At 32.8% G+C, this 115,343-nt stretch carries 106 protein-coding genes and 1 rRNA gene (1 of these 107 running past the window's edge); 61 read left to right on the top strand and 46 right to left on the bottom strand.

The features are described 5' to 3' along the window. From H7355_RS07315 to H7355_RS07240, 16 genes are all read left to right on the top strand, one after another. A protein-coding gene (locus H7355_RS07315; protein ID WP_186646184.1) for a cupin domain-containing protein crosses the window boundary here: on the top strand, positions 1 to 46 show its 3' portion. 365 nt of this gene lie to the left of the window's left edge; the window shows 46 of its 411 coding nt (coding positions 366–411); its start codon lies off the left edge, out of view; the stop codon is at positions 44 to 46. A gap of 4 nt (positions 47 to 50) precedes the next feature. Further along, the gene (locus H7355_RS07310; protein WP_186646182.1) at positions 51 to 710 is read left to right on the top strand and encodes an HAD family hydrolase; all 660 of its coding nucleotides are present in this window, start codon (positions 51 to 53) and stop codon (positions 708 to 710) included. A gap of 73 nt (positions 711 to 783) precedes the next feature. Beyond that, positions 784 to 4,500 (top strand): ABC transporter transmembrane domain-containing protein, encoded by a 3,717-nt coding sequence (locus tag H7355_RS07305; protein WP_186646180.1) that lies wholly within the window; start codon positions 784 to 786, stop codon positions 4,498 to 4,500. A gap of 83 nt (positions 4,501 to 4,583) precedes the next feature. After that, a complete protein-coding gene (locus H7355_RS07300; protein ID WP_186646171.1) occupies positions 4,584 to 5,060 on the top strand; it encodes a hypothetical protein in 477 nt (158 codons plus the stop codon). Between the two features lie 26 nt (positions 5,061 to 5,086). Then, positions 5,087 to 5,971, top strand: a complete 885-nt coding sequence (cyoE, locus tag H7355_RS07295; RefSeq protein ID WP_186646169.1) for a heme o synthase — start codon at positions 5,087 to 5,089, stop codon at positions 5,969 to 5,971. A 337-nt stretch (positions 5,972 to 6,308) separates the two neighbouring features. Then, positions 6,309 to 6,959, top strand: a complete 651-nt coding sequence (locus H7355_RS16130; protein ID WP_222435682.1) for a cytochrome c3 family protein — start codon at positions 6,309 to 6,311, stop codon at positions 6,957 to 6,959. A gap of 64 nt (positions 6,960 to 7,023) precedes the next feature. Continuing rightward, entirely contained in the window at positions 7,024 to 10,140 is a 3,117-nt protein-coding gene (locus tag H7355_RS07285) for a TAT-variant-translocated molybdopterin oxidoreductase (protein WP_186646166.1), read from the top strand. 31 nt (positions 10,141 to 10,171) lie between these two features. Further along, a complete protein-coding gene (locus H7355_RS07280) occupies positions 10,172 to 10,711 on the top strand; it encodes a DUF3341 domain-containing protein (protein ID WP_186646157.1) in 540 nt (179 codons plus the stop codon). Between the two features lie 4 nt (positions 10,712 to 10,715). Next, positions 10,716 to 11,384 (top strand): c-type cytochrome, encoded by a 669-nt coding sequence (locus H7355_RS07275; protein ID WP_186646155.1) that lies wholly within the window; start codon positions 10,716 to 10,718, stop codon positions 11,382 to 11,384. After that, positions 11,381 to 12,595 carry a quinol:cytochrome C oxidoreductase gene (locus tag H7355_RS07270; RefSeq protein ID WP_186646153.1) on the top strand — a complete coding sequence of 405 codons (1,215 nt, stop codon included), beginning with the start codon at positions 11,381 to 11,383 and terminating at the stop codon, positions 12,593 to 12,595. The genes H7355_RS07275 and H7355_RS07270 overlap by 4 nt, the downstream gene beginning before the upstream one ends. An 11-nt stretch (positions 12,596 to 12,606) precedes the next feature. Next, a complete protein-coding gene (locus tag H7355_RS07265) occupies positions 12,607 to 12,960 on the top strand; it encodes a hypothetical protein (protein ID WP_186646151.1) in 354 nt (117 codons plus the stop codon). A 15-nt stretch (positions 12,961 to 12,975) separates the two neighbouring features. Next, positions 12,976 to 13,842 (top strand): SCO family protein, encoded by an 867-nt coding sequence (locus H7355_RS07260; RefSeq protein ID WP_186646149.1) that lies wholly within the window; start codon positions 12,976 to 12,978, stop codon positions 13,840 to 13,842. Positions 13,843 to 13,854: 12 nt separating this feature from the next. Next, positions 13,855 to 14,841 (top strand): cytochrome c oxidase subunit II, encoded by a 987-nt coding sequence (gene coxB, locus H7355_RS07255; RefSeq protein WP_186646147.1) that lies wholly within the window; start codon positions 13,855 to 13,857, stop codon positions 14,839 to 14,841. 51 nt (positions 14,842 to 14,892) lie between these two features. Further along, complete coding sequence (locus tag H7355_RS07250; protein WP_186646791.1) at positions 14,893 to 16,575, top strand: cytochrome c oxidase subunit I; 1,683 nt, start codon at positions 14,893 to 14,895, stop codon at positions 16,573 to 16,575. A gap of 3 nt (positions 16,576 to 16,578) precedes the next feature. After that, positions 16,579 to 17,244 carry a cytochrome c oxidase subunit 3 family protein gene (locus H7355_RS07245; RefSeq protein ID WP_186646145.1) on the top strand — a complete coding sequence of 222 codons (666 nt, stop codon included), beginning with the start codon at positions 16,579 to 16,581 and terminating at the stop codon, positions 17,242 to 17,244. Between the two features lie 20 nt (positions 17,245 to 17,264). Beyond that, positions 17,265 to 17,729 carry a hypothetical protein gene (locus tag H7355_RS07240; protein WP_186646143.1) on the top strand — a complete coding sequence of 155 codons (465 nt, stop codon included), beginning with the start codon at positions 17,265 to 17,267 and terminating at the stop codon, positions 17,727 to 17,729. 15 nt (positions 17,730 to 17,744) lie between these two features. Here H7355_RS07240 and H7355_RS07235 read toward each other — a convergent pair whose 3' ends face one another. After that, positions 17,745 to 18,482, bottom strand: coding sequence for a hypothetical protein (locus tag H7355_RS07235; RefSeq protein WP_186646142.1), 738 nt, complete (start codon positions 18,480 to 18,482; stop codon positions 17,745 to 17,747). Positions 18,483 to 18,642: 160 nt separating this feature from the next. On the opposite strand from H7355_RS07235, the gene H7355_RS07230 reads away from it, so the two are divergent. Continuing rightward, positions 18,643 to 19,533 (top strand): glycosyltransferase, encoded by an 891-nt coding sequence (locus tag H7355_RS07230; RefSeq protein ID WP_186646141.1) that lies wholly within the window; start codon positions 18,643 to 18,645, stop codon positions 19,531 to 19,533. Positions 19,534 to 19,538: 5 nt separating this feature from the next. On the opposite strand, the gene H7355_RS07225 is transcribed toward H7355_RS07230, so the two are convergent. The 9 genes from H7355_RS07225 to H7355_RS07185 all read right to left on the bottom strand — a co-directional run bounded on the left by H7355_RS07225 (position 19,539) and on the right by H7355_RS07185 (position 27,545). Then, positions 19,539 to 20,165: a hypothetical protein gene (locus tag H7355_RS07225; RefSeq protein WP_186646140.1), complete on the bottom strand. Its 627-nt coding sequence runs from the start codon at positions 20,163 to 20,165 to the stop codon at positions 19,539 to 19,541. A gap of 126 nt (positions 20,166 to 20,291) precedes the next feature. Next, complete coding sequence (gene sucD, locus H7355_RS07220) at positions 20,292 to 21,173, bottom strand: succinate--CoA ligase subunit alpha (protein ID WP_186646139.1); 882 nt, start codon at positions 21,171 to 21,173, stop codon at positions 20,292 to 20,294. Positions 21,174 to 21,199: 26 nt separating this feature from the next. Continuing rightward, positions 21,200 to 22,378: an ADP-forming succinate--CoA ligase subunit beta gene (sucC, locus tag H7355_RS07215; RefSeq protein ID WP_186646138.1), complete on the bottom strand. Its 1,179-nt coding sequence runs from the start codon at positions 22,376 to 22,378 to the stop codon at positions 21,200 to 21,202. Positions 22,379 to 22,538: 160 nt separating this feature from the next. After that, positions 22,539 to 22,841, bottom strand: coding sequence for a hypothetical protein (locus H7355_RS07210; RefSeq protein WP_186646137.1), 303 nt, complete (start codon positions 22,839 to 22,841; stop codon positions 22,539 to 22,541). Between the two features lie 175 nt (positions 22,842 to 23,016). Continuing rightward, a complete protein-coding gene (locus H7355_RS07205) occupies positions 23,017 to 24,099 on the bottom strand; it encodes a chorismate-binding protein (protein ID WP_186646135.1) in 1,083 nt (360 codons plus the stop codon). Then, complete coding sequence (locus tag H7355_RS07200) at positions 24,096 to 25,082, bottom strand: RluA family pseudouridine synthase (protein ID WP_186646133.1); 987 nt, start codon at positions 25,080 to 25,082, stop codon at positions 24,096 to 24,098. Before H7355_RS07200 ends, H7355_RS07205 begins: the two co-directional genes overlap by 4 nt. Positions 25,083 to 25,119: 37 nt before the next feature. Next, a complete protein-coding gene (locus tag H7355_RS07195) occupies positions 25,120 to 25,830 on the bottom strand; it encodes a helix-turn-helix domain-containing protein (protein ID WP_186646131.1) in 711 nt (236 codons plus the stop codon). Between the two features lie 5 nt (positions 25,831 to 25,835). After that, the gene (locus H7355_RS07190) at positions 25,836 to 27,020 is read right to left on the bottom strand and encodes a nucleotide-binding protein (protein WP_186646129.1); all 1,185 of its coding nucleotides are present in this window, start codon (positions 27,018 to 27,020) and stop codon (positions 25,836 to 25,838) included. 147 nt (positions 27,021 to 27,167) lie between these two features. After that, entirely contained in the window at positions 27,168 to 27,545 is a 378-nt protein-coding gene (locus H7355_RS07185; RefSeq protein WP_186646127.1) for a translation initiation factor, read from the bottom strand. 133 nt (positions 27,546 to 27,678) lie between these two features. Here H7355_RS07185 and H7355_RS07180 point away from each other — a divergent pair, with 133 nt between their 5' ends. After that, entirely contained in the window at positions 27,679 to 28,242 is a 564-nt protein-coding gene (locus tag H7355_RS07180) for an inorganic diphosphatase (RefSeq protein WP_186646125.1), read from the top strand. 17 nt (positions 28,243 to 28,259) lie between these two features. On the opposite strand, the gene H7355_RS16200 is transcribed toward H7355_RS07180, so the two are convergent. Continuing rightward, positions 28,260 to 29,405, bottom strand: coding sequence for a glycosyltransferase family 87 protein (locus H7355_RS16200; RefSeq protein ID WP_390808233.1), 1,146 nt, complete (start codon positions 29,403 to 29,405; stop codon positions 28,260 to 28,262). A 353-nt stretch (positions 29,406 to 29,758) separates the two neighbouring features. Here H7355_RS16200 and gcvT point away from each other — a divergent pair, with 353 nt between their 5' ends. The 6 genes from gcvT (at position 29,759) to H7355_RS07140 (ending at position 36,796) form a co-directional block, all read left to right on the top strand. Continuing rightward, positions 29,759 to 30,889, top strand: a complete 1,131-nt coding sequence (gene gcvT, locus H7355_RS07170; protein ID WP_186646122.1) for a glycine cleavage system aminomethyltransferase GcvT — start codon at positions 29,759 to 29,761, stop codon at positions 30,887 to 30,889. Positions 30,890 to 30,915: 26 nt separating this feature from the next. Further along, positions 30,916 to 31,302, top strand: coding sequence for a glycine cleavage system protein GcvH (gene gcvH, locus H7355_RS07165; RefSeq protein WP_186646789.1), 387 nt, complete (start codon positions 30,916 to 30,918; stop codon positions 31,300 to 31,302). Positions 31,303 to 31,365: 63 nt separating this feature from the next. Further along, the gene (gene gcvPA / locus H7355_RS07160) at positions 31,366 to 32,727 is read left to right on the top strand and encodes an aminomethyl-transferring glycine dehydrogenase subunit GcvPA (protein WP_186646121.1); all 1,362 of its coding nucleotides are present in this window, start codon (positions 31,366 to 31,368) and stop codon (positions 32,725 to 32,727) included. 12 nt (positions 32,728 to 32,739) lie between these two features. Next, positions 32,740 to 34,218: an aminomethyl-transferring glycine dehydrogenase subunit GcvPB gene (gcvPB, locus tag H7355_RS07155; RefSeq protein ID WP_186646120.1), complete on the top strand. Its 1,479-nt coding sequence runs from the start codon at positions 32,740 to 32,742 to the stop codon at positions 34,216 to 34,218. A 26-nt stretch (positions 34,219 to 34,244) separates the two neighbouring features. Continuing rightward, a complete protein-coding gene (locus H7355_RS07150; protein WP_186646119.1) occupies positions 34,245 to 35,408 on the top strand; it encodes an iron-containing alcohol dehydrogenase in 1,164 nt (387 codons plus the stop codon). A gap of 980 nt (positions 35,409 to 36,388) precedes the next feature. Then, a complete protein-coding gene (locus H7355_RS07140; RefSeq protein ID WP_186646117.1) occupies positions 36,389 to 36,796 on the top strand; it encodes a hypothetical protein in 408 nt (135 codons plus the stop codon). A gap of 143 nt (positions 36,797 to 36,939) precedes the next feature. Here H7355_RS07140 and H7355_RS07135 read toward each other — a convergent pair whose 3' ends face one another. Beyond that, positions 36,940 to 37,338, bottom strand: coding sequence for a chorismate mutase (locus tag H7355_RS07135; RefSeq protein WP_186646115.1), 399 nt, complete (start codon positions 37,336 to 37,338; stop codon positions 36,940 to 36,942). A gap of 571 nt (positions 37,339 to 37,909) precedes the next feature. Here H7355_RS07135 and H7355_RS07130 point away from each other — a divergent pair. From H7355_RS07130 to H7355_RS07095, 8 genes are all read left to right on the top strand, one after another. Further along, positions 37,910 to 38,317 (top strand): hypothetical protein, encoded by a 408-nt coding sequence (locus H7355_RS07130; RefSeq protein WP_186646113.1) that lies wholly within the window; start codon positions 37,910 to 37,912, stop codon positions 38,315 to 38,317. A 360-nt stretch (positions 38,318 to 38,677) separates the two neighbouring features. Then, positions 38,678 to 39,562, top strand: a complete 885-nt coding sequence (locus H7355_RS07125) for an ABC transporter substrate-binding protein (RefSeq protein ID WP_186646111.1) — start codon at positions 38,678 to 38,680, stop codon at positions 39,560 to 39,562. A 124-nt stretch (positions 39,563 to 39,686) separates the two neighbouring features. Beyond that, positions 39,687 to 40,505 carry a 1,4-dihydroxy-2-naphthoyl-CoA synthase gene (gene menB / locus H7355_RS07120; RefSeq protein WP_186646109.1) on the top strand — a complete coding sequence of 273 codons (819 nt, stop codon included), beginning with the start codon at positions 39,687 to 39,689 and terminating at the stop codon, positions 40,503 to 40,505. Next, the gene (locus H7355_RS07115) at positions 40,502 to 41,422 is read left to right on the top strand and encodes a 1,4-dihydroxy-2-naphthoate polyprenyltransferase (RefSeq protein ID WP_186646107.1); all 921 of its coding nucleotides are present in this window, start codon (positions 40,502 to 40,504) and stop codon (positions 41,420 to 41,422) included. Before menB ends, H7355_RS07115 begins: the two co-directional genes overlap by 4 nt. Positions 41,423 to 41,429: 7 nt before the next feature. Next, complete coding sequence (locus H7355_RS07110) at positions 41,430 to 42,257, top strand: NRDE family protein (protein WP_186646105.1); 828 nt, start codon at positions 41,430 to 41,432, stop codon at positions 42,255 to 42,257. Continuing rightward, positions 42,244 to 43,305, top strand: coding sequence for a hypothetical protein (locus H7355_RS07105; protein WP_186646103.1), 1,062 nt, complete (start codon positions 42,244 to 42,246; stop codon positions 43,303 to 43,305). Before H7355_RS07110 ends, H7355_RS07105 begins: the two co-directional genes overlap by 14 nt. Then, the gene (locus H7355_RS07100; RefSeq protein WP_186646101.1) at positions 43,295 to 44,494 is read left to right on the top strand and encodes an AMP-binding protein; all 1,200 of its coding nucleotides are present in this window, start codon (positions 43,295 to 43,297) and stop codon (positions 44,492 to 44,494) included. The genes H7355_RS07105 and H7355_RS07100 overlap by 11 nt, the downstream gene beginning before the upstream one ends. Before the next feature lie 2 nt (positions 44,495 to 44,496). Next, complete coding sequence (locus H7355_RS07095; RefSeq protein WP_186646098.1) at positions 44,497 to 45,729, top strand: MFS transporter; 1,233 nt, start codon at positions 44,497 to 44,499, stop codon at positions 45,727 to 45,729. 2 nt (positions 45,730 to 45,731) lie between these two features. Here H7355_RS07095 and H7355_RS07090 read toward each other — a convergent pair whose 3' ends face one another. Next, entirely contained in the window at positions 45,732 to 47,612 is a 1,881-nt protein-coding gene (locus H7355_RS07090) for a DNA repair protein RecN (protein ID WP_186646096.1), read from the bottom strand. Positions 47,613 to 47,694: 82 nt separating this feature from the next. Between H7355_RS07090 and H7355_RS07085 the strand changes: the two genes are divergently transcribed. Beyond that, complete coding sequence (locus tag H7355_RS07085) at positions 47,695 to 48,729, top strand: beta-ketoacyl-ACP synthase III (RefSeq protein WP_222435679.1); 1,035 nt, start codon at positions 47,695 to 47,697, stop codon at positions 48,727 to 48,729. Here the strand turns inward: H7355_RS07085 and H7355_RS07080 are convergent. From H7355_RS07080 to H7355_RS07035, 10 genes are all read right to left on the bottom strand, one after another. Then, on the bottom strand, positions 48,726 to 49,259 hold the full coding sequence (locus H7355_RS07080; protein ID WP_186646095.1) for a hypothetical protein: 534 nt from the start codon (positions 49,257 to 49,259) through the stop codon (positions 48,726 to 48,728). The two genes, H7355_RS07085 and H7355_RS07080, sit on opposite strands and share 4 nt — an antisense overlap. A gap of 235 nt (positions 49,260 to 49,494) precedes the next feature. Further along, complete coding sequence (locus tag H7355_RS07075; RefSeq protein WP_186646093.1) at positions 49,495 to 50,265, bottom strand: substrate-binding periplasmic protein; 771 nt, start codon at positions 50,263 to 50,265, stop codon at positions 49,495 to 49,497. Between the two features lie 102 nt (positions 50,266 to 50,367). After that, positions 50,368 to 52,023, bottom strand: coding sequence for a ribonuclease J (locus H7355_RS07070; RefSeq protein ID WP_186646091.1), 1,656 nt, complete (start codon positions 52,021 to 52,023; stop codon positions 50,368 to 50,370). Between the two features lie 11 nt (positions 52,024 to 52,034). Then, positions 52,035 to 53,804 (bottom strand): AgmX/PglI C-terminal domain-containing protein, encoded by a 1,770-nt coding sequence (locus H7355_RS07065; protein WP_186646089.1) that lies wholly within the window; start codon positions 53,802 to 53,804, stop codon positions 52,035 to 52,037. Positions 53,805 to 53,809: 5 nt separating this feature from the next. Further along, positions 53,810 to 54,352 carry a hypothetical protein gene (locus tag H7355_RS07060; RefSeq protein ID WP_186646088.1) on the bottom strand — a complete coding sequence of 181 codons (543 nt, stop codon included), beginning with the start codon at positions 54,350 to 54,352 and terminating at the stop codon, positions 53,810 to 53,812. A gap of 8 nt (positions 54,353 to 54,360) precedes the next feature. Continuing rightward, entirely contained in the window at positions 54,361 to 54,930 is a 570-nt protein-coding gene (locus tag H7355_RS07055; protein ID WP_186646086.1) for a hypothetical protein, read from the bottom strand. After that, entirely contained in the window at positions 54,875 to 55,693 is an 819-nt protein-coding gene (locus H7355_RS07050) for a MotA/TolQ/ExbB proton channel family protein (protein WP_186646084.1), read from the bottom strand. Before H7355_RS07050 ends, H7355_RS07055 begins: the two co-directional genes overlap by 56 nt. A gap of 9 nt (positions 55,694 to 55,702) precedes the next feature. Continuing rightward, positions 55,703 to 56,008, bottom strand: coding sequence for a hypothetical protein (locus H7355_RS07045; RefSeq protein ID WP_186646082.1), 306 nt, complete (start codon positions 56,006 to 56,008; stop codon positions 55,703 to 55,705). A gap of 76 nt (positions 56,009 to 56,084) precedes the next feature. After that, complete coding sequence (locus H7355_RS07040) at positions 56,085 to 57,344, bottom strand: DNA methyltransferase (RefSeq protein ID WP_186646080.1); 1,260 nt, start codon at positions 57,342 to 57,344, stop codon at positions 56,085 to 56,087. An 8-nt stretch (positions 57,345 to 57,352) separates the two neighbouring features. Then, the gene (locus tag H7355_RS07035) at positions 57,353 to 57,619 is read right to left on the bottom strand and encodes a hypothetical protein (RefSeq protein ID WP_130612309.1); all 267 of its coding nucleotides are present in this window, start codon (positions 57,617 to 57,619) and stop codon (positions 57,353 to 57,355) included. A gap of 73 nt (positions 57,620 to 57,692) precedes the next feature. On the opposite strand from H7355_RS07035, the gene H7355_RS07030 reads away from it, so the two are divergent. The 6 genes from H7355_RS07030 to H7355_RS07005 all read left to right on the top strand — a co-directional run bounded on the left by H7355_RS07030 (position 57,693) and on the right by H7355_RS07005 (position 65,348). After that, positions 57,693 to 58,313, top strand: coding sequence for a 5-formyltetrahydrofolate cyclo-ligase (locus tag H7355_RS07030; protein ID WP_186646078.1), 621 nt, complete (start codon positions 57,693 to 57,695; stop codon positions 58,311 to 58,313). Between the two features lie 334 nt (positions 58,314 to 58,647). Continuing rightward, positions 58,648 to 60,624 (top strand): S8 family serine peptidase, encoded by a 1,977-nt coding sequence (locus tag H7355_RS07025; protein ID WP_186646076.1) that lies wholly within the window; start codon positions 58,648 to 58,650, stop codon positions 60,622 to 60,624. A gap of 63 nt (positions 60,625 to 60,687) precedes the next feature. Further along, positions 60,688 to 61,341, top strand: coding sequence for a hypothetical protein (locus H7355_RS07020; protein WP_186646073.1), 654 nt, complete (start codon positions 60,688 to 60,690; stop codon positions 61,339 to 61,341). Between the two features lie 79 nt (positions 61,342 to 61,420). After that, on the top strand, positions 61,421 to 63,394 hold the full coding sequence (locus H7355_RS07015; RefSeq protein ID WP_186646071.1) for a S8 family serine peptidase: 1,974 nt from the start codon (positions 61,421 to 61,423) through the stop codon (positions 63,392 to 63,394). Between the two features lie 48 nt (positions 63,395 to 63,442). Then, positions 63,443 to 64,066 carry a hypothetical protein gene (locus tag H7355_RS07010; protein ID WP_186646069.1) on the top strand — a complete coding sequence of 208 codons (624 nt, stop codon included), beginning with the start codon at positions 63,443 to 63,445 and terminating at the stop codon, positions 64,064 to 64,066. Positions 64,067 to 64,400: 334 nt separating this feature from the next. Next, positions 64,401 to 65,348, top strand: coding sequence for a hypothetical protein (locus tag H7355_RS07005; RefSeq protein ID WP_186646067.1), 948 nt, complete (start codon positions 64,401 to 64,403; stop codon positions 65,346 to 65,348). Positions 65,349 to 65,380: 32 nt separating this feature from the next. On the opposite strand, the gene H7355_RS07000 is transcribed toward H7355_RS07005, so the two are convergent. The 5 genes from H7355_RS07000 to H7355_RS06980 are packed head-to-tail and all read right to left on the bottom strand — an operon-like array spanning position 65,381 to position 71,508. Further along, positions 65,381 to 65,848 carry an acyl-CoA thioesterase gene (locus tag H7355_RS07000; RefSeq protein WP_186646065.1) on the bottom strand — a complete coding sequence of 156 codons (468 nt, stop codon included), beginning with the start codon at positions 65,846 to 65,848 and terminating at the stop codon, positions 65,381 to 65,383. A 47-nt stretch (positions 65,849 to 65,895) separates the two neighbouring features. After that, complete coding sequence (locus H7355_RS06995; RefSeq protein WP_186646063.1) at positions 65,896 to 66,891, bottom strand: GNAT family N-acetyltransferase; 996 nt, start codon at positions 66,889 to 66,891, stop codon at positions 65,896 to 65,898. After that, positions 66,892 to 67,827 carry a phosphatidylserine decarboxylase gene (locus tag H7355_RS06990; RefSeq protein WP_186646061.1) on the bottom strand — a complete coding sequence of 312 codons (936 nt, stop codon included), beginning with the start codon at positions 67,825 to 67,827 and terminating at the stop codon, positions 66,892 to 66,894. 58 nt (positions 67,828 to 67,885) lie between these two features. Further along, positions 67,886 to 70,690, bottom strand: coding sequence for an ATP-binding cassette domain-containing protein (locus tag H7355_RS06985; RefSeq protein ID WP_186646059.1), 2,805 nt, complete (start codon positions 70,688 to 70,690; stop codon positions 67,886 to 67,888). Between the two features lie 26 nt (positions 70,691 to 70,716). Continuing rightward, entirely contained in the window at positions 70,717 to 71,508 is a 792-nt protein-coding gene (locus tag H7355_RS06980; RefSeq protein ID WP_186646057.1) for an ABC transporter ATP-binding protein, read from the bottom strand. 134 nt (positions 71,509 to 71,642) lie between these two features. On the opposite strand from H7355_RS06980, the gene H7355_RS06975 reads away from it, so the two are divergent. Continuing rightward, a complete protein-coding gene (locus tag H7355_RS06975) occupies positions 71,643 to 72,521 on the top strand; it encodes a hypothetical protein (protein WP_186646049.1) in 879 nt (292 codons plus the stop codon). Between the two features lie 45 nt (positions 72,522 to 72,566). Here H7355_RS06975 and H7355_RS06970 read toward each other — a convergent pair whose 3' ends face one another. Further along, positions 72,567 to 73,409, bottom strand: coding sequence for a follicular epithelium yolk protein subunit (locus tag H7355_RS06970; RefSeq protein ID WP_186646047.1), 843 nt, complete (start codon positions 73,407 to 73,409; stop codon positions 72,567 to 72,569). A 179-nt stretch (positions 73,410 to 73,588) separates the two neighbouring features. Then, positions 73,589 to 74,494, bottom strand: a complete 906-nt coding sequence (locus H7355_RS06965) for an OmpA family protein (protein WP_186646045.1) — start codon at positions 74,492 to 74,494, stop codon at positions 73,589 to 73,591. A 125-nt stretch (positions 74,495 to 74,619) separates the two neighbouring features. Here H7355_RS06965 and trmB point away from each other — a divergent pair, with 125 nt between their 5' ends. The 9 genes from trmB (at position 74,620) to groL (ending at position 83,313) form a co-directional block, all read left to right on the top strand. After that, positions 74,620 to 75,321 (top strand): tRNA (guanosine(46)-N7)-methyltransferase TrmB, encoded by a 702-nt coding sequence (gene trmB / locus H7355_RS06960; RefSeq protein ID WP_286190706.1) that lies wholly within the window; start codon positions 74,620 to 74,622, stop codon positions 75,319 to 75,321. An 11-nt stretch (positions 75,322 to 75,332) separates the two neighbouring features. Further along, positions 75,333 to 76,256, top strand: a complete 924-nt coding sequence (locus H7355_RS06955) for a cation diffusion facilitator family transporter (protein WP_186646041.1) — start codon at positions 75,333 to 75,335, stop codon at positions 76,254 to 76,256. Beyond that, on the top strand, positions 76,253 to 77,380 hold the full coding sequence (queG, locus tag H7355_RS06950) for a tRNA epoxyqueuosine(34) reductase QueG (RefSeq protein ID WP_186646039.1): 1,128 nt from the start codon (positions 76,253 to 76,255) through the stop codon (positions 77,378 to 77,380). Before H7355_RS06955 ends, queG begins: the two co-directional genes overlap by 4 nt. A 138-nt stretch (positions 77,381 to 77,518) precedes the next feature. After that, positions 77,519 to 78,304, top strand: a complete 786-nt coding sequence (locus H7355_RS06945; RefSeq protein ID WP_186646038.1) for a hypothetical protein — start codon at positions 77,519 to 77,521, stop codon at positions 78,302 to 78,304. A 23-nt stretch (positions 78,305 to 78,327) separates the two neighbouring features. Then, a complete protein-coding gene (locus tag H7355_RS06940) occupies positions 78,328 to 79,944 on the top strand; it encodes an acyl-CoA mutase large subunit family protein (protein WP_186646036.1) in 1,617 nt (538 codons plus the stop codon). Then, positions 79,941 to 80,438, top strand: a complete 498-nt coding sequence (locus tag H7355_RS06935; protein WP_186646035.1) for a deoxycytidylate deaminase — start codon at positions 79,941 to 79,943, stop codon at positions 80,436 to 80,438. Before H7355_RS06940 ends, H7355_RS06935 begins: the two co-directional genes overlap by 4 nt. A 93-nt stretch (positions 80,439 to 80,531) precedes the next feature. Further along, on the top strand, positions 80,532 to 81,080 hold the full coding sequence (locus H7355_RS06930) for a hypothetical protein (RefSeq protein ID WP_186646034.1): 549 nt from the start codon (positions 80,532 to 80,534) through the stop codon (positions 81,078 to 81,080). 248 nt (positions 81,081 to 81,328) lie between these two features. Next, a complete protein-coding gene (gene groES / locus H7355_RS06925) occupies positions 81,329 to 81,616 on the top strand; it encodes a co-chaperone GroES (RefSeq protein ID WP_130612245.1) in 288 nt (95 codons plus the stop codon). Between the two features lie 62 nt (positions 81,617 to 81,678). Next, positions 81,679 to 83,313 (top strand): chaperonin GroEL, encoded by a 1,635-nt coding sequence (gene groL / locus H7355_RS06920; RefSeq protein WP_186646033.1) that lies wholly within the window; start codon positions 81,679 to 81,681, stop codon positions 83,311 to 83,313. A gap of 91 nt (positions 83,314 to 83,404) precedes the next feature. Here the strand turns inward: groL and H7355_RS06915 are convergent, their stop codons facing one another. Further along, entirely contained in the window at positions 83,405 to 83,728 is a 324-nt protein-coding gene (locus tag H7355_RS06915) for a TM2 domain-containing protein (protein WP_186646032.1), read from the bottom strand. 645 nt (positions 83,729 to 84,373) lie between these two features. On the opposite strand from H7355_RS06915, the gene H7355_RS06910 reads away from it, so the two are divergent. Then, positions 84,374 to 84,811 carry a hypothetical protein gene (locus tag H7355_RS06910; RefSeq protein ID WP_186646031.1) on the top strand — a complete coding sequence of 146 codons (438 nt, stop codon included), beginning with the start codon at positions 84,374 to 84,376 and terminating at the stop codon, positions 84,809 to 84,811. Positions 84,812 to 84,901: 90 nt separating this feature from the next. Here H7355_RS06910 and H7355_RS06905 read toward each other — a convergent pair whose 3' ends face one another. The 4 genes from H7355_RS06905 to H7355_RS06890 all read right to left on the bottom strand — a co-directional run bounded on the left by H7355_RS06905 (position 84,902) and on the right by H7355_RS06890 (position 88,230). Then, on the bottom strand, positions 84,902 to 85,360 hold the full coding sequence (locus tag H7355_RS06905) for a hypothetical protein (protein WP_186646030.1): 459 nt from the start codon (positions 85,358 to 85,360) through the stop codon (positions 84,902 to 84,904). Positions 85,361 to 85,422: 62 nt separating this feature from the next. Beyond that, on the bottom strand, positions 85,423 to 85,923 hold the full coding sequence (gene msrB / locus H7355_RS06900; RefSeq protein WP_186646785.1) for a peptide-methionine (R)-S-oxide reductase MsrB: 501 nt from the start codon (positions 85,921 to 85,923) through the stop codon (positions 85,423 to 85,425). 58 nt (positions 85,924 to 85,981) lie between these two features. Next, positions 85,982 to 86,593, bottom strand: a complete 612-nt coding sequence (gene msrA / locus H7355_RS06895) for a peptide-methionine (S)-S-oxide reductase MsrA (protein ID WP_186646029.1) — start codon at positions 86,591 to 86,593, stop codon at positions 85,982 to 85,984. A gap of 86 nt (positions 86,594 to 86,679) precedes the next feature. Continuing rightward, the gene (locus H7355_RS06890) at positions 86,680 to 88,230 is read right to left on the bottom strand and encodes an APC family permease (RefSeq protein WP_186646027.1); all 1,551 of its coding nucleotides are present in this window, start codon (positions 88,228 to 88,230) and stop codon (positions 86,680 to 86,682) included. A gap of 384 nt (positions 88,231 to 88,614) precedes the next feature. On the opposite strand from H7355_RS06890, the gene H7355_RS06885 reads away from it, so the two are divergent. Together H7355_RS06885 and H7355_RS06880 are read left to right on the top strand one after the other, a co-directional pair. Beyond that, the gene (locus tag H7355_RS06885; RefSeq protein WP_186646025.1) at positions 88,615 to 90,954 is read left to right on the top strand and encodes an aminotransferase class V-fold PLP-dependent enzyme; all 2,340 of its coding nucleotides are present in this window, start codon (positions 88,615 to 88,617) and stop codon (positions 90,952 to 90,954) included. Continuing rightward, entirely contained in the window at positions 90,954 to 91,733 is a 780-nt protein-coding gene (locus tag H7355_RS06880; protein ID WP_186646022.1) for a 4'-phosphopantetheinyl transferase family protein, read from the top strand. The genes H7355_RS06885 and H7355_RS06880 overlap by 1 nt, the downstream gene beginning before the upstream one ends. Here the strand turns inward: H7355_RS06880 and H7355_RS06875 are convergent. Next, the gene (locus H7355_RS06875; RefSeq protein WP_186646020.1) at positions 91,730 to 91,984 is read right to left on the bottom strand and encodes a hypothetical protein; all 255 of its coding nucleotides are present in this window, start codon (positions 91,982 to 91,984) and stop codon (positions 91,730 to 91,732) included. The two genes, H7355_RS06880 and H7355_RS06875, sit on opposite strands and share 4 nt — an antisense overlap. 38 nt (positions 91,985 to 92,022) lie before the next feature. Then, positions 92,023 to 93,291 (bottom strand): serine--tRNA ligase, encoded by a 1,269-nt coding sequence (gene serS, locus H7355_RS06870; protein ID WP_186646018.1) that lies wholly within the window; start codon positions 93,289 to 93,291, stop codon positions 92,023 to 92,025. Between the two features lie 178 nt (positions 93,292 to 93,469). Between serS and H7355_RS06865 the strand changes: the two genes are divergently transcribed. Together H7355_RS06865 and H7355_RS06860 are read left to right on the top strand one after the other, a co-directional pair. Next, positions 93,470 to 94,114 (top strand): nucleotide exchange factor GrpE, encoded by a 645-nt coding sequence (locus tag H7355_RS06865; RefSeq protein WP_186646017.1) that lies wholly within the window; start codon positions 93,470 to 93,472, stop codon positions 94,112 to 94,114. Further along, positions 94,038 to 95,477 carry a hypothetical protein gene (locus tag H7355_RS06860; protein WP_186646015.1) on the top strand — a complete coding sequence of 480 codons (1,440 nt, stop codon included), beginning with the start codon at positions 94,038 to 94,040 and terminating at the stop codon, positions 95,475 to 95,477. The genes H7355_RS06865 and H7355_RS06860 overlap by 77 nt, the downstream gene beginning before the upstream one ends. 9 nt (positions 95,478 to 95,486) lie before the next feature. Here the strand turns inward: H7355_RS06860 and H7355_RS06855 are convergent, their stop codons facing one another. After that, positions 95,487 to 97,448 (bottom strand): leucine-rich repeat domain-containing protein, encoded by a 1,962-nt coding sequence (locus H7355_RS06855; RefSeq protein WP_186646013.1) that lies wholly within the window; start codon positions 97,446 to 97,448, stop codon positions 95,487 to 95,489. A gap of 198 nt (positions 97,449 to 97,646) precedes the next feature. Continuing rightward, complete coding sequence (galE, locus tag H7355_RS06850; protein WP_186646011.1) at positions 97,647 to 98,687, bottom strand: UDP-glucose 4-epimerase GalE; 1,041 nt, start codon at positions 98,685 to 98,687, stop codon at positions 97,647 to 97,649. A 190-nt stretch (positions 98,688 to 98,877) separates the two neighbouring features. Here galE and H7355_RS06845 point away from each other — a divergent pair, with 190 nt between their 5' ends. Genes H7355_RS06845 through H7355_RS06835 form a run of 3 tightly spaced genes read left to right on the top strand, consistent with a single transcriptional unit; the run spans position 98,878 to position 101,489 of the window. After that, entirely contained in the window at positions 98,878 to 99,777 is a 900-nt protein-coding gene (locus H7355_RS06845; protein WP_186646009.1) for an Hsp33 family molecular chaperone HslO, read from the top strand. A gap of 2 nt (positions 99,778 to 99,779) precedes the next feature. Next, on the top strand, positions 99,780 to 100,553 hold the full coding sequence (gene sfsA, locus H7355_RS06840) for a DNA/RNA nuclease SfsA (protein ID WP_186646007.1): 774 nt from the start codon (positions 99,780 to 99,782) through the stop codon (positions 100,551 to 100,553). Positions 100,554 to 100,562: 9 nt separating this feature from the next. Beyond that, positions 100,563 to 101,489 carry a DMT family transporter gene (locus H7355_RS06835; protein ID WP_186646005.1) on the top strand — a complete coding sequence of 309 codons (927 nt, stop codon included), beginning with the start codon at positions 100,563 to 100,565 and terminating at the stop codon, positions 101,487 to 101,489. Between the two features lie 10 nt (positions 101,490 to 101,499). Here H7355_RS06835 and ahcY read toward each other — a convergent pair whose 3' ends face one another. The 3 genes from ahcY to H7355_RS06820 form a co-directional block, all read right to left on the bottom strand. Further along, positions 101,500 to 102,792, bottom strand: coding sequence for an adenosylhomocysteinase (ahcY, locus tag H7355_RS06830; protein WP_286190684.1), 1,293 nt, complete (start codon positions 102,790 to 102,792; stop codon positions 101,500 to 101,502). 162 nt (positions 102,793 to 102,954) lie between these two features. After that, positions 102,955 to 103,980 (bottom strand): glycosyltransferase family 9 protein, encoded by a 1,026-nt coding sequence (locus tag H7355_RS06825; protein ID WP_186646001.1) that lies wholly within the window; start codon positions 103,978 to 103,980, stop codon positions 102,955 to 102,957. 29 nt (positions 103,981 to 104,009) lie between these two features. Beyond that, positions 104,010 to 104,870 (bottom strand): glycosyltransferase family 2 protein, encoded by an 861-nt coding sequence (locus tag H7355_RS06820; RefSeq protein ID WP_186645999.1) that lies wholly within the window; start codon positions 104,868 to 104,870, stop codon positions 104,010 to 104,012. 350 nt (positions 104,871 to 105,220) lie between these two features. Between H7355_RS06820 and H7355_RS06815 the strand changes: the two genes are divergently transcribed. From H7355_RS06815 to H7355_RS16020, 3 genes are all read left to right on the top strand, one after another. Further along, entirely contained in the window at positions 105,221 to 106,087 is an 867-nt protein-coding gene (locus H7355_RS06815; protein ID WP_222435678.1) for a hypothetical protein, read from the top strand. A 158-nt stretch (positions 106,088 to 106,245) separates the two neighbouring features. Next, the gene (locus H7355_RS16125; protein ID WP_315861827.1) at positions 106,246 to 106,473 is read left to right on the top strand and encodes an isochorismatase family protein; all 228 of its coding nucleotides are present in this window, start codon (positions 106,246 to 106,248) and stop codon (positions 106,471 to 106,473) included. Between the two features lie 644 nt (positions 106,474 to 107,117). Next, the gene (locus H7355_RS16020) at positions 107,118 to 107,249 is read left to right on the top strand and encodes a hypothetical protein (protein ID WP_286190683.1); all 132 of its coding nucleotides are present in this window, start codon (positions 107,118 to 107,120) and stop codon (positions 107,247 to 107,249) included. Between the two features lie 491 nt (positions 107,250 to 107,740). Here the strand turns inward: H7355_RS16020 and H7355_RS06805 are convergent, their stop codons facing one another. The 4 genes from H7355_RS06805 to guaB all read right to left on the bottom strand — a co-directional run bounded on the left by H7355_RS06805 (position 107,741) and on the right by guaB (position 114,603). After that, positions 107,741 to 109,174: a class I SAM-dependent methyltransferase gene (locus H7355_RS06805; RefSeq protein WP_186645996.1), complete on the bottom strand. Its 1,434-nt coding sequence runs from the start codon at positions 109,172 to 109,174 to the stop codon at positions 107,741 to 107,743. 2 nt (positions 109,175 to 109,176) lie between these two features. Then, positions 109,177 to 110,004 carry a phytanoyl-CoA dioxygenase family protein gene (locus H7355_RS06800; RefSeq protein ID WP_186645994.1) on the bottom strand — a complete coding sequence of 276 codons (828 nt, stop codon included), beginning with the start codon at positions 110,002 to 110,004 and terminating at the stop codon, positions 109,177 to 109,179. A 1,440-nt stretch (positions 110,005 to 111,444) separates the two neighbouring features. Next, positions 111,445 to 113,010, bottom strand: coding sequence for a glutamine-hydrolyzing GMP synthase (guaA, locus tag H7355_RS06795; protein ID WP_186645992.1), 1,566 nt, complete (start codon positions 113,008 to 113,010; stop codon positions 111,445 to 111,447). A 57-nt stretch (positions 113,011 to 113,067) separates the two neighbouring features. Then, positions 113,068 to 114,603 carry an IMP dehydrogenase gene (guaB, locus tag H7355_RS06790; RefSeq protein ID WP_222435675.1) on the bottom strand — a complete coding sequence of 512 codons (1,536 nt, stop codon included), beginning with the start codon at positions 114,601 to 114,603 and terminating at the stop codon, positions 113,068 to 113,070. 633 nt (positions 114,604 to 115,236) lie between these two features. Here guaB and H7355_RS06785 point away from each other — a divergent pair. Beyond that, positions 115,237 to 115,343 (top strand): 16S ribosomal RNA (locus H7355_RS06785); the annotation flags it as partial.

Genomic DNA, 115,343 nt, shown 5'->3' with positions numbered 1-115,343 from the left:
GGGAAGTATAGAAGATTTAGAAAGACAAAAGATAAATAAAGGGTAGATCTATGAATTATTATTTTTTTGATCTTGATGGAACCCTTGAAGATTCTCGCGAAGATATGTCTCGTTCAGTTAATGCTGTTAGAGAAATATTAGGATTAAATCTAAGAGAAATTGATGATATAAAAAAGCATGTCAATCGGGGGATGCATGATTTATATCTTTCATGCTTTGATGATTATTTTTCAACCTGTTCTCAATATGAAATTGCTTATGAAAAAGTTAAAACAGAATATGAGAAACATTATCTAGAAAATATTTGTATATCGAGTTTTTGTTATGAGAATATTAAAATTGTTTTGGAAGAATTAGCTAAAAAATCAAAAATAATTGTGATAACTAATAAACCTGAAAAGCATTCTAGAGCACTTTTGGTAAGTTTAGGGATAAATCAATATATTACGGATGTTATGGGTGGCGACAGTTGCGCCGAAATGAAACCCAGTCCCCTACCTTTGCAAATTTCAGCTAAGCGCAACAATTTTTCTTTTGAAAATGACAAAGCTTACATGGTTGGAGATAGCGCAGGTGACATTCAGGCAGGGAAGGCTTTTGGTGCAAAGACAATATGGTGTTCGTTCGGATACAATACAAGCTACGGTTCCATAATTCCCGATTATACTATCAACTCGCCTCATGAACTTTTGACTTTAGCAATGGAATAAGAGTTCGTCTGACTGACTTTTTTCTTCTTATTTGGTAAATTTTAATAATCATATAGGAAGATAAAGAGCTGTTATGATAAAATCAAAAAAAAACTATGAAGACTCATCTACATTTTTTTCTCGGATTCTTTTTCTTTGGGTGAATCCAATTGTTCGTCTAGGCAAAAAAAAACCGTTAGAAGAAAATGATTTACTTGATATTCCTAAGCTTGACAATATAGAAGCAAGTTATTTAAATTTAAAATATGCTTATAAAAAAAATTTTTCAAAGAAAAATGCATTACTCATATCACTCTTAGATTTACATTTAAAAAAAGTAATACTGGTATCATTTATATGTTTATTAAGCTTATTTTTAAATATATATGTTACTTTTATTTTGAAAGATATTATATTACATATTCAAGAAAACGACATAAATATAGTAAGAGGAATATATTTATCAATAAAAATCTGTTTAATTGTTTTTTTAGCAAATATGCTTGTTCAGCATTCATATCATATTGTTTTACGCTTAGGATGTCGATTAAAAGCATCTATTTGTGGGATTATTTATGAAAAATCATTAAATTTATCTAAAGACACTCGCGATCGCTTAAAAAGTGGAGAGATCGTAAATTTAATGGTAATTGACAATGCTAGAATCTATAATTTTGCTTCACAGTTTCATCACTTATGGGTATTGCCTATTCAGCTTATAGCAATTATCAGCATATTATTTTACGCAATTGGTTTTGCTGTTTTGCCTGCCATACTTATGTTTTTTTTATTATTGCTATTGTCTTTTAAGTTATCAAAAAAAATATTCAATATTAAAAAAGAACTTTTAAATATAAGTGATTTAAGAGTTTCATATATGAGTGATATTCTAAATAGTATAAAAATAATAAAGTATTACACTTGGGAAAAATTCTTCACTAAAGAGGTTTTAAGAGAGAGAGAAAAGGAGCTCAATTTTTTAAAATTGTTAGCAAAAAATTCAGCGGTTTTAAATACGATATTTATTGCAACACCAATTATTTTTGCAATCATGACCTTTGGTTTTTCGATCCTTCTTAATAATAACTTAAGTTTATCTGTTATATTTTCATCGATAGCATTATTTTCTTTATTAAAACCTATTATGACACAACTACCACAAGTAATAACAAATCTTATAGATGCATCTGTCTCCTTAAAAAGAATTCAGAATTTTATGTCTCTAGCAGAAAAGAAAGAAAACTTTCAAACTGATTCAATACCAAAAGGTAATATTATTTTTAAAGATGCTTCGTTTAAAAACTCAGATGATTCAATTTTCTGTCTGAAAAATTGTAATTTAAATATTATTTCTGGCGAACTTGTAATAATTGTAGGCTCGGTTGGTTGTGGAAAAACTACCCTTTTAAACGCAATCTTGGGCGAAGCAATAAAAATAAATGGTAAGATTAAATACAATGGTAAAATTTCTTATGTACCTCAAGTGCCATGGTTAATAAATAAGACATTAAAAGAAAATATTCTTTTTAAGAATGATGAGAATTTTGATAGATATCATAAGAGTATTTATTGTGCAGCTTTAGAAAATGATATTTTAAATTTTGAAGCGGGTGATTCAATAGAAATTGGTGAAAATGGGGTTAATCTATCTGGCGGACAAAAACAAAGAGTAAATATTGCAAGAGCAATTTATAATGATTCTGATATTTACTTATTTGATGATATTTTTAGCTCTATTGATGCTAATACGAGCGATATCATTTTTGAAAGAAGTATTTTGTTAGAGCTTAAGCATAAAACCAGGGTCTTAGTCACACACAAACATGAATATACAAAATTTGCTGATAAAGTAATTTATATGGAAAATGGACTAATAAAAAAAATAGCATCTAACCCTCAGAACGAAAACAAAATAGACATGTTTTATAGCGTAAAATCAAAAGAGAAGAATAAATATTTGATGAGAGGGATGATAAACTCTAATTTAAACAATAACAATTCAAGAAATAACTTTTCTGATATAAATTTGAATATGCATGAATTTGATGAGCAGAATAATGAAAAGCTTCAATTTCAGAAGATTATAATGGATGAAGATAGAAATTTTGGAAAAATCGATAAAAACTTTTACACCACATACATTAAAGCAATTGTACCTGGGTTATTTATATATGTAATGTTTTTCTTGTTTCTGTTCAAAGAAATTTTTTCAGCTTTAGCAGATGCTTGGCTAGGTTATTGGAGTGCGAATAGATTTTTAACGGAAAATTATTTTCTGATAACATATTTTTCTTTGGGTATATTGGGAATTATTTTTTCATATTTAAGATCTTATTCTGTATTGAAAAATGGGGTTTTAGCTGCTAAAAATTTTCATGATAAATTGTTCGACGGTGTAATCTATGCTCCATTAAAATTTTTTAATAGCAATCCTATTGGGCGAATATTGAATAGATTTGGAAAAGATTTAGAAAATATCGACCTTTACTTACCACAGAACTTTCAAGAGTTTTTTGCTTCGATTTTTACAATATTCTCAACAATTCTTATTCTAATATTTATTAGTCCATATTGTATTTTTGGTATTATTCCAATTTTATTTATCTACTATAGTATTCAATCGATGTATTTTTCATCTTCAATAGAAGCAAGAAGGCTTGATTCTGTAACAAGAAGTCCAGTTTATGCATACTTTTCAGAGACTCTTGCAGGAATACAGAGTATTCGAATATATCAAGTTCAAAAAAAATTTATCTATGAAAATATAGATTTAATTGAAAAAAATCAAAAAGCTTATTATACTATTATTTCCCTCAATAGATGGTTGGCGTTAAGAGTCGAATTTATCGGTTGTGGTATTTTATTTTTAACTGTTGTTACCTCATTAGCTATACATTCTTATATAAATACAGGTTTGCTAGGTATGGCTATTACTTATTCATTGATGATCAACTCAGTTTTGAATTGGTCAGTTCGAATGTATGCTGAGCTTGCATCTGGAATGAATTCAATTGAGAGAGTTTCAAACTATTCAAAGATTTTACCAGAAAAATATAATGGTGATATTCCTGAAAAAGATTGGCCAATTAAAGGAGAAATATCTTTTGTAAATATTGTTTTAAAATATGAAAATAATATGAAACCAATTTTGCGAAACATTAATTTTCATTTTAATGAAGGTGAAAAAATAGGTATTGTTGGAAGAACAGGAGCAGGAAAAAGTAGCTTAATAAATGCGCTGTTTCGTTGTGTAGAGCCATTGTCAGGTAAAATTATAATTGATGGGAAAAATATTAGTGATGTATCGCTAACTGCTCTTAGAAAAAGTATATCAATAATACCACAAGATCCGATTTTATTTACTGGTACTCTGCGTAAGAATTTAGATCCTTTTCATGAATTTGATAATAATAAAATATGGGAAGCTGTTGCTTATGCTCAAATCGAGAAAGCTCTGCCTGAGTTATTAAATTTAGGTTTAGACACTCCTGTGTTAGAATGTGGAAGCAATTTTAGTATTGGTCAAAGGCAGCTGATCTGTTTAGCCAGATCAATTTTACGCGAGAATAAAATTCTTATATTAGATGAAGCAACTGCGAGCCTCGATTTTGAAACAGATGGGATTATTCAAAGAATAATTCAACAGGTTTTTTCAAAATGTACAGTTATTACAATAGCTCATCGAGTGACGACCGTTTTTGATTGCGATAGAGTCTTAGTTATGGATAGAGGTTGTATCGTTGAATTTGACTCGCCAGAGATTTTACGGAAAAAAGAGAATGGTTATTTCTGGCAATTGTGTCATGAATAGGCTAAGGCTACTTTCGAACGGCTGAGCCGCATAATACAATTTTTCTTTTTAAAGATTATAAATTTAAATTAGGAAGTGGAGTAATGCAAAATAAAGATAACGGTGCATTTAGACGTAAGGGAGATTTAGGTGTTCCCTTAGTAATTGGTCTATTTGTACTTGCTATTATTCTTGGATGGGTTGTTTTTAGAAATTACGAGTATTCTTCAAAGGAAATCACTCAATCACTCTCTCAAATGCAAGAAGATTCAGCTCAACTTTCTCTTAATGGTTGTGCAGAAAAAACATTATCTTGGTTTCAAAAATGTGATGCAATGACTCAACTTTGTGATGATACTGTTCCAAGATTAGTTAAAGTATGTCTTGCAAATAGTGATAAATCAGCTGATTGTTCCCAATATGGAAAAGAAATTTACGGTTATAATTTTGGTGCAAAACAATGTGCTCCTTATATGCATGACAAAAAACTTAAGCGTCAGAAAAAGGCTTGTGCAGATACTTGGCAAACAATTGCAGATTATTGCAAAGTTGTTGCTAAGAAAACTGCACAAAATCATTAAAAAGAATTTTGGAAATCAAATATAAAATGTCTAAAAAAAATTCTACTTTTAAAGATTATATTGAACTTTGTAAACCACGGATAACATTTTTTTGTATTATAATGACCGCTGGTGGTGTTGTTCTCGCTCCGGGTAATATTAGTTTATTATCATTTATTATGACACTTGTTGGTACTGCATTATCTGTAGCATCTGCAAATACGTTCAATATGATCTATGAACGTAATTCTGATAAACTTATGAAAAGAACAAGAGCGCGTCCAATTGCAATGGGTCGGGTTAAAGTCAAAAACGCACTTATTTATGCAACCATTCTTGGAATGTTAAGTATTTTTATTTTATCTTTTTTTGTAAATTCTTTGACTGCAATATTATCTTTTGCTGCAATAGCAAGTTATAGTTTAATTTACACTCCATTAAAATCTAAAACTCCTTTGGCATTAGTGATAGGTGCATTTCCGGGTGCAATGCCACCGTTGCTAGGTTGGACTGCTGTTAATAATCAAATAGATTTAGCTGGATTGGCTTTATTTGGAGTATTATTTGCATGGCAGATGCCCCATTTCATAGCTATAGCTATTTATCATAAAGATGATTATGCAAAAGCAAATATAAAAGTTGTTCCAGCTGTGCGTGGAGATCAGGTTGCAAAAACTCAGGCTTTTTTCTGGTCTATAGCATTGATTCTCATCAGTTTTTTGCTTGTTCCTTTAAAAGTTGGTGGTCTGGTTTATTTCATAATTGCGATTGCTTTAGGAATTTGGTTTTTGCGTTTGAGTATTATCGGATTAAAAAAAGACCTAATGCCAAATTGGCCACGCAAATTCTTTTTGGCGTCTCTTGTTTACTTACCGGTTTTGGTTTTTGCTTTAGTTATTGATAGATTTGTCACTCTCATTCTTAATAATTAATTTAAAAAAAGTTGATTTATTTTTTTATCAAGAGTTCTAATTGAGAATCATTCTCATTAATTTTCGCCACTCTTTTGTTCGTTTACTTGACAAGAGATCTTTTGAAAGAGGATATTTTATCTTGTTGATTGCATACGAGTTTAAAAATTCTTTTTGATGATCTAGGATAGAGCTCTTGCTCGTCTTGTCGTGATCCGTTAGAACTCTTCCGCAACTAAAGGTTGCAGCACATTCGAGTTTTCTTGAATATGCAGTAAACTATTTTATAGTTTGTATCCGATCCGTTTTTTGATTTTTTTTTATTTATTATTTGTTTTGCTTTTATTTGGGTGGTGCCGTGGAACCGATATTTCCAAAATGGACAAACCGAATTCCTCTATACGCTGGTATAGGTGTTTCGTTACTGTTGATAGCGATTGTTGCAGGGATTTGGTACTATTTTTCGCCAAAATTTTTGGCAGTTGGTTATGAGCCTGATCAACCGATTGCATTTAGTCACCAGCTTCATGCAGGACAAATGGGTATTGATTGCAGCTATTGCCATGTTGGGGTCGAAAAAACATCTTTTTCACCTATTCCTCCAACAGACACATGCATGGGTTGTCATAATAAAGTTAAAAAAGACAGTCCAAGACTAAAAGTATTACGTGAAAGTTATGAAAATAAAACCCCAATTCCTTGGGTTAGAGTTCATGCTTTGCCGCGTTATTCACATTTTGATCACAGCGCGCATTTAACTGCTGGTGTGGGATGTGTGTCGTGCCATGATAGAGTGGATAAAATGCAAACTGTGCGTATGGCATCTCCGTTGAGTATGGGGTGGTGTCTTGATTGTCACAGAAATCCATTACCTAATATCAGACCGCAGAGTGAACTAAAAAATATGATTTATAATCCACATGCAGAAGGATATGATCCTTTAAAAGATCCAGATTATAAAGGTAAATTAATTCAAGGCCCACAAGCTTGTGGGGCTTGTCACTATTGATTTTTAAACGAATGCTTTTTTGAGCATTCGTAAAGTAACAAATTTTGATTGGAAAGTTTGCAACATGACACAGTTCAATTCCAATGATGAACAAAAAAAACAAACACATTGGCGCAGCATTGAGGATTTAGAACAATCACCTGAATTTATTTCTAAACTTCAGCGTGAATTTCCTCACGGTGCCAGCGAACTTGAGATGCGCCCAGGCGTTCATAGACGAAAATTCTTAGGAATTATTGGTGCATCACTTGCATTAGCTGGAGTCACATCTACGGGCTGTATTAGAAGGCCTAAAGAGCACGTTTATCCAGAAAATCATAGACCAGAAGACACACTTCCTGGCGTGCCGAAGAATTTTGCCACTTCTGCACAAATTGGTGGAGGAGTTCTCGGTTTATTAGTGACAAGTACAGATGGCAGACCTACAAAAATTGATGGTAATTCTAAACATATTACAAGTAATCCAATTACTGGAAGTAAAATCGGTTCATCTAATTCCTATGCCCAAGCTGAAATTTTAAATATGTATGATCCTGATCGGGGTCAAAAGTGTTTAATTTCAGGAAAAGTTGCAAGTAAAGAGGATATCTTTAAAGAGCTTTCTTCTACATTAAACCAAGCACATAAAAATAGTGGTGAAAATCTTGCTTTAATTTATTCTGCAAATTCTTCGCCATCGTTTGCTGCGTTAATTGAAGAATTCAAATTAAAATATGCCAAAGCAATTGTGATTGAACAAGATACTAATTATTCAAAAAATAGAAAATTAGGATTGTCTCAAGTTGCGAATACTTCCGCAGATGTTTCATATGACTTTCTCAATGCAAATATAATTTTAGCAGTTGATTCAGATTTCATGGGGAACGAAGGTGACAGTGTAAAAAATGCGAGAGAATTTGCTGAAAAAAGAAAAGTAATTAATGCAAATTCAACGATGAATAGACTTTATAGCGTTGAGTCGAATTTTAGTATCACTGGCACAGCGTCGGATCATCGCTATACGTTAAGAAGCGGTAAGATTGGTGAATTTTTAATTGCATTGGCTTCAGAACTTTCAGTATTAGGTGCTCATTTCCCTGCAGAAATTAGTAAATATTTTGAAAATAAATTTGATTTCTCTGATGGTCTCAAAAAATGGATTAAAGCATGCGCTAAAGATCTTTTCAATAACAAAGGCGGAAGTCTTGTAATTGTTGGAGATCGACAACCTGCATGGATGCATTCGTTAGGTTTTGCGATAAATGTTTCTTTAAATGCAATAGGAAAAACTGTTAATTTAGTTAATGATACCTCTAAGGTTAAAAATAATTCTTCTTTTTCTAATCTTAAAGCTGCAATTGAAGGAAATAATTTACACAATATAATTATTATTGATGGCAATCCAGCATATTCGTTAGCTTCGGATTTAAAATTTCCGGAACTCCTTTCAAAAATTAAAAATAGTTTTTATTTAGGTTTTAGTCCGGATGAAACAGCAAGTATTTGTTCACATTATATTCCTAAAACGCATTTCCTTGAGTCATGGGGAGACACTCGATCTTCTGATGGAACTGTGGGTATAAGACAACCTCTCATTTTACCACTTTTTGATGATTGTTGTGATGAATATTCTTTTGTGAATTATTTAATACATCTTGATCATAAAATCTCTGGTTATAATTATGTTAAACAATTTTGGCAAAGAAAATTAGGCAATCCAATTGGATTTGAAAATATTTGGCGGCATTCGTTAAGTAGTGGTTTTATTTCTGAAATCAAAAAAGAAATTATATCATCGACAAATTATTCTTATTCTCAATTTTCAACGGATTATTCTAAATCTATTCGTACTGAAGAGCCTAATGATAAATCTATTGATATTGAGTTTTATTTAGACAGAACAGTTTATGATGGCTGTTACTCTAATAACGCTTGGATGCAAGAATTACCAGATCCCGTGCACAAACTAGTCTGGGACAATGCTCTACTTATCAGTCCGAAAACAGCTAAAGCTTTGGGTTTAAAAGCAAAACCAAAACCAGGGAAATCTGAAGTGGATCTGGTGCGAGTGACATATCGTAACAGAAGTATCGATGTCGCTGTTTGGGAAGTTCCAGGAGTTGCTGATTTTACAGGTATTCTGCAATTAGGATATGGTAGAAAGTTTGGAAAAGTTGCTAAAGACTGTGGATTTAATGCCAATTTAATTCGAAGCTCTGACTCATGGTACGGATCAGGTGCAAAAGTTGAAAAAACAGGTAAAAAATATTCACTTGTTTCAACTCAAGAGCATGGATCAATGAGTGGCACACCAGGCCTTGTAGAAGATCGCCCACCTGCGGTGAGAGAAACAACTTTAAAAGATTTTAAAGCTAATCCAGAATTTGTTCTTGATTATGAATTATTGCCATTGGAAGAACAAAAAAATAATTTATTTAAATTTCCAAAAGACCCAGCGCAGAGAAAATGGGCGCGTCAACAATGGGGAATGACCATTGATTTAAATACATGTATTGGTTGCAATGCATGTTCTGTTGCGTGTCAATCTGAAAATAATATTTCTGTGGTTGGAAAAGAAGAAGTATTTAAAAACAGAGAAATGTCATGGATTCGTTTAGATCGTTATTTCACAGGCAATGTAGATGATCCTGAAGTAAGAACAGTCTATCAGCCTATGAACTGTCAACAATGTGAAAATGCACCATGTGAAGCTGTGTGTCCGGTTGCAGCGACAGTGCACAGCCCAGATGGTCTGAATGATATGGCTTATAATAGATGTGTTGGAACTCGCTATTGCGCTAACAACTGTCCTTATAAAGTGCGTCGCTATAACTTCTTCAATTACAGTAAAATTGATGATGAACGAAATCCTCTCTATGCGATGCAAAAGAACCCTAACGTAACAGTCCGCTTCCGTGGTGTTATGGAAAAATGTACTTATTGCGTCCAAAAAATAAATACTGCGCGTTCAAAATTCAAAAAGAACAATGATGGAATTATTCCTGATGGAGAAGTAACAACTGCGTGTCAAAACGTATGTCCAACAAATGCAATTGTTTTTGGTGATGTTGCAGATCCTTCAACAGCAATATCTAAATTAAAAGAACAAAGTCGAAATTATGCACTTTTTGGTGAATTAAATACAAAACCAAGAACGACTTATCTCGCTAAACTTCGTAATGCTAATCCAGAATTAAGTTAAAAATAAAAAGCATTATGAAGGTGGAGGATATATGAGTACAAATAAAATGATATATGGAGCACTTGCTCAGTTTAACACCGTTCCAGAAGTTTATCATGCTTGTGAAAAAGTGCGAGAAAGAGGTTTTATAAAATGGGATGCTCATTCTCCTTTTCCTATTCATGGTTTAGATAAAGCAATGGGACTTCCCCAGAGTAAACTTTCTTGGATTGTAGGTGGGACATCTGCAATTTTTGGAATTGGTGGATTTCTTCTTTGGATGTGGATGAATGGTGTAGATTATAAAATGGTTATTGCTGGAAAACCTTTTTTAGGTTTATTAGGTTATTTTTTACCTGGATTTGAATGTGCGGTTTTATCTGCTGCAATTGCTTGTTTAGTAGGTATGCTTGCATTAAATAAACTACCGCAATGGTACCATTCTTTATTTCGCTCAGAAGCTTTTAAACGAGTAACGGATGACAGTTTTTTTATTTCCATTGAAGCAACTGATCCAAAATTCCATCCAGTAAAAACAGTGGAATTCTTAAAAGAATTAGGCGCAACTCAAGTGGAACTTGTGGAGCAGTAAAAATATGGCACAGATAAAATGTAAAATAAAAATAATGTCACCCATTTTAGGAGCGGCTTTTTTGTCTCTCGTTTTAATTGGATGTCGTGGGCAAAGAAGTAAAGAGCCACCTATAATACCAATCCAAAATATGGTTGAGCAAACTTCGTATGGGCCCCAATCTCAAAATGAAAATTTTAAAGATGGTCGTGCATATCGTCCACAAATTTTAGAAACAGTTGAATTTGGTAAAGATAAAACAAACACTCGTCTTTATCAAGGTAAAGAACCTGAATCAACTGCGCAAAATCCTGTTTGGGTTAAAAAAATACCAATCGAAATTAATGATAAAGTTATGCAACGGGGACAAATATCTTATAACATATTTTGCTCACCTTGTCATGACTATGCAGGCGATTCTAATGGGCTTGTAACTCAAAGAGCGGGAGGTTCTATTCGTCCTTCCAATTTACACGATAAAGAGCGTCTCGCGTTACCTGTAGGTAAAATTTATGATGCCATTCACAATGGTGTAAACAATTGGAATATGCCTGGATTTGCTTCGCAATTGAGTGTTGAAGACAAGTGGGCTGTTGTCGCATATGTTCGAGCATTGCAATTAACAAGACGTGCAAGTTTAGAAGATATACCTTCGGATATAAAAGCTAAAAATGGTTGGAGTAATAAACAATGAGTGGCAGCCACACTAAAGTTACATTAACAAAGGAAAATGCTCGTTTACCCCAAGAACATTTTTTTTCAAAATTACCTCTTACTGGGACTGCTATTGGATTAACGTCACTTCTAATTGCTTTTATGCTAGGACGTTCCAATTCAACCTATTTTTTCTTTTCTTTTCATGTTTGGTGGCTTTTCTTTTTAAGCATTGCAATTGGTGCCGTATTTTTTGTTTTAATACAATTTGCGACCAAGGCCGGATGGAGTGTTGTTGTTAGAAGATTGGCTGAAAATATAAGCATGACAATGCCTTTATTATTTGTGTTACTTATTGTCATGGTGTTTGGATCTCATACTCTATTTCATCATTGGTTAGGTCATGATGCTCTATCTGATAAAATTATCCAATCAAAGCAATGGTATTTAAATATTCCTTTTTTTTATGTGCGCTCTATTTTCTATATGATCGTATTTACATGGGCAGCAGTTTATTTTTCTAAATATTCCGCACAACAAGATGAATCAGGTAATCACGAAATTACATATAAATTGCAAAATGCAAGCTATCCATTTTTGATTGTTCTAGGATTTTCAGTAACATTTGCTGCATTTGATTGGATTATGTCCTTAGATCCTCACTGGTATTCAACAATTTTTGGTCTTTATTTCTTTGCAAGTTGTTACATGGTATTTTTTGCTGCTTTAATAATTGCAACAAGAATAATGCATAATGTGCAAATTTTAAAAGATGTTGTTACCGTCGAACATTACCATGATATGGGCAAACTTCTTTTTGGACACACATGTTTTTGGGCATATGCAGCATTTTGCCAATATCTGCTCATATGGTATGGTAACATACCGGAAGAAACAGCTTGGTATGGAATACGTGAAAACCATGGTTGGTTTTATGTATTTGTGTTACTTTGTGTTGGTCATTTTATAGTTCCATTTTTATTTTTGATGGCAAGAAGAGCAAAGCGTTCACGAACTCTAATTTTGTTAGTAGCGGTGTGGATGCTATTTATGCACTTTCTCGATCTTTACTGGTTGATTGTGCCAACGGGATATGAAGAAGGTCCTCAATTCGGTTTAATTGATATATTCTGCTTTTTAGGAATTGGTGGTCTTTTTGTCGCATTATTTGCTGCAGTGACTCGAAGAAAGGCTCTTGTCCCGATAAAAGATCCTCGTCTTTCAGAATCAATGACTTATGAAAATGTGTAAGGTGGATTGAGATGTTAAAATTTATCAAAGGTCTTCAAAAAAACTTATCGTCTGAGCATCATTCTGCGGGATCAGAACCTGAAGATGAACCCGATCGTCCACCCGTGTTAGTTACAACCGTTATAGTTGTTCTATCATTTCTGTTTCTTTTAATTGTTGCGATTGCTGCATCAACAATTCTTTGGAAAGCAACAGAATCTCGTGAAAAAGAAGTTGAAACGGGAATGGCAGATCCGCATAGAATTGAATTTATGAAACAGCAAGAAGCCATTTTATCGACATATAAAAAATTAGATGATGGTTACTATCAAATTCCTGTATCACAAGCTATGAAGAAATTTGTGCAAGAACAAAATAGTAATTAGTCAGGAGTTATTGTTTTGAAGTCTTATATTGTTTGCATAAAAATCCTTTTAATATTTCTTTGCTCAATTCTGAGTAAAGAAATATTTGCATTTGATGAAAGAAATCCTTTCCCAAATGCAAAAGGACCCTCAACGGGTTCGGGTATGCCACTAAATAAAGTACCAACTGTTATGCAGGGTGTTACTATTACAGAAAAACTTGGAAGTACGATTGATCTTAGTAATACATTTATAGATTCAAGTGGTAAAGTAACAAAACTTTCCGATATGCTTGCAGACGGCAAACCTCTTATCTTAACTCTCAATTATTATCGCTGTACTTCTCTTTGTTCTTTGCAATTGGTAAACTTTGCAAACACATTGAAAGAAATGGGCTGGAAAATTGGAAAAGATTTTAAAATCGCAACCGTCAGCTTTGACCCAACAGATACTCCACAAATCGCAAAAGAACAGCAGAATCATTATTTATCTCTTACAGAGCAAAAAAACGCTGATTGGCAGTTTTATGTTGGCTCAGATGAGAGTATAAAAAAATTAACAGATGAAGTTGGTTTTTACTTTAAATATGATACAGCAAGTAAGGAATTTGCCCATGCTGCGGCCATATTTATTATCAGTCCAGAAGGAAAAATATCAAGGTATCTTTATGGTATAACTTATAAAGTGCGTGATATTAAGTTTTCATTAATGGATGCTTCTTTGAATAAAATTGGTTCCCCGACGGATCAGGTGCTCTTGACATGCTTTCATTATAACCCAACATCTGGGAAATATGATGCATTTGCTGTAGGAATGCTTCGCATTGGGGCTTCAATAACAGTGTTTTGTTTATTTCTTATTTTAGGATTCTTTTTTTGGCGTGATAAGCGCAAGGCAATTTAGGGAGTGTGAAACGTGTCAGAAATAGTAAAGGCTGAAACAACACCATGGCAAGGATCATTCTGGTTGCCACAAAATGCTTCGCCAATGACAAGTGGACAAGATGCGTTGTTCTATTTTATTTACAGTCTTTCTGTATTTTTCTTCGTACTTGTTGTTGGTTTTATGATATTTTTCGCTTGGAAATATCGCAAGCGGAAAGAAGGTGAAAGCACAGCAAATATTCATGGAAATACTAAACTCGAAATCATTTGGAGTGTGATTCCAGGTTTACTTTTTGTTGCAATTTTTGTTTGGGGTTTTTTCGATTGGATTAAATTGAATGTTGTCCCTCAAGGAGCGTTGGAAGTTAAAGTAACGGGTAGAAAATGGGACTGGTTATTTACTGATCAAAAATCGGGAGCAGAAACTTCAGATTTAATTGTACCAATTAATACACCTGTAAGATTAACTATGTCTTCTGCAGACGTTATTCATGGTTTTTATATTCCAGATTTTCGCATAAACCGCGATGTGTTACCTAATCAATACACAGTTGTTTGGTTTAAAGCTGAAAAAGAAGGACAATATCCGATTTTATGTACTCAGTATTGCGGAACAAAACACTCACAAATGGTTCGTTATGTAAAAGTGGTTTCGGAAGAAGAATACAATAAAGCTATGATTGCAGCGCAAGGAGCTGGTCTTACACCTGTAGAACTTGGTAAAAAAATCTTTGCAGGAAAAGGGGCTTGTGCATCGTGTCACAGTGTGACTCCCGATAAAACAAGACTTGTTGGTCCCCCTCTTTTTGGTGCTTATGGTGAAAATCAAACCGTAAACGACAAAAATGGTAAGAAAGAAACTTTAAAATTTGATGATAATTATATTCGTGAATCAATCGTTGATCCGAATGTTCGGGTCGTTGTTGGTTATCCTCCAGTGATGCCATCTTATCAAGGGCAATTTAATGAAAAAGAAATGAATGCTCTGGTTGAATATATTAAATCACTGAAAAAATAACGAATAAGATTTTTTGGATATTTAGGAGTTTTGCTTATGGAAAAACGAAATATGGGAAAACCCGTATTGTTTGCGGATATGCTTACATCGCATCATGATACTGGTTCTAATTATTTGAATGCAAAAAAAGGATTTTTATCCTGGTTATTTACTGTAGATCATAAACGTATCGGCGTTATGTATTTTATCGCAATTTCTGTTTTCTTTTTAGTAGGAGGATTTTTTGCAATCCTTTTACGTGCTGAGTTAATGCAAGAAAGAATAGTTAATGCAACAGCAAACTCTTATATGATAAGTGCCGATCACTATAACGAAGCCTTTACTTTTCATGGCTCAATTATGGTGTTTCTCGTAATTATTCCTTCAATACCCGCTACTTTAGGAAACTTTTTGCTCCCACTTATGATTGGTGCTAAAGATGTTGCCTTTCCAAAATTAAATTTAATGAGTTTTCATATTTATATTATTGGTGCAATTTTTCTTGTGTACACAATTGCTTTTGGTGGTCTTGATACAGGTTGGACATTTTATACACCTTACAGTACTGAAACTTCTACATCCGTTGTTGCTGCAGTTTTTGGTGCATTTATTTTAGGATTCTCTTCAATATTAACAGGTCTTAACTTTATTGTAACAGTTCATAAGATGCGTGCACCAGGTATGACTTGGGTTAAAATGCCGCTTTTCGTTTGGGCAATTTACGCAACAAGTGTTATTCAGGTATTAGCAACTCCAGTGCTTGCTGTTACTTTAGTCTTGGTGGCAATGGAACGCTTGCTTGGAATCGGAATTTTTGATTCGAATTTAGGTGGAGATCCTATTTTATTCCAAAATTTCTTTTGGTTTTATTCACACCCTGCAGTTTATATTATGATTCTTCCTGGCTTTGGTGTAATCAGTGAACTTATTACGACACACTCTCGTAAAAGTATTTTTGGTTATAAAGCAGTAGCAATTTCTAGTATAGGTATAGCGGTGATTGGCTTTTTTGTTTGGGGACATCATATGTTCACAAGTGGTCAATCTGCGCTTGCAACCGTATTCTTTTCATTCTTAACTTATGCTGTTGCAGTTCCAACTGCTATTAAAGTCTTTAGCTGGGTAGCGACTCTTTATAAGGGATCAATCTCATTTACAACTCCAATGTGTTATGCTCTCGTCTTTTTATTCTTATTCTTAATTGGTGGGTTAACAGGTATATTCTTAGGTGCAATTTCAACAGATGTTCACTTACATAATACTTATTTTGTGGTTGCACATTTTCATTATGTGATGATGGGTGGTACTTTAATTGCTTGGATAGGTGCAATTTTTCACTGGTGGCCCAAAATTACGGGTAAAAAATACAGTGAAATGTGGGGAAGAATCAGTTCAGTCGTTGTATTTTTAGGATTCAATCTAACATTTTTCCCTCAATTTGTGATGGGAACACGCGGTATGCCACGTAGATATTATGATTATTTGCCTGAATATTATAATTTCCATGTGCTTTCTACCATTGGTTCCTTTGTTCTTTCTGTTGGTTTATTCATGGTACTTTTCATTTGGCTTCATTCTATTTTCTTTGGGAAAAATGAAACGAGCGCAAATCCTTGGAAAGCAAAGTCAATTGATTGGACTGATACAGCTGTCGTTCCTATTGAACATAATTTTGAAAAGCAACCGATATCAACGCATGGGCCATATGATTTTGATGAAATAGTCAAACCTGCTCATTCGTCGGGAGGTCATTGATCTATGTCTATACATAGCCACGAAGGTGAACACCCTAAATATTTAGCGCATCATTTTAAATCCATGAGCCAGCAAACAGCTGCTGGCAAGCTTGGTATGTGGATTTTTATGGCGCAGGAATTGTTATTTTTCTCAGGTCTGTTTTGTGCATATGGTTTTATGCGCTTTATGTATCCAGATATGGTTGCCCAAGGTCAGTCTTCAATGGATTGGCGTCTTGGCGGTATCAACAGTGTTATTCTTCTTATCAGTTCTTTAACGATGAGTTTGTGTGTGCGTTCAGCTCGTTCAAACAACAAAGCAGGCACAGTGAAATTCCTTATAGCGACTATGATCTGTGGATTTTTGTTTTTAGTCATTAAAATGTCTGAATGGGGAATGCACTTTCATGAAGGTTATTTCCCAGGAAAATTCTTCAGCCCTGTAGCGCACGCAGAAATTCAAAATCCATTGGCACACATATTTTTTGGTCTTTATTACGTAATGACGGGTATGCATGGTTTACATATTGTCGTCGGACTTGGACTTATGACTTGGATGCTTGTACGCGCGAATCGCGGAGAGTTTAGCTCCGAAAATTATGTTTCGTTAGAAAATACAAGTTTATTCTGGCACCTTGTCGATATTGTTTGGATATTCTTATATCCACTCCTTTATCTCGCAAAGTAACAGTTTAGGAGCGCAAAATTATGTTTAAGACAGCAAAAAATAATAATAATCAGTTAAATGCAGACAATTCTTCAAGTAAACAAGAACACTCGAAGGAAAGCGAGCATGGCCTTTTGCCTGTGCGTCTATATATTGGAATATTCATAGTATTATTAATGATGATATTTATGAATATTGGAATTTCAATGCTGCCAATACCATCTATTTGGATAATTTCGCTGTTAATATTTGTTGCCGTAATTCAAACAATATTAGTGTCTGTCTTTTATATGGAACTTATCCATGAAGATAAATTTTATTCTTTTATTTTTGGTTCAGCTGTTTTGTTTATGCTTCTCTTTTTTGGCATTACGCTTGGTGAGATCAGAGGAAGAGATTTCTTTACAGCAACTGAGGGTGTTAAGATGATGAGAGGCGTTGATCAAAATGGAAACTATGCGCCAGGTGGACCAAAAATAGAGAAGAAAAGTGAAGGGTCGCATTGATAAATGCGACTTATTTTAGTTTTTTTCAGCTTGCTTTTTTCTAATTTTTCTTAAAAATTTATAAATTTTTATTTTATTTTCTTCGCTTCTTTCATGAATAAATGCAGTGAATAAATTATTTAATTTATTATAACTCTCTAAAACTTCAGATTGATTATCACTAGATAAGCTCTCGTAAGAAGTATTATCTATACCAAATATATCATAAATAATTGTTATAGTTAAATAAGTCTTAAGATTTGCGAGGATTCTATTAATATTATTTAATTCACTTAATTTAAATTGATGTTCTTCAGACTCAGAAGCAAACTGAATATTGAGTTGTGTTAGCGGAGTTACTGAATTTGTACTTTCCGACACCTTTACAAGATTCATAAAGAGTTCATCCATGTTAAGATCGTAAGAATTTATTATTTTTAATCTATTTTCAATGAGCTCAGTTAGCTCAGAATTATGAATTATAATGCTTTTATTTTCCTGCAAACGTTCATAGAGTAGTCGATATAAAACTTCATGACTAAATTGAATAGGATTATTGCTTGAAAGATCATAAACAAATAGAGAAGCATCTTCGTTCGGCTGTGACATAGATTTAGCCAATACCACGTAGTTTTCAAACGAATCGCTCTCAATGCAGCTGATCCCAAAACAGAGGGTGGCTATACTTTTTATTGAGGGATAACTCAATGCAGGTATATTTTGTAATAAAGAAAAAGCGAGGGATATTTTAATTAAAATATTGAAATTATTCATATAAATCCTGTATTTGTTGGTTATAATTCCACCGAAATGGCAGCAGCGCGAGGCTATAAAATAAAATTTATATTTGCAATCTGAAATAAAATATTAGATGATTTTATTTGGATTGCATTGTTCTTTCTGATCTTTATTATATTGATTTTAATTGGGACTTATGGACTTTATACAAATACCTTATATGATATGGCGAAATGAAAGCAATTTATGTGCAAAACCAAAGGTTTCTTTGATTGTCACTTGCTATAATAATTTTAAATTTCTTGAACTCACATATTATAGCCTCGTCAATCAATCCCTTGGGCGAGAGCACTTTGAAGTTGTTGTTTGTGATGATGGTTCAAATCCAGAGAACTCCAACCAGATTCAAAAGCTCCTTGCGCAAGCACCATTTGCTGCTACCTACATTTGGCAGGAAGACCGAGGATTTAGAAAGTCTGAAGTATTAAACAAAGGTATCTATCATTCAAAAGGTGAATACCTCGTATTTATCGATGCAGATTGTATCTTGCATCATAAATTCTTAGAAGATCATCTTAGTTTTGCTGAACCCAAAGTGGCTCTTGCTGGCCGAAGAGCAGAATTGACAAAATCAATCTCGCAAAAACTTTCTGCGCAGAAAATTTTAGACAAATATTTAGAAAAAATCACTTGGTGGTTATTCATTTATTTATCCTTTTTTAAAGATGGCAATGGTTTTAAAACTATATATTTTAAGAATGATCTCCTGTTTAATTATTTTAATAGAAAAAAAAGAGGAATTGTTGGCTGCAATTTTTCTTGCTATAAAAAAGATATCGAAGAAATAAATGGTTTTAATATGAAATTTCATTCCTATGGGGGTGAAGAAAGCGATCTAGAATACCGTTTGCGTTTAATTGGCGTTAAAGTTCGATCTTTATGTCATCGTGCAATTCAATATCACATATATCATGCAAAAAGAGAGCAAGGTTCAAAACAAATTTTGAATGAGGCATTGTTAAAAGAAGTCGAAGAGAAAAATATTCCATACATCGATTGTGGATTGGATTTGCTTGCTAAAAAATAATTTTTTTAATTGGGGCATGTCTCATTTAGACCATCTAAACTCTGTGATTCCTTTGTAAATGTTATTTTATATGAATAGTTACTTTTCACTATATTGAGTTTATATATTGAGTCATAATCTGAAGACAGCCAGTCAGGAATTTCTGACGACAAATTTTTTGTATCTTCAGTAAAAATTTCTTTAACGATTTTAACTAATGCTAAATGCTCCCAGCTTACAAATATCAACGAGTCAGAATATTGGGTGCTAAGCAGTTCTTTTTTAATACCAGATATATCATTTAAGCCAAACTGAGTATTCACCGGTAGACCAAGAGAAATGGCAGTGGGTTCAATGGTCGCTAATGGGCGTAAATATGAATATTTTGAGTCATTTTTCCCAGTTTTTGCATTTGGATTTGGGGCAAAAATAAAATTCGGTATACCATATTTTTCAGTAAGAAGTTTTGACAATTTTAAAGAACGATTTAAACCTTTGCAATTAATCTGACCAAATTCTTTATCTACTTGTTTTTCTCCGTGACGAATAAAAATAATCGTTTCTGTCTGAGGAGATGCAAAAGTATTTGAGAGTAAATGAATAAAAAAAATTGTTACCAGAAATCTTAAAGAGTATTTGCTAAAAAGTTTCATAAAATCCCTCATTACATAGCTTTTTATAATAGCTGATCAGATTATTCTTAACACTATTCGTATAAAGCTAAGTATACAAAAAAACCTCTCTTTTAATCGAGAGGTTTTTAGAGGGAAATATAATATTTATATTCTTAAAGCTTTTTTAAGAGTGATTCCCATATCAGCTGGACTCATAGCAACGTGCAAACCACAGGCTTTCATTGCTTCTATTTTTTCTTCAGCCGTTCCTTTTCCGCCGCTGATAATTGCACCCGCATGACCCATGCGCTTGCCTTTTGGCGCTGTTTGGCCAGCTATAAAGCCGACAACAGGTTTTTTCATATTGCGTTTAATCCATTCAGAAGCTTCTATTTCTAGATTTCCACCGATTTCACCGATCATAATCACAGCATCGGTTTCTGGATCTTTTTGGAACATTTCTAGGACATCGATGAAACTTGTTCCATTGATGGGATCTCCACCGATACCTACACAAGTAGATTGACCGATTCCGAGAGCTGATGTTTGTCCAACGGCTTCATATGTTAGAGTGCCTGATTTACTGATAATACCAACTCGTCCTGGAAGGTGAATGTGGCCAGGCATAATTCCAATTTTGCACTTGTCGCTTGGAGTAATGACTCCTGGACAGTTCGGTCCGATGAGGCGGGTTTTTCCACCAGCGCTCATCAATGCCTTTTTCACACGAAGCATATCAAGAACAGGAATTCCTTCTGTAATTGCAACCACGAGTTCAATACCAGCATCAATTGCTTCTAAAATAGAATCCGCTGCATAAGGAGGAGGAACAAAAATCATCGATGCGTTAGCACCGGTTTTTTTAATAGCTTCTTCAACTGTGTTAAACACAGGGCGATCAAGAATAGATGAACCGCCTTTACCAGGAACAACGCCTCCAACGAGATTTGTGCCGTACTCAGCGCATTTTTCAGAGTGAAATTTCCCAGCGCTCCCAGAAATACCTTGGCAAATAAGTTTTGTATTTTTCCCAACGAGAATTGACATGATTTTAGTCCTTTTTTAAGCTCTTGTTATCTAACCGCTTGAACAATTTTATTTGCGCCATCGCTCATCGAAGAAGCGCTTAAAATATTCAGTCCTGAGTCATTTAAAATTCTCTTACCTATTTCCACGTTGGTACCTTCAAGACGAACAACTAATGGAACTCTTAAGCCAAGTTCTTTTGCAGCAGCAACAATTCCGTTCGCAATAACATCACATTTCATGATGCCACCAAAAATATTTACAAATATTCCTTTTACAGCTTTATCACGTAAAATAATGCGGAAAGCTTGAGTTACTGTCTCTTGATTTGCGCCTCCTCCAACGTCGAGAAAGTTTGCTGGTTCTCCGCCAGTTTGTTTAATAATATCCATAGTTGCCATAGCAAGGCCTGCGCCGTTTACTAAGCAACCAATATTTCCTTCAAGGGAAACATAGCTTAAGCCATATTTTGAAGCTTCAAGTTCTTTAATATCATCTTCTTCGTAATCACGAAGGTCAGATATTTCTGGATGACGAAAGAGTGCATTTTCATCGAAACTCATTTTGCAATCAAGCACAGCAATTGTATTTTGCTTTGTTAAAACAAGTGGGTTGATTTCTAGCATATCGCAATCATAAGTTACAAAAGCGTTGACGAGTCCGCGTAATGTTTTTGCAAAATCTTTTGCAAGGGGAGTTCCCAAACCAAAACCTAAAGCAATACTTAATTTACGGATTGTAAACTCTTGTAAGCCAACAGTAGGATCGATATTTGCAGTCACAATTTTTTCTGGGTGTTTTTCTGCAACTTCTTCAATATCCATGCCGCCTTCAGTAGAAGCCATCACGCCTATGGTCGCAGTTTCACGATTTACAACGAGAGCAAAATAATATTCTTTTTCTATATCACATCCTTCTGCAACAAGAAGTTTGTGAACTTTTTTACCCTGCGGACCTGTTTGATTGGTGACAAGAGTCATGCCGATCATTTTTTCTGCTACAACTTTAGCTTCTTCGGGGCTTCTCACGAGTTTAACGCCACCTGCTTTACCACGGCCACCAGAATGCACCTGTGCTTTTACGACAGCTATTTTTCCATCTTTTCCGCAGCCAAGTTTCCGAGCAGCCCATTCAGCTTCGGTTGGTGTGCAAGCGATTTTGCCGCGTGGGATACTTAGGCCAAAGCGAGAAAGTAGCTCTTTTGCCTGATACTCATGAATATTCATGAAACTCTCCAAATTTTAAAATCCATTTAATAAAAAGGGCAATCAAACCCTATTTGCCAAAGGGGCAATTGTCTCAACAAAGTGCGACTTTACATTTATTTTTTAGAGAGTGAAAGGGGTTCCTCATGCTAAAGCTTGATTTATTTGCTTTAAAGAATAATTATTTTAAGGATTCATTTTTTGTCATGTCTTTTATATTCTTATTAAGTTCTTGCAGGATTTTTGCAAGAGATTTGGATTCAAATCCAAGCTCATTCATGTAATTCATTAATAAAGTATGTAAAATCGTGACTCTATTATTTTGATTTCCTGCTTTTTTCAGTTCACAGTCTATGAACTCTTGAAACTTAAGGGCAATTTCTTTTTTTTCTGGAGAAAGAGAATCAAAATAATCATTTCTTTTTTGCAGAGCTTTTTGTAACTCATCAGAGTGTAATTTTTTGAAATTATTTTTCTTATTCAAAATATACCCCAAAGGCTTTAAAAAATTAAACTATCTTTATAGATTTTGCATAAAAAATAGGCTCAAATCCACGTATTTTTTGTAAGCGCCTGTAAACTAAGCGGTAATATTTAAGTGTGAAGTATTGAAGTGTTATATGTATCGGTAATTCTTGATTTTAAACAATGATTAAAGCTTAATTTGTGGAATGAAGACCTAGATTGTCTTTGATAGAATTGATCTTGGATAAGATTTCAATCCATTCATCTGCAAAAATACTTTCTTGTATAACCCCGCCTCCTGCACTTATTTTGAGTTTTTTATTCTGCCATTGCATGCCTCTTATTGTGGAAATAAATATAGAGTTATTCTTATTTAATACGACACCAAATGGTGCTGCAAAGTATCCTCTATTAATTTTAGTGGACTCGAATGATTTTAGCCAACTACTTTTAGAGTTTTTTGGTAGGATTCCTAAAGCAGCAGTAGGATGTAATTCTTTTAGAAAAGATTCGTAATCAAAATCTATATTTTCGGATATTTTAATATTAATATCCGTTTTTAAGTGGATAAGTTTAGGTAACTCAAGTAAGTGTGTTTTTCCAATAGAAAATTCACCAAATTTTTCGAGTGTTTGTTTCATGCCTTCTATGACATAGACATGTTCGTTCCGCATTTTAGGATCGTTTATAAATTTATTTTTATCAACATTCTTTTCATTTGGAACAGTGCCAGCTAATGCTATTGTTTGAATATTATTGTTCTTTTGTATAAATAATAGTTCAGGAGTTGTACCAATAAAACCTTCATCATCCTTCCAGAATCCATATATATAGGAAGAGTTTTGTTTTCTGTTTTTTAATATATTTTTAATTAAGTAAAGTTTGTTTTCATTATTTAATTTGCATGAACCTTCTTGAAAAGTGTAAGGAACACCTTTTTTAAGAACTTTTAAAGATAATTCCTTCTTTAATTCGGAATATTGTTTTAAATAAAAATCTTTATTAGCTTGATCCCATTTAATATCTGGTTTTTTACTGGATTCTTTTTCAATAATATTTTGAAAATCTGAAATGTTCATTTCTTGAAAATTAAGACCTTTGTAAAAGGGATTTTTTTTATTTGAAAAGAAATTATTCAAGTAAAAAAAAGGAAATGAATTATTTTCAAGATATTTTTCTTGGCGGATAGATGAAGACATTAACCATATTTTATCTTCATTTAAGTCACCAATAAAAAAACCACAGTTTAAAAACTGATTTAATAATTTATCGTTCAAAATTTTTTTCCTTTCGCCTCCAATAATAATAACAAATTATTAAAATCTTGGGGGTATGGAGATTGAAAAGACATTTCTACATTTGTAACAGGATGTTTAAAACCTAAATGGACTGCATGTAGCATATGTCTTTGCGCATTTTTATTTATGAGTGCTTTAAGTTCTTTGTCAGAATTTAATTCATTGGTGCTGTTTGTGTATAAAGCATCTCCTAATATTCCGTGGCCTATATTACTTAATTGAACACGGATTTGATGAGTTCTACCTGTATACAATTGGCATTCTACTAAAGAAATTTTATTATCCATAAAAGTATTTAATTTATTGTAAGATAATATAGCCTTTTTTCCTTTACCTTCAGGTTGAACGGAATATTTAATTCTATTTTTAGGATCCCTTCCATGCCAAGTTTCTATTTTACCTCTGGCTGGAAGTATGTTTCCATAAATTAAAGTATGATATATACGAGTTTGAGAATGATCAGCAAATTGTTTAGATAAATTAGTTAAAGCAATTTGTGATTTTGCTACAACCATAACACCACTCGTATCACGATCAAGTCTATGAACTATACCTGCACGTGATGGGAGGCCAAGGGAAGGTAAAGTAACCCCACAATGAGCTAAAATAGCATTTACAAGTGTACCGGAATGCACACCTGCTCCTGGATGGACAACCATTCCGGCAGGTTTATTTATAATGATTAAATCATTGTCTTCAAATAAAATATCAAGATCTATTTTTTCACCAATAGGCTCAGAATTTATTGCATCAATAAAACTAAGATCGATTGAAATTTTTTGTAATTCTTTTGGTTTATATGAAGATCTGACTTGTTTATTATCAACAAGAACTTGTTTATTTGCAATTAATTTTGCAGCAAAAGATCGACTTGGTATAAGATCAATCAAACGAGTGAGTATTACATCAAGGCGTTCATTTTGGAGATGCTCAGGAACAGTTATTTCTATTGTATTATTCATTATTTAAAATAAACCTGTGTAATAAAGAGCTGACTGCTTATTTTCTTTTTGTCAGCCTTCTCCGCGTTCTATAGACTTCTGTTAATGCTTCAACAATATCCTTTCTGTCAAGACCAAGATAGTTTAAATAAGAATTGAAAAATCCTTTTACATAAACTTCTGCAGGTAAGCTTGAGAAAGAATCATTTTCTATTGCTTCAAGATATGATTTGCTTACTTTTATTCGATTCGCAACTTCGTCAATTGAAACTCTCAGTTCTTCTCTGAGACGTTTGAGTAAACTTCCTGATATCTCTTCTGTTTCAGAGATTATTTCTTCGATTCTTTTCATATAATCAGGATTTTCTGCAAATATAGCGCGAGACTTTTTAATAGAGACTTTCATTTCCATAAGACTGTCGATCGGGCGATTTATAATTTCGATTTCTTTTTGTTTTTTAGGTATATCTTTTCTTATATATATAATATTTGCATCGTCTCTCGCAGTCTTTCTTTTTGCTTTCATATTTGGTAATAAATGAGCAGAAATAACTTCTTCTTCATTATCATTCGAATTTTGTCTTTCAGTATAATTAACAAGCTCTTGAAAAGCAAATTCGAGATCTTCATGGGTAATATCTTTAGTAATAGATGCTTCGACTTGTTTCTTTAAATTTTCATAAGCAATATGTATTTTACGGAGTGAAATATTATTTTCACTCAGACCTAGAATTTCAAAGGGGCTTCTTTTTTTATTAGCTGTGTTCATATTAATTATCCAGCTCTATTTATGCTTTCCTTTTCATCATTCTGAATGAATTTTTTTATAATTTTATCAGTTATTTGATTTATATTTGATGCAATTGCTGACAAGGGATAATCTAGGATCAGAGGTCTTCTGATACGCACTGATTTCCAAACAGCATCATCATATCGAGTTGATCCTAAATATTGTGCGCTGAAACCAAAATACCGGTTGCAAATGAGTGCCATAGATTCGCCAAGGTCACGGTCTTCTTTAGTTCTAACTTGATTCATTATAATGCCAATATTTGTCTCTTGAATCATTTCTTTAATTTGTCTGCCAATATCAGTATTTTTTTGCGAAAATGTAATGAGCTGCGAAAATGGTGTTTCTGAACTACGTGGGTTCGATATTTTAGTTAACAATTCTTTTTCAGTGTTAGCGTCTATATCAAATGCTTTACATATACTTTGTATTTTTCGATAAAGAATACTTTTCATAAAAACATAAGCATTTTCAATACTCGTTGGTTCTGGAGCAACTACTAGAATTCCACCATGGGAGAAAATAAAGAAATCCAGTGTATGAACATGTGTTCCAGCACCTAAATCCAGAAAAACAAAATCGGCATCAAGCTCTTGTAGTTTTGAAATAAGTTTTATTTTCTGAGCGCTTTGTGGTTTAATCTGTTGCCAAAATTCTTGTCCACCCCCATACAAAATGAGATTTGGAAAGCAGCAAGAGATACCCGTTTCTTCAAGAGTAGATACATTGCCATGGATAAAGTCAGCAATACCAGAGCGAGGAGTTGGAACGCCTAAGCATGTGTGTAAGTTCGCCGCTCCAAGATCGAGGTCAACAACGGAAACTTTGTAGCCTAATGAAGCCAAACGGACACAAATATTTGCAGAAAGAAAACTTTTGCCAATACCGCCCTTGCCTCCACCAATAGATATAATTTGTGGGCCATTGTTGTTTTGAGATGGGTATTGTTTTTCTTGAGATTCTGTAGTGTGATTGTTATGTTTTTTTTCTTCTTTGGGAGAGAAGTTTTGCTCAATAATAGATATATTTTGTTCTGTTAAATTGTTGCTAGGATCGTCTCTATCTTCAATATTTTGACCGTTATAGTATGCACGAATTATTTTTTCAGTGAAGTTTATGGCTTCCTTGCTATTCGGTTTAAATATTCCTTTAGAAACCGTTTTTAACATATTCAATCACCTTGAATAAAATTTTATATCTCATTCATTATCGTCAGATTATCTAAAAACATGGGAGAAATTTTTTGCAGTGTGAAGGCTTTGTCAAAAAAATAAAAAACAAAATCTTATTTGTTTAGTTAAAACTTAAAAATATTTTCAAACTATTCTAGCTAATATTCCTAGTTTTTCGAGGGTGATTTTGATTTTTTCAAAATCACGGAGGGTTAAAATAATCTCGTCATTTTCTACAGTGCCACCGCATGCAAGTGAGGTTTTTAGTTCGGAGCAAAGGAGCTTTAAACTTTCTGGATTTTTAGCTTCTACATCTGAAAATTTACAAACAATTGCGACAGGTTTGCCCGCTCTGCCCTTGCTCTCTCGCCTTATGTCAGCTTTTCCAGTGATTTTTGCTGCAACTTTGCTTTCGGTTTTTTGATTTTTAGTTTTTAAGCTGATTGGGATTTCGCTTTCAGTTGATGAAAGCCCCCCACTCCATTCAAGTTTAATTGGTTTTGCTCGTTTTTTAGCTGTCATGATCCCCTCCAAGTCGTACTCATATTTTTCTTCACAAATGGGCATTCAGCATGTACAACAGAAAGTCTTCTTTATCCCTTGCTTTTGCAATGAGAAAGGGATTTTTAAACTATTTTTATGAGGAGTTTATCTTATGGCAGTGAATCCTTGGCATCCATGGCATGCAGTGAGCATTGGTAAAAAAGTTCCATCAGTTGTAACGGCAATTATAGAAATTCCCCGTGGATCCAAAAACAAATACGAAATTGATAAAGAATCTGGATTGTTATTACTAGATCGTGTGATGTCGAGTCCTATGTTTTATCCAATTAATTACGGATTTATTCCTCAAACATACTGCGATGACGGCGATGCTCTTGATATCATGGTCATTGGCCAAGATCCTGCTCAACCTATGTGCATGATGAACGCAAAAGTCATTGGTGTAATGAAAATGATTGATGGTGGAGAAACGGACGATAAAATTTTAGCAGTGCATGCAGATGATCCTCAATATAAACATTTTACTGATATAGAAGAAATACAAAAGTCGAATCCCCATATGCTTAGAGAAATAGAACAATTTTTTAAGACATATAAACTACTCGATAACAAAAAAGTGGAAGTCTCTGGTTGGTACAGTAAAGCAGAAGCTGAAAAAGTTGTTTTAGAAAGTATTGAACTCTATAATAAAAATAAAGATAAACTTAAAAGCTAGACCTGAGTTTATTATTTTCAAAAATGCGAACGACTGCTAGTCAGCCTATTCAAAGTATTTAAAATATACTTAATAGAATAACTATATATAAAAAATGTTAAGTATGAAAAACCCACAAAGAAATTTAATGGTAGCCAATCCTTTGGTATTTGTTGGGTCATAATTATAAATATAAAGAGTAAAGAAAATAAATAAATAGATATTTGTGAAAGAGTATTATTGGAGCTCTTTGTATGTAGCATGTAATTGTATATTAATATAACTATTAAAGGAATAGTATAAATAAGTTGATTGCTATCAACTAAAAAAACAAATGGAATCAAGGCTAATATTATAAAATAATAATTCAAAAACATAATATTATTGTATTGTTTTCTTTTTAGTACTATATTTATAAATAAAATTAAATGGCTTATTATTATCACAGAATAAGTATATGCGGTTAATTGAGAGTTATTTAAATTAGATAGAAATAGTTTTAAAAATTTCCATATTATAAATTGAAGATTGAGAGGATTTTCTAAATACCAAGCATAATTGTTATGAACATTGATTGTGTTGAGCCAACTTGAAATCAGTGCAATGGATTTTTCTATACCAAAAATGGGAAAAATAGAGAAAAATATAAGAAATGAGACCACTCCAGAATAAAATATTAATCTGAAATACTTAAATATAAAAATTAAAGGAATAATAAAAATAAAGTGAGGTTTAATAAGTATTATTAAAGATAATATAATAGAAGAAAGGAAAGTTTTATTGTTAAGAAATAATTTTAAAAAATATACACATGAAAGCATTAAGATTATATTAATATTTCCCATAAATATTTCTCTGTAAATATTATGAGACTGTAAGATAAAACATAGGATAAACGCTATATTTAATTTCTTTTGATCTACTGGATTGTATAAATAAAATTTGTCAATTAGTAAAGTTTTTAAAATTTTGAAGAATGCATAAAATGCTAGCATATTTATGAAAGGGTATAGAAATAATAGAACATTCCAAGGGAATATAGAAAAAATAAGAAACAATAATAAAGAAAATGGTGCATATTTGTAAATGCCACTGGTAACGCCAAAATAGGCATGGTAGGGATTTGGATCATTAATTTGCTCATAATAATGACCAAATATATTTGGATCAATACTCCACCCCATCAAAGCGCGGGAGGCTCCATAATATACTTTTAAATCGGAAAGTGTAAGTCTATCTTGGAAAAATCGAATGATCACTAGAGAAAATAGAATTGCAAAAAAACATTTCAAGAATGTTTCAGCCTTAATATCAAATCGCTTAGATTTAATCATAATATAAAAGATTCCTCAAATTATGGATATCAATTAAACATATCAATAATCAATGATAAATCCAAATGCATTTTTCATATTTCTGAAATGAAGGATACAATTTGCAATTTTATAAAATTAATTTTTAAATAAGTTGACTCACTTCATTTATATTAAGATGATGATTTGTCCAAAAAATTTATATGCTGCCGTTGGAGGATGAAATGTCATTACCAGTAGAAGAAAAATTAAAATTGACTCCATTATATGAAGAGCATCTCGCATTAAATGGAAAAATGGTTCCTTTTGCGGGATGGAATATGCCTGTTCAGTATACTGGAGTGGTTGATGAGCACAAAGCTGTCAGAAATTCAGTTGGAATTTTTGATGTCAGTCATATGGGCGAAATTATCGTAACGGGTCGAGGAGCACTTGAGTATTTGCAGAGCCTCGTTTCAAATGATGTTGCAAAATTGCATATAGGTCAAGCACAATACAGTGCATTGTGCTATGATAACGGAACTTTAGTTGATGATATAATCATATATAGAAGAGGGTTTGATTCTTTCTTTATTTGTGTAAATGCAAGTAATATTGAAAAAGATTATGCCTGGTTCAAAGAACACTGCCCTAAACAGGGAGTTCATTTAGAAAATGTTAGCGATGATTATGCACAAATTGCGATTCAAGGGCCAAAAAGTCGTGAACTTATAGCCAAAGTTGTGGACGTAAAAATTACTGAGCTTGCTTATTATCATTTTACTGAAGGAAAAGTGCTTGGCGTGCCTGCAATTATAGCGCGAACTGGTTATACAGGTGAATTGGGTTATGAAATTTATATTCCAGCATCTGCAGCAGCAAAAATATGGAAGGGGTTATTGCAAGTAGGCGGTGAGTATTCTGTAAAACCCTGCGGCTTAGGAGCAAGAGATACGTTGCGTTTGGAGGTTGGTTATCTTTTATATGGAAATGATATGGACAACACAACCAGCGCATTAGAATGTGGTTTAGGATGGGTCACTAAATTTGAAAAAAATAATTTTGTAGGAAAAGAAGCGCTTCTCAAACAGAAAGAAGCAGGTTTGACAAAAAAATTGGTTGCATTTGAAATGCAAGATAGAGCTATTGGACGACATGGATATAAAGTTTATGCCTCAAACGGGGAAGAAAAATGTATAGGCATAGTAACGAGTGGCTGTCCAGCTCCAACAGTCGGCAAAAATATAGGTTTAGCATATGTAAATCAAGCTTATTCTAAACTTGGATCGCAAATATGGATTGAAATTAGAGGAGAAAAAAAACCTGCTTTAGTTGTAAAAAAACCATTTTTTGTTCATGGTAGTGCTCAGGGTTGAGCTTAAGGATTAAGTGGAAAAGGGGAATACAAATGTCTTATCCAAATGGATTAAAATATACAAAAGAGCATGAATGGATTAAAATTGAAGGAAATGTTGGAACGATCGGAATCACAAAATATGCTATCGATCAGCTTGGGGATATTGTGTATCTCGATCTTCCAAAAGTGGGTGCAAGTTTTAAAGCTGGAGGTAATTTCGGCACTGTTGAATCTGTCAAAACAGTCAGCGATCTTTATATGCCGGTAAGCTGTAAAATTACAGAAATAAATCAAACAGCAATTGATTCTCCAGATTGTCTCGCAGAAGATGCTTATTCAAAAGGATGGCTCGTAAAAGTAGAGGTTGAAAATATTCCAACCGATTTATTGAGTGCTTCTGAGTATGAAAACTACATTAAAGGTGGCAATTAATTTTAAAAAGATTTTAAAGGCGGGTTGTGAAAACCCGTCTTTTTTTTTGATAAGGAGTATTAAATGTCAAGTCATCGTTTTCTGCCAACTACAGAGTTAGATAAAAAAAAATTGTTGGCAGCCTGTGGGGTCAATTCCCTAGATGAATTATTAAAAGGAATACCTGAAGCAGTTCAATTTTCTGGTACATTAGCAATTGGAAAAGAATTATCAGAATTTGATATAAAAAGAAAAATAAATGATCTTTTAAAAAACTCAAGAAATAAAAATTCATATTTAAGTTTTTTAGGTGCAGGTGTTTATGATCATTACTGCCCTGCGGCTGTAAATCAATTGACATTAAGAGGTGAATTTTTAACGTCTTATACTCCCTATCAACCAGAAATATCACAGGGTACATTGCAAGCTTTATTCGAATTTCAAAGTATGATTGCAGAGATATTTGGCATGGATATTTCGTCTGCATCACATTACGATGGTTCAACAAGTATGGCAGAATCTGCATTGATGGCAATGCGAATGCAACCAAATAAAAAAAGAATTCTCATCTCTGCAGGCGTGCATCCTGAATATGTCGAAGTATTAAAAACATATGTAACAAACTTAGGAGTTGAGGTGACAATTATTCCTTTAAATGAAGAAGGAAAAACCTCTCAAACAGCGTTAAAAACCTTATTAGGAAATGATGTCGCCATCGTGATTGCACAAAGCCCAAATTTCATGGGCTGCATAGAAGACATGCAAGATTTATGTGATTTAGTGCACTCGAAAGGAAGTTTATTTTCCGCTAACGTAACAGAGCCTCTGAGTCTTGCTCTATTAAAAACTCCTGGAGAATATAACGCAGATATTGCAACTGGTGAGGGACAAAGTTTTGGTTTGCCGCAAAGTTTTGGAGGACCTTATTTAGGTCTGTTTACAAGTCGTTTGGAAAATGTGCGACAAATGCCAGGCCGTCTTTGCGGTGAAACAGTCGATGCTCTTGGGAGAAGAAGTTATACCTTAACATTAAGCACGCGTGAACAGCATATTCGTAGAGAAAAAGCGACTTCAAATATTTGTACCAATCAAAATTTATGCGCACTTTGGGCTACGATTTGGTTAGCGTTGGTTGGTAAGCAAGGTTTTATTGATTTGGCAGAACAAAATTTAGCGAAGTCAGAATATTTAAAATCAGAATTATTAAAGACTGGAAAAGCAAAAATTCGCTATAGTAAAACAAATTCATTTAATGAATTTGTAATTGATTTAAAAACTTCTTCAGCTGAATTTATTCAAAAATGTGTTGAAAGTGATCTGGCTCCTGGTGTTTCATTGCAAAGATTTTTTCCTGAAGATAAAACAGGTCTAATAGTAGCTGTGACTGAAAAGAAAACGCGCGATGAATTAGATAAATATGTTGAACTTTTAAAAAGATTTGGATAAGGTGAAAATATAATGAGCTATTTAAATAAAACTACAAGTCATGCAGTTGTTTTAGAAGAACCTCTCTTGTTTGAAAGATCACATGAAGGTGCTTATGGATTTGGCTTACCAGAATTAGATGTTCCAAAAGTATCAGCGAAAAAATATTTTGGTAATAACTCGAGAGCAAAAAATGCAAGACTTCCTGAACTCTCAGAATCAGAAGTTGTAAGACATTTTACTCGTTTATCAACTTGGAATTATGCAATTGATCTTGGAATATATCCTTTGGGTTCCTGTACAATGAAGCACAATCCAAGATTGAATGAAGAGGTTGCAAGGAGTGCTGACATATGTGAATTACACCCTTACGATCCAATTCAATGGAGTCAAGCTCATTTACAAATTATGTATGAATTGCAGGAAGATTTGAAAGAAATAACTGGGCTCAAAGCTGTTTCGTTACAGCCGAGCGCAGGTGCGCAAGGAGAATTTGCAGGACTACTTTTAATTTCCGCATATCATAGAAATAAAGGTAGAAATAGACGCACGATTTTAACAGCAGATACTTCGCATGGAACAAATCCTGCAAGTGCTGCCCTCGCTGGTTTCAATATAGTCCAAGTGGCAACAGGTAAAGATGGATATGTTACTTTAGAATCAGTTGAAGCGGTTTTAAATGATGACGTTGCTGGAATGATGCTCACAAATCCGAATACTCTCGGCTTTTTTGAAAAAAATATAGAGCAAATTGCAAAACTATTACATGAAAAAGATGCTCTTCTTTATATTGATGGCGCAAATATGAATGCCGTGTTGGGAATCAGTCGCCCAGGTGATTTTAGTGCAGATGTTATTCATTTTAATTTGCATAAAACATTTACAACTCCGCATGGTGGTGGTGGCCCTGGCAGTGGGCCCATAGCAGTCAGCGAAAAATTGGTTCCATTCTTGCCAGTTCCATTAATCGAGAAAAAAAATAATGGATATGCTTTAAATTATAATTCACCAAAATCTATTGGTAGAGTGAAAGCTTTTTATGGAAATTTTGGTATGTTTATTCGAGCTTGGTGTTACATTAAAGCTCTTGGTGGGAAAGGATTGCGAGAAGTTAGTGAAAATGCTATTTTGAATGCAAATTATATTAAGTCACAGTTAAAAGATATATTAAACATTCCAGTAAATGGACATCATTTACATGAAATCATATTTAATGATTTAAATCAAAAAGAGAATGGTTTTGATACATCAAAGTTAGCAAAAGCATTAATTGATTACGGTATGCATCCCCCAACAGTTTATTTCCCATTATGTGTTAAAAATGCACTTATGGTTGAGCCAACAGAAACTGAAAGTATAGAAGAGCTTGACCGATTTATAAATTCTGTTAAAGAAATTATAGAACAAAATGATTCTCAGACAGTATATCCAAAGCGTACTTTTAGGGAAAAAGTCGATGAAGTAAAAGCTGCACGAGAATTAAATTTAAAATATAAATTTAAAGAAGAATAAATATTTAAAGTAAAAAGGAATTAGATATGGATAATTTTCAATTATTTAATCCAGTGAATGTTATTTTTGGAAAGAATACGATTGGTGAATTGCCAAATCTCTTAAAAGATAAATCTAATATCCTTTTTGCTTTTGGTGGTGGCTCTATTAAAAAAAATGGTGTCTATCAACAAATAAGAAGTGCACTTGCTAACAAAAATATCATTGAATTTTCTGGGATTGAAGCAAATCCTGATTTTGATACACTTATAAAAGCTGTCGAACTTTGTAAGAAAGAAGGTGTTGAATTTATTCTTGCGGTGGGAGGGGGGTCCGTCATCGATGGCTGCAAGTTTATAGCCCATGCAGTAAAGTATAAGGGTAAAAATGCTTGGGATATTTTATGTGGGAAAGAAGTTAAAGAGGCTCTACCGTTAGGTTGTGTTTTGACTCTATCTGCAACTGGTTCCGAAATGAACACGTTCAGTGTCATTTCAAGACGCAGCACGAAGGAAAAACGGGCCTTTTCTTCCCCATTGTCTTTTCCAAAGTTTTCAATTCTCGATCCAACATTTTCTTTTAGTTTGCCAGAGAGACAAATTATAAATGGAATTATTGATCCCTTTGTTCATGTAACAGAGCAATATTTAACCTATATTGTAAACGCGCCCCTACAAACGAGACAGAGCGAAGCTATTTTAATGACATTAATTGAAGAAGGACCAAAAGCATTAAAAAACTCTGATGATTATGAAGCAAGAGCAAATTTAATGTGGTGTGCAACAAATGCTTTAAATGGCACAATTGGTAAAGGTGTTCCACAAGATTGGGCAACCCATGAAATTGGTCATGAATTGACTGCACAGTTTGGTTTGGATCATGCTCAAACTCTCGCTGTTATTTTGCCCGCTGTACTTAAACATGAATTTGAAAATAAAAAGAAAAAATTGGCACATTACGGGGCAAAAGTTTTTGCCATTAAAGGTGACTCTGATACAAAAATTGCCAAACAGGCCATAGAAAAGACAGAAAAATTCTTTCGATCTTTGGGGGCCAAAACAAGGCTATCTGAATATAAAATTACTAAAAAGGCTTTAAAAGCAATTCCTGAACAAGTTATGAAAGTAACGGGTGGGAAAAAGCTTGGTGAACATGGCAATATTGGAGCAAAGGAAATAGGAAAAATTTTGGATTTGGCTTTTGAAAAATGAGATTATAATATTACTCTCATTTTGAACACTTTTTAAGCTCCTCTTCTATTTTTTGCATTTTTAATAATACTAAAGATATTCCAAATATCATTGTTAGAGATAATAAAATTGAAGAAAAAGAAACTAAAATCTTTTCTTCTTGGTTTAGATCATATAATAGATACTTTAGAACTGTGGATGATATATTTATCAGAATATAAAAGTGCAACATAATTAGCATATATTTACAAAAACAAAGATTTAAAATTATCCAATTCTGTTGTGTTTTAAAGGCAAGTTCTGTTCTATAGCCAAAAAACCTATTGGGTTTAAATTTTTCTTTTGAATGTAAAGATAAATATCTTATCGTATAAAAAACTAAACAAAGAATAAAGTATGCGAAAAGATGTATAATATTGTCAATAAATAGTGAAATTTTCATTTAGCTCTTATCCACAAAAATTGAAACTTTTATTATGACACATTAGAGACAAAATTTTAGATTCAATAGTTTTATGTCTCTATCAGTCCTAACATAGCTAAGATTATGAATCCATCGATCGTTTGATTCTATTACTTCGTTCAAGAGCCTACTACTTCTGCATTTCGGGCAGCCAACTTTAATGCTATTAATAATAATATTGATTAATCTTGATATTTTCTTCTTATTTTTAGAATAATAAATGCAAAAATAAAATTGTTTTCATAATAATGATAGAAGAAAATACTTATTTTTTTTTAAATAGATCCTAATAAATTTTAAATTGTAAGATTAAATTATGAATAAATATTTAATCTTTAAAGTTTAAATAATATAGATATTATTTTCTGATTTCTTAAATAAAAAATAATGTCTATATTATTTTGTAAAATAAAAACCATAACCATTGGTAATGCTGAAAAAATGAGACTAAATAAAAAGTTGACTTCTAAAAATAAATAATTTAAAAAGCAAGAATAAATTTCTGTAACTGAACAAATATATTCTTAAGGAGATATATATGAAAAAGCTTGCTTATGCGTCTTTAGTTTTATTTTCCACATCTGCGTTTGCTCACAATTTACCAGTAAATACCACCTGGCAAAGCGATTATGTTGCTGGAAAAGGATCCTATAGTCTTAAAGTGACTTCAAAAGTAAATGTTTCAGTATTAGAAGATACGAATGGATGTTTTTTTGACTATTTGGGTCGAGTTTCGGGATGCACATTGATGGGTATTATTCCAACAAATGGAAGATTAGTTATTAAACCTGTTGCAACAGACCACATGACTGCACTCTATTTTTTAGAAAACAGTAACTATGAAGTTGTTCATAATTTAGGCGATGAAGCGAAAGGATATATACGTTTGCTTAAAATAGATCAAAATGGCAATGTAGAAGATTCTGTGAGATTATTTAAAAAATAATAATCATATAAAATAATCAAAATTGAGGTGCCGAAGATCTTTTACTTAATAAAGGATCTTCGGCACCAAAAAAATTGTAGATATTGTTTTACTTGCAAATAAATTTATCGAATGCTAAATTATTATTTATAAAATTTAAATAACTAATCCTTATTTTTACTTTTATCCATATCTTTTTGTTCATGAAGCATCGATCCATTAACTATTTCTTCAAATACTTTTCTGGTAAAACCAGGGGGAAGATTGTTTTCTACTCCAAATTTTTCCGATTGTTCTATAACTTGAGATGCTCGCGTCTTATCTTCAGCATTAGTAATATTATTTTTAAGTTTAATTTTTCCAGCCTGTATGACATATTGCATTCTTTCAGACAGGAGTATAACTATTTTTTTGTTTATCTCATCTATATTGGTACGGACACAATTTAAATCCTGGCATTCATCAACAGTTATATTTTTCTCATTTTTCAAAAAAACTGAAGTGCAAGAAATATTGAATTGCATTATAAACAAACAAAGAATTGATAATGATATTTTTTTCAAAATAAGCTCCTATATATTTAATTTAAGTACAAAATTTTTACCGGGAAAAAAATATTTTAATAATTTTTTTCCAAGCAATTGAATTCCAAGTGCAATTTGCCTCAACTCAGTTCACGCTTTATTAAGGTGAGTTTTGATACTGTACTAGACTGAAAATTGCAAGTTTTGAAGAAAAATTCTGACTTTCTGAATTTCGGGTGGCCAATTTAAATAGTATTAAGAGGTATATTAAATAAAATAGATATTAACTTAGAGTATTATACGCTATTTATAGACAAATTATATTTTTTTTGTAATATTTAATTTTTTTAAATTAGATTATTATAAATTTTAAAATGGATACTGAAATCAATATAAACGGTATATTACTATATAGTAAAGAATATTGATTTTAATCTCAAAGGTAATAAATAAAGGTATTGATTATAAAATTTTCTAAAATATAAAACCATAACCTTAGATTCTACTATAAAAGTAGTCAATAATAAAATGTTGACTTTAAATAAAAAATATTTTAAGAAGCAATAGAAAAATTCTGCTACAAATAAAATATATTCTTAAGGAGATATATATGAAAAATATTGCATTTGCATCTTTGTTTTTATTTTCCACATCTGCTTTTGCTCATAATTTAGAATTAAATTCGAACTGGGAAAGTGATTACGTTGTTGGAAAAGGAGTCTATAGTCTTCATGTTACTTCAAAAGAGAGTGTTTCAGTAACAGAAGATATAAACTCATGTTTTTTTAATTACTTAGGTCATGTTGAAGGATGTACACGAATGGGTGTTTTTCAAACGGATGGAAACTTAGTAGTTAAACCCGTCGCAACAAACCGCATGACTACACTTTATGCACTAGAAAATAGTAATTATGAAGTTGTTCATAATTTAGGAGATGAAGCAAAAGGCTATATTCGTTTGCTTAAAGTAGATCAAAATGGAAGAGTAGTCGACTCTATCAGATTATTTAAAAAATAATAATTTTTGAAATAAAAATTATCAATATGAATTGGGTGCAAAGTTACTGAGCTGATAAGGTGATATAACAAGCACCCAATTCTGTTATTTTTCTAAAATAAGATTTCTAATATTTTGATATTAATCTAATAAATATATATAATTTATATTTAATCAATTTTCTTACTTTAAGAATTATTATATAAAATCCGATAATATTATTGATTTTTCATATTGAAATTTTTAAATAACTATTGAGGAGATATTAATATAAAAAGCGTATTAAAAATTATAATATTTTTAAGTTTAATTTTTATTTCTTGCGAGTCTTTTGTAAAAAAACAAAAGAAAATTCTTATTATTGAGAGCTTTCAGACAGAAATGACTTTTGGAAATAATTATAAGAAGTCTATTTCAGATTATTTAAGTCCTAATTATATTCTTTCATATCACTCTTTACAATATAATAAAAATTTAAAGATAAAAAATGAAGAATATTTGTTGAACACATTGGAATATATCAATAAATTTAAACCTGATTTGGTTATTTTAGTAGATGAACTATCGCTGAGAATTCTAAGTGATAAACTTAATCATGCAAAAATACCAACAGTTTTTTTAGGTCTAAAGAAAGATCCATCTGAATTGATTTCAAAAGATTTTCTCTATATTACCGGAGTATATGCAAAACCACTTGTTTTAGAAACAGCCTCTTACTTAAAACAGGTTTTACCAAAAACTAAGCGAGCATTAATTTTGCTTGATAGAAGCAGATCATCTGAAATATTATATGAAGAAATATTAAAAAATATAAATAATAATTTTATTTTTGGTATTCATTTTCAAGTGGAGAGAATAGAAAATTATTTAAACTGGCAAGCTATTGTTTTAAATTCTAAGAAAAATTACGATGTCATTATAGCAGGATATTATCAAAGCTTAAAAAGTGATTTAGGTAGTCAAATAGATGCAGATGAAGTGATTAAATGGTCATCCAAAAACTCGCCCACTCCTATTTTTGGATTGTGGGATAACTCTGTTGGAAAAGACAAAGCAATCGCAGGAATCGTTGTAAGTCAAAGCAATCAAGCTTATCAAGCTGCAAAATTAGCAGAAAAGATTTTAATTCACCCACGCGTTTTGCCAAAGTCAATCCCACCAGTATATTTAGAAAAAGGTAGTATTATTTTCAGTAAATTCCAGTTAAAGAAATGGAAAATAAAACTTTCAAAAAATCTGGTCCATGATGCCTACTTTGTTGAATGATAAAAATCTTAGTTATTAAAAATGTTTATTTTTTTTCATTTGATATTGTCCTTATGTTTTATAATGATATAAAAACGGGGCAGTGTTTTACACCTTGCGTTTTTATCGAAATTAGGAGTTAAAAATGAATATTTGGAGTAGCATAAAATCATTTGAAGATATTAAGCTTGAGCGGACAGAAGATGGAATTGCAAAAATAACTATCAATCGACCACATGTGCGCAACGCATTTCGTCCAGAAACTGTGAAAGAACTTTTAATTGCGCTCGAAATTTGTCGTGAAGACTCACATGTTGGGGTCATCATATTAACGGGTGAAGGCAAAGAGGCGTTTTGTTCTGGAGGAGATCAAAAAGTTCGTGGTCATGGCGGTTATGTTGGGCAAGATGGTCTTCCACGTCTCAATATTTTAGATGTGCAAAAATCCATACGTTCCATGCCAAAACCTGTTGTGGCAATGGTTGCTGGCTATGCCATTGGAGGAGGACATGTTTTGCATATCGTTTGTGACCTGACAATCGCGGGGGACAATGCAAAATTTGGTCAAACAGGTCCTAAAGTGGGTTCCTTCGATGGCGGGCTTGGCAGTAGCTATTTAGCGCGTATCGTTGGGCAGAAAAAAGCGAGAGAAATTTGGTTTTTGTGTAGACAGTACAATGCCCAACAAGCTCTTGATATGGGCTTAGTAAATCATATTGTGCCAGTTGATGAACTTGAGCAAGAAACCTTAAAATGGTGTCGCGAAATGCTGGCACACTCTCCCCTCGCCTTGCGTTGCTTAAAATCAGCTCTAAATGCGGATTGTGACGGACAAATGGGATTATTGGATTTAGCAGGCAACGCGACACTTCTCTATTATTTGAGTGAAGAAGCAAAAGAAGGTAAAGAAGCTTTTGTTGAAAAAAGAAAACCAGATTTTAATAAGTTTGGGAGGTTTCCATGATCTCCATTGAGCATGCACAGGAGCAATCCAAATTAAATGCTTTTATTTTAGCAGCTAGACCAAAAACTTTGGCTGCAGCATTTGTGCCTATACTTGTTGCTACAGCTGTTGCATATTCTGAACTAAAGACGAACGATATAAAGGTGCAATGGAGTTTAAGTTTATTTGCATTATTGAGTTCTATTTTTATTCAAATTGGAACAAACTTCGTCAACGATGCGATCGATTTTAATAAAGGGGCAGATAACGAGAAGCGCATAGGCCCAAAAAGAATGACACAAAGTGGTCTGCTCAGTGCTAGGCAGGTTTTATTTGGTGGTTTTTGTTGTTTTCTGCTGGCATCAATTTTTGGTATCCCATTAATTGTATCTGGCGGTTTTCCTATATTAATAGTTGGAATGATTTCTATTATTTGTGGGTATATATACACAGGTGGCCCATATCCTCTGGCCTATAAAGGGCTTGGGGAGTTATTTGTTATTTTATTTTTTGGTATTGTTGCGGTTCTGGGTGTTTATTATTTACAAACAAATTCCATTCATTTGCATGCATTTATAGCTAGTTTACAAATTGGATTTTTAGCTACGGTACTGATCTCTATTAATAACTTTCGTGATTCTATTGAAGATAAAAAAGTTCATAAAATGACACTTGCTGCTATATTTGGTAAAAAATTTGCAAGATTAGAAATCGCATCTCTATTTTCTTTTGCTTATCTATTAAATATATATTGGTATTTAAATGGATATATCTTTGTTGCTTTACTCCCTTTAATATCAATGCCATTAGCAATTTACGTTACAAGAGGTCTAATAGTAAACGAACCTTCTCCATTATTTAATAAATTTCTAGGAATGTCTGCTGCTGTTCAAATGCTTTTTGGTATATTTATGTCAATAGGCTTTTTTATAAGGTAACTATATTTTGTGCACACTTTTTTTGCTTGTGAATCAAATAAAATCTATTCCAATTGCTCTTATATCTAATAGAGATGAATTTCGCGGGAGAATGAGTACTGAAATACAAGGTTGGAATTTGCAATATTCAGATCGTGGTAATCAAATATTTGGCCCAAGAGATGAAGAACAAAAGGGAACTTGGTTTGCATGCGAAAACAAATGGAAAGGAAAGTGGGCTGTTTTAACCAATATCCGAGATCTAAAAGCACATAAAGATAATATGAAATCGCGTGGAGGAATAATAACTGAATTTTTGCGCAATTCTATATCAGCAAAATCTTTTTTATCTCAGTTGAATAAAACAGCAAATGATTATAACTTTTTTAATCTTATCTTTTCCGATGAGCATGAGATCATCTTTTTTAATAGCAAAACATTAGAACAAAAAGTAATATTTACTTATGGTGAAGATAAGAAATGCATATTTGGTTTAAGCAATGGAACACTTGATTCAAATTGGCTCAAAGTGAGCATTACAAAAAGTATTTTTCTTAAGTATTTCTCAGAGAATATGCAAAGCCAAGAAAGTGATTATTATTGGCATTATTTTCGAAAAGAAATGATGAATAAAAATAGATATGAACTGGCTGAACTACCAAACACTGGAGTGTCTCAAGAGATGGAGATATTTTTATCCTCACTTTTTATTGATGGTGATAAATACGGAACGCGATCTACTCTTTTTTTTGGTGTAGAAGAAAAGCCAGCTATTTTTTTATATGAACAAACTTATACACAAAATACAGAAATAGAAATCTCAAAAAAAATTCGTGTTCAATATGAAATTTCTTGATACTGAAGACCCATATGGCAATATATCTTCGATAGCGATTTCTCCTTATCGTTTAAAACCGAAGTCTTTTTTAAATGCAAAAGTTATTGACTTACGTGATAGAGAAGGATTTTTGCTTAAAGTTTATTTTAAAGATTTGGCAATAGGTTATTCAGATTGTTTTGTCTTTGAAGAACTCTCCGATCTCTCGTTAGCAAAACAGAAAGAGTGTCTTAAAACAAAGAAATTAACAGAGACTCTTAAAAAGAGCTTATATTTTGCAAGACTTGACGCTAATTATCGAAGAAATAAATTAAATGCATTTCAGAATATATTGTTGCCTAAAAACCACTGGACAATGACTGATGCTCAGCATTTAACAGAAAAAAATTTATCGTATTTAAAGGATAAAGATTTTCATTTGCTTAAAATAAAATGTGGAAAGAGTCTTCAAGATAATTTTTCATTTATTCAGAAAAATTATTGTTTGTTAAAAGATTTTAATTTTAAATTGCGCTTAGATTTTAATTCTACTTTAAGTTTTAAAGAAGCTCTTCATTTTTTAGAAAGTATTAATTGTTTTTTTGATGTCATTGATTATGTTGAGGATCCATGTCAATTTAATTATAAAAATTGGACTCTTCTTATAAAGGAAATGCAAAATTTAAAACTAGCTTTAGATCATAAATCTGTTTTTCATTTAGATGAACTTAACGATGTTAAAGATGCTTTTTTGCAACGTTTAATAATAAAGCCTGCACAGCAAAGTTTACATAAAAATATACTAAAATCTAACACAGTAAAGCTTGATAAAGTGGTTTTTACAAGTTATATGGATCATCCTTTTGGGCAACTCTGTGCACTTTATGAAGCTGCTTTATTTTATCAAGATTACCCGATGTATGAGGAATATTGTGGGTTTTTGACAAACTTTCTTTATGAAGAAAATGCATACTCAGAGAGATTAAGTCTGAACAAAACTCGATTAACACCAGACTATAGTGGAACAGGTTTTGGATTCGACGAATTGCTTGAAAAAGAAAGCTGGAGGGATATTTGTGAATATTGATTGGTACTCTGATGATTATCATTTTTTTATAAATCCACGGATTCCCATACAGGAAAAAGAAAGAATAGTTAAAATTGCAAGTGAATTTCATTTGGAGTCACATATTTTTCTAGCTACGTCGGGATCGACTGCGCATTCAAGTACGGAATTAAAATGGGTTGCGTTAAAAAAAGAAGCAATATTAAACTCATCTTTAAGTGTGAATAGGCATTTGGACTGCACGCAAAAAGATATTCTGATAAACACACTTCCCTATTTTCATATTGGTGGACTTTCTTTATATTCAAGAGCCTTTTTGAGCCAAGCAAAACTGATAAATCTATACTGTGAAAATTATAAATGGTCACCATTTCATTTTGTTCAAGAAATAATTGAGAGTGGAGCAACGATTTCTTCTCTTGTTCCAACTCAAATTTTTGATATTGTCCAATTGTCTTTAAAATGTCCCCCATCGATACGAGCTATTGTTGTTGGTGGAGGAGCTCTTGCTCAGACTTTGTATGAAAAAGCGATTGAGTTAGGTTGGAATTTACTACCTAGTTATGGAATGACAGAATGCTGTTCTCAAGTCGCAACAGCGCTGCCTCTATGCGAAAAAGAAATAGGTTTTTCTCAATTAAAAATTTTGGATCATTTACAGGTATGGTGTGATGAAGTTGGGCGGATTTGTATTGCTGGGGATTCTCTGCTTACAGGATATATTTTGCAAAATGATAAAAATATAGTTTTTCATGATCCAAAGAAAATTTGTAAATTAAATGATGACAAAGAAATTAAATATATAACAACTTCAGATATTGGTGAAGTTAAAGGGCATTATTTATCTGTCATCGGTAGAAGTGATGATGTGATCAAAATTAGCGGCGAAAATGTTAATCTTAGTTATTTAGAAAATATTATTTTAGATCTAAAAATGAAATATTCTTTGCAGAATGATATTGCTTTGATTGCGCAAAATGACTTGAGACTAGGAAAATCAATTGTTCTTGTTATTGAAGATAATGAAGATATAGTTTATGAAAATATTTATTGCATACTCAATGATTTCAATAATCAAGTTTTTCCATTTGAAAGAATAAGAAGTTTTTATAAAATAAATAAAATTCCTCGAACTGATCTTGGCAAACTAAAACGCACTCTGCTAAATTCTATGCTTCATAAAATGGATCCGAAACAATTAAAGGAATAGTTATGGAAAATAAAAATTATAAGTTTATAGTCTTCTTCCTAGCAATTGGATATTTGATTGATTTCTATGATTTGTCTTTATTTGTTGTCGTGCGAGTTCCGGTTTTAAGATCTTTAGGGGTGCCTGAAGAAGACTTTATGCGTGTTGGGGCATATATGTTTAATGCCCAAGCGTTAGGTCTTGTCCTTGGAGGAATTTTAAGTGGCATTTGGAGTGATAAATTCGGTCGATTGTCAGCTGTGAGATTTGGGATCTTACTTTACTCAATAGCAATTATTATAAATGCTTTTACAACAGATATTCAGATCTTTACTGCCATGCGTTTTGTCGCAGCGCTCGGTTTAGCAGGAGAGTTTGCTGCATCTATCACGCTATTAAGTGAAATTTTACCAGCAGAAAAACGTGGATTTGTTTCTGGAGTTGTTTATTCATTTGGTATTGTGGGTGGTATGCTCGCTGCTTATATTGGCAGTGCTTTTCACTGGCAAACAATGTTTTTAATCGGTGGTATTGCTGGTATAATTATCCTTTTGGCAAGAATTTCTTTTGCTGATTCTATTTTATTTAAAAATATTAAGCAGCAAAAAAATATTGCACGTGGGAATATTAAACAATTATTAGCGAATAAAACTTCTGTGTTTAAAATTCTTGCTCTCACATTTTCAAATATTCCATTTTGGTTTATGGCATTTTTTATTAATTTTGCCCCAGAAATTGCTAAACAGGTTGGGATGAAAGAAACTGTCAATCAATCAATATCTTTAGCATTTTATTTTATAGGTTCATTTTTAGGATCACATTTATTTCCATATATTGCTAAATTAACTGCTAGTCGCAGGCTTGCAGTCCTTTCTGCTCTTATCCTCATGGTTTGTGCAGTTTCATTATTTGGATTAGGTTCTTCACTCAATGCAAATTCGTTTTATTTTATTTTATGTTTAATTGGTCTTGCCAGTGGATATCCAGGGATTTTTATGGTTCTTGCTGTGGAAAGTTTTGGCACCAATCAACGTTCAACTGCTGCATCCATGATCTCAAGTCTTTCGCGTGCGTCACTGGTCGGAATAAATGCTCTTGTTCCATGGCTTGCCTATGTTTATTCTAATATGTGGTATGCTTCTATGATTTCTGTGGCAGTATTTTTCTTTTTTGGGATAATTTCTCTTTATTTCTTAAAGGAAACAAACAATACATCTCTTGATTTCTTTGAAGGTAATATTGCCAAAAATAATTGATATTAGAGAGCATGCGCTTGTTTCACTAAGAATTTTGCTTGTGCAAGACTTTCCTGGCTGAGAGTTTCTCCCGATAATAATATTGCAATTTCTGTTAGTTTTTCTTCTTCGTTTGCATGAATTATTTTGGTTACAGTTTTATTATCTAGCAGGACTTTTGTAACTATAAAATGATTTTGTGAGTAACATGCGACCTGAGGGAGATGTGTGATACAGAGAGCTTGACGAGAAATCTGACCTTTTTTATTTTTGCAAAATTCTGCAAGTTTTTTTCCAACTTTAGAAGCTATATTTCCACTAATTCCTGTGTCTATTTCATCGAAAATAAAAACGCTCATACTTTCATCACCAAATAAAACATTTTTTATGGCAAGCATTATTCTCGATAACTCACCACCGCTGGCTACTTTTTCTATAGGCTGAGCTTCAATACCTAAATTGGTGCTGAGAAGAAATTGAGCTTTTTCAGCCCCTGATTTAGCTAATGTAGAAAATGCATTTAAAAGATCGATTTTAATATTTAAATTTAGTTCAGAAAATACCTTAGAAAAATCAGAACCATTCTCTTTTAACTGACATATGAATTTAGCTTTTGGAATTCCAAGTTCTGCGAGTTCCTGCTCAACCGACGAGGAAATAAAATTCAGTTTACTTTGCCGCTCACAACTGAGTTTTTGAGCAAGATTTACCGTTTCTCTTATCGAGTTTTCACAGTAATTAACTAGCAATTTAAAATTATCTTCTAATATATTAGTTTTATCTAAATATTCTTCGCATTTTAAGGCATATTTTTCTATATCCTCAATGTTTGGACCGAATTTTTGTAACATTTTATTATACACTTCAATTCTATTTTCAGCTTGATTTAAAACAGATTCATCTACGTCAAAATGGGAAGAAGTTATTTCATTTTTATGGATAAAATCTTCAATGAGAGCAATAATTCCATCGATCTGATCGGTATTGATTTTGATTTGTGATTGTGAAGTGGTTTTTAGAAGTTTTTCAAGGTTTCTTTTGCAATATTTTAATTGGGATAAACAATTTGTTTCTCCACTTTGCAAAATTTCGTCTATTTCGCGGCAAATATTTTTAGCATAATTAGCTTTATTACCAATAGATATGATTTCCTCTATTTTTTGAAATTCAGCTGCTGAGATATTCGCTTCACGAATTTGAGAAAGCTCAAATTCATATAAATTTTTTTCACGTTTTAGTAAATTAATCTCTAGAATTGTATTTTTTATTTGTTTTAAATAATCAACTGATTGGTTAAATTTATCGAGATATTTTTTATGTAATGCAATGGTATTGCAAAACTCATCTAAAAAAAGAGTGTGTGAATCACTATCGAGCAATCTTTGATTTTCAAACTGACTACTGATATCTATTAAGTCAGAAGAAATAAGTTGCAGGATTTTTGTACTGACTAAATTTTCATTTACAGTGGCTCTATGTCTACCGCTGCGTTGGATAAATCTTTTTATCACAATTTCTTCGGGAGCATCGTCGAATAATGGAATGCCGAGATCTTCCAGTAAGGAAAAGATTTCTTTATTTTTTTTACTTGGGATAAAAATTCCAGTCACTTGAGCACTTTCGTGACCTGTGCGAATTAAGGCTGTATCTGCACGTTGTCCTCTTAAAAGACAAAGAGCATCTACCAAAAGAGATTTTCCAGCCCCTGTTTCGCCAGTTATTACATTGAGCCCTTCATGAAAGTTGACAGAAATATTTTCTGCAATAGCCAGATTTTGTATGATAAGTCGTTTTAACATCTTATTTCCTTCAAAAAGTGTTTCTTTTTTTTGCTTTGAAAGGATAAGCACATTTCTGTCAATTTGATCTTTTTCATGGGATGTGTTTTGAGCTTGCGCATTCATGAAAATTTGCAATTATATGCAAGTTTGTAAGAAATTGTGTTCGATTTTCAGGGATCGTCATGTTTAATAGAGGAGCCTTTACATGGCAAAGCAATATAAAATGGTTATGACTCATTTTTCTAAGTATTTACCTCCAGGTAAGGTCACCAATGATGATCTGAGTAAACTTATGGATACCAACGATGCTTGGATAACCGAAAGATCGGGTATTCGTGAAAGGCGTTTTGTTGAAGAATCCGTGACGACTTCAGATCTTGGTATAGAAGCTGTCAAAAACGTGCTTGCAGCGTCTAACTTAAAACCATCTGATTTTGATTATATTATTGCATCGACTTTGTCACCTGACTATTATTTTCCAGGCATTGCTCCCATTATTCAACATAAGCTGGGTTTTCCAACGATTCCTGCTATCGACATTCGAGTTCAATGCAGTGCTTTTGTCTATTCAACTCAAATGGCTGAAGCTATGATTAAAAGTGGTCAATACAAAAGAATATTGCTAGTCTTTTCCGACGTACAAAGCAAAATGTTAGATCTAACCACTAAGGGACGCAATGTTGCCGTTTTATTTGGCGATGGTGCTGCAGCAGTCGTTTGTGAAGCTATTGAGTGTTCTGAAAAAGAAATGCCTACAGTGCAAAATAATGTTTCTGGTGTCATAGATACTATTCTAGGCAGCGATGGAATTGGAGCAGAACTTTTATTGACACGTTCACCAGGGACGGCAACAAAAGGTTTTATGAATTCCGAAGCGATGGAAAATGGCGATTGGCATCCTACTATGGAAGGTCGTTCTGTCTTTAAACATGCTGTGACACGTATGTGTGAAGTCGCAGAGACTCTTATGAAGCGGCATAATATTACAGCAAATGATCTTGCATGTCTCGTACCACATCAAGCAAATTTAAGAATCAGTGAGATGGTTAGAGAAAAGATGGAATTGCCAAAAGAAAAAGTATTTAACAATATTCATTGCTATGGAAATACAACTTCTGCAACAATTCCAATTTGTATCAACGAAGCAATAGAACAAGGGCGATTGAAAAAAGGTGATCTTATTTTGACAGTGGCTTTTGGAGCTGGTTTCACTTGGGGTGGAAGTTTAATTCGACTTTAACGAGAAAAATCTCCAAAACTCAATTCAAACATAATATTTATTCCGCCAATGCTGGCTTGTGTCGGATCGCTCAGTAAAGTAGAACCGTATGTTGTGACCTTGTATGGAAAAGCATAGTGATATCCTGCACCAATACTTGCAGAAAAGTATTTTCCGCCAGCAACACCCACCATAACAAAAGGTTCTAAAAACAAATAATCCAATAAAATAGTTCCATTTAATGAAGTGCTAACTGAGGCAAAATTTAAACTTCCTATACCAAAAAATGAGCCTAATTTTAAATCTATTATACTTAAATCTAATCCATATCCAGCTTTTAAGCCAATATTTGCTACCTCATAAGTGCTTGCCGATGTGCTCACTGAAGTTGTTGATGTATTACCAAATAAGATACGGCCACCGGTAAAAAAGCCTTTTCGCATGAAGGTGACATCACCTCCAACAAGTAAAATATCTGCTTGAAATTTGGGTTGTCCTTGAGTTGTTGCAATATTTGAAAATTTACCATAATCAGGCTGAAATAATGTCAAAATAATTCCTGCAGAGGACTCGTTATTTGCAGCATAGATGGGGCTAAAATAAAAAAAAATTAACAAAGAAATATATTTTATTCTGCAAAATATAACTGAATAATTTTTAAATATTTTATAAAATTCAAACATTTTTTTTCCAATTAATAAAAAGTTCTTTTTTCTATTCGGCAAATTTTTCCAGAATAATAGGTGAATTCAAAAGTTAGAAAATTGACTTAAAAATTATATTTTTTTATTTAGTTTGAGTGAAATTATTTTGAAAATTACGAAGAATTTCTTTATAGAGTCCACTTTCCTTTATTTTCTTTAAGCCTGCATTAAAACTATCTCTCTTTATCAATGCATCTTTAGCTTTCTTTGAAAATGCTATATAGAGAGCTTCCTTAGCAAGATCTGGTTCAAGGAATTTAAATTGATCTTTAAACTGATCATTCATTTTAAAGATAAGAAAACTTGCTACGAATTTGTCAATATAAATAATATCAACTGTTTTGTTTTTTAATTTTAATAAATTAGAAGTGTCATTGTTACTTATAATTTTTGTCAGATCTGTTCTTTGATCAAAATTCTTCTCATTAGCATAACCACGGACAACTCCAAAGCGGTATTTCTTAAGTTCGTCATAAGTTTTGTTTAAATTATCATATTTATTATAGGTGATTTTCGAATGAATTGATGCCATAAATACTAATTGATTATAATAAACTGGTTCAGAATAGTAAAAATATTTTTCTCTTTCTTCAGTTAAAGAAACGGGAAAAACAGCATCATAATTTCCTATCATTGTTTCATTCAAAGCGTTATCCCAAGGCATAAAATTTGTTTCCATATCATAATTAATCACATCAAAAGCGGATTCAATGATATTTTGAACAATTCCATTTTTTCGAGTGCTCTGGCCAACATATGGATACCAGTCCATTGTGCTTAATTTTATAGTTAAGTTTTTACCGTAAGAATTATTTATTAATAAAAGAATAATTATTAAGGTGAATATTCTCATAGATAAAATCCATTCATTTTAAATAAGTATCTATAATGTCTTATGCTTATCGACAAGCACTTTTGAAACTTTAAAGTTCAAATTTTATATTTAAATAATTACTTAAATTCTTTGGAATAAAATTAATATATTGGCTTTAAAATTAAGTTTTTTTTCAATATATCTTCTGACTGCAATTCTTAAATCTTCTTGGAGTGTATCATCATTAAAATTTCGTTTTTTAAGGCAAAGATCAATTGTGTAATTAAAAATCATCGACATTTTTTTCGATAGCTCTTGAGCATTTAGAGGGACTCCTTTCAATGTAACAGCTGGAGTGCCAATTAAATCATAACCAACTTCTGGCAAAACAAAACTGACAGCAACAACACCTCCATAAATAAGGGCAACACGATCTTTATAAATAGGACTTGATTGAGAAAAAATCCCCCCGGGACAAACATAATCTCTACCAGAATGAACAGTTTCAACCACTCCTAAGAGCTCTGGGCCTGCGACAACGACATCGCCATTTTCAACGAGTAAGCAATTTTCTTCTTGAAGACCGCATTCCACTGCAAGCTCTCTATGCCGTTTTAAATGCCTAAATGTGCCGTGAACAGGCATAAATGCAATTGGTTTTGCTGTTTTGATACATTTGATAAGATCTTCTTGATAACCATGACCGCTGACATGAATATTTTTATCATCTTTTGCGGTTACGACTTGACAACCAATTCGAGTCAACTGAGTCACAATGCTTTCAATAGGGCGTTCATTTCCAGGAATAATTCGTGAGGAAAATATTATTGTATCTTGAGCTTCAATTTTAAAATCTGCAACATTATCCCAAGCAATTCGATGCAATCCAGAAAAAGATTCCCCTTGGCTTCCTGTACAAATAATACAGACTTCATTTCTGGGATAGCGAGACACATCTTGAATTTCAATAAGAGTTGTTTCAGCAAAATTGAGTAGACCGAGTCTATTTGCAATTTCTGTATTGCGAAAAAGAGATCGGCCAAATAAAGCTATTTTACGTCCTGTTAATTTAGCTGATTCAAAAATACTTTGAAGTCTCCAGATATTACTTGCAAATGTTGCAATAACGACAATACCTTCAGCTTTGTCTAAATAATCAACTATGCTTGGTAAAACTTCTGTTTCGCTGAAATCTGTGCCAGTTTGAAACGAATTTGTACTGTCACTCATCATAAGGTGAACTTTTTTACCGTTTATAACTTTTTTGATATTTTCATGGGTCATACTTTTTTCAGGGGGATAATAATCTATGCGAAAATCTCCCATATGCAGGATATTTCCCAGCTGAGTTTCAAAAAAAAGACCAGAAGCATCTGCAATGCTGTGATTGACCGGAAAAGGTGTAACTTTTAAATTTCTAAAAAAAACAGTTTGAAAAAAGCCCCATTTATTTAATATAGCATCATTAATATTTGCATCATCAAATTTTGCTTTTATGAGTTCAATTGTAAATTCAGTTCCATAAATTGGTGCTGGGTATTTTTTATAGAGATGTGGAAGGGCACCAATATGATCTTCGTGTCCATGTGTAATAAGCCAAGCTTCAGGCCAAATTTGGTTTTCATCAATAAATTTTGTGTCAGGCAATATGAGATCTACACCTAAGAGAGAAGCATCCGGAAATAAAGCTCCACCATCGACAAAAAAATATTTATCCATGACACATAAAAGTGTCATGTTCATTCCAATCTCGCCACATCCGCCGAGTGGAATGATTTTTAAAGAAAAATCGTCCATTTAAATTCCAATCACTTTTTCTGCGTCACAATAAATTGAAATGGGTAAGTGACAATAACTGAACCGTTCTTTGGTTTTGGAAAATTCCAAACCGATATTCTAGACTCGATGCAAGTTAGCAGATTCTGATCCTGAATGCTTGATTTCAAAACCACAATATTTGCTGCCTTACCACTTTCTAATATACGCCATCTTAATATTAAGTTTCCTTGTAACACAGGGTTTTTGCGTAACACAGTATTATAACATGATCTTAATTCTTCTTTTTTATTAAAAATTGCAAACTCAACCATTTTTATATCAATGTATGCTTTGGGGGGTGGAAGATCTGGTATCTTATAAACACCCGTAGAATACAAGGCATTGTGCCACATATTTGCAAATTCTGTTTCTTTATTTTCATTATCATAAATTCTTTTAATATTCGCTGGAATAATTAAGTTTGAGTTTGTTATCCAAATAACTGGAGTTGAAAGTAATGAGGATTGTCTTTCTAGTATTTCTTTGTTTTTCTCGATATCTTGATAAAAAGACCTTCTAAAATCAGATGATTCAGCGATGCTTGCATTTCTCTCTGCATCTTTATATTGTTGAAATTCTGTATAAAATGATTTAGCAGGTTGGCGACCAAGCACTTGACCTGTCGATGGTGGTTCTACAATTCCAATTTTTTTAGCATTAAATTCTTTTTTATAATAATCTTTTAATATTTCATGTTCACTGGTTAAATATTCAACTATAGCTGCATCTGCTTTTTTGAGTTGACTTATTCTCTTTATTAAAGTAACAAATTGAGACTCTCCATCATTGCCAGAAATTGTCGTAAAAAATGCTGGATAGGGTTTTAAATATTTATAATATCTTTCTAGTGTAAAAAAAGGAATAGATTGATCAATATTCTTGTAGTTATCAAATATCTTTTTTTCCCAATTTTCGTATGGAGTTTCAAAGTCAATATATTTATGTGCATTTCTTAAAAATGGAATTATGGATTGATATTCTTTTCCTTCTTCTGCATATTCCCACCTTTTTTGCAATTCTCTTACCCAAAATACAGCAAGTTTTGTAGCATTCTCTTCAGAGTATTGAGTTTTAAACACAAAAGGAAGTAGTCTTAAATTGTCTGGAGCAATAAAACCGAGAGACACTTCTGTGGGTAAATTTATAAGACCCGTTTCGGATTTCATAGGTGCATTTAATAACCAAAAAAGTACAGGTATGAATGCAAGTCCCGTAGCTATTAAACTGATTGGAATCACATTGCGCTCAATGGAGACATCATACGGAGGCAAGGCAAATGGACTGTTCTCTGCGCCTTTTAAATTAGGATACTTCTTTGGTATTTGTTCTTTTTCTATTTTAAATGCAATATCAAAGCCGCTGTAACGGATTGTACCTCTTGAGCCATACTCGAGTGGAACTATGAGAGGATCTTCTATCGATGTTAATTTTGCTAAGGATCCACGCGGAGATGTAAATTCTTTTAATTCACCATATTTATTGCCTGAATTTAAAAATCCATCGAATCGAGGATCTAAAATAATATCAACATAACTTCTGCCAATTCTAAAAATACACATTTCAAGTAGAGTACGGGCATATGGAATAAAAAGATCACAGGTGGGTTTAGAACCAATATTCACTTTTTTTGTAAATAGTGAAGAGATTTTTAATTTTTTTTCAACTTGAATTGAGCCTGTTTGAAAAACGACTAAATGAAGATATGCATTATCGGATAAAATTTTTTTTCTTTTCATTCCTTTAAAATAATTTCCTGCCATAGAGTTTACCTCTCGACCACGAAATCAAAATCATCATACCCATATTGTGAAAATAATTTCATAATATAACGAATATCTTTAAATGAAACATTGTTATCAGACCATATTTTAACTCGTGAAATGGATCGATCTTCTATACGCATGAGCATTGACGTTAACATTATATTTTGTCGACGCTCTTCAAGGTATTTTAAAAACTCATTTGCTTGCTTTGGCAAGTAAAAAGATTTGCCAGTATCAAAAAAAATTTTAAACCCTGATTCTTTATCAAGTAGTAATAGAATAGAAAGAGCTGATCTTCTTTCTGTAAAATAAAAGCCAGGATTTATTTTTTTAAGATTTTTGAATTTTGTAAATGATTTTGTTGTAGATTCCATGACATAAAATTCTTGACGAACTTTAATAGTAATAAGAAATATAATCCAGCTTACGAATGCAGCAATAGCAAGTGAAAAGAAAAAATGCCGAGATGTTACCAAATAAAAAATTTTAGAGCTCTCTCTTTCTTCTTTCCAAACTCCAAATTTTTTGGTTGCTCTCGTAAACATTTATTTCCTCATGGAAATTTAATTGCGTCTAAAAAAACAATTGCAGGATAAGATTTTTTTAAAGGTGTTTTCCCTAAAATTTGATTTTCGAGAGTTATAACTTCGAAAGCTTGTTGCAATATTTCCGCATGTTTTTCATATGTAAGACTTCTTTCGAAAACTATACCAAATACTTTTGTGGGAAATATTAACCTTTTATTTTTATAAAAACTTATCTTTTCAAGAAAATCTTCTTTCCAATTTTCTCCTAAAATAAGGACATCATTATTAGGTTGAGGTGCTATAATACTTTTTAATGAACCAAATAAGACATTGTCTTTTAAAAATACAAAAACAGGTGAATTATTTGTGAGAACAGCTTCATTTTTAATGGGCTCAGTTTTTGAGTATTCTGTATTTACAGTTCTGATATTAAAAAAAACGACTCTTCTATCATGCATTTTTACCAGTTCTATAAATGTAAATAAAATTCCAAGACCAATTGTCACAATGAGTGCAAATCCCCAATGTGTCCAGCCAAAGCTAGATAATTTCTTCTTCGTCAGGAACTTCTTGTAGACTACTTGCCCCGCCTTCATTTCCTGCTCTCCTTGGTTTGTCATCCATGTCGTCATCCGCATCCATGCCACCAGAAGATGGTGAATATCCTCCGCCTTGTGAATCATCATTTGAGTTATTATTGTTTGATGAGCCACCACCACCAGCAAACATCGGTTGCATTTCTGGTGATAAAATATTAAGAATTACGCATAAACTATGTTCCATCTCTGCTTCTAATCTCCAAGCAATTGCGTCCAAAATTCCAAAAGGTAGCATAAGGACAACAGCTGATACGAGGGAAATTGTTAAAGGTAACAATGCATGGGAAAGACCAGAAGAAAAGGCAAAGCTTTTTATACCAAGCTCAAGACCTTCAACCATATGAAATGAACCCCATATTCCTTGCACAGCGGCAATGGCTCCCAAAAGGACACAAGTGGCTGCTAAGTTTGGAAGTTGGTTGATACGTCTGCGTATGCGTGGGAAAAATCTTAAGCTCTCTTCAGAGACAGCAGAACGCACGCGCATGGGGTCGGTTTCATATGCATCAATAGCCTTGATTGCGAGCATAGGGACGGTCGTTCTCGAAGTCGCACGACTAAAATTTCTAGCTCTTTCCATATCATTTGCAGTGAGCATTTTTTTCATTTGTGTATTGTATTTTTCAAAATTAATACGGTAAACAAATTGAAGAACAATAAATTTTTCGAAGATGATTATATATCCGACGGCAACTATTGCGAGTAGGACATAAGGGATGATTTCACCATTTCGATACATCATGAATATATCATTTAACATAAAAACCCCTTATTTTTTCATATCAAATTCTAGTGTTAATTCTTTTTGAGTCATTCCTGTTAACTCTTCTGGTCTGTCTAATAAATCAATCAATTCTTTTTCTGGTTTAAAGCCTGTATTAAAAGAATCAAAATCATATTCAAATGGGGAAAGAGGGATATCAGAAACATCAGCCCCCTCTGGTTCTCCTTCAATTTTTATTGATTTTCTTTGATCATCTAAAGGTTGAGAAAAGCTCTTCCATACACAAAATAAACTTATAAAAGATAAAAAATATATAAGGTAATTTATATTGAAAAGCTTTGAATAAAACATTTTATCCCTCAAATATGTAAATTCAATCGCTGAGATATATTTTGAATTAATAATTCTTTAATATCAATGATAAGTATTAATTTTTTTGACTTTTTGTTGTGAAAATTTTGCATCTAGGAAAAATTTTGTACTTCTCTTCAATAGCTCTTATACGATGTTGTGCAATATCAGCGACTGTATATAAACCATTATAATTTACAGATTTATTAATTTTTTCCTCACTTTGAACACAACAAAATAAATATTTATTTTGTTTTTCAAAATTTAAATCATAGACAGCTTGGGCAAGAGTTGCACTGCCAGCAAAGAAATCAAGACAGTGAATTTTTTCACTTTTATTTTCTGTTTGGTACATAGATATAAGGTGTTTTAAAAGTCCTACAGGTTTTGGAAAGTCAAAGACCTTTTCACCATTGAATAAAGATTTTAGTTGTGTTTCTGCATCTTCATTGCTTTCAAAATTGTGAGTGGCATCATCTGTGGCGTGTCTTTGTACCTGTTCACTTTCAAGAATACTTCGTCTTAAGCCGAATGTTTTTGTGATAAAAACGCTTTTGTCTAGAATTTCTTGGGAAACTCTGAATTTACCGCTTACTTCGGTATTATGTAAAAGAAGCCCATTCTTAATCACGGCATCCTGTTTTAATTCTAAACTTAGAGTGCGATTTGTATACATACCTTTTGGATAAACCCCATCTTTGCATTTTGCTTTTGTTCCAGCAAGCAAGATGCGGTTCGAAATTGGGTTGGTAAAATTGAGAACAGGGCGACTTATTTCAGTGCTTTTTTCACCGACTAATTTCAATAATTTATTTTTATTTTTGGCAAAAACAAGGATATATTCGATAACATTTCCTAGATGTTTATCTAAAAATGAAGGCTTATTTTTTTTGCGCCATTTAATAGTCCCAATATGATTATTGATACCAAAAACTTCACGCATTAATATGGTTAAATTTGCGTTCTCACGATCATCTATAGAGACAAATATAACACCATTTTCCTGTAAAATTTTATGGGCTAAAATAATACGTGGATAAATCATGCAAAGCCAAGCGTCTTGACTTTCTAAAAGACTTTTAAAACTATCTTTATAGGTTAATTTTAATCCTGTATTGTATGGAGGATCTATATAAATAATATTAAACTTGGTATGTGTTGAATATAGAAATTTCAGAGTATCGAGATTTTCGCTACGGATGAGAATATTATTATTTAAAATAATATTTTGAGATAAAAGAATAGAAGACCCCAATTCATGATAATCATGTAGGGGTTTTTCAAAAGCAAGGTTTGCTGCCAGTTCTTTGCCTAAAAAAGAAAGAGTAGCTACCATGTTATTAATTATTCATCTTCATCTTCATCATAGATAATAATATCTTCCCAAGAAAATCCATTTGCGACCATGACGATTTCGTATTCTTTACCATCTTTTTCTATAAAATTTTCGGTAAAGAGGCACTCTTTACCATCGATAGTAATAAAATTAGGTACTTCGTCTTCGTCCCCATGTCCTGCATTGCGATAAAGATCATCTATCTTCTCACGTTCAACTAAATAGTACTCACCTTTTACAGGTGACATTTTTACAAGTGTATCCGACAATGCCATGGCATTTCTCCTTGAAAGAGGTTAACAAACGATACTTAGGTTATTCTAATTACACGGAGGCGACAAGACAGAAATGAGAAATTTAAGCCAAATCCTTTCCGCAAATCAAAATAGCTTAGAAGTTTCAAAGAAAAAGACAGAATTGAGAAAAATACTTATCGAAGAAAGAAAAGTTCTTGCAGAAAACTCTAAACCACAAGATTGGGGAGCGCGGCAATTTTTTAGGGCATTAGATTTGTTAAAATTAACAGTGCAAGATTTGACAAGGAAAGTTCAAGAAAATGAAATAAAGGTGGCTTGTTATTTTCCAATTCGAAATGAGCTTGATATAGCATGTTTTGCTTCAGAAACCTGGATATTTCCTGCATTAACAGCGGATAATCAACTGATGTGGTTTGAATATGGAGATGGAAAATCCGAATATATTGAAAATAAATATGGAATAAAAGAAAAAGGTCAAGATCATTGCTTTTTTTATTCAGAAAATATGCCGCCCCTTTTGTTATTTGTACCAGGTTTAGCCGCTTCTCAAGATGGTTATAGACTAGGCTACGGTGGTGGCTATTATGATAGATTTCTCAATAAATTTAAAAATAATGTAACAACGGTATTTTGTTTGCCCTCAGATAAATTCATTTTTGATAGCTTACCCATTGATCAATGGGATGAGAAAGTCGATCTCGTGATTTGGTGAATTTATAGTAAAAAATAAATACAATAATTTTATATTATTTACTAATTTTTACAAAATATTTTTGTTTCAATGTTTATTTATACATTTTTATTTCTCAAATCCCATACATTAAAATTAATTATTTTTAAATTAAGAATATAAAGAATAGAGTCATTTATGTTTTTAACAATATTTATTGTACTATTATAATAATTGAGGTCACCAAATTTCTCTCAAAATATTTATTTTAAAAAGCAACCATAAAAATTTGACAAACCGTATGAACTTTTATATTTTGGCTATCCAGTCAATACATTAGATAATATGAATATTTCTCAGAAAACGGAGTGTTTTTATGGGTTTATACAAGAACTGCACAGCATTGCTTTCGGTATCAGTCGTATCTATTTCTTTCCTATCATCATGTGGAAAGGGTTCCAATCAATCAGAACTGCAATTTGCAAATAAATCTGAAGCACTTGATGTTGAGAATAATATCTCAGAATTAAAGGCTTCAAAATTTTGTACAGATTTGGACAATGAAAAATTAAATCCCCTAGCTAAATACCAATGGCATTTAAAGAATACTGGCCAAAAAGCATTTGCCTCTAATCCCGGAGTCTCTGGCGAAGATATAAATGTCGCAAGTGTTTTGAAAGAAGATTGCCTCAGTGGCTATGGAGTTAATGTTGCTGTTGTTGATACAGGTCTTGAAATAAAGCATCGTTCATTAAAAGACAATGTGGAAAGAAATGATAGAGTCAATCAAGAGTTACCTACTTCATTAAATTTCAGAGAAAACAGACTACAAAAGAACGATCCCTCACCTATAGCCCAAGATAAAGACGATCATGGAACCATGGTTGCGGGGATTATTGGTATGCGGAGTAATTTAGGTTATGGCGGATCAGGCGTTGCGCCACGCGCATTTTTAACTGGATATAACATTATTCAGGCTGAAGATAATGTACAGACCTTCCAAAATTTTGTCGACTCTTTGGGAGGATCTGACGAGTCAAATAAAAACCATATTTTCAGTATGAGTTATGGAGATAATAATATCTCCCAAATCAGTGCAGATGATTTCGTAACAAACGGCTCACTTACTGCTTATCGCTATGGTGTGAAAAATTTAAGAGATGGCAAAGGTGCTCTGTATGTAAAAGCTGCAGGTAATGGTTTTTATAAATTAGGAAATGAAGAACCTTATATCTCTGCTTGTAAAACAGCGTTGGAACTGAATGTTTCATGTCAAAATTCAAATATGAATACAGATAATTCATTGCCAGAAGTTATAACAGTTGGGGCATTAAATGCCAAAGGAATAAAAACGAGTTATTCCACAACAGGATCATCTTTATGGATAAGCGCTCCAGGCGGGGAATTTGGTTTTGATAAAGAGTGGATCAGTGAGCAATTCACCAGATTAGGTACGGCTTTTGACTGGGCAAATAAAAGAGCAACCGCTGGAGATCCGGCAATCGTAACTACAGATATGTCCGGTTCTGCGAGCGGAATGAGTAAAAGAATTAATTTTAACACTGCAGAAGAAATCTTTGATATACGAAATACTTTTAATGCAGGATTAGTTGAAGGAAACGAAAGCTACGATTACACAAATACGATGAACGGAACATCATCTGCGACACCTGTTACTTCTGGAAGTATTGCGCTTATTTTAGAAGCTAATCCAAAATTAACATGGAGAGATGTCAAATACATTCTTGCTAAAACAGCAACAAAAGTCGACCCATATTTTGAAGGAGTTAAAGTTAAACTGGCTGATGGTGAGTACCAAGCAGAGCAAGGCTGGGTGAATAATGCAGCTGGTTTTCATTTTTCAAATTACTACGGATTTGGCCGCGTAAATGTTGCTGATGCTGTTAAGTTAGCAAAGAAATATAAGCTTGGTAGTCTCGGACAATATGTTGAGATACCACGTGAATCTGCCTTAAAAACGATTGGTTTTAACACAGAAATAAAACAAGGCGTGCAAAATTCTTATACGGTTTCTTTACCAGCTGTAAAAAGTTCACAAAATTTAACGTTAGAATCTGTCCGTCTTTTTGTTTCAATTGATAGCTCATATATTGGTGATGTTGGAATTGAATTAACTTCACCAAGTGGGACTAAGAGTATTATTTGGAATATCGGAAATGCGTTTTCTAATAAAGGCAATTTAAAAAATATGCCAATCCAAAGCAATGCGTTTTATGGAGAAAATAGTAAAGGCGTCTGGAAAGTTAAGATAATAAATTCTGGCTTACACAGTGCTAACGTGAAACTCAAAGGTTTAGGTATTCAATTTGCAGGACAAAAAACAAAAGCATAATGAGTTTTGCAAGTGATATATTTATTTGTTTACTTAAATATTTTAATTGAGGAATTTTAACTTATGAAAAAATCGAATTTAAAGTTAGGACTGTGTTTATTAACTGCTTTGTTTTCTGCACAAAGTTATGCAAATGATCTGGAAGAAACTCAAAAATTAGCTAATTATCAAGCTGAAGATCAATATTCAGATGATTCTCAGGATTTAATTGTTGTAGAAGGAGTACGCGCGAGTTTATCAAAAGAAAATGAAAAAGGATTAGATAATTTAAATGAACATAATAAAAAAATTACTGAAAATAATGCTTTTGAGATAGCACGAAATAACTCAGAAAAAGAAGTTATTTTAGAAAAAGAAGGTCTGAAAATATATAATGATAATGCAAATGCTTTGGCACAAAATTCACTTCGTAAACCTTCAAAGAGTACTTTAGGAGAAAATCGAGTTAAGAAAAATGGGTATCGAGTTGTCATAAATAATAAAACTAAAAAAGTTGGTGTATTAAGCGAGAAAATTATTGTAAAAGCAAACAATAATTTAAAATTAAGCAGTAAACTTAAACATAAAGATTATCCACAAATAGGTTATTATATAGTTGATATCCCAGAAAATGCAAAAATATCAGATGTAGTTAAAGAAATTAGGGAAGAAAATAATTCTTCTATCGAAAGTATTAAGGTTGAAGTTATAGAGAACTTTACTAAAAAGCCCCTTTGATTTTGTTGTCTTTCGATTTGATTTTTAAAATGAGCCGATTGCTCGACTCATTTTTTGACTTTTAATACGGAGTGAAGCCATGATCATAAATAAAAAGAATATTCTTATTCTTTCAGTACCTGTTATTGCCATCTCGTTTTTATCTTCCTGTGGCAATAAAAATAGAGAAAATGGAGATTTATCGGCTAAATCAGTCAATATTGCTCAAAGTTCTTTAGATGCAAATAACTCAACCAATAAACGAAATAAATTTTGTACTGATTTAGCTAACGAAAAGTTAAATCCTCTAGGAAAATATCAATGGCATTTAAAGAATACAGGCCAAGATGCATTTGCTTCTGAAAGTGGAATTGCAGGTGAAGATATAAATGTCGACGATGTATTAAAGAAACAATGCTTAAGTGGATATGGAATTCGTGTTGGACTTGTTGACTCGGGTCTAGATATTGCTCATAAATCATTAAATCCGAATATTGATAACGAAGAATATGTTAGTAAGTCTTGGTCGATTAACTTTAAAAATAATCGCTTAGCTCCAAATGATCCTTCGCCTTCGCCCGCAGAAGACAGCGATGGTGATTTAGAAGATGATGTAGTCGATCATGGAACGATGGTTGCAGGTATAATTGCTATGCGCAGTAATCTTGGGTTTGGAGGTTCTGGGGTTGCACCACGTGCTAAGTTATCTGGATATAATGTTATATCGACTGGGTCACAAAACTTTCAAAATTTTATTGATGCACTTGGTGGTTCGGATGCCTCTCAAGGAAATGACATATTTAATATGAGCTTCGGTTTTTCGAATCTCGAACAGATTCCAGACAGTCACCCATTAATCAGTTCGGGCGCTTTGGCAATGCGTTATGGAGCACGCCAGTTGCGTGATGGAAAAGGCGCACTTTATGTCAAATCTGCCGGCAATGGGTATATATCTTCAGGTATATTTTATTTTAAATGCTCTAAAGCAAATGAAATAAATGTTTCCTGCCAAAATTCAAATATGAATTTATTAAATGCGATACCTGAAACTATTGTTGTTGGTGCATTAAATGCAAAAGGAAAAAAATCGAGTTATTCAACTGCTGGATCTTCACTTTGGGTCAGTGCCCCAGGGGGAGAATATGGAGTCAACAAAGAATTTGTTGAAGAGAGATACAGCAATTATGATAAAAAAATCGATTGGAGCAAATATAGAGCTACGATTGGTGAGCCTGCTATAATTACGACTGACTATAGTGGAACTCGCTATGGCATGAGTAAATCGGCGAATTTAAATGATCTTGATTCCGTATTAAACATACGCAATCAATTTAATGCTCTCGATTACGATGAGAATTTAGATGGCGATTATACGAATACAATGAATGGCACATCATCAGCAGCGCCTGTGACTTCCGGAAGCTTGGCCCTTGTTTTAGAAGCGAATCCTAATTTAACTTGGCGAGACGTAAAATACATTTTAGCAAAAACATCGACAAAAGTTGATCAAGACAATCCAGGTTCTCAAGTTGAATTGGTTAAGGGAGATAGCAATTCACTTTACCAAGCTGAGCAAGGTTGGGTCACAAATGCGGCTGGATTTAGCTTTTCAAATTGGTATGGTTTTGGCCGAGTCAATGTTGCAGATGCAGTTAAATTGGCAAAAAATTATAAAGTCAATTTAGGCCAATATCAGGAAATGAGCTCAAAATTCTTTGATCATGCAAAACTAGTCCCTAAAGCAGATCCAAATGGTTATGTTACAAGTATAAATATTCCTGCTCGGGATGGCTTAAATATAGAATCAGTGCAAGTTCAAGTGTCTGCAGAAAGTACAAATTTAGGAGATATTGGTTTTGAACTGACTTCTCCAAGTGGAACTAAGAGCATTCTTTGGAATGTCGGAAATGGTTTTGTCTACACCAAAAAATTGGATAAGATCACCTTACAAAGCAATGCTTTCTATGGAGAAAAGAGCACTGGAAGCTGGAAACTTAAAGTGATCAATGCTGGTTTCTTCAATTCTAATACGACATTTAAAGGCTGGAAAATTATGGTCACTGGGCATAAATAAGTCTCAGTGATTTTTTAGAACTTTAATTTTTCTAGGAGTATGGATTTTATGAAAATAAAAAAGATTTTTCCAATGGTTGGTCTACTCAGTGCATCACTACTATATGCAGGCGGAGGATTTGCCATCAATAAAAATATTCAAATCGCTGATAACAATGAGCAGATAAAGAATGATGCGGAATATAAAAAAAGTCTAGCAGAACAAGAAAATGTGTTAAAAAATTATGGGGCAGCTGAAACCTTTACACAAGATGGAATAAAATATTCTTATTACCCAAATTTAAAGATTTCATTCAATAAAAAAGAGAGTCAAGAGGATCAAGAAATAAAAAAGGTATTAGCGACTCAAAGTTTTAAAATTTATGAAGCAAATTCTCAGGTTCAATCACCGGAAAGTAAGACTTCTTTGCAGAAAAAGCCAGCGGTTATTTACAATACACGTTCAAAGAAGTTTGCTGCTTTCAGTGGTAAAATTATAGTGCAAATGAAAGAAGGAAAAACTTTTTCAGACTCAAATTTTGTAATTTCAAAAAGTTATCCTCAGATGAATTATGTTGTTTTGAATAAGCCAGAAAATAAGTCAATTGGTGAATCCATTAGCGCTTTAAAGGCAAATCGGGATGTAGATAAAGTTACAGTAGAAATACTCGAAAATCTGCAAGAACCTATGTAACAGCAAATTAAATTAATTTACTTTGCTGTTATATAAAAAAATTAAATAAGTTACGCGATGAAAATTTTAACTTCCTATAATATATTAATATAATATAAAATTTTTAATAAATATTTACAAAATATAATACCAAAAATATTAAAATAAAGATATAAAATAATTATGTAAATCAAATAATTTTTGTACTATTACAATGTTAGTAGAAAATATGTGCATAAAACAAATCAAATTATCGATTTAAAAATTGATTTTTAATTATAAATATTTTATATAAAAGTCGCAAAGCTTTTAAGTTTTGCTTTTAAAGTCTTTTTAGAACACATTGGAGGTGTTTATGAAAAATAGTTATATTTCAAAAACGTTAATTTCAATTTCAATGCTATCAATGATTATTGTGGGTTGTGGTAAAGATAATAATAAAGAATTTTTTAAAGTAAAACTTGATAATTTAACGCCAAGTGCAAGTGTGTCTTCAAATGAATTGGAATATAAATTTCATGGCAAATATGAGAATTGTTCATATAAAACAACGAGTGATAATTGGATTCTTCACAAGGATCAAAAACTTTCTGATCTCGAAGTTTTGAAGGACGATAAAAATTGTAAACTTAATTTAACAAAAGTAGAAATTGGTACTGGCGACAATATTCAAACCTATGAATATAATGACACTAAAGCAAATACTTTAAAAGAAACTGCTGAAGACTATATTAAGTTTTTTGATAAGGAGAACAGTAATAATATTAATGTAAAAATATCTATGACACCAATTGATTTTTCTGCTGCACCTGCTATAACAATCAAAATTGCCACATTAACTGAAATTATGAATGAAATCAAAACAGAAAATTTAGTTTATATAGATAGCATATCTTCACTTTCTATAAATTCTGCTAATCCACCTGATTATACAATTGATGCGTCGAAATTGACCACTAAATTTGATAAATTAGGGAAAGCCCATTTTGGCGGAGATTTGGATTTTACTCTTAAGAACGGAGGGAAAAAAGCTTCTAAATACTTTATTTTAGCAAATGATTTAAACTTAACTGACTATAATAAAATTAATGAATTTTTCACAAATCAAAGTAATGCTGCTCACATGAAAACTTCCGGAGCTAATTCAGACAAAATTACCATTGCAAAAGAAGAAATAGAAAACTTAACTTCTGGGATTAAAACTGCAAAAGCTCAATCTCTCAATTTAAAAGTTGTACTTGTAAATACGGAAAATGGAATTAATAGTTATGCTGTTCACAAAATAAATCTTAAGAGATCATAAGAGTTTTTGTAAATATTAGATTATATAAAGGATTATTTTTTCCAAAATTGTTCACGCATTTTTTTTCTTTGTAAAGCAGATTCAAAACGCTCTTGATCTTTATTAGTCGTCACATCAACTTTGGCTATTTCTACGGGTCGAGAGTTTTCATCGACAGCTACCATTGTAAAATAACTGGATAAGACATGGTTACGAATGCGTGTGCGTGTGTTTTCTGAAACGACTTTAATCCCTATTTCCATTGATGATTTGCCAGTGTAATTGACATTTGCTAAAAAAGTAACAAGCTCACCTACATGAATAGGGTGTCTAAAGAAAACTTGATCCGCAGATAAAGTAACAACATAGTGGCCTGAAAAGCGCGAAGCACAAACATAAGCAACTTGGTCAAGCAGTCGCATAATTGCGCCACCGTGTACTTTTCCAGAAAAATTCACTAAATCCGGAGTCATAAGCACTGTCATCTCGATAGATTTATCATGAACAATTACTTTTTTCATTGTTGTTACCTTATTATTATTTGATTTATTATTATATTATATTTTTGTTATGTACCTTGCAAGCTACCAATGAATATGTCATTTTTTTCGCATAATTCCTGCAATTTTTGCGTAGCAATTTTTTTCTCATCGAGAGATTTTAGGAAAAGAGAGGGAATGGATTGAAAATCAAAAAGTGAGAAAAATTTAGAAGAATGTGAACCTGGGAAAAAAATAAGCTCTTCTTCATTATTGTTAACAATAACATCATGGAGAAGAATAAGAGAATAATTAAATTCACTGAAGTATAAAGAATGAATCACATTTTGAAAGTCATCCCCTTTGTTAACAAAAGCAATAGCACATATTTTTTTCTCATGACTTAAAATAAAGAGTTGCATATTTTTAATTTTTAAAATGTCAGAAAATTCGAGATAAGAAAGTATGGATTCAGATTTTGGAGCATTGCGAACAATAAATTGCCATATATCGTATTTTTTTCTATCATCTATTACATCTAAATAATTAATATTCGAAAAATCTAGTTTTTTTTCGGCGAATTTTTGTACAGCTTTATTGTATTCAGATTTGAATTTTTTTAATTTATTTAGATAATTAGGAGAAGGTATTCTTGAATTTACTTGAGCTAAATAAGTATTGCCAGCCGGAACATAATTTAAATCTGTATACAATGCTTTAAAGTCGCTAAATAAAAATAAAAAATCAACCTGATTTTCTTTAGCTTTGCATTCAACTTCCATTAAAAGTTTTTTAGCAAAACCTTTTTTTCTAAAATTTGGATGGGTGCACACACTGCCTATGCAATATGAACTTAGCGCAAGATTGGGTAATTGAAAGTGAATGGGATGAATTGAACAGAATGAAACAGCTAATCCATTTATTTTATATAAAAAGAGATTTTCTTTATTGTCATTATGAAAAACTTGAGGAAAATTATTTAAGTAATTATTGCTTTCAAAACAGATATTGGTCAAATATTCTAATTCTCTAAATGAGAAATTTTTTTCTCGGACGATTTCAGGGAAAACATCCGAATTGTACATTCAGACTGTCCTTTCTGCTAAATGACCTATTTTTTCACCCATTTGGACTAAAGTTTCCAAGCCCTGCTCAGATGATTTTACAATATCTGTATCGAATTCCATGATACCATTTTCGAAAAAGAGAATGCATGTGCTTCCGCCAAATTTAAAGTAACCCTTTTCATCGCCTTTTTCGACTTGCATAGCTGGTCTATAAGTTTGCACAATTGTTCCCACAAAAAGTGCACCCACCTCCATTAATAATACTTTGCCAAATTGATCAGAGTCCAATTCACACAGTGTACGTTTATTCATGCAATAGACTGGAATTTGTTGCTCTAATGCATAAGGATTTACCGAATGAAGTAATCCTGGCACAGTTTTTGTGATTCCTGCTTTACCAGATACCGGAAAGTGAAATCGATGGTAATCTGATGGGCAGAGACGGAGAATGGCGCATGAACCGTTTTTATAACGTTCTACTAAACTTTCATTGCCTTGAAAAAGATCTATCAGTTGGATAGGAGCCCATTTCACATAACTTAGAGTTGTTTCGGATATTTTTGGAAAAACGAGCAATCTTCCATCACCTGGGGAAATAACACTATTCGTGAGGCGATTGATTGGTCTTGCGCGTGGATGTAATTTTCTTGCAAAAAAATCGTTAAAAGAATGATATTCGGAAATATCTTTTTCAGATTCAGAGACATCGATGCCCATGTTATTTACAAATTCTTCAATTTTATGCTTACTCGCTCCAGAATCGTTATAAGCGCCATAAATGTTACTGATCCATTTGTTCGTTAAAAATTTTGCAGTAAAAGCAGCCCCAGCAGGACTTCCATAAAAAACTTTCATAGCATCTTCGCCATAAATTTTTTCTATGAATTTTTCTCCACTTTTTCTTTTAATAACTTCAATTTGCTTAGAGGCGCTTCCTAAAATAGATTTTAACATTTTTATTGCTTCCCTGATCGATAGCACTTAATTTTTACAAGCAATTGACTCGTATGGTTTATCCTTGAGCACTTGCTAACAATCTTTCTATGATTTTTCCACCTTGAACACCACTCCCTGGTCCCATTTTTATAAGATGGTGTGCATTTTCTTCGAAAAGTTCATGATGCTCTACAACGACAAATGTATGCCCTTCGTTACAAAGACGCAATAAAGTTTCAAGAAGCTTTCCAATGTCAAAATCAGAAAGCCCGCGCGTAGGTTCGTCAAGTAAGCAGAAGATCTTTTTGGAAGACTTTGCAAGAGCTGCGCAAATACGTAGACGTTGTGCCTCCCCACCTGACATTGAGGTTGTGGGCAACCCAAGTGGGATATGGCCCAGTCCCAGCTGTTTACAAAGAGTGAGAGCCTTAACGAAACCTTGTTGCTTACCAAGCGTAGAAAGACATTCATTTATACTTGTGGAAAGCCACTCACTGATATTTTTTTTATTCCAAGTGACAGACAGGATTTCATTACGGTAGCGTGTGCCATTGCATTCTGGACATATCTTTTCTACGGATCCTAAAAAGAATAAATCATCTTCAATAGTGCCTTTTCCATTACAATTTTCGCATCCACCTGCACCATTAAAGGAAAAATCTGAAAGCTGTAGGCCTTGTGATTTTGCTTCATGGGTCGAAGCAAAGTTTTTCCGCAAAATATCCATAAGCCCTAAAATTGTTGCTGGGACACTAGATATAGTTCGGTGTAAAGCTTTTTGTTCCACACTTATAATATCATTATTATCAAAAAAATGATTGGGAAAGCTGAAATCTTCCCAAGTTCCTATTTTTGCGTCTGCGTCAAAATCAGAATTTTCAGTGATTTGTGTTTCTTTATATTTTTCAAGCGCTGCTTCAAGACCAAAGCGAATAAGAGTTGATTTTCCAGCACCACTAGGACCAACTATAACGTTCAGTTTACTTAATATAAATTCTATATCTAAATTTTTGCAATTCATGGCAGAAAATTTATTTAAAATAATAGAATTTTCTTTTTGGAAAGTTTGAAGAGGGTTAATGTTTTTTTTATTTAAATTCAATAAATTTTTACTTATTTGTGTTTGAAAGCATTGAGGTGTTTTATTTTTCACAGTCAGTAAAGAGCCACCTTCTTCCCCTCCTCCAGGCCCTAATTCAAAAATTTCGTCTGCTCTTGAAATCAATTGTTTATCATGTTCAACCATGAGAATTGTATTACCTAAATCACGTAATTCTTCTATACATTTAATAAGTGAAGGTATTTCATTTTTGCCGAGTCCAATACTGGGTTCATCTAACACATAAAGAGCATCAGTCAGACCATTGCCTATGACACGCGTTAAAAGCACACGCTGATATTCTCCTCCGGAAAGGGTTTTACACCTTCTAAAAAGTTGAGCAGAACCAAGACCTAACTTTTCGAGCAGTGAAACTTTTTTATAAACTTCTTCATATATTTCTTGAATTGCGTTAATTTTTTTTTCGTATTTTTTTTCAAGTTTAATCTGTTCAAGCCATTTCTTAGTTTTTGCGATTTCCTGTTGAAATAGATCATTGTAAGATGATTGAAAACATTTTGCTTTCATTCCTGCTTTTCCTAATCGAGCTCCAAGGCATTCAGGACAATTTTCATATTTTCTATATTTAGCAAGAAGTATTCTAGAAGTACTTTTGTAGCGTTCTTGTTCTAAAACGTCAAAGAAATTTTTTAAAGTAACATATTCTGAATTTTTATTTTTTTTATCTGAATCATCTCCTATCCAAATAAAATCTTTCGCTTCTTTTGGAAGCTTTTCATAGGGGGTGCTTATTTTAATATTTCTTTTTTTGCATGCCCTTATTAGTTCTTCTTTCATCCATAAAAATGTATCCGAATTCCAAGGTTTAATGGCGCCATCAATGATTGATAAATTAGGATTTGGAATGATTTTTAGTGGATCAAGCACAGGAATATTTCCAAGGCCATTACATTTTGTACATGCACCTAAAATAGATTGCCAATCTAAATCATTCGATTGTATAATAGTCGTCTGTTGGTTGCAATCTGTGCAAAATGGTTGTACATGAAATACTTTTTTTTCTTCACTTAATTCTTTTTTGTTACTTATTTCAAACAAATTTATAAAAGAAAAGCGAGGTGAAAATTTTACTTGAGACCAAATAGTCTCAATACGATTAGCAAGTTCATCTTCATTTAATTGCCAATTAATGCGATCTAAAATAATTTCAATTCTTTTGGGAATTATTTTATTTTTATGTGTCAAATAGTCTTCTAATTCAACAATTTCATTGTTCATATGTGCTCTAGAATACCCTTCAAAAATGAGATCTTCTATGCTTTTTTTTGAATGGACTGTATAAGGAACAGATATTAAAAAATTTAAATTATTTTGTTTTATTTCTTCTTTATTTAAGTAATCTATAAGATCTTTTGCTTGATCAACATGAACTTGTGATCCACATTTCGAACAAGAAGGATCCATCAATGCAATAAAAAGATTGCGTAAAGGAGCTGCAATATCAGCGGAAGATGCAATCACACTCCGAGGATCGCCTGTTTTATTATTTTGTTTTAAAGAAACGGCAGCAGGAATATTATCAATCTCTACAAATTCACCTTGCGGAAGTCCTTGGAGAAATTGTCTCTCATACGTTCCTAAAGTTTCAAGAAATCTACGTTGTGATTCTGAATAAATTGTATCGAATGCTAAACTGCTTTTCCCGCTTCCAGAAACTCCCGTAATTGCAATCCATTTTTTTAAAGGGATTTTAAGATTAATATTTTTTAAATTATGAGTTTTAACCCCTTCACAAATTAAAAATTCAGAATTTCCTGTCATATTGTCTTCTTTTTATATTGTGTTTCTCATACTGGAGACTCATACATATCAATTTCTTCATCAGTATGGAATTTATTTTCACGAATTGTAAGAAAATTTGTAATCCATTCATTATTTAAATTCAAAAGATCTGCTTTTGTGCCAACTCCGATGATTTTTCCATCTTTTAAGATAGCGACTTTTTTTGCAAAGCGAAATGCCACATCTATATTTGAGGTCACACAAACCATGGTAGTTCCGATTTGCCGTCCAATGCGGTGGATGATGTCAATGACAATCGTTGTTGTAACTGGATCTAGACCTGCAGTGGGTTCATCTAAGAGAGCGAGTTCTGGATTGGTGATAAGAGCGCGAATAAAACCAACTCTTCTGCGCATCCCCCCCGAAAGTTCACTTGGAAGTTTGTCAGAAGCATGGGTGAGATTTACTTGAGCTAAAAAATTTGGAATTCTTTCTTCACGCTCTTTTTGAGTGAATTGAGTCATATTTTCCATAGCAAAATCTATGTTTTCACTTACAGTCATGAAATCAAAAAGAGCGCCTTGTTGAAAGGCAATACCAATTTTTTTTAAGATTTCTGAACGTTCTTTGTGCAATAATGAGTTTATATTTTTGCCAAATACATTGAGTGTTCCTGATTGCGGTTCAATGATTCCTAATATAATCTTGAGAAGTGTGCTTTTACCTGAGCCCCCAGGACCGAGGATAGTTAAAGATTCGCCTTTAAATATTTCGAGATCTAAGTTTTGTAGGACAGGTTTATTTTTTATAAAAGAGACATTTATGTCATTTAGTGTCACAATTTTTGTTGATTGCACTCAGCCTCCTTAACTTTTGCCTGACAGTTTTATATATTAGGATATTATTGTATAATTTGCAATTGTTGAGTAAGTGTTTAGAAGCTTATGATTTTTTTTCATAACTTAAACTAGGATCGGGTTAAGAGATTATAATGAATATTATTTTTAAAAGATTTTTCCCATTTTTCTTGCTAGCTATGTGTTTTATATTATTTTCTAGTAATAATGTTTCAGTTGCAAATGAACAAAATAAAAAATCACTCGTTACTTTAGGTGATGATGATATTAAAATGGATACTATCAAATCAAAAATAGTGGCTTGTGCAGAATTACGCAATAGAATAGTGTCTTATATAGATCGTATTTATTATCTAAATGATTGTAAACTTAGACCCGTCAAAAATTCAGAAGTCGTAAATAAATTTGTACAAATAAGAAAAAAGCATATTGTGAATCTGACAAGCGAAGTATTCTCTCTAATTCCAATTGGTGAAAATTATACTTTTGAAGATTATTACAACGATTTTGAAAAAAATAATTCTATCAGTTTTAAATATTTATGCCAAAATTATGATAAAAGTATTTTAACTTCAGACAATATCATTTACTATTATATTGATAAATGTAAGAGAAGACCTTTTGAAAAATATAGTGATGTTTTAAGATTTAGTGAAAAAAGTAGACCTATTTATACTTTGGCTCCTCAGATCCTTCGTGAATTCCCCATAGGCAATGCAATAATAGTTGAAAAAACATATTTAAATATAAATGAAAGTGAAGAGAGAATTAGAAAAAACTTGCCATCACCAAAAAAATTATGTGGTTCTTTAAATCGTAAAGTTGTTACTTTTCATGAAAGCTATTATTTTATCGAAGATTGTCATCTATTTAAAATCAAAGATTTGACTTTAGAGATCCAAAGAAAAGCGGATGACAAAGGAGGAATTGAAGAGCTAACAGTTATGCAAAAACTCGGTATTCCTGAAGGAGAAGATATAAGCGCTGTTGAAGTATTAAAGAAATTAAGATGATATTTACTTTAACACTTATTATTTTTTATCAAGCATAATCTTCCACTAAATGTTCATGCTTTTTATGATTTTTGAACTTTTCTTGTCTTTTAAAACTACTTTTGTATTTGAATAGTAATTGATTAATATATTTTCTGTTACTTTTCTAGTATGCTTCTTACCAAGCACTTTATGAATTGTCATAAACCAGAAATGATGATCTTTATACGGTGGATAGTAGTTTGCTAAAATATATCCTGATAGAACAACATTATAATTTATTTTAACTTTTAATCTTCCTCGTGTTGCAATCAGTTCAGCAATGACCGATTCTTTGGGTTTTAAAGTAACAGATAATCCCGTTGATGTGCCGACTGTTGTCATATGGCGCGTCGTTCCCCCTTTCCCCCAGGTGTGCTCAAAGCCAATTGAGGTCGTTGCTTCCGTTTCTACGGCAAGAATTGAAAATTTCCCTTTAATATTGAAGCCAGCAGAAAGTTTATTTGAACTGTTCCATGTGCTTTCAATCGTGTTGGCGACAGATTCAGTGATTGAGGCATTATAAGTAGCAACAATAGAGCTTTTATTTTCAAACTCTTTTTGACTGATGATCACTGTTTCTTGGCTAACGTCTGCAATAGTTATATCGGCAACATAATAACTCGTTTTTACTGGGGACCAATTGTATTCATTATATATTTTGCCCCAAGGGGATTCCTCAGCTAATAAGTGAACATCTTCAGGTCGTTCGCCTAAATGTTTTTCAACTGCGTTCTTAAGTTGTGACTCTTTTCCTATATTAAACATTTCTCTTTCTTCGGGAGTTATGAAGTGTTCTTCATAACCAAAAGGCAATACTTGTGTATTGTAAATGTCAGAGCCTGAAATAATTTCTAAATTAAGTGGCACTCTATCCCTCCTTTTATTTAATTTTGCGACGACAATAAATATAAATACATAAATTTGTCGTTTTCTAATTCGTTATTTTCTATTTATTACAACGGCTTAAAATATTTTGCAAGTAGCACTTTTGAAATTTGGAATTATATTTTTTTATTTTTTAACTTGAGATGCGGCTGTTTAAATTTTTAATAATCAGCACTTTCAGGCAATATTTTCAAAATGATCCCACGCATTAAATTCCGATTTGGCCAAGCTTTAACGGGTTGCATGCCAGATTGAAGCCAATCATTGCCGTAGCCGATTGTCACAACTTGGTCGGGATTAAGTTTAAATTTTCTTATAAAATAATTTCCAACAGCTTGAGCTCGCATCAAAGATTCTAATCTTAAATCTTCGCTGTTGCCTGCTGCGATATAAAAACCATCTACTTCTAATCTTCCATTTAATTTTTTAAAAAGATTAAATTTATTATTGAGAAATTCTTCTCCTTCTGGAGTAAAATCGTAAGAATATTCACCATTCCCTAAATTTACAAAAATATCTTCATAAGCTATTTCAATTTTAGGACTTATTGATATTTTTTTGGATATTGATTTTTCAACAGGAAAAACACTGTCTCCAGCCATTGGGCGCCAATAAAAATTTCCAGATTCAATAAATTTCTTAGGTATCGTGGCAGTAGTTCCTTGAATCATATCGATCCCTTTTATTGTAGCTTCCACCGTATTCCCATTTACATTTTCTACATTTCCTCTGCCTAAATAGACCCATCTACCTGGCGGTAAACATCGAGCAATTTGCACCTCACCTCCAATTGAAGGCTTTTGGTAATACGCCAAATTTTTATTTGTGTATAAGTCCCAACCGACCTTAAATTCATTTTTTATATTTGAACGTTCTGAATAAGTTAACTTAAGTGTTTGTGGCTCAAGTGAGGCAGGAGTGCATTCTTCATTTGGATAGGAAGTTTGAAAAAAATAGCTTATAAGAGACAATGCTGAACATACGTTTGTAAGGGATAAACAGACTAAAAAAGCTCCCATTGGTTTGGCAAAATGAATAAATGATTTAAAAATCAATTTTCGTTTCATAATTATCCTAATAGCTCATTTTAGACTTGATCCCTTGCCATCTTTTCGGCAACCTGCGCTTGAACCAGTGGGCAAATTTTTTAATTTGTCAAGACTTTAAGAATTAATACGGAAGATTTTTGCTGATGAGAAAAGTTGGAACAATTATAGATAATTTGCGTAAAGGTGAGAAAGCTCCAGATAGGCATGAAAATCCTTATTTGAAAGAAGCTCTGGGTTTATCTGAATATTTATTAACTCAAACTGAATTACATGAAAAATACACCTCATTGTTTACCGATATGTCTAAACCAATTGTTATTGAAATAGGCTGTTATATGGGCAAGACTGTTCTTGAACTTGTCGAAAATAACAAAGATATAAATATTTTAGGCTTAGATATTACTTATAAAAGGGTTGTGAAAGCTGCACGTAAACTCAAAAGAAATGCTTCTGAAAATGGGAGGATAGCTATTTGTGATGGAAAATCTTTTTTAAGTGACATTGTTCCTGACAATTCTCTTCTTGGTATTTGTGTTTTTTTCCCAGACCCCTGGCCTAAAGATAGACATGAAAAAAATAGGCTATTAAAATCTGATTTTATAAAGTTATTATATGCAAAGCTCTTACCAGGTGGATTCTTCTGGTTTAAAACAGATCACGAGCCTTACTTTTTAGAAACAGAGAAATTTGTTTTAAGTGCAGGTTTTATACCAGATGATGCACATGATTCTTCCCCTTTGTCAAAACCACGCAACATTAAGGGTGATTCGTACGAAACCGCATTTCAAAAACTTTTTACTGCAAAAGGAGTTCCTTTTTATCAAAGAGTTTTTCTTAAACAATAGAAAGAATTTTCATGCTCCATAAATTAACAAAAGATGGTCATTCCAACTCAAAAGCGGCACAAAAAGCAGCATTAATTGCCGCTTTTTGTGCCGCTTTTTTAGCACTGGGGAAACTCACGCTTTTTTTTATGACCGGTTCACTGATTGTCGCACTTTCTGCTCTTGATAGCACAATGGATATGATTGTTAGTTTGGTAAATCGCAAAATTGTAAAGTTTGCGCGACTTGATCCAGACCACAATCACCCCTATGGCCACGGACGCGCTGAAAGTATAGCAGCTTTAGGTCAAGGCAGCCTCATTATTGGTGGTGGGATTGCCATAGTCGTTTCAAGTGTAAGGCAGATTTATGATGTTTTATCGGGTCTTGTACTTGAAGCGAACCATTCAGACTGGAAGCAGATAGTATTTTTTATTTTTGCTGCTTTTGTAAGTCTTTTTGTGACAAAGTGGTTAAAAGTAAATGGACTAAAATTAAAGAGCCCTGCTCTTATTGCTGATGCTGAACATTATAAAGTAGATTTCGTGACAAATATTTCTTCAACTTTAGCACTTTTATTAATAGCTGTTTCTGGATATTCCATTTTAGATCCAGTGATTGCTTTGATATTTTCTGTATATATTATTTATGGTTCTTTTGGTTTAGTTAAAACAAGCATTAATGAACTTATGGATCATGACATTCCAGAAGATATAAAAGAAACAGCTAAAAAAATTGTGAGAGGAACAGATGAACGTATTTTGGATATTCATCGCTTCCGCGCACGGAAAAGTGGACATAGATACTTCTTCGACTTTCATGTTACATTACCTGAGGATTTATTGTTTAATGAAGTTCATATTATAATAGAGAATATTGAAAATGTTTTATCTTCTGAATTTGAGGGAGATGTTATTGTACATGCTGATCCGAGTAGTGTAAGACCAGAAAAATGAAAATAAAACCAGAAATAGTTGAGCTTTTTAAAAAATATGATGCTCATGCTACAGGCGTCTTTTCTTTTGAAGATAAAAAATTTTTAAGCATATTTGAAAAAGATTTAAGAGCTTTTGAGCAGTGGATAAGTGAAAATTCTCATGCAGGGATGAAATTTTTAGAAAATAATATTGATGTGAGAAAAGATCCTTCATTTATTTTGGAAAATTCAAAGACTGCTCTTATTTTTCTTTTTCCCTACTCATTAGGACAGCGGGTAAGAAATAGAAAAATAAACACGCAAGAAATTAAAATTAAAAATAATTCTTTAATTGGGAAAAAATTAATTTCAAAATATATTTATGGAAAAGATTATCATAAGGTATTAAGAAAAAATTTAGAGAAAATTGCCCAAGAATTGCAAAAGCATTTTAAAAAAAAATTTGCATTTAGACCAGTTATAGACTCGATTCCTTTTTTCGATAGGGCTCATGCCAGAGAGGCTCATCTGGGGTTTGTTGGTAAAAATACTATGCTTATTCGTCCTGGTATGGGAAGTTTCTTTTTTATAGCGACACTCCTTATTGATTTATCTTACTCTGAAATAGTTGAAAAGAAATTAAAAAACAAATTGAGTCCAATCGCAAGTTTAGATTGTGGTGATTGTCAAAAATGTTTAGATGCTTGTCCTACTAATGCACTAATTAAACCTTATTATTTAGATGCTAATAAATGTATTTCATATTTAACAATAGAACACAGAGAAATAGTACCAAAAAAGTATTTATCGCATTTTGCCAAGACGATTTATGGATGTGATATTTGCCAAGATGTGTGTCCCTATAATTTAGTTACAAATGATTTTGGTATTTTAAAAGATTTTTCTGATTTCAATAAAAATTTTTTAAATTTAACAATCCATAATATTGCTTTAATGACCCCATTAGAATATGAAAAGTGGTTTGGTGGTACTGCTGCAACGCGAGCAAAATATCAAGGACTTATCAGAAATGCATTATATCATTTATATGCAGTTAAAGATGAGAATATAAAGTGCATATTAAGTCATCATGAAAACTCAGACTTCAATCTCATTTCAGAAACTGTTAAACAAATACGCAATTTTCTAAATGAAACTTTATGAGAGGCTTGCTTTTGTTGATTCGTGATGGCAGCTTTGTTCTTTCCAAGTGTTTTAAAAAATGTATTCTATCAAAGGTAACTTAATAAATAATAACTTGCTACCTCTTGAAGATGAGTATGAGCTGTTAAGGAAAATAAAATGCTGCAAAATAGCATATTGATAAAGATAAGTTTTATTGTAACTTTCTCCATTTTTTTTATATCATGCCAGACTTCAAAGACGCTTCCCTCTGGTATACAAACAGGTTATGAAGCCGTAAATCCAGCCGCTATTATTGCTGTTCCACCATTTATTCTTCCAGATCCTTCAAAAACAACATCGATTGATCTTGCAACAATATCTTCTGAAAATATTATAGCTTTATTGCAAAAAAAAGTGATTGATTCGTTTGAGGGGCAGCCGAATATTAATGGATATCCATTTGAAGTTGTACAAAAAGCATTGTTAAAAAGTAATTCAAATGTTCTTACTAAATTAAACGAATCAATGAAAAATGTTGCAAATAGATTTTCATCACGTGAATCGTCCGTTCGTACTCTTATAACTTCTTCCTGCCTATCAAGACATAACTTTCTAGAATTTTATTCATATTGCCTAGCGACTGAACCAACATGGATTGACAATTTAAATACATTAACTGCTCGAGTGATGAATGCAGATACAGCGCTCATTGTGGTGGTTAACCAAATTGAATCAAACTTTATTGATGAAATTTATTCTATAACGGGTGGATTTTCTGTATTATTAGTAGATACAAACAACGCAAAACTTGTTTGGGGAAAAGATGGGAGTTTGACGTTGCAAAATCCACCCGAAAAAAAATATTTCCCAAGTTGGTCAGATCTCATAAATGGAGTTTTTGCAAATAATTTTTGGGATGATTTCCCTGGAAGAGTTGTCAATAAAAAGGTAATGAAAAAATAAAATGCAGTTGAAGGAAAAAATAAATGTCATCTTCAAGAAGCGATTTAAAACGGAAAAAAGAGTTTGTGACAGCATCTCGATCTGTGATAGATGAACTTTATTTTCCTAAAAATGCTATGACTGATAATGAGTATTTAAGCAAAATTAATTTTCCTGGAGAGTATCCATTTACACGTGGGGTTCATTCAGGAATGTATCGCAGCAGTTTATGGACAATGCGGCAATACGCAGGCTTTGCCAGTGCCGAAGAAAGTAACAAAAGATATAAATATTTACTGGCACAAGGTCAAACGGGTTTGAGTGTTGCTTTCGATTTGCCCACTCAAATCGGTTATGACTCTGACAGTGATGAAGCTGCGGGTGAAGTTGGTAAAGTTGGAGTTGCGATTGATACACTTGCTGATATGGAGATACTATTTAATGGCATTCCGTTAGATAAAATATCAACTTCTATGACAATCAATGCTTCTGCAGCAGTTTTATTAGCTCTTTATATTGCAGTGGCTGAAAAACAAGGTATCAGTAGTCATAAATTACGTGGCACTATACAAAATGATATCTTAAAAGAATATATTGCACGCGGAACATATATTTTTCCACCTCAACAATCTATGCGTATTATCACCGATATATTCGCTTTCTGTAAGGAACATGTACCCCTTTGGAATACAATCTCAATCAGTGGTTATCATATTCGTGAAGCAGGAAGTACTGCATCTGAAGAGGTTGGTTTTACTCTTGCAGATGGAATTGCCTATGTAGAGGCCGCTGTCAAAGTAGGATTAAATGTGGATGAATTTGCTCCTAGGCTTTCTTTCTTTTTCAATGCTTATACAGATCTACTTGAAGAAGTAGGGAAATTCAGAGCTGCTCGAAGAGTCTGGGCAAAAATAATGAAAGAGCGTTTTGGCGCTAAGAATCCCAAAAGTCTTATGTTGCGTTTCCATACACAAACTGCTGGTTCAACATTAACGGCTCAGCAACCCGAAAATAATATTGTCCGTGTGACTATTCAGGCACTTGCGGCAGTTTTAGGCGGGACACAGAGTTTACATACGAACTCAAAAGATGAAGCATTGGCCTTACCAACTGAGGAATCTGCACGTATAGCGCTTAGAACTCAGCAAATAATTGCACATGAAAGTGGCGTAGCTGAAACAGTCGATCCTTTAGCGGGAAGCTATTATATTGAAGCTTTGACCGACCGAATTGAAAATGAAGTTGTTGAAATTATCAAAAAAATAGACTCTCTCGGAGGAATGGTTCGAGCAATTGAGCAAGGATATGTTCAAGCTTCTATTCAAAAATCTGCTTATCAATATCAACAGGATATAGAATCTATAGATCGCGTAATTGTTGGCGTTAATAAATTTATTATTGAAGAAAATCCTCACGAAGGGCTTCTTAGAGTTGAGGATACTGTAGAAAAAATGCAGATAGAAAATTTAAAAAAAATAAAAAATAATAGAGATTCTGTTGCTGTTACAGAATCTTTATTAAAATTAAAAAATGCAGCTCAAGGGACAGAGAATTTAATGCCATATATATTGTCTGCCGTAAGAGCTTATGCAAGTATCGGTGAGATTTGTAATACGTTAAGAGAAGTCTTTGGTGAGTATAAAGAAAGCGTAATATTATGAGTAATACTGTGACACAATTAAAAGAAGACAGAAAATCATTTCCAGTGATAAAAATTAATTACGACAATCGGAAGCCAGTTGTACGCCCAAGTTGGGATGATTACTTTTTAGACATAGCGGAAGCAGTTTCCAAGCGGAGTCATGATGGTGAAACCCAGGTCGGTGTTGTTGTTATTGATGAAAATAAAAGAATTTTAGCGACAGGATACAATGGGTTTCCCCCTGGCTGTGATGATAAAAAACTACCAAACTTACGCCCAGATAAATATCCTTTTATGGTTCATGCAGAAATCAATGCAATTGCAGCTTCGCGACAAGATCTTAGGAATTCTGCTTTATATTGTACCTACAGCCCCTGTCGAGACTGCGCAAAAGCTATCATCACAGCTGGTGTAAAAAGAGTTGTGTTCAAGAAGGCTTATAAGAATGAGGATTACGATTTTGTTATGGATTTTTTAAAAGCTTGTGACGTGGAAGTTCGCCAAGTTAAGTAATAACTCTTAAACAAAATCATTTGCGCTCATCCGTATTTTCAGCTAAATAGACTTTGGATAGGGGCTTATAAATAAACTTAGGTGCCAGAGACTATGAAAAGTTTTTTAATTTCAATCGGTTGCGTATCGTCTTTCTTGTTTTTTCAAACAGTAATTGCTAAAGAAAAAAACGACAATAACTTTGTATTAATAAGTAATACTCCACAAAAATATAAAAACTTGGATTACCGCATCCCTGATTCTGATACTACGGAAAGTTTTACAAAATTAAGTCATGAATTTCAAAAAAAGTTTCCCAATCTTTCTCCCATCTATTTATTTGACGATGAAGAATATATAGACTCAAAATTGAATCAAAATATTCTTGCCTTTAATAGAAATAATATTTTATTTTTAATTAATAATAACAGAATTATTGCAAAGCTTGGAAAAATAATAGACGCAAATAATCAAGCCATACAGCCTTTTATAAATTCAATCTCAAATTCTAAGTTAATCGTGGCTTATTGTGATGCAAAATCGATTCCAATTGCAATCGTATTAAATAATAAAAATGGCGCAGTCTATTCTGTAAAGCGTACCAAAAACCAAGATATTTCGATTAAGCAAATAGGTCTTTCTAATATTCCTTTGCCACTTTAAACATAAAGTAATAGACATAGCAATTTGCTGATTTCTTGAGTGAGTTTTATTTATATTTCGTTTTGAATATTTTAAAAACTATTTTTATTTTAAGTGAAAAGAAATAAAAAAAAATTATTCACCCAACAGCCTTGACACCTTTGAGCGAGCGCTTATTTTCCACCTGAGGTATCGGGGGGAAGTCTCCTCTCACCTTTAAAATTAAGTTTTTAATGTTGTGGTTTATTTCCACTTTTTGGAGGCTCATTATGAAGATTCGTCCACTTTCCGACCGTATTTTAGTGAAACGCGTGGCAGAAGAAACTAAGACAGCTGGAGGAATTCTGATTCCTGACAATGCTAAAGAAAAACCAGTTGAAGCAACTGTTGTTGCCGTTGGCAATGGAAAGGTGCTTGCTGATGGCAAAGTACGTGCCATCGATATTAAAGTCGGAGATCGTGTTCTTTTCAGCAAATACAGTGGTACTGAAATCAAAGTTGAAGGCGAAGATCATCTTATTCTTCGTGAAGACGACGTACTTGGCGTTATTGGTTAAGAATCAACACCCCCTTTTTTATTTTGGGGCTTAATATATATAAAAAACTTTAGGAGATATCCATGTCAGCTAAGATGATTAATTTTGGTGAAGATGCTCGTAAAAAAATTCTTGTTGGTGTGAACACCCTTGCAGATGCTGTAAAAGTTACAATGGGGCCTAGAGGTCGTAACGTAGCAATTGATAAGTCCTTTGGTTCACCAAATGTAACAAAAGATGGTGTGACTGTTGCTAAAGAAATCGAACTTGAAGACAAGTTTGAAAACATGGGCGCACAAATGGTTAAGGAAGTTGCTTCAAAGACTTCTGATATCGCAGGAGATGGGACAACAACCGCAACTGTTCTTGCTCAGGCTATTTATCGCGAAGGCGTTAAACTCGTTGCTGCAGGTCACAATCCAATGGACTTAAAGCGCGGGATTGATAAGGCTGTGAGCGCTGTCACTGCTGAACTTAAGAAAGCGAGCAAAGCAATTTCAAGTCACAATGAAATTGCACAAGTGGGGACAATCTCAGCGAACTCCGATCAATACATCGGTGATATTCTTGCAAAAGCTATGGAAAAAGTAGGCAAGCAAGGCGTTATTCAAATCGAAGAAGCAAAAGGTATGGAAACAACGCTTGACGTTGTTGAAGGTATGCAGTTCGATCGCGGATATTTATCCAATTACTTTGTAAATGACGCTGAAAGAATGGAAGTGAATTACGAAGATGCGTATGTTCTTATTTTCGATAAAAAACTTTCTTCTTTAAAAGACCTTGTGCCAATTCTTGAAAAAATTATTCGCACCGGCAAGCCACTTCTTGTTATTGCTGAAGATGTTGAAGGCGAAGCTCTTGCAGCTCTTGTTCTTAACCGTCTCCGTGCAAATCTTAAAATTGTAGCAGTGAAGGCTCCTGGCTTTGGTGACCGTCGTAAAGCAATGCTCGAAGATATTGCAATTCTTACTGGTGCAACAGTTATTTCTGAAGAACTTGGAATGAAACTTGAAGCAACAACAATTGAACAACTTGGTGTTGCAAAACGTGTGCGTTGTGACAAAGACAACACAACTATTATTGATGGCCAAGGGGCAAAAGCAGATATTGAAGCGCGCGTTAAGCAACTCAACAAACAAATCGTCGACTCAACTTCTGATTACGACCGCGAAAAATTGCAAGAACGTCTTGCAAAACTTTCTGGTGGTGTAGCTGTTATCCGTGTTGGTGCTGCAACTGAAACAGAAATGAAAGAAAAGAAAGCACGCGTTGAAGACGCATTGCATGCAACCCGTGCTGCAGTTGAAGAAGGTATTGTTCCAGGGGGTGGAGTTGCTCTTATTCGTGCACAAAAAGTGCTCGAAACTCTTCGCGCAAACTCTAATAACGACGAGCGTTTTGGAATTGATATCATTTCACGTTCTTGCGAAGAACCACTTCGTCAAATCGTTGCAAATGGTGGATATGAACCATCTGTGGTTGTGAATAAGGTACGTGAAAGTACTTCAGCAAATTACGGATTTAATGCTAAAGAAGAGCGTTATGAAGACATGGTAGCAGCTGGTATTATCGACCCAACTAAGGTAACTCGTTCAGCATTGCAAAATGCAGCTTCTGTTGCTTCGCTTCTACTTACAACTGAGTGCATGATCGCTGAGCGTCCAAAAGATGACAAAGCAGCTCCTGCACCAGGTGCTGGTTACCCAGGCATGATGTAATTTCTTTTTAAGAAATGATTATTAACCCCGAGTTCAATTGAATTCGGGGTTTTTATTTTAAAAAAATAAATAAAATTCATATCTATACTTTTTATGAATATTTATTAACGAACTCATTGTCTGACATACAGATTAAACGGATTCCTTCAATAAACGATATGATTCCTGGAATTAAAGTCCAACAAAAAAGAATATATAAGAGACCTACGCCAAATTTTCCTAAATAAAATTTATGCGCACCAATACCTCCTAAGAGCAAAGCAAATAATGCGGTTGATACCCTATTTCTTCCATTTTTAAGTTGGACTGCTGATTGTCTGCAACCACAGCCAGGGCAAATTTCAGCTTTGACTTTTATAATTTTGCCACAATCTGAACAATATTTTTCATCTGAGGCTTTTATTTGTGAGGACATAAACTCTCCATTTAAAAGTTAAATTTAATTATTTATATATAGAATAAAAATTTACAAAAAGCAAAGCGAAAAATTTACAAGATATATCAAAAGATTTACAAGTAAGGCGCAAAGAAAATGCAGATGAAAATCCTTTATTTTAATAACTGCATAATTTATCATTAAAAAATCATAGTAACTTTAAGAACAAAGAATAGTTTAGATTTTGTACCAAACTGAATTAAAAAAAGGTTAAATAGAGTGTTTGGGAAAAAAAATCCACTAAAGTGTGTAAGTATTTGCTGTCAAAAAAATTATCGGTATAAATTGCTCTATTCATTTTTTGTAAATTGTCTTTTCTGCTGTTTTGAGCGATAATTAAACGAACTCAAAATATTATTTCAAATCAGTAGCAATAATATTTTGAGTTAGATATGTATGAGGTACATTAATGAAATTAATATTACTCATCGCAAAATGCTTGTTGGTATTTAATCTATTCTTTTCAAGATCTGTATTTGCTATGAAATATTTATATACAGATGAGTATGAAATTAAAATTGTGAAAATAAAAATAAATCCATATGATCCTGGACATTTCGTCAGAATCGATGCAAATCCATTTTTAAAGCCCTATCATACGAAGCATCACTCAAAGCCTTTAATATGGAGTTTGGTGGAGCTCGGCATTTATTTAATGTATCTGATGGACTGGGATATCCAGCAAAAAAAACTACGGACTATTATCATTTTATTCTAGGATCTACTGTTTCAATAGAAAATGCAATCGTGTATGGAAAAAATAGAAGTAATTTTACGATTGAAATGGTGCCTTTTCCTCACAGCTCAATTATAGCTGCACGTACAGAATATCGAGTGAGCGATGGCAGAATTGAAGCGCATGATTCAATCGATTTTCCTGTAGCGTTTTTTGACCAAAAAATACTAGAAGACAATGGAATTATATCTAGCATAATTGCGAGCGAATTTTCTCGCAAAGCAGTTATTTATAAGTTAGATTTCAAGGAAGTGCTTAAAAATTTAAGGTATTTAAAGGAATATGGTTCGATACCAATAAATTTTAGTTTTAAAGAGTGTAAATAATTTATAGGAATATTAATCATTTCACGACATTTCTTTTTAATATTCACAATGAGATTAAAGAAAATAATTTTATTAACTTATTTTAATATTCTATTGATTAAACAGAAAGCGCGGGATACCGATTGGAGAACGAAATACTTTACTTGTAACATATCCAGGATATAGTGTGTTATCAGCGTTTGCAAAAGCAGACCATTTTCCATCATAAACCTCTTCGACGGGTTGAGGGTACATATAATCTTTTCCATGTTGTTTTCTGCAGAGTATTTTAAGTTCATTGTATTTATTTTCTGCATCATCTAAAACAAAGAAAGTAAAATATTTATTCTCTGATGTATAATATTTCCATTGACCACTGACAGTCATTGTACCTTTATTCTTCGTATTGCCACCCCAAGATCCAAATACAATGTCCTCTGGATTATAATCATATTTTAACCACTTCCATTCATGGTGAATACTTGAGCAATAAACATATGCATTGTCGGCATGAATTTTAGGAACAAATAAGAAAATTGGTATAAAAATAGACGCAATTTTTATTTTCACTCTAAAACCTCTTGTTAAAAATAAAAATTAACAAAAGAAAAAGAATAAATCAAATAAGAATTTTATTTATTCTTTTTAAAAAGATATAAATATTTTCCATATCCAAGCCTTTCCATGTCTTTGAGAGGAATAAATCGCAAAGAAGCAGAATTCATACAATAACGTTTGTGAGTCGGTCCGGGGCCATCATCAAAAACATGTCCTAGATGGGAGTCTCCGTATTTTGAACGTACTTCAGTGCGTTCTTCACTGCTCAGTTTATTGTCTGTTTTTGTCATTATAAATTTATTATCAATTGGTTTTGTAAAACTTGGCCAACCTGTTTTAGAATCGTATTTATCTGTGGAGCTAAATAAAGGTTCACCTGAGACAAGATCAACATAAATACCAGGTTCTTCATTTTTCCAGTATTCATTATTAAATGCAGGTTCAGTGCCTTCATGTTGTGTGACTTTTTTTTGCATTGGTGTGAGTTTTTCCAAAGCAGAATCTTTGTCAAATTTAGAATATTTTGAATCTTCTTGAGTTGATAATTCAGTATTTTTTTCTTTATTATCTGCCATAACTGTTCCTGTTAATAATAGTGTGATTATATACAATAGAGAACTTATTTTTTTTGTATTATTTAGCATCCCATAGCTCCTTCACACGCGCATCTCTGCGGCATGTGTTACGATAGTTTGTGTATTGAATTGGATTTTTTAAGTAATACTTTTGATGATATTCTTCTGCATTTACAAAATGAGTAGAAGGAACTATTTCTGTATAAACTCCTTTAAATTTTTTTTGAATTTTTTCTTTAGAAGCAATTGCTATTTTCTTCTGTGATTCATTTAAATAGAAAATAACAGTTCTATATTGCTTTCCTCTATCACAAAATTGTCCGTCAATATTTGTTGGATCAATATGCACCCAAAAAAAATCAAGTAACTGAGAATAACTTAGCTTATTAGGATCATAAATGATTTTAATAGATTCAACAAATGGGGTTTTGCCAGAGGATACTTTTTCATAAGTAATAGATTTGTCGAAGCCACCATCATAGCCAACAATTGTTTCTTTTACACCATCGAGTTTATCAAAATCAGACTGAACACACCAAAAACATCCACCAGCGACAATAGCTATTTCGGTGCTTTTATTTGTTGTTACTGTCTTTGAGCTCTTGTTAGAATCAAGAGTGAAAGCAATACTAGGAAATAGTAACAAAAATATTAAAAGGATTCTAATCATAACCAACGCCTCCAAGGAAGAAAGGGAGTGCTGCTGCTAACAGATTAGCAATATTTTTATTATGTGCAATATAAAAATATAAGAAATTATGACGCCATTTTTTTATCTTCAGTCTTTTTATTTAGTGAGATTGTTTTGCTGTATAATTTATAAATTAAAACCAATAAAGTTAAAGAAATAATGAGAATGCTAATGATTTCAAAATAAAATGAGGGTTGGAATATTTTTAAGTAAGTAATAGTTGCGATTGAAATGGCATGAAGCGGAAGAATAATATGGAAGATAGGATTGAAAGTGAAATTATTTTTAAATTTATTGATAATGTTAATTGATAAGAAAATTACTGCAAAAATTATAAAAACAGATTTTATTTGTGCCCATTCACACCAAACTAGCATTAAATTGCAAAAATAGAAACTTAAAAAAGATATGGTTTTAAAATATTTTACTTTAAAACTCGTTTCCATAAAATTATTTATACGTGCATATAAAACATATATAGGGACATAGGACATAGTTAAAATAATAAGCCCACAGAGAATTGCTATCATACTTTGCCAGCCGGAAACGACGCTTAAAAATACGACCCCTATTATAAAGTTAATTATATTTGCATAGTAAGGTGAACCATAGCGATTTTTTTGTGCAAAAATTGTTGGAAATATTTTTGCTTCAGAAAGATTACTGAGCACTCGAGAGGCTGCAACTTTATAACCAAGTCCAGTGCCAAATGGCGAGATGACTGCATCAAAATAAAGAAAATAGCTCATAAATAAGAAACCAAACATGGCTAAAAGTCCTGCTATAGGACCTGAATCACCTGCAAAATTTAATTGTGACCACCCATTAGAAAGATTTTCGCTTGGAATAGAGAGATTAAAACCAATTTGTATCAACAGATAAACAACAATTGCAATGAAAATTGAGCCAAATACAGCTATGGGAATATTTTTTTGGGGATTATCTGTTTCCTTTGCTAGGAAAATAGCAGTTTGAAAACCTATGAATGAAAATGCAATACCACCTGTAGAGATAGCAACGAGCATTCCTGAAATCCCTTCACTGAAAAGACCAATAGATAAATTGTTAAATGCATTCATGGGGTTATTATATATTACGTAGAAGAAAATAAATGCCACTGAAATTGGAATAATGACTTTAATAATTGTAATGAGCTTATTAAAACGCCCAACCGTATTTGAGGCAAATATATTAATAGAAAACATAATAAAAAGAAGAAAAAATGAAAGCATTAAACCAGCATTTGAAAGCTCAAAATTCTGTACATCGCTCTTTCGGATCCAATTAAAATAATTTGAAGCATATTGAACAGTAGCTTGAACTTCAATTGGAGGAATCAAAGCGGTCCAAATCCAAGTTAAAATGCTAACAAGTGTGCATCCATTTTTAGTTAAGCTATGAGCCGCGGCATCTGAAAGATTGTTAAATCTTTTATTTAAGATAACTTCTGCATAGCTCAGAGCCACTATAGACATCATAAGGCCCCCAATTATCCAAGAAATGATTGCAGCATTTCCTGCGAGCTTAGCTGTGTAATAAGCTCCGTAAAGCCATCCAGATCCAATTATGGATCCTAATGAAAAAAATAGAAGATTTATAAGAGTTATTTTCTTCATATGCTCATCTTTCAAAAATTATTAAGTGTGCAAAATAAATATATGTTTTATTATTCTGCTAAAATTGTGACACTTATTTATTGCGAATGAATATCTAAACATGAACAATCATGCCAAAGCTCTTTCTTTATAACCCTTTTGCAAAAAATTCCACCGTAAGATTCAATTAATTATGAGTTTTATAAAGTTTTGTTAAATAGTGTTAAAAGTTAAAAATTCAATTTTAGATAGCCAAAATAATTTTGCATGTAAATTATTTTGGATTATTAGAGACTAAAACTCGCTAGAATAAATAAAAAGTCTTTTTATCTGGAGTTATTTATACGTATTTGCTAAAACTAATTTGTATTAAATTTTCTTAATCAGCCGATGGAGGCATAATAAATGGTAACTTATGGGCAGAACCGTATTTATTTTGACTGCAATGCCACGACTCCAATTTTAGAAGAATCATGTAAAGCAGCTATTTGCTCTATGCAACGTGTTTATGGAAATCCAAGCAGTACGCATATGGCTGGAGCGGAAGCTAAGCTGATTCTTGAAAGGTCACGTCAATTTGCCAGCGATGTCTTAAATGCAAATCCAAACGAAATTTTTTTTACAAGCGGTGCGACTGAAGCTATTCAAATCGGAGTTCTTTCTTGTTTGCAAAGTATAGCTGACAATCCGATCTATAAAGAATTAAATAATTCTAAAAAAATTCTAGTAGCATCAACTGAACATAAAGCTGTTTCAAGTGCAGTAGAGCATTGGTCAAAAGTGCTTAAATTAAATATACCCATCGTCGTTTTAGAGGTAAACACGAATGGAATTATCAAGTATGAGCATCTTGCTGAGCATGCAAAAGATACCTTACTCCTCTGTACAATGGCTGTAAATAATGAAACAGGTGTTATTCAGGACTTAAAAAAAATTGAAGGCATAATAAGGAAGGAAAAACATCATATATATTGGCTTGTAGATTGTGTGCAAGCTCTTGGAAAAATCGATCTCGATTTTAAACATATTAGCATTGATTATGCTTCTTTTAGTGCGCACAAAATTCATGCACCAAAAGGAATTGGATTTTTATATTTGCGTGAAGGAGCTCCTCGCTGCCCACTGATTGTTGGAGGGGGACAGGAACAAGGAATTCGTTCGGGAACAGAAAATCTACCAGGTATAGCAGCCCTTGGTGTTGTGCTCGAAATGTTAAGTGAAAGAAAAAAAGGTATGACTGTTCAAGCATTAAGGACTGAAAATGAGCTTGAATCATTTAGATCAATGTTAGTGAATGCATTAAAAAAAGCTTTTCCAACAATTGAGTTTAATGCGGATTTTAAAGATTCAGTATCGACTACACTAAACTTTTCTATATTCGGAATATCATCTAAAGAACTGATGAATGTATTCGATGCGGCAGGTGTAAGTGTAAGTGGTGGTTCTGCATGCAATTCTAAGTCTGTGAGTCACAGTCACGTATTGACAGCAATGAAACTTCCAGAGTGGAAGTTAGCTTCAGCTATTAGACTTTCCTTTGGTTTTGCAACAAAAAAAGAAGAAATTTTAGCTGGCTCAGAGGCAATTTTGTCAGCAGGGAAGGCATTGAGAAATACTTGTTTAAATTTATCATGCAATATAGAAAATAATTCTTACGAAATTATCTCTCCTGATGACGAATTACATGGTGTCATTCAAATAGATTTTCAAAATGCGAACTCCTGGCTTTTAATTGATAAATATTCAAAAAATTGTATTATTATCGATCCTACTTATGAAAGTATTGAAAGAATTATTAATATAATTAAATGTCGAGATTTTAATGTATGTGCCGTTTTAGACACACATTCTCATGCAGATCATGATTCAGCGCGGAAAAATATTCTGCTAGCTTTAAATTTACCTGATAATGCGCAAGAGCCTCTTGGGTGGCCATTGGAAAGCAATGAATTTTTAAATTTTCCATCTCAATATTGGAAAATAAAAAGGTTAAAAACCCCAGGGCATACGCTTGATAGTGTAAGTTATCTCGTTTACAAAATATCAGATCAGAATGAGCCAATTTTTGCTTTTGTTGGTGACACAATTTTAAGTGGTGGTTTGGGACGAACAGATTTTGGTATCAGCGGGATTAATCAATTTTACACGACATTGCAAAATCTGAATTTAGTACTCGCAGAAAAAACTATACTCTGTTCGGCTCATGATTATAGCAATAACTTTGCTACCGTTTGGGGAGTCGAAAAGAGGAATAATCAACTCTTACAAAAAGTATTGAATCCTTTTAGAGTCATGTCATTTGAGGAATTTTCTAGTGAAAAGAAAATACTTGATTCACAAATTACTTCGCAAAGTCAACATGGACAAATTGTTTGTGGAATGATAGATTCCTATGAAATTAAGGATGCAAAATTACCAATTTTAGACCATGCAAAATTGTTAGCAGATAACTACTTTGTGATAGACATTCGTGAACGAGCCGAGTCTTTGCTTTTTAAAGATTGGAATTTTATAGGTTTGGAAGAGAGACCAACAAATATTCCAAAAAGCCAAATTGTAAATTTAATTATTAATCTTGTTCATAATGAATATGAATATTGTAATAAAAAAATAGCGTTAGTTTGCTCGACTGGCAATAGATCTTTATTTATTGCAAAAAGCCTAAGAAGAATAGGATTTGAGTCCGTATGGAGTTTGAATGGTGGTTTTGCTTTTTCTCGACTCAAAAATGATGAACAACAATAATGAATATTTGGGAAACTAAAATAAATGATGCATTTCAACTGAATAAAGATGAAGTGCATATTTGGCGAGTTAATATTTCTGAATCTGAACAATATTTATTTAAATATGAGCAGATATTAGATGAAGTTGAAATTAATAAATATAAACAATATCATCAAAAAATAGATGGTATTCGTTCTGTCGTTGGAAGAGCCTTAATAAGAATTTTATCTGCCAAATATTTAGGAATAAAAACTTCTCAAATCTTATTTGCATATTCTAAATACCATAAACCATTCTTGTCTGAGAATATAAATATAAAGAATTTAAAATTCAATATTTCCCATGCAGGCAAATGGATCGCTCTTGCTTTTAGTTTGGAGCATGAAGTTGGAGTCGATATTGAAGAATATAAGAACGATTTCGATATCGATGGTTCCGCAAAATTAGTTTTTTCACCTAAGGAATATAATACTTGGAAGGCTTTACCACAGATAGAAAAATGTGCTTCCTTTTTTCATGTGTGGAGTGCTAAAGAAGCTATTATAAAAGCATTGGGCTTAGGATTTTACTATCCACCCGAAAATTTAACTGTTTCTATAGATCCTAAAAAAGTCTGTGAAGTGATTGAAGACAAAAACTCTCAATATCCAGTTATGGATTGGGCATTGGAACAGTTTTTTATAGATGCGAATTATTCTGCTGTTTTTGCAACGAAAAAAAAGAATTTTAAGATAAAATATTTCGATTGGAAGGGATCACAAATTAATTTGACAGATCCTGCAAAGGAAACTTTTTAAATTCTAATTCCAAACTCAGAAAAATTTTCTTTAGGAATAAAGTGTTTTGGTTTTAAATTATTTATAATTAAATTTAATGAACATTCTTCTCCAGCACACCAAACAAATGCTTGATTTTTTCCATCTGTCTGAACACCTGTTACACATTTTTCAATATTTTTAACAAGGATAAATTCTTTTAAATGTTTTTCAAAGTGTTCTGCTGTTCCTTTCGAATCGGTTCCATAGTAATCCCAGACGCATGCAAGCATATTTTCTCCAAAATAAAAGGCGAATTTCTTCGCCATTTTTAACCGATATATTCTGCATTATCCATAAATTTACGGAGAGCTTTTGGTATGCGAATTCGTCCATCAGGAGTTTGATGATTTTCGAGCAGAGGGATAAGTAAACGAGGTGTCGCCACAGCTGTATTGTTCAAGGTAAAACAAATTTGTGCTTTGCCGTTTTCATCACGGGTGCGAATCTTTAAGCGGCGCGCTTGGAAATCATAAAAACTTGAGCAACTATGAGTTTCTCCGTAACTATTTCTACTTGGCATCCAGGTTTCCACATCATTCTTTTTAACCTGGCCTTGTCCTAAATCTCCTGTGCATACCTGAACAACTCTGTACGGAAGCTCTAATAATTGGAGAATGTCTTCAGCATTTTGTAAGAGCTCAGCATGTAAAATATCACTTTTTTCAATATTGGGTTCGCAAATAATCACTTGCTCAATTTTTTGAAATTGATGAACACGGTAAAGACCTTTTGTATCTTTTCCAGCAGCGCCCGCTTCGCGGCGAAAGCAAGTCGACCAAGCACACATTTTTATAGGCAGTTGAGAAGCCTCGAGCATTTCATTTTGATGGTAACTTGCCAGTGGAACTTCCGAAGTTCCTACAAGCCACATATCATCTTTTTCGACAAAATAAGCTTGCTCCGCTCCACCTGGTAGATATCCAGTGCCTTCCATTGCACTTGTGCGTACGAGAACTGGAACACTCATTTGTTTATAATTGCGTTTTTTTAAGACTTCGAGAGCCAGTGAATGCACGGCTCTTTCAAGCTCTGCCCCTAAGCCGGTTAGAAAATAACTGCGTGATCCTGCTATCTGTGTTCCTCTTTCAAAGTCTATAATGCCAAGATTTTTGCCGAGTGTGATGTGATCCAATGCTTTAAACTCAAATCTTGGGATTTCGCCCACCTTTTTGATTTCAACATTGTCGGCGTCACTTGCACCAATCGGTGTGTCTTCAGAAGCTATGCTTGGCACAGTGAGTAAAAGTCTTTCAAATTCTTTTTCGACTTCACGGAGGTTTTTTTCAGATTCTTCGAGAATAGGACCTAACGAACGCATTTGAGCGACTAAAGACTCTCTTTCATCTTTTGATTTCGCTTTTTTTACTGCATCGGAGCCTTCATTGCGCTTGCTTCTGAGCTCTTCAGTTTCTTTGATATATTTAGAGCGTTTGTCGTAAAGTTCAGAAAAGAGATTGGGATCAAATTCAAATCTCTTATTTTTTGCTGCAATTGCAATAGCTTCTAGGTTATCTCGGATAAATTTTGGATCAAGCATAGTCAGGAGCGCCTTTCTTTCAAAGTAGCTGAAACGAAGGTCATTCTTATAAAGTGAAGAAAACTTTTCAAGCACCAAATGCATTTATTCAAAATTTTTGTTGTTGACCAGATGCTTTCTCTGCTTAAACTCTCAATGACCTTGGTAACGATAGAACCGAAATGAGAGGATATGCACTATGTTTTTGAAAAATATTATAAAAAAGTCATCAGATGAAGCAATGGGTGAAACAAACTCTCCTGAAATTAATGAGAAATCTAACAATTCTGATAACCAAAGTCCTGAAGTTCAAGGCGCATCAACTGCACAAAATGATGAAGCAGCGAAAATTGCTTCTCTAGAAGCTGAATGTGCAGCGGTTCAAGCAAAACTTGCAGAAACCCACGACCGTATGCTGCGTATAGCTGCTGATGCTGAAAATATGCGGAAAAGAATGGAACGAGAAAAAGCAGATACACGTATTTATTCCATCCAAGAATTTGCCAAAGATCTTCTCCCTGTCATTGATGCCTTCGATAAGGCAATGTCTGCTATTGAACTTACCCAAATTAACTTTGAAACTGAAGAAGGTAAAAAAGTAGCGGGGATTGTGGAAGGGGTTCAGTTAGTTTCTAAAGTGTTTCAAGATGCTGTGAAAAAGCATGGCATTGAAAGACTGCCTGGTAAAGATGCTCCTTTTAACCCGACTTATCACAATGCCATTGCAAAAGTCGTGGACGCGTCACTCACACAGGAAACAGTAATCGATGAATTTATGGCTGGTTATAAAATCGGTGAAAGAATTCTTAGAACAGCTATGGTACGGGTTGGAGCGCCGGATTAATTTTAAATTATTTTTTTTAGTTTCAATCCAAATTCATATTACAGCTTTTGCTCAACTCTCTGTTTTAGATAAAGCAGAGAGCTTTTTTTATAATAAAGAGTATGAAAAATCTTCAGAACTATATAAAAATATTTTAAAAAACGAATATTCTACCAAAAAAGACATTGCCATGGCTAAGTGCAGAATAGCTCTTATTAATATGGATGAAAAAGAGCAATTACAGTCTCAAATGTATTTAGAAGAAGCTTTGAGTGAAAATATTTTAAGCTTGCCAATGACATCGATCTGTACATATGGATTACTTCAAGTTTATATAAAAGCTAAAAAATACTCTCTTGCAGTGAGTCTTGTCAAGGTTCTTGAGTTTCCAAATTTACAAGCAAATTATTTAGTAAAATATTATGCATTGGCAGCTGAAGCTGCTCGATTTTCATTTAATAAAGATTTTGAAAAAGTTCAATTAAAGAAACTTGAAGAATTAATGAAGAAAAATAATTTTCAAACTGTCTCTTTAAATAAAGAGGACACAAAAAAATTAACGCTTTTTGATGTTGAAGCAAGGTTATCAGTTTTAAATTTTGATGAAAATATCTCTTCTGAATTTTCAAATGATTTCGTAGCGAATGTTTTTCTCACAAAAATTAAAGATGGAGATTATGCTACTGCTCTTGATATTCTAGAAAAAAATATAGTTAAAAGTTCCGATAGTCTTACATTTTTCTCAGGTATTTCTATTAGCAATTCTGCGATAAGAAATAGATTAGTTCATTTGATAAACGACAATCCTCAAGAGATGCGTATAGGGATTATTTTAGAAAAAAGTAAAAAAAATCAGAAATATAAACAAAACTTTTTACGAGGAGTGTCGGCCTTTTTATCTTCTACTGCCGTAAGTGGAGTCACATATAAATTTTATATAGCTGAATCTAAAAATGACGGTGGGAGGCTGTCAGGAGAAGCTTTTGAACTCATTTTTAATAAGCATATTCATACTCTTCTTATTGGAGACGGATTTGATGATGTAAGTGATCTGAGTAAATTGACGAAATTATTTTCAATCCCATTACTTATTCCAAGTGATAAAAAAGAGTTTTTGGCTGTGTCTCGTAATATAAATGATTTAAGCTCAATAAAACGCTTGTCAGAAAAAGGAAAATTTAATGACTATTTTGCTAATGCATTGCAAGAAAATATAAATAATTTAAGCACAGAATCACAGGTTTTTGATTCACTTATTTTAATACGCAATATGCAATTTTTAGCGAATGGCTCACAGAGCGCTGAAATTGATAAAATGTTGAAAGACGCAAACTGGAAAGTCAACGGGATTGCTGTCTATGAAAATAGCAATCCCATTAAGTAAAGATAAAAATTAATAATCGTATTCATTGTGAATTGTGATTTTGGGAGTGCCTTCAAATAATTTTTTTACTCTGTTTACTTCATTTTCCCTTAATGAATATAGGATAGAAATAGAATCAAGTCTAATATTATGATTGATATTAAATGCTAACGGTACTTCATTGTGGTTTATAAATAAATTTTTTAAACTGTTCAATCCATCAAAAGAATTTTGATTTATGCTCTGAAGAGAGTTGTTAGAGAGATCTAAAGTTTCTAGGCTCGCTAAATATTGAAATGAGGTTGTGGGAACTTCTGTAAATTTATTTTTAGCTAGAGTAAGTTTTATAAGTTTGCTTTGAGTTTTAAAAGCTTCACTTGGAATCTCTTTGATTTGATTGTCAAATAAATTTAATGATTTAAGATTGAAATATTGAGCAAGTTCATTGCCATTTAACTGTTCAATTTTATTTATAGAGATGGTAAGATCTTCTAAGTTATTCGAGAGCGCGTTTGGAATAGATGTCAATTTATTATTCCCTAAATTCACAACTTTTAATTCTGGAGATAAATGTGATTTATTAATAGAATGAATAGAGTTCTGAGAAAGGTTGAGAACTTCAATATTTTGAATGCTATTAAAGAACGAGTCATCTAATGATTCTATTTTATTTGTACTTAAATTCAAATCTACGATATTTGTGTTGCCTAAAGATGAAATATTTTGAATTCTATTTCGACTTAAATTAACTTCTTTTAATGAATGATTTTTCACGAAAATATTTTCTGGAATTTCTGTTAAAGCATTTATCTCAAGATTAAGATGAGCAAGCAATGGCATTGATTGAAAGAATTCTTTATCAATTTTGCCGACATGACTGCGTGTGATTGATAGTTTTTCTAATTTTGGCAGTTTTGGACTACCTCTGAGCTCAAATTGAGCTGATTTTTCCCCACTATTATTAGATAAATTGAGTTCTTGTAAACTTTTAAGTCCTGCAAATGTTTTGCTTGATACTTCACTAAGCTCATTGTGATCAAGATTTAATTGCTTAAGACTTTCAAGTTTTTCAAATGAATTATCTTCAATTTTTCTTATATAGTTTCCTCTAAGATCAAGGTTTTCGAGATTTTTAATTCTTCTAAATGAGTCTTTTTTTACTTCATTGAATTTATTGCGAGAATAAATTAGATGCTTTAATGAAAGAGATTTTGGAAAAGCAAAGGGATTTGAATCATGATAAACTATTTTGAAATTTTTGATAGTTAATTTTTCTAAATTTGGGAACATTTTACTTTGATAAATGGCACTCATATCTAGATTTGTATCACCATTATATGATAAAGAACCTTGATCCCAATCTCCGGTTCTTTCTTTTTCAATTATACTATTATTTTCACTTTCCCAAAGATCAGAACCATCAAGAAGAATTTCTTTGGAATAGTTAATGTTTTCCCCAGAATTAATTTTTGAGTGAATATATTTTGCAAATTTAGTAGATGTTAGATAATATTCTCTACCATATATATCTTTTTTTATTAAATTGCGCCATGTATCAAAGTCATAGTTAAATTTTATTTCTAGACTTTTTTGCTTAGATGTTAAGACAACATTCGGATCGGTTGAACTTGCTTTATAGTAGCAAGTCATCATTGTACTGATAGTGTTTGGTGCGGATATAATTTGAAAATGACCATTTTCAATTTTAAATTTAACTTTTCTGCAAAATTCTTTTTTAAAGTAATCTGTCAATTGACTTTCATCAGATTTAAATTTTATTGATTTTGCAGCAAGATTATTTGAATTATTAATTAAATCTTTTACAGTAATTGGGAAAGTTTTTAAAATCTCTGCTTGAGTCTGTGTATTGGGATCAAGGTAAATTACATTTTTTTTGAATTCTTCAACTTTGTATTCTGCTGCAAATGCAGAATTGCTATAAACAATTGCTAAAAGGGCGGAGCTTGATAAGATAAATCCATTTCTCTTCATTAGAAATCCTTTTCTAAGATGTTTAATTATTAGTCCTAAATCCAATTCTATTAAATAATTGGATCTAAATATAAAATATCACATTTTTATTTTATTAAAAGGGAAGTTGTGAAAAATTAAAGTGTTATAAAATCAGTAATTTATAAAAATGAATTAAGTTTTGTGTTGTTTAATTTAAAAGTAAATATTGAAAAATAATTAAAAATTATTGCCTCTGTCATTGAGTTTATACTTTATAATATCGCCGCGGATACTGTTCCATTTTAATGAGTCTTCGATTCCTTGATTTATATGCAACATAGCTTTCCATTCGAGCAAATCCAATGCAGTATTTTCATTTGCATAGGATCCGGCAACATCACCTGGACGTGATGGGGCTACTTTTTTTGGAATTTCTCGACCAAATACGTTTTCAAATTCTCTTAAGAGTTCTCTTACTGTCACTCCTCGACCCGTACCTAAATTAATTATGTGAAAGTTTTTTGATTTAGGCTCACGTTTTAAAAAAGCAAAGTCAAAATTATCAATTGCTTTTACATGTGCCTGCGCAAGATCCCAAACATGGATATAATCACGTATCCCACTTCCGTCTCGGGTTGGCCATTCCACTCCTGTAATTTGAAATTCTTTGATTCTACCAATTGCTGTGTCGACCAATTTACCTAAGACATGAGATGGGTTTTCAATATATAGTCCCGAGCGCATTTTAGGATCTGCGCCAATTGGATTAAAATACCTCAAAGAAATTGCTTTAAAATTCTCAAAAGATGCACAATAATCCTGAAGTATCATTTCCATCATATACTTTGTTTTTGCATATGGACTTTGCGGCTTTAAAGGTGATTCTTCATTGACCATAAAATTCGGAACGACATCGTAAATAGCTGCAGAAGAGCTAAAAACAATTTTATGACATCCAAGTTCTTTTAAATTATGAAATAGCTCATTGGATTTAGCTACATTTTCTCTATAGTATTCATAAGGTTTTTGTACACTTTCTGAAACAATAATAAGTGCAGCGCAGTGAATCGTGTAGTTTATATCTGAGTGTTCGATAAAGATTTTTTTTAGAAGATTCGCATCTGCAATGTCTCCTAAATAAAACGCCCGATCCCTGATAAATTCAATTCGACCTGTGACAAGGGAATCGAGAATTACGGGTGTATGCCCCGCATCTTCTAATGCAGAACAAATTGTGCTTCCAATATACCCTGCTCCCCCAGTTACGAGAACTTTCATTTTTTTTCCTCTTCTGTAGAATGGATTTGAATGTATTTCTTATTTTATACAGGATCGGTCTAAAAAAGTTAAGTTGACTCAAGGGTATCGCACAATATTTTGTCGTAAAATACTTAAGTTTAGTATAGAGATGAATGCATCGCTTAGGTTTTATTTTGCCTAAGAATTTCTTACAAGTAAGGACACTTTTATGTTTCAAGATTATTTATTTTTTGCTGTGGATACTAAAGTGCAGTATTGCTATCGTATGCTACATATGAGCAATTTAATACAAGAAGTTAAAAAAATTCATAGCTTAAATAACCCAAGAGCTCTTCTTCTTTCCGATTCTATGCTTGGATGTGTTTTGCTTTCCTCTGTTCTTGACTATGAAGAGCGCATTAACCTGAGAATACAATGTGCTGGGGATTTTACAATTGGTGCAGAAACAACTTTCCAAGCAGAAACAAAGGGTTATATAGAGTGTGCGTCTGACACTCCTATCGTTCAAAGCCTTGATAAGGGCGAAAACAGTTTCTCTGAATTACAAGTGCGCTCATTGCGATCGCAACGGAATAATTCGAATCTTTCAGAGGGGTTTACTCTTTCAAAAACAAACTCTATTGAAAATGCTTTGAATGAGCATTTGCTATCTAGCTTTCAAATGAATACCAAATTACAGTTGAGCAGCTGGATTGATGAGAAAAGTGGCGAAATCTATGCTTTTGGAGTTATTTATCAAGAGTTGCCAGGCATTTCTGAAGAAGTATCAGAGAAATTAAGAAATCATATAGATCAATTACCGTCTATGCGTGATTTGTTTTTAGAAAATAATGATCCAGATATTTTAGCACAAAAATTGATCCCCGATGACTTAAAGCCAATTAAAAGTATCAATCCAAAACTTGTCTGCAGCTGCTCGCAGGAAAAAGTAGAAGGTGTACTTGTAACCTTACCAATGGATGAGTTAAAAGATATTATTAATAAATCTGAAAGTGTAGAAATGAAATGTCATTATTGCAGTACAAATTATCAAGTTCCTTTTGAAAAAGTAATGCAAATGTTTGCTAGTAGAAATTACACCCAAGACAATTCATCTGAAATAAATTAAGAATGCATTTATTAAATTATTCTTTTCCGTTGGTAAAATGTAGATTTATTAATAGATATAAACGCTTTTTTGTTGATGTCATGTTAGCAGATAATGAAGTTAAAACAGTGCACTGTGCAAATAGTGGAAGTATGAAAAGCTGTCTAGTAGAAAATGCACCCGCATATATATTAGACTCACAAAATCCGAAACGTAAATTGAGCCATTCTTTAGAATTACTTTATTTAGAAGATGGTTATGCGTGTTTAAATACTGCAAGAGCGAATCAATTCGTCGAAGAATTATTAAATAGGACTGTTGGAAAAAGTAAAGAGCAGTATTTTATTTCTTCAAACTTCCCTTATGAGTGCTTTGAAAAATGGCAAAAAGTAAAACGTGAAGCTGTCTTTACAAAAGAAACACGCTTTGATTTTTGTCTATCTTCTGAAAAAAGTGATCAAAAATGCTGGATTGAAGTAAAAAGTGTGAGTATGAAATTAAGTGATAATACTTGGCTCTTTCCTGATGCTGTCACAACTCGGGGGCAAAAACACCTCACTGAACTCATGAATGCGAAACAAGCTGGCGATGAAGCATGGTTATTTTTCGTACTGATGCGTGGAAGTGAAGTAGATGAGAATATTCTTCTTAATGGTTTTCGTGCAGCTCATGAAATAGATGCAAAATACGCAAGTTTATTAGAAGAAGCAAAAAATATAGGAGTAAAAATTGCTCTTATTATTCCTAAAATTTCTGTTGAAGGTTTTTCTTTAAGGAAATTTTATTGCTTGAATTGAGGCGTCTAAATGTTGTTCACTTTTAATAAATTGTTCTTTAAATCGCTTTTATTGCTTGTGAGTTTAGGTTTGTGTTGGGGGACTGGCTTTTCTATTGCTAAGTTTGCTATGGAAAGCGGAGTCACGCCGCTTGGCTATTCTTTTTGGCAAAGTTTTGGACCTGCAGTTTTTATTCTTTTAGTAACTTTATTGAAAGAAAAAAAGTTTCCAAAGTTTACTTTTCACCATTTATTGTTTTATTTTATATGTGGGTTGCTTGGTATTGTTTTGCCAAATATAACGATGTATTTTTCAGCAACTCATGTGCCATCGGGTATTTTAGGTTTGATTGTAAATACATCACCGATTATTACTTATGTATTATCTATATTTTTCCTTCTTGAGAAATTTTCTATCAATAGATTTCTTGGAATAATTATCGGATTTTTTGGCCTTGTAGTTCTTTTTTATCCTAAGTTAACAGATTTTGTCGATTTTAGCTGGATGTTATTTGCTTTATTAACACCTTTTTTCCTCGCATCATGCACTATTTTTATGGTAAAATTAAGACCTGTGCATGCATCGTCATTAGCTCTCAGTGCTGGAATGTTGTTGGCTTCCTCAATGATGATTGCACCAATAACTTTTATAACAGGTAATTTTCATATTATTAAATTTCCGATCGATCTTCCGAATTTTTTTATTATTATTGAGATAATATTATCCAGTATAGGTTATGTTATCTTTTTTGAATTATTAAAAATTGCAGGTCCTGTTTATTATAGTCTTGTTGGTTGTATAGTCGCTATGGTGGGATTATTTTGGGGATATATTATTTTTAATGAAACATTGAATCTTACAGAATGGATTTCAATCGTGTTGATAGTTTTCTCTATTTATTTGGTGTCTATGCAAAAACAAAAAGAGCATCGGATTCAATCCGATGCTTTTAATTAAGCTAAATTAATTAATATCTATAAGAGTCAGGTTTATAAGGCCCGTCAACTGGTATACTTAAATATTCTGCTTGTTTATTAGTGAGTTTTGTTAATTTAACTCCTAGTTTTTCTAAATGCAATCTCGCAACTTCTTCATCGAGTTTTTTAGGTAAGGTATAAACATCTATTTTATACTGACCATGATTTTGCCACAATTCGATTTGTGCCAATACTTGATTCGTAAAGCTAGTACTCATGACAAAAGCTGGATGTCCAGTTGCACATCCTAAGTTAACAAGACGGCCTTCTGCTAATAGAATAATTTCGTGTCCATCTGGGAATTGATATTTATCTACTTGTGGTTTGATATTTATATGTTTGATTCCTTTTGTTGCCTTGAGACCAGCAACATCGATTTCCACATCAAAATGTCCAATGTTACAAACAATAGCTTGGTCACGCATTTTAGCCATGTGCGCCGCAGTAATAATATCACAACAGCCTGTCGCTGTGACAAAAATATGTGCGTCTTTTACAACTTCATCCATTGTGACAATTTGATAACCTTCCATTGCAGCTTGTAGTGAATTAATAGGATCGATTTCAGTAATCAACACACGTGCACCATGATGTCTCATTGCGTGTGCACAACCCTTTCCAACATCACCATAGCCAGCAACAACAACGGTTTTACCAGCAATCATTACATCTGTTGCACGTTTGATACCATCAGGTAATGACTCTCGACATCCATAAAGATTGTCGAATTTGCTCTTTGTTACGCTGTCATTGATATTAATTGCTGGTATTTTGAGTTCACCTTTTTTTACCATTTGGTGTAAATGATGAACACCTGTTGTTGTTTCTTCAGAAACCCCTTTGATATCTTTTAGAAGCTGTGGAAATTTTTTGTGCACTAAAGAGGTGAGATCTCCACCATCATCAAGTAACATATTTGGTCCATTGCCATTTGGAAATTTTAATGATTGTTCGATACACCAAATGTATTCTTCTTCTGTTTCACCTTTCCATGCAAAGACAGGCACACCTGTTTTTGCTATAGCAGCCGCAGCAGCGTCAACTGTAGAAAAGATATTACAGCTGGACCAACGTACTTCTGCTCCAAGAACTCCTAAAGTTTCTATTAACACAGCAGTTTCTACTGTCATGTGCAAGCTGCCTGCAATGCGAGCACCTTTGAGCGGTTTAGAATGACCATAACGCTCTCTCAGAGTCATAAGGCCAGGCATTTCTTTTTCAGCAATTTCAATTTGTTTTCTGCCTAATTCGGCAAGTGATATATCTTTTACTTTATAATCCATGTTAGTCTCCATTTCGTAAATAGGAAAGAGCATCAAATTGAGAAATAATATGCACAAAAAAATATTTTAATTTTCATATGAAAATAAAGTCAAATTGAACCATCATAATTTTTCAAGGATGATGATTTAACATTTAGAGACTACGAGATTGGAAATAGATTATCAACTAGGAGATTTTTTATCCCATTTAAGAATTATTTTTAAAACAGAATGAGCATCCAAGTTTTTGATACAAGCACAAACGTTTAAAACATTACAATTTTTTATGCACAACTTATTTTTATTTTCTGTTGTAGCTAACAAATACTCAGCTTTTTCGCCAAGTGGCCCCCAACGTTCAGGAATCATTGACTTAATAGGTGGATATAAACCAAGAGCATGAATCCCCAGAGCCGCAGCAATATGCAATGGGCCTGTGCTAGCTGCTATTAAACCATCACATTCTTTTATAAATGAAATAAATTGAGATAAATTCAATGTGCCAGCAATATTTTTTACATGCGGAGCATATTTTACGATTTGATTTTCAATAAATTCTTTTTCTGCATTCGTCCCAGAAATAAAAATATTATAAATTCTCTTATCCAAAATATTGGCTAATTCAACAAACTTCTCTGGAGGCCATTCACGTGCACTTCCTTTGGACTTAGGGTGTAAAATTAAATTGAATTTATCTTTTTCAATCCATTTTAGATATTCGTTATCTAAACGTTGTGTTTTATTAAATCCATAAAAACCAATAATTTCTTCAAGATTGTATTCGCAATATATATTTAGTGAGGATAGAAGTTTTATATTAAGTTGAGACTCATGAAGCTGAGAATTCTTGCGACTGAGATTTGCTTTTTTATTGCAATAAATCCAATGAAACACTCTTCTATTTGTTCCAACTCGCTTCTTTGTTTTTAATTTGTAAAAGTATTTTGCAATTTCTTTGTTTGGAAAAACATGAATTATTGTGTCGCAGTCTATCTGCTCATTATTTTTTTTTACTTCATCCCAATCATAAAATTCATCGATAAATTCACAGCAATCTATAATTGGTTTAGTGTATTTTTTTCCTAAGAAAAGTATTTTTGTGTTTGGGATTTGACTTTTGATGATTCCTGCCATTGGTAAAGTTAAAATAACATCACCAATATTATCAGTTCTGCTAAGCAGGATTCTTTTGTATGAATCTTCTTTCATATAAGGAATATTCCATTGCTCAATTAAAATTATTCTTTTTCATTGATTTCTACATAATTATATTTCTTTAGGAAAAAATAATTCGCATATTTTATGAAATTTGAAAAGGCTGCTCCGATACAAACAATTAGACCAATACGGCCATCAAGAAATCCTTTTTTTAAGAAATAAAAACGGAAAAATGTCCACATTGGTTGCAAAAATAATTGTGGTAGAAAAACAATTTTTCTTTTTCTTTTAATTTCATTAGCTCCAGCAAATCCATATTTATTCATTTTATCAAAATATTGATAAATAGATGTATATGAATAATGCAAAAGATCTGTTTTAAAACTTTCAACTATATATCCTTGTTTAGCTACGACACCTTCATGTAAAATATTATCATTAAAATAAGCTCGTTTTTTATGGAAAAATCGTGTGACCCTTCCTGGATACCAGCCCGAATGCTTTACCCAGTGGTTTAAGAAAAAAGTTTTTCGCGCAACATCAATTCCGGCAGTTTCATGGAAAGTTCCCTCTGCCACACGCTCATCCCATTCTTTTGCAAGATCTATAGGAACAACTTCGTCAGCATCGACCCAAAGAATCCAATCATGTTCAGCTTTTTCGACTGCAATTCGTTTGTTTTCAACAAAACCATACCACTTTGTTTGAATGACAATAACTTTGCTAAATGTTTTTGCAATTTCAATTGTTTTATCTGTGCTGCCTGAGTCAACGATAACTATTTCATCAACAAAATCCAAAGAGGAGAGACACCTTGCGATATTTTTCTCTTCATTTTTGGTGATAACAATCGCTGTAAGCTTTTCAGGCTCTGGAACAAATGTTGATATGTCATAGTTTTGACTTTTCTGATATTGTTCGTAGATTTCTTTTACTTCCATCTTATGGGCACCCAAGTTTTTTATCAACTATATTATACATTTACACCTCTTAAAAAGCATAGGTTTCCATGTGTGATTTCTCTTCGTTTGCATTATATCAACGAATTTCTCTTCCTAACATACACTTATTCATAATATCTATGCATATCAAAAAGTCTATTCGCATTTTATAACGAGGAACTTTACAGATTAAGAAAGTGACATAGATAGACAAAGTGTTATTACTGTAAAATACTTGAATTTTCTTATTAATTTGTCATTATGTACGTGATTCCGAAGTGTGCCCAGCTTTAAAATATTTGTACCTTTAATAACGATGCGATCTTTAATATTAATAAGGACTATATTACATGTCAGTAAAAAATATAATGAAAGCAATATTGCCAAAATATATAATATCACTTTTTCGTTCCATAATAAATACACAATCTAATGTAAACGAAATTCGCGATATGATCCTTGCTTATCAAACAAATCAATTGCAACAATCCAATCGAAATCCTCTCAACAGCTTTGGCAAAAAATGCTTTTCCCAAACGGATGAAGATGGAATAACGCTTGAAATACTTAAGCGTTTAAATTGTATAGAAGGAGGTACTTTTGCAGAATTTGGAGTTGGTAATGGAACTGAAAACAATACACTCATTCTCAAAGCTTTGGGTTGGAAAGGATTTTGGGTTGGCGGAGAAGATTTAGTATTCCCAATAAAACAGCCGAAACAATCGTTCATATATATAAAAGATTGGGTTACACTTGATAATATTTTAAGTTTAACGAGTGATGGAATTAAAAAGATTGGCTCTAAAGAAATAGATGTCATATCTTTAGATTTAGATGGAAATGATATATATTTTGTTGATAAGTTATTAGCAAATGGGTATTTACCAAAGTTATTTATTGTTGAATATAATGCAAAATTTCCTCCACCCGTAAAATGGCAAATTGATTACAATCCTAAACATTTTTGGCAAGGTGATGATTATTTTGGTGCATCTCTTTCAAGTTATATCGATTTATTTAAAAAATATGGTTTTCTGTTGGTGTGTTGTAATTCTCATACAGGTGCAAATGCATTTTTTATTAGGGGAGAATACTCTGAAAAATTTAAAGATATTCCTCAAGATATTGAAAGTATTTATGTTGCCCCCAGGTACTATTTATATCATTCTTTTGGCCATAAAAATTCTATAAAAACAATTGAGAAACTATTTTTGTAAAAATTTTATCAACGTTTTTTCTGCCAAATTCTTTGGGTGCAGAAATACACAAAACCGTATTACCTTATGATAATGAACCTGTATTTAAAAAACATTTTCCTAACAGCTTTCGTGAGACTGGATTACTTGCTTTTATAAATGATAAAAATATAAAATAATTGGTAATTTCCGGTATGATGACGCATATGTGCATTGATACGACAACTCGTGCAGCATATGATTTTGGTTTTACTTGTTTTTTAGCACATGATGCCTATGCAACGAAAGATCTTAGCTTTGAAGGAAAAACAGTTAAAGCTGAGAATGTTCAGACGGCGTACCTTGCTGGCTTAAATGGTTTGTTTGCAAATGTATTGTCAACTCATGATTTGCTATTAATACTTTAATTTATTGAATTGAGGTATGCTTACTGATTCATATTTACATTTTGAACTACTCCATCCATAATTACTGTGTAATTATGGATGGAGTTTCGAGATTCTGAAAGTCTGATTGAGTTCCTGTGCACAGAGCCGTTCCTAGGCATCTTGTTTCAATTTTTTCTACTATTTTTAAAGAACCAGGAACAAATTTAAGAATAACAACAGCACTATTTGCACTATACGATATTGAAAATCTACAATGACAATTGTGAATTCGTTCCGATAGCCATCCAATACATATTCTGCGCAAGCGTCTATATATGGAGCACTGCGCTTGTTTCCTGTAGAAAAATTAGGAGAAATGATATTCTTCAATAATTTAAAAATTAACGAAGAATATATAAAAATCATACGATTTGCGCATTAATATTATTAATAAATTCTTCTAAATTTACAAAAATATTTCATTTTGATGTAAAATATTCTGAAAATAAAGTGCCAATTGATGATCATAGAATTTTTGAAGTAGGATCAATCTCAAAATCCATTTTTTTACTCTTTAACTTTCATGTTTTATTTGCAAATAAGGTAATCTAACATATATTTGGTGAAAACATAAATAATTTTTTTCTAATTTTGATTTTAAGAGTTCAAGTTTTATTTGTGATATGATTCAAGATTTTAGTAAAAATGAAATTCTAGATAAAGAAATGCAATTACCTCATGGATTTGTTTCTGATCTAACTCGCAGTGGATTGGGATGGGGAATAGAAAACACAAACCATACTTTTTGGCATTGAGGAAACTTAGGAGATTATCAATGCTTTATTGCTAGTTCTCAGCTGAATAAAGATGAAATCATTATTTTAATAAACTTAGGAGGTGGAAAACAAGCATTTTACTAATTGATTTTATCAATACTCGGAAGTGAGATAAAAGCAGTCACCATAAATTTTTAGATAAATTGGAAAATAAAAAATATAATACTTAAAAAATATTTATCGTATAACCTAGTTCGAATCGAAAAGACTTGGCTCAAATCTTTATTCAAACTATTATCACTCAATAGAAATTAAAAAATATTTTTAATTTACAAAATCTCAAACTACCTGAGATAGATTCTTTAAGCTTAGTGTGATATTAAATTATTGTAGTAAATTAAGTTTCAACTTGTAATCTAATACGTAATAAAAAGTGATCCTGTCTCAAATTTTAGGCAAGAATTTTATTAATATCAGCATTTTAATACACTTAATCTTTTAAGTGAATCTTTCTAAAAAATTTTCCTGAACTAACTACTGCGAAGTTTTGCAATAATTATCAGCTCACTCCCCTGTTTACGTTTTCTATTGTTTGTCTTAAATTTTTCCCGAAGTTCGTTATCACTCAGCATAGATTCGATCAGTGCAGCAGAGGCGCGACCAGCGATTGTTGAATTGGTTTGAGCGGCATATTCGTACCATCTATTTGGAAGTTTAGTTGTGACTGATTCTCTTTCAAAACTAACACAATCAAATCCATAATTATTTAGAATGTCCTTTAGTAACCGACCATTATAAACATACAAATGTTCTCCAGGAGCCATTGCCCAAAAATCTAGGCTGAGGGAATGTTCATCAAAAAAATCAGGTGTAGAAAATATTAGGAACCCGTCTTCGCTTAAAATATTTTTCATTTGACAAAGAATAAACTTGAAATCTTCAAGTTTAAGATGTTCAATAACTTCCCACATCGTAATCAACTGTGCCTTATCCTCGGAATCAAACTGGCGTACGAAGTCAACTAAGGACATACTCACTGATGAGATTCCGAGATCTCCAAGAGCATCGATAACAGGCTGTGGAATATAAAAATCTACTCCTATTAAAGTTGAAAAAGGATATTTTGCTCGAGTCATACTGAGAAAGTCGCCGCTACCACAACCTAGGTCTATAGCTTTGCCAAATGGCTTTAAATAATTTAGCCCTATAATATAATTGCTATAATGTGATGTTGAACTTTCGTTAAGAACTTTCCAGTTATTAAGAATTGTATTTTTTTCCGCATTTCTGTAGTAAGAATCTTGAGTATAAAAAATCCATAAATCTTCTTTTTTAACTTGAAGGCTGAGGTATACTAGTGTGCAATTATTGCAATAGTGATACACATTATGTGATGCATCGAGAAAACCAGTTATAGGGTTACCCTCTCCTGTATACAACGGGGTTTTGCAGTTTGAAAAACAGTTTGGACACTCCTCTATTTTTAATACTGACTTGTCAAGATTACCATAAGTTAAACAGATATCTCTCACTCTTTCAGTTTTAAGTAGTTTGGTAAAAGGCGAAAAACTAAGTTTTTCTAACCCATTGAATTCTTTTAATAATGCTGAAAAAATTTTTTTCCTTAACGGTCTTCCGATATTACAATTAACGCTTCTAATTCCTTGATCAGGTACACAATAAATTTTTTCTAAATCTCCAGCGTTAATCGTAATTTTTTCAGGAATAGTTCCAGCAATTCCTGAAAAAAAAGTAAGCGAAACTGAGCTACCCTTGAAGTAAGTTAAGGCTTCAAGAACTATTCTTTCATCAATAAAAGTACAATTAATGTCGAAAACTATTTTTATTTCATTGTCTCCAAAACAATCGAATTCATCAAGAAAGTATATTAAACGTTTCGCTGCGAAGGTATCGACTTCAGAAACCCACTTACGATTTTTAAAGTTAATTGAATTAAATTGCATTTTTAATTTCCCACTTCTTTGTCGTAATATTCTTTGGGTGTCTTGCCTCGATAACTGAAGTTTAAAGTTGGAGTGATGAATTTAATTTCTGATACGTCGTGATACATTCCAACTAAGGAGTAGCGATGCATTGATGATATATTTGTTCCAGAACGGTGGGCAAGAAAGCCTGAAAATAAGAGTAACTCACCAAGCTTCATTGGTAATGACACTTTTTCGTACTTTGCTAAAACATCATCGGAAACAATTATTTGAGTTGCTCTGCCCTTAATATCTTTCCATGTTTGAGGCGCAATACCCTCTTTGTGTGAGCCAACGGCTATTTCAATTGTCCCATTCAAGGTGGATGTATCATCAATTAAGGGTGCCCATGTTTGAATATAACGCCCTTCTGGAATTGTATAAAACACTTCCTGATGCCAACCGTAGGTGCGCCGGTCATCAGAAGGGGGTGCAATTAAACACCGATTAGTATATCCGTACAAAGGTGCTGTCACGTTATCTAAGAGAATTCGAACAATATCAGATGTGAACTTTTGACTCGCAATTCTGAGAAAGGAAGGGGTTAAGAAAATAGTATCATATACAGCAGCTACATACATATGATCTTTTTTTTCCAAAAGCTCCATACCTTTATGAAATAACTCAAAATCCATTATTTGATCTTTAATTTTGGCTTTAGCTAAATATGCCTTAATAACGGAAGCGAACTCCTCCTTAAAATCGTTTAGTAATTCTTGGTCAAATGCATCTTCAACAACAATAAAACCATTCGTTTTAAAAAAATCTTTAGCCTCTCCCAAATTGTTTTTCCTAAATCTTTTAATCATAATTCTCCTCCGATATTTGTTATGTTCAAATTTATAATTTTTAAAAATTACATCCAAAATCTTTCAACTGAAAATAGTTAGTTACTGCTTGCGAGTTAGTCTTTAGTAGTTTAGAGAATTTAGTGAGCACTATAATTTTAACAGACTTTTCAAAGGACATGGATCTTCCTTATTTAGTGAATACCTGAAAATTAAATTATACTTCTGGCAAGCATTGCATACAAGAATTATCGATATTACTATAATACTGAATTGACAAACTTTGTATAGTGATACACATACATAATCAGTTAATTATCAATACCTATAGAAAGCTTATTTTGAGCTCTATAGATGAAACTTTCATAAACAAAAAACACTTACTGAATAGTTTAAGATATTAAAGAAATAGGATTGTATTGCGTTCTTAAAAAAATGTCAAGCTTTTTGACTTCTAGAATAGTGACATTAAGGAAGTACTTGTGATGAGTAAGAAGCGCTAAGCAGCTGCACCCAATAAGACAAATGTTTAGCCTAAAACCAATAGAAATAATTGTAAATTATCGATTAGATGTTCTTTAAGAGCAACTCATCCGTAGCAGCTTACTCTTTAATTTAAACTTTTTTATTGTTATTCTCGATACTAATGGGTAATAGCAAATACAAAGATGAATGAGTATTAGAATTTAATGAAGATTACTAAACAATATTGTTTCTAAGCTCTATACTCAAATCATTTTTTCATTTAATAATTTTTTGTTTAATATTAGAAGGAAATAATTTATTCCAATTGCAAAGTCTGATATGAGTGCAATCAGGTTTTCAGATTTATTTAAAATGGAATGTTGGAAATTCAGAGAAAAGCAGCAGCTAATATTTTTCCAATTTTTGTGCTATCTTTAAGGTTGGAATAAAACTTTCTTCGCGCATATGCCAATTATCAGACTAGAGTGTCTTTGAAATACTTGTAGACTTTATTATATCCACTATTTATATCTGCTACTTTAAAATCTGAGTATAAAATTCAATTCGATGAGTAACATTTATTATAAGTATATTATGAGAAATATATCATTTTTAAGAAAAATTTTTATTTATAGATTTTAATAACAATTTATTTTAAGAAAAATTTTTTATGCTTTTTAGTATTTATTTTTAGACTATGTAATATTGGAATAAAAGTGTGTCTAAATAAATTTCAATATTTTCTATTCATGAAAGTGCATGAATAGAAAATATAGGTTTTTGAAATTGATCCTTTTTCAATTATTGTATGATAATCATTTTTCATACAATATTACACCAAAATAAAATCTTTTTGTTCCTCTAAAAGAATTTATTAATGATATAGATGCGCCCATAATTATATTTTTTATAAAATTCTAAAATGAACGCGTACATCAATAAAGATTTATACTTCTAAGCAATATACTCGGTAAAGTATAGGCCTATAAGAACAAATTATTCCCACTCAATCGTCGCAGGTGGTTTGGTACTAATGTCATAAACAACTCTATTTATGCCCCTAACTTCATTAATAATCCTTGAAGAAACATGAGCTAAAAAGTCGTAGGGAAGTTTTGTCCAATCCGCTGTCATGCCATCTGTCGCACTTACGCAACGAATTGCTGCAACACTTTCATATGTTCGCCCATCGCCCATCACTCCAACTGAGTTAACAGGTAAAAGCACTACAAAAGCTTGCCAAGTCGAATGATAATGATTTTGCTTTTTAAGTTCTTCGATAAATATAGCGTCTGCTTCGCGCAGAATATTCAATCTTTCTTTTGTGACTTCGCCTAGAACGCGAATACCGAGACCGGGGCCAGGGAATGGGTGACGTGCTAGCATGTCATGTGGGATACCCATTTCAGCACCCAATCTTCTCACTTCATCTTTAAAGAGTTCTCTAAGTGGTTCAATGAGTTTGAATTTCATTTTCTCAGGCAATCCGCCCACATTGTGGTGGGTTTTTATCGTCACACTTGTTCCATGTAAAGAAATAGATTCAATAACATCTGGATAAAGGGTTCCTTGAACTAAGAATTTTGCATTTGGAATTTCTTTTGTTTCTGCTTCAAAGACATCTATGAATGTATTGCCAATTATTTTACGCTTCTGTTCTGGGTCTTGTACGCCTGCGAGTCTACTTAGAAAAAGTTCCGAAGCATCAACGCCTTTGACATTTAGATTGAGATCTTTTTTAAAGCGATCAAGAACTTCATCATATTCATTTTTACGTAACAAACCATTGTTAATAAATAAACAAAGTAACCTGTCACCAACTGCCTTTTGCGCGAGAACAGCAGCTACGCAGGAGTCAACACCGCCACTGAGAGCACAGATAACTTTTGTGTCTTTTCCTTCTTTATCAACTGTTTCTTTTATTTTATTAACAGCATTTTCAATTTGCGAAGAGCTGTCCCAAGATTTTTTATCCTGACAAATTTCTTCTACAAAATGTTTGATAATTTCTTTTCCACAGAGTGAATGTTCAACTTCTGGATGAAATTGGAGACCAAAAATAGGAAGTTCATTATGATGAAAGGAAGATATAACACCGTTTCTTGTGACAGAATCGATTGTCAATTTACTGGAGAGCTCTTGAATTTGATCACCATGACTCATCCATACGATATTTTCTTCACTGCCGATTAAATTAAACAGAGGATTATTTTTATTAATATTATTTTCAATTTTAATTTTCTCGAAGCCATATTCTCTATTTTTTGCAGGAGCAACTTTACCGCCAAGCATATAATTTATAAGTTGCAGACCATAACAAATACCTAAAAGTGGGACACCAAGTTCTTCAATATTAATGTCAATTTTAGGGGCATTTTCTTCATATACGCTATGCGGTCCACCGGAAAATATGACGCCCGATAATTTACCTTGTTTTTTGAGTTCGAGAATTTTTTCTTTTCCATTTTTGAATGGGACAATTTCAGAATAAACAGATAGCTCTCTCACTCTTCTTGCAACGAGTTGTGTAAATTGAGAACCAAAATCGATAACGAGAATCATTTCTTTTCCCTTTTATAATGTAAAACATGAACGCCCGCTAAAAAGCGAGCGTTAGATTTATGATCTGTGGAGACTGTAGTTTGGAGCTTCTTCCGTGATTGTGACGTCGTGCACATGACTTTCTTTTAAGCCTGCGGCAGTGATCTTTACAAATTTAGCCTTCTCGTGAAGATCGAGAATGTCTTTTGCTCCTGTGTAACCCATGCCGGCTCTAATTCCGCCAACGAGTTGATGGATAACATCGGAGAGAGGTCCTCTATATGGAACCTGACCTTCAATTCCTTCTGGAACTAACTTGTTATTATCACTTTGAGTGCCTTGGAAATAACGATCTTTAGAGCCCAATTTCATAGCGCCTAAAGAACCCATTCCTCTGTAGCGTTTGTAAACTTTTCCTTGAAAACTCACTCTTTCACCTGGGGATTCTTCTGTACCAGCAAAAAGTCCACCGAGCATGACCAAGTGGGCTCCAGCGGCAAGTGCTTTGACAATGTCACCACTGTATTTGATCCCGCCATCAGCAATGATTTTAACATCGGTTCCTGCAAGGGCTTCGGCAACGCTCATGATAGCGCTGATTTGTGGAACTCCTATACCCGCTACGATACGAGTTGTGCAGATAGAACCTGGGCCAATTCCGACTTTCACACAATCAGCTCCTGCATCGGCGAGTGCCTTTGCCGCTTCTCCAGTGGCAATATTGCCTGCAACTATAGTTATTTTATTGCCATATTGTTTTTTAATAGCAGCGACTGTTGAAATCACGCCTTTGCTATGTCCATGCGCGGTGTCGATGACAAGAACGTCAACGCCTGCTTCAACAAGTGCTGGGATGCGCTTCTCAACATCAAAAGGAGTCACGCCAACCGCTGCTCCTACCAGAAGTTTGCCTGAGGAATCTTTCGATGCATTTGGATATTTGATTGCGCTTTCGATATCTCTTCTTGTGATGAGGCCAACCAAACGATCTTCGGCATCAACGATAGGTACCTTTTTAATTCTGTGTTTTTGAAGAAGATTTTTAACTTGTTCAAATAAATTCGCCTCCCAAGGAGCGTCTCTGTGCTCTTTTCTCATAACTATAAGACGACTGCGTTCAGTCATTATATCTTTAATAACTTTTGTGGGATCGGATTCAAAGCGAACGTCGCGCCCAGTAACAAGACCAACGAGTCTTCCATTCTCAACAACAGGGAGTCCAGATATTCTACGGGATTCCATTATGGATTTAGCGTACTGAATGGTGTCGAGTGGGGAAACTTGAATTGGGTTTAAAACAACTCCACTTTCTGAGCGTTTTACAAGTCTTACTTCTTCTGCTTGCTCATCGGGTGTTAAGTTCTTGTGAATGATTCCAAGTCCACCTTGACGGGCAATGCTTGCTGCAAGCTCATGCTCAGTCACTGTGTCCATTGCGGCAGAAACGATTGGGCTATGCAGTTTTAGATTCTTTGAAATATATGAACTTACATTTGCTTCGTGCGGTAAGGTTTCTGAGTAACCTGGTAATAAAAGGACGTCATCGAATGTTAATGCATCTGAGACAATTTTTTTAGAAAATAATGAGTTTTCTTTAGTATTATTAGTATTCATCTTGTACTCCATTCTTTTCTGTGGTGTGAAATCTCACGGCTCGTAAAAGTAGTGCGAAAGCTTTACCAAATAAAGATTTCTTAATCTAGTAAATTAAAAAATTTCAGGAAAAAAAATCGTTTTTATTAAGTAGAAGAGTCACAAAGTTTCACGCAAAGTAGAGGCTCTTTTTTTTCTTGTAAATACGAATATTTACAAGAAGGTTTAAGATATGCCGGGAAAGAGGAAAGCTAAAGTCCTAGAATTTTAGGGGCAATTGTTTTTCTCTTCAGAATGCACAAAAAATAGACTAAAATTTTGCAAGGATGAATTTTAAAAATTTTAATAAATTCAATATATTAAATGATATGAAAAAAAATTAAAATTTTTTCCAAGAAAGGTTTGACAACCGAATGTGGGTTGTGTAGCTAAAGATTCTCGCTGCTAGCGAAGTCTCTCTGAAAAAGGAAAGACCGAGTGAAGCAAAGAGAAGTTATTTGACAAGAGAAGAGAGCAGAAACAGAGTGTGGGTCCTTAGAGGCTTTGACTCAATCGACGCAAGTCGAGAGAGAGGGAAGCTTCGGGGCTCGAGATAAAAGACGAGCCGTCAAAAGAAAAAAAATCTTCATAACGTAAGTTATGGAGTAAGTAATTAGAGCTAAGAGTTTGATCCTGGCTCAGAACGAACGCTGGCGGCGTGCCTAACACATGCAAGTCGAACGGAGGTAGCAATACCTTAGTGGCGCACGGGTGAGTAATGC

The organism is Fluviispira vulneris (assembly GCF_014281055.1).
Classification (GTDB): domain Bacteria; phylum Bdellovibrionota_B; class Oligoflexia; order Silvanigrellales; family Silvanigrellaceae; genus Silvanigrella; species Silvanigrella vulneris.
This window is presented reverse-complemented; position numbering and strand designations above follow the sequence as displayed.

Excerpts from the sequence above, each read along its gene's own strand:
- H7355_RS06890 (WP_186646027.1), bottom strand. The coding sequence starts at position 88,230 with ATGAAGAAAATAACTCTTATAAATCTTCTATTTTTTTCATTAGGATCC.
- galE (WP_186646011.1), bottom strand. The coding sequence starts at position 98,687 with ATGAAAGTTCTCGTAACTGGGGGAGCAGGGTATATTGGAAGCACAATT.
- H7355_RS07280 (WP_186646157.1), top strand. The coding sequence starts at position 10,172 with ATGAGTACAAATAAAATGATATATGGAGCACTTGCTCAGTTTAACACC.
- H7355_RS07180 (WP_186646125.1), top strand. The coding sequence starts at position 27,679 with ATGGCAGTGAATCCTTGGCATCCATGGCATGCAGTGAGCATTGGTAAA.
- sucC (WP_186646138.1), bottom strand. The coding sequence starts at position 22,378 with ATGAATATTCATGAGTATCAGGCAAAAGAGCTACTTTCTCGCTTTGGC.
- H7355_RS07040 (WP_186646080.1), bottom strand. The coding sequence starts at position 57,344 with ATGGTAGCTACTCTTTCTTTTTTAGGCAAAGAACTGGCAGCAAACCTT.
- H7355_RS07020 (WP_186646073.1), top strand. The coding sequence starts at position 60,688 with ATGAAAAAATCGAATTTAAAGTTAGGACTGTGTTTATTAACTGCTTTG.
- groES (WP_130612245.1), top strand. The coding sequence starts at position 81,329 with ATGAAGATTCGTCCACTTTCCGACCGTATTTTAGTGAAACGCGTGGCA.
- H7355_RS07045 (WP_186646082.1), bottom strand. The coding sequence starts at position 56,008 with ATGTTTTATTCAAAGCTTTTCAATATAAATTACCTTATATATTTTTTA.
- H7355_RS07190 (WP_186646129.1), bottom strand. The coding sequence starts at position 27,020 with ATGTTAAAAACGGTTTCTAAAGGAATATTTAAACCGAATAGCAAGGAA.
- H7355_RS07030 (WP_186646078.1), top strand. The coding sequence starts at position 57,693 with ATGAGAAATTTAAGCCAAATCCTTTCCGCAAATCAAAATAGCTTAGAA.
- H7355_RS06885 (WP_186646025.1), top strand. The coding sequence starts at position 88,615 with ATGGTAACTTATGGGCAGAACCGTATTTATTTTGACTGCAATGCCACG.
- H7355_RS07140 (WP_186646117.1), top strand. The coding sequence starts at position 36,389 with ATGAAAAAGCTTGCTTATGCGTCTTTAGTTTTATTTTCCACATCTGCG.
- H7355_RS07265 (WP_186646151.1), top strand. The coding sequence starts at position 12,607 with ATGTTAAAATTTATCAAAGGTCTTCAAAAAAACTTATCGTCTGAGCAT.
- H7355_RS07185 (WP_186646127.1), bottom strand. The coding sequence starts at position 27,545 with ATGACAGCTAAAAAACGAGCAAAACCAATTAAACTTGAATGGAGTGGG.
- H7355_RS06825 (WP_186646001.1), bottom strand. The coding sequence starts at position 103,980 with ATGAAAGAAGATTCATACAAAAGAATCCTGCTTAGCAGAACTGATAAT.
- H7355_RS07060 (WP_186646088.1), bottom strand. The coding sequence starts at position 54,352 with ATGTTTACGAGAGCAACCAAAAAATTTGGAGTTTGGAAAGAAGAAAGA.
- H7355_RS07130 (WP_186646113.1), top strand. The coding sequence starts at position 37,910 with ATGAAAAATATTGCATTTGCATCTTTGTTTTTATTTTCCACATCTGCT.
- groL (WP_186646033.1), top strand. The coding sequence starts at position 81,679 with ATGTCAGCTAAGATGATTAATTTTGGTGAAGATGCTCGTAAAAAAATT.
- H7355_RS07015 (WP_186646071.1), top strand. The coding sequence starts at position 61,421 with ATGATCATAAATAAAAAGAATATTCTTATTCTTTCAGTACCTGTTATT.
- gcvPA (WP_186646121.1), top strand. The coding sequence starts at position 31,366 with ATGTCAAGTCATCGTTTTCTGCCAACTACAGAGTTAGATAAAAAAAAA.
- H7355_RS06805 (WP_186645996.1), bottom strand. The coding sequence starts at position 109,174 with ATGCAATTTAATTCAATTAACTTTAAAAATCGTAAGTGGGTTTCTGAA.
- H7355_RS07085 (WP_222435679.1), top strand. The coding sequence starts at position 47,695 with ATGGCAAAGCAATATAAAATGGTTATGACTCATTTTTCTAAGTATTTA.
- H7355_RS07000 (WP_186646065.1), bottom strand. The coding sequence starts at position 65,848 with ATGAAAAAAGTAATTGTTCATGATAAATCTATCGAGATGACAGTGCTT.
- H7355_RS06995 (WP_186646063.1), bottom strand. The coding sequence starts at position 66,891 with ATGTACAATTCGGATGTTTTCCCTGAAATCGTCCGAGAAAAAAATTTC.
- H7355_RS07270 (WP_186646153.1), top strand. The coding sequence starts at position 11,381 with ATGAGTGGCAGCCACACTAAAGTTACATTAACAAAGGAAAATGCTCGT.
- H7355_RS06800 (WP_186645994.1), bottom strand. The coding sequence starts at position 110,004 with ATGATTAAAAGATTTAGGAAAAACAATTTGGGAGAGGCTAAAGATTTT.
- H7355_RS06835 (WP_186646005.1), top strand. The coding sequence starts at position 100,563 with ATGTTGTTCACTTTTAATAAATTGTTCTTTAAATCGCTTTTATTGCTT.
- H7355_RS06910 (WP_186646031.1), top strand. The coding sequence starts at position 84,374 with ATGGAGTTTGGTGGAGCTCGGCATTTATTTAATGTATCTGATGGACTG.
- H7355_RS07200 (WP_186646133.1), bottom strand. The coding sequence starts at position 25,082 with ATGAATAATACAATAGAAATAACTGTTCCTGAGCATCTCCAAAATGAA.
- H7355_RS16200 (WP_390808233.1), bottom strand. The coding sequence starts at position 29,405 with ATGGGGTGGAGTATTGATCCAAATATATTTGGTCATTATTATGAGCAA.
- H7355_RS07275 (WP_186646155.1), top strand. The coding sequence starts at position 10,716 with ATGGCACAGATAAAATGTAAAATAAAAATAATGTCACCCATTTTAGGA.
- H7355_RS06865 (WP_186646017.1), top strand. The coding sequence starts at position 93,470 with ATGTTTTTGAAAAATATTATAAAAAAGTCATCAGATGAAGCAATGGGT.
- H7355_RS07240 (WP_186646143.1), top strand. The coding sequence starts at position 17,265 with ATGTTTAAGACAGCAAAAAATAATAATAATCAGTTAAATGCAGACAAT.
- H7355_RS06990 (WP_186646061.1), bottom strand. The coding sequence starts at position 67,827 with ATGTTAAAATCTATTTTAGGAAGCGCCTCTAAGCAAATTGAAGTTATT.
- queG (WP_186646039.1), top strand. The coding sequence starts at position 76,253 with ATGAAAATAAAACCAGAAATAGTTGAGCTTTTTAAAAAATATGATGCT.
- H7355_RS06875 (WP_186646020.1), bottom strand. The coding sequence starts at position 91,984 with ATGCTTGCATGCGTCTGGGATTACTATGGAACCGATTCGAAAGGAACA.
- sfsA (WP_186646007.1), top strand. The coding sequence starts at position 99,780 with ATGCATTTATTAAATTATTCTTTTCCGTTGGTAAAATGTAGATTTATT.
- trmB (WP_286190706.1), top strand. The coding sequence starts at position 74,620 with ATGAGAAAAGTTGGAACAATTATAGATAATTTGCGTAAAGGTGAGAAA.
- menB (WP_186646109.1), top strand. The coding sequence starts at position 39,687 with ATGAATATTTGGAGTAGCATAAAATCATTTGAAGATATTAAGCTTGAG.
- gcvPB (WP_186646120.1), top strand. The coding sequence starts at position 32,740 with ATGAGCTATTTAAATAAAACTACAAGTCATGCAGTTGTTTTAGAAGAA.
- msrA (WP_186646029.1), bottom strand. The coding sequence starts at position 86,593 with ATGATTAGAATCCTTTTAATATTTTTGTTACTATTTCCTAGTATTGCT.
- H7355_RS07150 (WP_186646119.1), top strand. The coding sequence starts at position 34,245 with ATGGATAATTTTCAATTATTTAATCCAGTGAATGTTATTTTTGGAAAG.
- H7355_RS07230 (WP_186646141.1), top strand. The coding sequence starts at position 18,643 with ATGGACTTTATACAAATACCTTATATGATATGGCGAAATGAAAGCAAT.
- H7355_RS06975 (WP_186646049.1), top strand. The coding sequence starts at position 71,643 with ATGAATATTATTTTTAAAAGATTTTTCCCATTTTTCTTGCTAGCTATG.
- H7355_RS06880 (WP_186646022.1), top strand. The coding sequence starts at position 90,954 with ATGAATATTTGGGAAACTAAAATAAATGATGCATTTCAACTGAATAAA.
- H7355_RS06940 (WP_186646036.1), top strand. The coding sequence starts at position 78,328 with ATGTCATCTTCAAGAAGCGATTTAAAACGGAAAAAAGAGTTTGTGACA.
- H7355_RS07245 (WP_186646145.1), top strand. The coding sequence starts at position 16,579 with ATGTCTATACATAGCCACGAAGGTGAACACCCTAAATATTTAGCGCAT.
- H7355_RS07310 (WP_186646182.1), top strand. The coding sequence starts at position 51 with ATGAATTATTATTTTTTTGATCTTGATGGAACCCTTGAAGATTCTCGC.
- H7355_RS07005 (WP_186646067.1), top strand. The coding sequence starts at position 64,401 with ATGAAAAATAGTTATATTTCAAAAACGTTAATTTCAATTTCAATGCTA.
- H7355_RS07050 (WP_186646084.1), bottom strand. The coding sequence starts at position 55,693 with ATGTTAAATGATATATTCATGATGTATCGAAATGGTGAAATCATCCCT.
- H7355_RS06945 (WP_186646038.1), top strand. The coding sequence starts at position 77,519 with ATGCTGCAAAATAGCATATTGATAAAGATAAGTTTTATTGTAACTTTC.
- H7355_RS07235 (WP_186646142.1), bottom strand. The coding sequence starts at position 18,482 with ATGAATAATTTCAATATTTTAATTAAAATATCCCTCGCTTTTTCTTTA.
- H7355_RS06935 (WP_186646035.1), top strand. The coding sequence starts at position 79,941 with ATGAGTAATACTGTGACACAATTAAAAGAAGACAGAAAATCATTTCCA.
- H7355_RS07225 (WP_186646140.1), bottom strand. The coding sequence starts at position 20,165 with ATGAAACTTTTTAGCAAATACTCTTTAAGATTTCTGGTAACAATTTTT.
- H7355_RS06955 (WP_186646041.1), top strand. The coding sequence starts at position 75,333 with ATGCTCCATAAATTAACAAAAGATGGTCATTCCAACTCAAAAGCGGCA.
- H7355_RS06860 (WP_186646015.1), top strand. The coding sequence starts at position 94,038 with ATGAATTTATGGCTGGTTATAAAATCGGTGAAAGAATTCTTAGAACAG.
- cyoE (WP_186646169.1), top strand. The coding sequence starts at position 5,087 with ATGTCTAAAAAAAATTCTACTTTTAAAGATTATATTGAACTTTGTAAA.
- H7355_RS07010 (WP_186646069.1), top strand. The coding sequence starts at position 63,443 with ATGAAAATAAAAAAGATTTTTCCAATGGTTGGTCTACTCAGTGCATCA.
- gcvT (WP_186646122.1), top strand. The coding sequence starts at position 29,759 with ATGTCATTACCAGTAGAAGAAAAATTAAAATTGACTCCATTATATGAA.
- H7355_RS07300 (WP_186646171.1), top strand. The coding sequence starts at position 4,584 with ATGCAAAATAAAGATAACGGTGCATTTAGACGTAAGGGAGATTTAGGT.
- H7355_RS07055 (WP_186646086.1), bottom strand. The coding sequence starts at position 54,930 with ATGAAGGCGGGGCAAGTAGTCTACAAGAAGTTCCTGACGAAGAAGAAA.
- H7355_RS07070 (WP_186646091.1), bottom strand. The coding sequence starts at position 52,023 with ATGGACGATTTTTCTTTAAAAATCATTCCACTCGGCGGATGTGGCGAG.
- H7355_RS06985 (WP_186646059.1), bottom strand. The coding sequence starts at position 70,690 with ATGACAGGAAATTCTGAATTTTTAATTTGTGAAGGGGTTAAAACTCAT.
- H7355_RS16020 (WP_286190683.1), top strand. The coding sequence starts at position 107,118 with ATGATTCAAGATTTTAGTAAAAATGAAATTCTAGATAAAGAAATGCAA.
- H7355_RS07035 (WP_130612309.1), bottom strand. The coding sequence starts at position 57,619 with ATGGCATTGTCGGATACACTTGTAAAAATGTCACCTGTAAAAGGTGAG.
- H7355_RS06855 (WP_186646013.1), bottom strand. The coding sequence starts at position 97,448 with ATGAAGAGAAATGGATTTATCTTATCAAGCTCCGCCCTTTTAGCAATT.
- H7355_RS07125 (WP_186646111.1), top strand. The coding sequence starts at position 38,678 with ATGACTTTTGGAAATAATTATAAGAAGTCTATTTCAGATTATTTAAGT.
- guaA (WP_186645992.1), bottom strand. The coding sequence starts at position 113,010 with ATGATTCTCGTTATCGATTTTGGTTCTCAATTTACACAACTCGTTGCA.
- H7355_RS07025 (WP_186646076.1), top strand. The coding sequence starts at position 58,648 with ATGGGTTTATACAAGAACTGCACAGCATTGCTTTCGGTATCAGTCGTA.
- H7355_RS06820 (WP_186645999.1), bottom strand. The coding sequence starts at position 104,870 with ATGGAAGTAAAAGAAATCTACGAACAATATCAGAAAAGTCAAAACTAT.
- H7355_RS07065 (WP_186646089.1), bottom strand. The coding sequence starts at position 53,804 with ATGGCAGGAAATTATTTTAAAGGAATGAAAAGAAAAAAAATTTTATCC.
- H7355_RS07285 (WP_186646166.1), top strand. The coding sequence starts at position 7,024 with ATGACACAGTTCAATTCCAATGATGAACAAAAAAAACAAACACATTGG.
- ahcY (WP_286190684.1), bottom strand. The coding sequence starts at position 102,792 with ATGGATTATAAAGTAAAAGATATATCACTTGCCGAATTAGGCAGAAAA.
- H7355_RS06930 (WP_186646034.1), top strand. The coding sequence starts at position 80,532 with ATGAAAAGTTTTTTAATTTCAATCGGTTGCGTATCGTCTTTCTTGTTT.
- H7355_RS07105 (WP_186646103.1), top strand. The coding sequence starts at position 42,244 with ATGAAATTTCTTGATACTGAAGACCCATATGGCAATATATCTTCGATA.
- H7355_RS06915 (WP_186646032.1), bottom strand. The coding sequence starts at position 83,728 with ATGTCCTCACAAATAAAAGCCTCAGATGAAAAATATTGTTCAGATTGT.
- H7355_RS07250 (WP_186646791.1), top strand. The coding sequence starts at position 14,893 with ATGGGAAAACCCGTATTGTTTGCGGATATGCTTACATCGCATCATGAT.
- sucD (WP_186646139.1), bottom strand. The coding sequence starts at position 21,173 with ATGTCAATTCTCGTTGGGAAAAATACAAAACTTATTTGCCAAGGTATT.
- H7355_RS06815 (WP_222435678.1), top strand. The coding sequence starts at position 105,221 with ATGTCAGTAAAAAATATAATGAAAGCAATATTGCCAAAATATATAATA.
- H7355_RS07195 (WP_186646131.1), bottom strand. The coding sequence starts at position 25,830 with ATGAACACAGCTAATAAAAAAAGAAGCCCCTTTGAAATTCTAGGTCTG.
- H7355_RS07095 (WP_186646098.1), top strand. The coding sequence starts at position 44,497 with ATGGAAAATAAAAATTATAAGTTTATAGTCTTCTTCCTAGCAATTGGA.
- serS (WP_186646018.1), bottom strand. The coding sequence starts at position 93,291 with ATGCTTGATCCAAAATTTATCCGAGATAACCTAGAAGCTATTGCAATT.
- H7355_RS07090 (WP_186646096.1), bottom strand. The coding sequence starts at position 47,612 with ATGAATGCGCAAGCTCAAAACACATCCCATGAAAAAGATCAAATTGAC.
- H7355_RS06845 (WP_186646009.1), top strand. The coding sequence starts at position 98,878 with ATGTTTCAAGATTATTTATTTTTTGCTGTGGATACTAAAGTGCAGTAT.
- msrB (WP_186646785.1), bottom strand. The coding sequence starts at position 85,923 with ATGGCAGATAATAAAGAAAAAAATACTGAATTATCAACTCAAGAAGAT.
- H7355_RS07305 (WP_186646180.1), top strand. The coding sequence starts at position 784 with ATGATAAAATCAAAAAAAAACTATGAAGACTCATCTACATTTTTTTCT.
- guaB (WP_222435675.1), bottom strand. The coding sequence starts at position 114,603 with ATGAATACTAATAATACTAAAGAAAACTCATTATTTTCTAAAAAAATT.
- H7355_RS07115 (WP_186646107.1), top strand. The coding sequence starts at position 40,502 with ATGATCTCCATTGAGCATGCACAGGAGCAATCCAAATTAAATGCTTTT.
- H7355_RS07075 (WP_186646093.1), bottom strand. The coding sequence starts at position 50,265 with ATGAGAATATTCACCTTAATAATTATTCTTTTATTAATAAATAATTCT.
- H7355_RS06965 (WP_186646045.1), bottom strand. The coding sequence starts at position 74,494 with ATGAAACGAAAATTGATTTTTAAATCATTTATTCATTTTGCCAAACCA.